General features: G+C 65.0%; 96 protein-coding genes and 1 tRNA gene (2 of these 97 cut by a window edge). 49 read left to right on the top strand and 48 right to left on the bottom strand.

Going from position 1 to position 115,343, the window contains the following annotated elements; all coding sequences use genetic code 11:
* Positions 1-1,496, bottom strand: the 5' portion of a protein-coding gene (gene pehA, locus BIWAKO_RS21410) for a phosphoric/sulfuric ester hydrolase PehA (protein ID WP_074471592.1). Its footprint begins 109 nt before the window's first position; 1,496 of the gene's 1,605 nt are visible here — the first part of the coding sequence; its start codon is at positions 1,494-1,496; the stop codon falls past the left edge of the window.
* Positions 1,497-2,220: 724 nt separating this feature from the next.
* Here pehA and BIWAKO_RS21405 point away from each other — a divergent pair.
* The 9 genes from BIWAKO_RS21405 to BIWAKO_RS21360 all read left to right on the top strand — a co-directional run bounded on the left by BIWAKO_RS21405 (position 2,221) and on the right by BIWAKO_RS21360 (position 12,010).
* The gene (locus BIWAKO_RS21405) at positions 2,221-2,790 is read left to right on the top strand and encodes a flavin reductase family protein (RefSeq protein ID WP_069880360.1); all 570 of its coding nucleotides are present in this window, start codon (positions 2,221-2,223) and stop codon (positions 2,788-2,790) included.
* A gap of 69 nt (positions 2,791-2,859) precedes the next feature.
* Positions 2,860-3,864, top strand: a complete 1,005-nt coding sequence (locus BIWAKO_RS21400) for an LLM class flavin-dependent oxidoreductase (RefSeq protein WP_069880359.1) — start codon at positions 2,860-2,862, stop codon at positions 3,862-3,864.
* 26 nt (positions 3,865-3,890) lie between these two features.
* Positions 3,891-5,243: an LLM class flavin-dependent oxidoreductase gene (locus BIWAKO_RS21395; RefSeq protein WP_069880358.1), complete on the top strand. Its 1,353-nt coding sequence runs from the start codon at positions 3,891-3,893 to the stop codon at positions 5,241-5,243.
* A gap of 12 nt (positions 5,244-5,255) precedes the next feature.
* Positions 5,256-6,449, top strand: coding sequence for a M20 aminoacylase family protein (locus tag BIWAKO_RS21390; RefSeq protein ID WP_069880357.1), 1,194 nt, complete (start codon positions 5,256-5,258; stop codon positions 6,447-6,449).
* Positions 6,450-6,472: 23 nt separating this feature from the next.
* The gene (locus BIWAKO_RS21385) at positions 6,473-7,015 is read left to right on the top strand and encodes a GNAT family N-acetyltransferase (RefSeq protein WP_069880356.1); all 543 of its coding nucleotides are present in this window, start codon (positions 6,473-6,475) and stop codon (positions 7,013-7,015) included.
* A 60-nt stretch (positions 7,016-7,075) separates the two neighbouring features.
* Positions 7,076-8,872 (top strand): amino acid ABC transporter permease/ATP-binding protein, encoded by a 1,797-nt coding sequence (locus tag BIWAKO_RS37145; protein ID WP_074471591.1) that lies wholly within the window; start codon positions 7,076-7,078, stop codon positions 8,870-8,872.
* A gap of 89 nt (positions 8,873-8,961) precedes the next feature.
* Positions 8,962-9,900 carry an ABC transporter substrate-binding protein gene (locus BIWAKO_RS21370; protein WP_069880355.1) on the top strand — a complete coding sequence of 313 codons (939 nt, stop codon included), beginning with the start codon at positions 8,962-8,964 and terminating at the stop codon, positions 9,898-9,900.
* Between the two features lie 83 nt (positions 9,901-9,983).
* Entirely contained in the window at positions 9,984-10,916 is a 933-nt protein-coding gene (locus BIWAKO_RS21365; protein WP_069880354.1) for an ABC transporter substrate-binding protein, read from the top strand.
* 35 nt (positions 10,917-10,951) lie between these two features.
* Complete coding sequence (locus BIWAKO_RS21360; RefSeq protein WP_069880353.1) at positions 10,952-12,010, top strand: LLM class flavin-dependent oxidoreductase; 1,059 nt, start codon at positions 10,952-10,954, stop codon at positions 12,008-12,010.
* 28 nt (positions 12,011-12,038) lie between these two features.
* Here BIWAKO_RS21360 and BIWAKO_RS21355 read toward each other — a convergent pair whose 3' ends face one another.
* On the bottom strand, positions 12,039-12,653 hold the full coding sequence (locus BIWAKO_RS21355; protein WP_069880352.1) for an NrsF family protein: 615 nt from the start codon (positions 12,651-12,653) through the stop codon (positions 12,039-12,041).
* Between the two features lie 129 nt (positions 12,654-12,782).
* Positions 12,783-13,349, bottom strand: coding sequence for a sigma-70 family RNA polymerase sigma factor (locus BIWAKO_RS21350; RefSeq protein WP_069880351.1), 567 nt, complete (start codon positions 13,347-13,349; stop codon positions 12,783-12,785).
* Positions 13,350-13,516: 167 nt separating this feature from the next.
* On the opposite strand from BIWAKO_RS21350, the gene BIWAKO_RS21345 reads away from it, so the two are divergent.
* The 5 genes from BIWAKO_RS21345 to BIWAKO_RS21325 all read left to right on the top strand — a co-directional run bounded on the left by BIWAKO_RS21345 (position 13,517) and on the right by BIWAKO_RS21325 (position 19,316).
* Complete coding sequence (locus tag BIWAKO_RS21345) at positions 13,517-14,425, top strand: CE1 family esterase (RefSeq protein WP_069880350.1); 909 nt, start codon at positions 13,517-13,519, stop codon at positions 14,423-14,425.
* A 58-nt stretch (positions 14,426-14,483) separates the two neighbouring features.
* On the top strand, positions 14,484-16,133 hold the full coding sequence (locus BIWAKO_RS21340; protein ID WP_244523508.1) for a thiamine pyrophosphate-binding protein: 1,650 nt from the start codon (positions 14,484-14,486) through the stop codon (positions 16,131-16,133).
* Positions 16,133-17,338 (top strand): OpgC family protein, encoded by a 1,206-nt coding sequence (locus BIWAKO_RS21335; RefSeq protein WP_069880349.1) that lies wholly within the window; start codon positions 16,133-16,135, stop codon positions 17,336-17,338. Before BIWAKO_RS21340 ends, BIWAKO_RS21335 begins: the two co-directional genes overlap by 1 nt.
* Positions 17,339-17,406: 68 nt before the next feature.
* A complete protein-coding gene (locus tag BIWAKO_RS21330; RefSeq protein ID WP_069880348.1) occupies positions 17,407-18,792 on the top strand; it encodes a tetratricopeptide repeat protein in 1,386 nt (461 codons plus the stop codon).
* A gap of 23 nt (positions 18,793-18,815) precedes the next feature.
* Positions 18,816-19,316 carry a hypothetical protein gene (locus tag BIWAKO_RS21325; protein ID WP_069880347.1) on the top strand — a complete coding sequence of 167 codons (501 nt, stop codon included), beginning with the start codon at positions 18,816-18,818 and terminating at the stop codon, positions 19,314-19,316.
* 66 nt (positions 19,317-19,382) lie between these two features.
* Here BIWAKO_RS21325 and BIWAKO_RS21320 read toward each other — a convergent pair whose 3' ends face one another.
* From BIWAKO_RS21320 to BIWAKO_RS21270, 11 genes are all read right to left on the bottom strand, one after another.
* Positions 19,383-20,315 (bottom strand): BadF/BadG/BcrA/BcrD ATPase family protein, encoded by a 933-nt coding sequence (locus tag BIWAKO_RS21320; RefSeq protein WP_069880346.1) that lies wholly within the window; start codon positions 20,313-20,315, stop codon positions 19,383-19,385.
* Positions 20,302-20,994, bottom strand: a complete 693-nt coding sequence (locus BIWAKO_RS21315) for an N-acetylmannosamine-6-phosphate 2-epimerase (RefSeq protein WP_176733371.1) — start codon at positions 20,992-20,994, stop codon at positions 20,302-20,304. The genes BIWAKO_RS21320 and BIWAKO_RS21315 overlap by 14 nt, the downstream gene beginning before the upstream one ends.
* The gene (locus BIWAKO_RS21310) at positions 20,991-21,848 is read right to left on the bottom strand and encodes a carbohydrate ABC transporter permease (protein ID WP_074471590.1); all 858 of its coding nucleotides are present in this window, start codon (positions 21,846-21,848) and stop codon (positions 20,991-20,993) included. Before BIWAKO_RS21310 ends, BIWAKO_RS21315 begins: the two co-directional genes overlap by 4 nt.
* Positions 21,845-22,777 carry a carbohydrate ABC transporter permease gene (locus BIWAKO_RS21305; protein ID WP_069880344.1) on the bottom strand — a complete coding sequence of 311 codons (933 nt, stop codon included), beginning with the start codon at positions 22,775-22,777 and terminating at the stop codon, positions 21,845-21,847. Before BIWAKO_RS21305 ends, BIWAKO_RS21310 begins: the two co-directional genes overlap by 4 nt.
* Before the next feature lie 113 nt (positions 22,778-22,890).
* Positions 22,891-24,162 (bottom strand): extracellular solute-binding protein, encoded by a 1,272-nt coding sequence (locus tag BIWAKO_RS21300; protein WP_069880343.1) that lies wholly within the window; start codon positions 24,160-24,162, stop codon positions 22,891-22,893.
* 31 nt (positions 24,163-24,193) lie between these two features.
* The gene (locus BIWAKO_RS21295; protein ID WP_069880342.1) at positions 24,194-25,012 is read right to left on the bottom strand and encodes a hypothetical protein; all 819 of its coding nucleotides are present in this window, start codon (positions 25,010-25,012) and stop codon (positions 24,194-24,196) included.
* 275 nt (positions 25,013-25,287) lie between these two features.
* Positions 25,288-26,916 (bottom strand): ABC transporter ATP-binding protein, encoded by a 1,629-nt coding sequence (locus BIWAKO_RS21290; protein WP_069880341.1) that lies wholly within the window; start codon positions 26,914-26,916, stop codon positions 25,288-25,290.
* Positions 26,913-27,743, bottom strand: a complete 831-nt coding sequence (locus BIWAKO_RS21285) for an ABC transporter permease (protein ID WP_069880340.1) — start codon at positions 27,741-27,743, stop codon at positions 26,913-26,915. The genes BIWAKO_RS21290 and BIWAKO_RS21285 overlap by 4 nt, the downstream gene beginning before the upstream one ends.
* A gap of 3 nt (positions 27,744-27,746) precedes the next feature.
* Positions 27,747-28,724, bottom strand: coding sequence for an ABC transporter permease (locus BIWAKO_RS21280; RefSeq protein WP_069880339.1), 978 nt, complete (start codon positions 28,722-28,724; stop codon positions 27,747-27,749).
* Positions 28,725-28,764: 40 nt separating this feature from the next.
* Positions 28,765-30,369, bottom strand: coding sequence for an ABC transporter substrate-binding protein (locus tag BIWAKO_RS21275; protein WP_069880338.1), 1,605 nt, complete (start codon positions 30,367-30,369; stop codon positions 28,765-28,767).
* Between the two features lie 95 nt (positions 30,370-30,464).
* Positions 30,465-31,313: a VOC family protein gene (locus BIWAKO_RS21270; protein ID WP_069880337.1), complete on the bottom strand. Its 849-nt coding sequence runs from the start codon at positions 31,311-31,313 to the stop codon at positions 30,465-30,467.
* A 324-nt stretch (positions 31,314-31,637) separates the two neighbouring features.
* Between BIWAKO_RS21270 and BIWAKO_RS21265 the strand changes: the two genes are divergently transcribed.
* Complete coding sequence (locus tag BIWAKO_RS21265) at positions 31,638-32,966, top strand: NAD(P)/FAD-dependent oxidoreductase (RefSeq protein ID WP_069880336.1); 1,329 nt, start codon at positions 31,638-31,640, stop codon at positions 32,964-32,966.
* A 218-nt stretch (positions 32,967-33,184) separates the two neighbouring features.
* Here the strand turns inward: BIWAKO_RS21265 and BIWAKO_RS21260 are convergent, their stop codons facing one another.
* From BIWAKO_RS21260 to BIWAKO_RS21245, 4 genes are all read right to left on the bottom strand, one after another.
* Positions 33,185-34,615 carry a M20 family metallopeptidase gene (locus BIWAKO_RS21260; RefSeq protein ID WP_069882675.1) on the bottom strand — a complete coding sequence of 477 codons (1,431 nt, stop codon included), beginning with the start codon at positions 34,613-34,615 and terminating at the stop codon, positions 33,185-33,187.
* 300 nt (positions 34,616-34,915) lie between these two features.
* The gene (locus BIWAKO_RS21255; RefSeq protein ID WP_069880335.1) at positions 34,916-35,695 is read right to left on the bottom strand and encodes an ABC transporter ATP-binding protein; all 780 of its coding nucleotides are present in this window, start codon (positions 35,693-35,695) and stop codon (positions 34,916-34,918) included.
* A complete protein-coding gene (locus tag BIWAKO_RS21250) occupies positions 35,689-36,759 on the bottom strand; it encodes a FecCD family ABC transporter permease (RefSeq protein ID WP_069882674.1) in 1,071 nt (356 codons plus the stop codon). The genes BIWAKO_RS21255 and BIWAKO_RS21250 overlap by 7 nt, the downstream gene beginning before the upstream one ends.
* Positions 36,760-36,770: 11 nt before the next feature.
* Positions 36,771-37,913, bottom strand: a complete 1,143-nt coding sequence (locus BIWAKO_RS21245) for an ABC transporter substrate-binding protein (protein WP_069882673.1) — start codon at positions 37,911-37,913, stop codon at positions 36,771-36,773.
* A 233-nt stretch (positions 37,914-38,146) separates the two neighbouring features.
* Between BIWAKO_RS21245 and BIWAKO_RS21240 the strand changes: the two genes are divergently transcribed.
* From BIWAKO_RS21240 to BIWAKO_RS21220, 5 genes are all read left to right on the top strand, one after another.
* Entirely contained in the window at positions 38,147-38,932 is a 786-nt protein-coding gene (locus BIWAKO_RS21240; protein WP_069880334.1) for a class I SAM-dependent methyltransferase, read from the top strand.
* Between the two features lie 530 nt (positions 38,933-39,462).
* Positions 39,463-40,248 (top strand): IclR family transcriptional regulator, encoded by a 786-nt coding sequence (locus BIWAKO_RS21235; RefSeq protein WP_069880333.1) that lies wholly within the window; start codon positions 39,463-39,465, stop codon positions 40,246-40,248.
* A complete protein-coding gene (locus tag BIWAKO_RS21230) occupies positions 40,245-44,093 on the top strand; it encodes a hydantoinase B/oxoprolinase family protein (protein WP_069880332.1) in 3,849 nt (1,282 codons plus the stop codon). Before BIWAKO_RS21235 ends, BIWAKO_RS21230 begins: the two co-directional genes overlap by 4 nt.
* Positions 44,094-44,150: 57 nt before the next feature.
* Complete coding sequence (locus tag BIWAKO_RS21225) at positions 44,151-45,821, top strand: OPT/YSL family transporter (RefSeq protein WP_069880331.1); 1,671 nt, start codon at positions 44,151-44,153, stop codon at positions 45,819-45,821.
* A gap of 61 nt (positions 45,822-45,882) precedes the next feature.
* Positions 45,883-46,557 carry an AroM family protein gene (locus BIWAKO_RS21220; RefSeq protein ID WP_069880330.1) on the top strand — a complete coding sequence of 225 codons (675 nt, stop codon included), beginning with the start codon at positions 45,883-45,885 and terminating at the stop codon, positions 46,555-46,557.
* A gap of 194 nt (positions 46,558-46,751) precedes the next feature.
* Here BIWAKO_RS21220 and BIWAKO_RS21215 read toward each other — a convergent pair whose 3' ends face one another.
* The 5 genes from BIWAKO_RS21215 to BIWAKO_RS21195 all read right to left on the bottom strand — a co-directional run bounded on the left by BIWAKO_RS21215 (position 46,752) and on the right by BIWAKO_RS21195 (position 51,082).
* Positions 46,752-46,946 carry a hypothetical protein gene (locus BIWAKO_RS21215; protein ID WP_141740176.1) on the bottom strand — a complete coding sequence of 65 codons (195 nt, stop codon included), beginning with the start codon at positions 46,944-46,946 and terminating at the stop codon, positions 46,752-46,754.
* Between the two features lie 16 nt (positions 46,947-46,962).
* Positions 46,963-47,271 (bottom strand): hypothetical protein, encoded by a 309-nt coding sequence (locus BIWAKO_RS21210; RefSeq protein ID WP_069880328.1) that lies wholly within the window; start codon positions 47,269-47,271, stop codon positions 46,963-46,965.
* A 239-nt stretch (positions 47,272-47,510) separates the two neighbouring features.
* The gene (locus BIWAKO_RS21205; protein WP_069880327.1) at positions 47,511-48,407 is read right to left on the bottom strand and encodes an ABC transporter permease; all 897 of its coding nucleotides are present in this window, start codon (positions 48,405-48,407) and stop codon (positions 47,511-47,513) included.
* The gene (locus BIWAKO_RS21200; protein WP_069880326.1) at positions 48,407-49,360 is read right to left on the bottom strand and encodes an ABC transporter permease; all 954 of its coding nucleotides are present in this window, start codon (positions 49,358-49,360) and stop codon (positions 48,407-48,409) included. The genes BIWAKO_RS21205 and BIWAKO_RS21200 overlap by 1 nt, the downstream gene beginning before the upstream one ends.
* A gap of 33 nt (positions 49,361-49,393) precedes the next feature.
* A complete protein-coding gene (locus BIWAKO_RS21195; protein ID WP_084651653.1) occupies positions 49,394-51,082 on the bottom strand; it encodes a peptide ABC transporter substrate-binding protein in 1,689 nt (562 codons plus the stop codon).
* Between the two features lie 338 nt (positions 51,083-51,420).
* Between BIWAKO_RS21195 and BIWAKO_RS21190 the strand changes: the two genes are divergently transcribed.
* The 4 genes from BIWAKO_RS21190 (at position 51,421) to BIWAKO_RS21175 (ending at position 56,591) form a co-directional block, all read left to right on the top strand.
* Entirely contained in the window at positions 51,421-52,749 is a 1,329-nt protein-coding gene (locus BIWAKO_RS21190; protein WP_069880324.1) for an NAD(P)/FAD-dependent oxidoreductase, read from the top strand.
* 173 nt (positions 52,750-52,922) lie between these two features.
* Complete coding sequence (locus BIWAKO_RS21185; protein ID WP_069880323.1) at positions 52,923-54,245, top strand: NAD(P)/FAD-dependent oxidoreductase; 1,323 nt, start codon at positions 52,923-52,925, stop codon at positions 54,243-54,245.
* Between the two features lie 199 nt (positions 54,246-54,444).
* A complete protein-coding gene (locus BIWAKO_RS21180; protein WP_069880322.1) occupies positions 54,445-55,113 on the top strand; it encodes a haloacid dehalogenase type II in 669 nt (222 codons plus the stop codon).
* A 5-nt stretch (positions 55,114-55,118) separates the two neighbouring features.
* Entirely contained in the window at positions 55,119-56,591 is a 1,473-nt protein-coding gene (locus BIWAKO_RS21175) for an aldehyde dehydrogenase family protein (protein WP_069880321.1), read from the top strand.
* A gap of 208 nt (positions 56,592-56,799) precedes the next feature.
* On the opposite strand, the gene BIWAKO_RS21170 is transcribed toward BIWAKO_RS21175, so the two are convergent.
* On the bottom strand, positions 56,800-58,077 hold the full coding sequence (locus BIWAKO_RS21170) for an NAD(P)/FAD-dependent oxidoreductase (RefSeq protein WP_069880320.1): 1,278 nt from the start codon (positions 58,075-58,077) through the stop codon (positions 56,800-56,802).
* Positions 58,078-58,282: 205 nt separating this feature from the next.
* On the opposite strand from BIWAKO_RS21170, the gene BIWAKO_RS21165 reads away from it, so the two are divergent.
* The gene (locus BIWAKO_RS21165; RefSeq protein ID WP_176733369.1) at positions 58,283-59,158 is read left to right on the top strand and encodes a GNAT family N-acetyltransferase; all 876 of its coding nucleotides are present in this window, start codon (positions 58,283-58,285) and stop codon (positions 59,156-59,158) included.
* A gap of 104 nt (positions 59,159-59,262) precedes the next feature.
* Here BIWAKO_RS21165 and BIWAKO_RS21160 read toward each other — a convergent pair whose 3' ends face one another.
* From BIWAKO_RS21160 to BIWAKO_RS21130, 7 genes are all read right to left on the bottom strand, one after another.
* A complete protein-coding gene (locus BIWAKO_RS21160) occupies positions 59,263-59,739 on the bottom strand; it encodes an Lrp/AsnC family transcriptional regulator (RefSeq protein WP_200878107.1) in 477 nt (158 codons plus the stop codon).
* 115 nt (positions 59,740-59,854) lie between these two features.
* Positions 59,855-61,249 carry an aminotransferase class III-fold pyridoxal phosphate-dependent enzyme gene (locus tag BIWAKO_RS21155; RefSeq protein ID WP_069880318.1) on the bottom strand — a complete coding sequence of 465 codons (1,395 nt, stop codon included), beginning with the start codon at positions 61,247-61,249 and terminating at the stop codon, positions 59,855-59,857.
* 42 nt (positions 61,250-61,291) lie between these two features.
* The gene (locus tag BIWAKO_RS21150; RefSeq protein ID WP_069880317.1) at positions 61,292-61,708 is read right to left on the bottom strand and encodes a helix-turn-helix domain-containing protein; all 417 of its coding nucleotides are present in this window, start codon (positions 61,706-61,708) and stop codon (positions 61,292-61,294) included.
* A 162-nt stretch (positions 61,709-61,870) separates the two neighbouring features.
* A complete protein-coding gene (locus tag BIWAKO_RS21145) occupies positions 61,871-63,334 on the bottom strand; it encodes an NAD-dependent succinate-semialdehyde dehydrogenase (protein ID WP_201788709.1) in 1,464 nt (487 codons plus the stop codon).
* Between the two features lie 20 nt (positions 63,335-63,354).
* A complete protein-coding gene (locus BIWAKO_RS21140; RefSeq protein WP_069880315.1) occupies positions 63,355-64,281 on the bottom strand; it encodes a 2-hydroxyacid dehydrogenase in 927 nt (308 codons plus the stop codon).
* Between the two features lie 21 nt (positions 64,282-64,302).
* Complete coding sequence (locus tag BIWAKO_RS21135; protein WP_069880314.1) at positions 64,303-65,163, bottom strand: GNAT family N-acetyltransferase; 861 nt, start codon at positions 65,161-65,163, stop codon at positions 64,303-64,305.
* A 42-nt stretch (positions 65,164-65,205) separates the two neighbouring features.
* Positions 65,206-65,931, bottom strand: a complete 726-nt coding sequence (locus BIWAKO_RS21130) for a cupin domain-containing protein (protein ID WP_069880313.1) — start codon at positions 65,929-65,931, stop codon at positions 65,206-65,208.
* Between the two features lie 690 nt (positions 65,932-66,621).
* On the opposite strand from BIWAKO_RS21130, the gene BIWAKO_RS21125 reads away from it, so the two are divergent.
* From BIWAKO_RS21125 to BIWAKO_RS21100, 6 genes are all read left to right on the top strand, one after another.
* The gene (locus BIWAKO_RS21125; RefSeq protein ID WP_069880312.1) at positions 66,622-67,566 is read left to right on the top strand and encodes an ABC transporter permease; all 945 of its coding nucleotides are present in this window, start codon (positions 66,622-66,624) and stop codon (positions 67,564-67,566) included.
* Positions 67,556-68,446: an ABC transporter permease gene (locus tag BIWAKO_RS21120; protein ID WP_069880311.1), complete on the top strand. Its 891-nt coding sequence runs from the start codon at positions 67,556-67,558 to the stop codon at positions 68,444-68,446. Before BIWAKO_RS21125 ends, BIWAKO_RS21120 begins: the two co-directional genes overlap by 11 nt.
* 200 nt (positions 68,447-68,646) lie before the next feature.
* Entirely contained in the window at positions 68,647-69,714 is a 1,068-nt protein-coding gene (locus tag BIWAKO_RS21115) for an ABC transporter ATP-binding protein (RefSeq protein ID WP_069880310.1), read from the top strand.
* Positions 69,711-70,772 (top strand): ABC transporter ATP-binding protein, encoded by a 1,062-nt coding sequence (locus BIWAKO_RS21110; protein ID WP_069880309.1) that lies wholly within the window; start codon positions 69,711-69,713, stop codon positions 70,770-70,772. Before BIWAKO_RS21115 ends, BIWAKO_RS21110 begins: the two co-directional genes overlap by 4 nt.
* A 136-nt stretch (positions 70,773-70,908) precedes the next feature.
* The gene (locus tag BIWAKO_RS21105; protein ID WP_069880308.1) at positions 70,909-72,399 is read left to right on the top strand and encodes an ABC transporter substrate-binding protein; all 1,491 of its coding nucleotides are present in this window, start codon (positions 70,909-70,911) and stop codon (positions 72,397-72,399) included.
* Between the two features lie 334 nt (positions 72,400-72,733).
* Positions 72,734-73,795, top strand: a complete 1,062-nt coding sequence (locus BIWAKO_RS21100) for an IS110 family RNA-guided transposase (RefSeq protein ID WP_069878466.1) — start codon at positions 72,734-72,736, stop codon at positions 73,793-73,795.
* 378 nt (positions 73,796-74,173) lie between these two features.
* On the opposite strand, the gene BIWAKO_RS21095 is transcribed toward BIWAKO_RS21100, so the two are convergent.
* On the bottom strand, positions 74,174-74,428 hold the full coding sequence (locus BIWAKO_RS21095; RefSeq protein ID WP_069880307.1) for a heavy-metal-associated domain-containing protein: 255 nt from the start codon (positions 74,426-74,428) through the stop codon (positions 74,174-74,176).
* Between the two features lie 227 nt (positions 74,429-74,655).
* Here BIWAKO_RS21095 and BIWAKO_RS21090 point away from each other — a divergent pair, with 227 nt between their 5' ends.
* Positions 74,656-75,672, top strand: coding sequence for a 2Fe-2S iron-sulfur cluster-binding protein (locus BIWAKO_RS21090; protein WP_069880306.1), 1,017 nt, complete (start codon positions 74,656-74,658; stop codon positions 75,670-75,672).
* Between the two features lie 51 nt (positions 75,673-75,723).
* Here the strand turns inward: BIWAKO_RS21090 and BIWAKO_RS21085 are convergent, their stop codons facing one another.
* From BIWAKO_RS21085 to BIWAKO_RS21055, 7 genes are all read right to left on the bottom strand, one after another.
* Positions 75,724-76,794: an ABC transporter ATP-binding protein gene (locus BIWAKO_RS21085; RefSeq protein WP_069880305.1), complete on the bottom strand. Its 1,071-nt coding sequence runs from the start codon at positions 76,792-76,794 to the stop codon at positions 75,724-75,726.
* Complete coding sequence (locus BIWAKO_RS21080; RefSeq protein WP_069880304.1) at positions 76,791-77,783, bottom strand: ABC transporter ATP-binding protein; 993 nt, start codon at positions 77,781-77,783, stop codon at positions 76,791-76,793. The genes BIWAKO_RS21085 and BIWAKO_RS21080 overlap by 4 nt, the downstream gene beginning before the upstream one ends.
* A complete protein-coding gene (locus BIWAKO_RS21075) occupies positions 77,780-79,240 on the bottom strand; it encodes an amidohydrolase family protein (protein WP_069880303.1) in 1,461 nt (486 codons plus the stop codon). The genes BIWAKO_RS21080 and BIWAKO_RS21075 overlap by 4 nt, the downstream gene beginning before the upstream one ends.
* A gap of 117 nt (positions 79,241-79,357) precedes the next feature.
* On the bottom strand, positions 79,358-80,947 hold the full coding sequence (locus BIWAKO_RS21070; RefSeq protein ID WP_069880302.1) for an ABC transporter substrate-binding protein: 1,590 nt from the start codon (positions 80,945-80,947) through the stop codon (positions 79,358-79,360).
* A gap of 27 nt (positions 80,948-80,974) precedes the next feature.
* Complete coding sequence (locus BIWAKO_RS21065) at positions 80,975-81,883, bottom strand: ABC transporter permease (protein WP_069880301.1); 909 nt, start codon at positions 81,881-81,883, stop codon at positions 80,975-80,977.
* Positions 81,883-82,824 carry an ABC transporter permease gene (locus BIWAKO_RS21060; RefSeq protein ID WP_069880300.1) on the bottom strand — a complete coding sequence of 314 codons (942 nt, stop codon included), beginning with the start codon at positions 82,822-82,824 and terminating at the stop codon, positions 81,883-81,885. Before BIWAKO_RS21060 ends, BIWAKO_RS21065 begins: the two co-directional genes overlap by 1 nt.
* A gap of 12 nt (positions 82,825-82,836) precedes the next feature.
* A complete protein-coding gene (locus BIWAKO_RS21055) occupies positions 82,837-84,459 on the bottom strand; it encodes an amidohydrolase (protein WP_244523507.1) in 1,623 nt (540 codons plus the stop codon).
* Positions 84,460-84,817: 358 nt separating this feature from the next.
* Between BIWAKO_RS21055 and BIWAKO_RS21050 the strand changes: the two genes are divergently transcribed.
* Positions 84,818-85,396, top strand: coding sequence for a cupin domain-containing protein (locus BIWAKO_RS21050; RefSeq protein ID WP_069880298.1), 579 nt, complete (start codon positions 84,818-84,820; stop codon positions 85,394-85,396).
* Between the two features lie 156 nt (positions 85,397-85,552).
* Here BIWAKO_RS21050 and BIWAKO_RS21045 read toward each other — a convergent pair whose 3' ends face one another.
* From BIWAKO_RS21045 to glpK, 3 genes are all read right to left on the bottom strand, one after another.
* On the bottom strand, positions 85,553-86,452 hold the full coding sequence (locus tag BIWAKO_RS21045) for an HNH endonuclease (protein ID WP_069880297.1): 900 nt from the start codon (positions 86,450-86,452) through the stop codon (positions 85,553-85,555).
* Positions 86,453-86,633: 181 nt separating this feature from the next.
* Positions 86,634-86,707 (bottom strand) — tRNA-Gln (locus BIWAKO_RS21040).
* 104 nt (positions 86,708-86,811) lie between these two features.
* Positions 86,812-88,314, bottom strand: coding sequence for a glycerol kinase GlpK (glpK, locus tag BIWAKO_RS21035; protein ID WP_069880296.1), 1,503 nt, complete (start codon positions 88,312-88,314; stop codon positions 86,812-86,814).
* Between the two features lie 206 nt (positions 88,315-88,520).
* Here glpK and BIWAKO_RS21030 point away from each other — a divergent pair, with 206 nt between their 5' ends.
* Both BIWAKO_RS21030 and BIWAKO_RS21025 read left to right on the top strand, forming a co-directional pair.
* Complete coding sequence (locus tag BIWAKO_RS21030) at positions 88,521-89,645, top strand: Ppx/GppA phosphatase family protein (RefSeq protein WP_244523506.1); 1,125 nt, start codon at positions 88,521-88,523, stop codon at positions 89,643-89,645.
* 63 nt (positions 89,646-89,708) lie between these two features.
* Positions 89,709-90,425, top strand: coding sequence for an RlmE family RNA methyltransferase (locus tag BIWAKO_RS21025; RefSeq protein WP_069880295.1), 717 nt, complete (start codon positions 89,709-89,711; stop codon positions 90,423-90,425).
* An 86-nt stretch (positions 90,426-90,511) separates the two neighbouring features.
* On the opposite strand, the gene BIWAKO_RS21020 is transcribed toward BIWAKO_RS21025, so the two are convergent.
* On the bottom strand, positions 90,512-92,071 hold the full coding sequence (locus BIWAKO_RS21020; RefSeq protein ID WP_074471589.1) for a DHA2 family efflux MFS transporter permease subunit: 1,560 nt from the start codon (positions 92,069-92,071) through the stop codon (positions 90,512-90,514).
* Between the two features lie 154 nt (positions 92,072-92,225).
* Here BIWAKO_RS21020 and guaB point away from each other — a divergent pair, with 154 nt between their 5' ends.
* From guaB to BIWAKO_RS20970, 10 genes are all read left to right on the top strand, one after another.
* Entirely contained in the window at positions 92,226-93,719 is a 1,494-nt protein-coding gene (guaB, locus tag BIWAKO_RS21015) for an IMP dehydrogenase (RefSeq protein ID WP_069882672.1), read from the top strand.
* A gap of 122 nt (positions 93,720-93,841) precedes the next feature.
* Positions 93,842-94,252, top strand: a complete 411-nt coding sequence (locus BIWAKO_RS21010; protein WP_069880293.1) for an MAPEG family protein — start codon at positions 93,842-93,844, stop codon at positions 94,250-94,252.
* A 204-nt stretch (positions 94,253-94,456) separates the two neighbouring features.
* The gene (locus tag BIWAKO_RS21005; RefSeq protein ID WP_176733368.1) at positions 94,457-95,710 is read left to right on the top strand and encodes an efflux RND transporter periplasmic adaptor subunit; all 1,254 of its coding nucleotides are present in this window, start codon (positions 94,457-94,459) and stop codon (positions 95,708-95,710) included.
* The gene (locus BIWAKO_RS21000; protein WP_069880292.1) at positions 95,710-98,850 is read left to right on the top strand and encodes an efflux RND transporter permease subunit; all 3,141 of its coding nucleotides are present in this window, start codon (positions 95,710-95,712) and stop codon (positions 98,848-98,850) included. Before BIWAKO_RS21005 ends, BIWAKO_RS21000 begins: the two co-directional genes overlap by 1 nt.
* Before the next feature lie 173 nt (positions 98,851-99,023).
* The gene (locus tag BIWAKO_RS20995; protein ID WP_141740175.1) at positions 99,024-100,049 is read left to right on the top strand and encodes a DUF2865 domain-containing protein; all 1,026 of its coding nucleotides are present in this window, start codon (positions 99,024-99,026) and stop codon (positions 100,047-100,049) included.
* 153 nt (positions 100,050-100,202) lie between these two features.
* A complete protein-coding gene (locus tag BIWAKO_RS20990; RefSeq protein WP_141740174.1) occupies positions 100,203-101,291 on the top strand; it encodes a DUF2865 domain-containing protein in 1,089 nt (362 codons plus the stop codon).
* Between the two features lie 217 nt (positions 101,292-101,508).
* Entirely contained in the window at positions 101,509-102,522 is a 1,014-nt protein-coding gene (locus BIWAKO_RS20985) for an extracellular solute-binding protein (protein ID WP_069880289.1), read from the top strand.
* A 23-nt stretch (positions 102,523-102,545) separates the two neighbouring features.
* A complete protein-coding gene (locus BIWAKO_RS20980) occupies positions 102,546-104,198 on the top strand; it encodes an ABC transporter permease (RefSeq protein WP_069880288.1) in 1,653 nt (550 codons plus the stop codon).
* Between the two features lie 147 nt (positions 104,199-104,345).
* Positions 104,346-106,103 carry an AsmA family protein gene (locus tag BIWAKO_RS20975; protein ID WP_069880287.1) on the top strand — a complete coding sequence of 586 codons (1,758 nt, stop codon included), beginning with the start codon at positions 104,346-104,348 and terminating at the stop codon, positions 106,101-106,103.
* 125 nt (positions 106,104-106,228) lie between these two features.
* The gene (locus BIWAKO_RS20970; RefSeq protein ID WP_069880286.1) at positions 106,229-106,525 is read left to right on the top strand and encodes a hypothetical protein; all 297 of its coding nucleotides are present in this window, start codon (positions 106,229-106,231) and stop codon (positions 106,523-106,525) included.
* A gap of 95 nt (positions 106,526-106,620) precedes the next feature.
* Here the strand turns inward: BIWAKO_RS20970 and gyrA are convergent, their stop codons facing one another.
* Complete coding sequence (gene gyrA / locus BIWAKO_RS20965) at positions 106,621-109,425, bottom strand: DNA gyrase subunit A (RefSeq protein WP_069880285.1); 2,805 nt, start codon at positions 109,423-109,425, stop codon at positions 106,621-106,623.
* Between the two features lie 223 nt (positions 109,426-109,648).
* The gene (locus BIWAKO_RS20960; protein WP_069880284.1) at positions 109,649-110,158 is read right to left on the bottom strand and encodes a hypothetical protein; all 510 of its coding nucleotides are present in this window, start codon (positions 110,156-110,158) and stop codon (positions 109,649-109,651) included.
* A gap of 55 nt (positions 110,159-110,213) precedes the next feature.
* On the opposite strand from BIWAKO_RS20960, the gene BIWAKO_RS20955 reads away from it, so the two are divergent.
* Entirely contained in the window at positions 110,214-110,846 is a 633-nt protein-coding gene (locus BIWAKO_RS20955) for a MarC family protein (protein ID WP_069880283.1), read from the top strand.
* 132 nt (positions 110,847-110,978) lie between these two features.
* On the opposite strand, the gene BIWAKO_RS20950 is transcribed toward BIWAKO_RS20955, so the two are convergent.
* On the bottom strand, positions 110,979-112,157 hold the full coding sequence (locus tag BIWAKO_RS20950; RefSeq protein ID WP_069880282.1) for an E22 family MetX-like putative esterase: 1,179 nt from the start codon (positions 112,155-112,157) through the stop codon (positions 110,979-110,981).
* 90 nt (positions 112,158-112,247) lie between these two features.
* Positions 112,248-113,363 (bottom strand): M20 family metallopeptidase, encoded by a 1,116-nt coding sequence (locus BIWAKO_RS20945; RefSeq protein ID WP_069880281.1) that lies wholly within the window; start codon positions 113,361-113,363, stop codon positions 112,248-112,250.
* A 176-nt stretch (positions 113,364-113,539) separates the two neighbouring features.
* Between BIWAKO_RS20945 and BIWAKO_RS20940 the strand changes: the two genes are divergently transcribed.
* The 3 genes from BIWAKO_RS20940 (at position 113,540) to BIWAKO_RS20930 (ending at position 114,938) form a co-directional block, all read left to right on the top strand.
* Positions 113,540-113,917, top strand: coding sequence for an ArsR/SmtB family transcription factor (locus BIWAKO_RS20940; protein ID WP_069880280.1), 378 nt, complete (start codon positions 113,540-113,542; stop codon positions 113,915-113,917).
* A 2-nt stretch (positions 113,918-113,919) separates the two neighbouring features.
* On the top strand, positions 113,920-114,414 hold the full coding sequence (locus BIWAKO_RS20935; protein ID WP_201788636.1) for an SRPBCC family protein: 495 nt from the start codon (positions 113,920-113,922) through the stop codon (positions 114,412-114,414).
* Between the two features lie 89 nt (positions 114,415-114,503).
* Complete coding sequence (locus BIWAKO_RS20930; protein ID WP_069880279.1) at positions 114,504-114,938, top strand: VOC family protein; 435 nt, start codon at positions 114,504-114,506, stop codon at positions 114,936-114,938.
* A gap of 194 nt (positions 114,939-115,132) precedes the next feature.
* On the opposite strand, the gene ssb is transcribed toward BIWAKO_RS20930, so the two are convergent.
* Positions 115,133-115,343: the 3' end of a single-stranded DNA-binding protein gene (gene ssb, locus BIWAKO_RS20925; protein WP_069882669.1), read on the bottom strand. The gene runs 326 nt beyond the window's last position; only the last 211 of its 537 coding nucleotides appear in the window; its start codon lies beyond the right edge, outside the window; the stop codon is at positions 115,133-115,135.

Raw genomic sequence — 115,343 nt, 5'->3', positions numbered from 1 at the left:
GTCCGATCGGCATGGATCAGCCGCCAGGACAGCGCCTTCTGGGCATAGTCGCGCACCAGGGCGGCATAGGCCGGCTCCCCGGCCAGATTGACGAACTGGTGCGGATCCTTGGCGAGGTCGAAGAAGAGCGGCGGCAGCGCGGCGAAATGGACGTATTTGTAGTGCTCGTCCTGGATCACGCAGAGGCTGGACTGATCCATGTGGAGGCCCAGCACCTGCTCCGGCTGGGAGTAGTGCACGTCGCGGAAATCGTATTCGTAGTGCAGCTCGCTGCGCCAATCGCCCGGCCGCCCCTCGCTGAGGAACGGCATCACCGAGCGCCCGTCGCAGGCACGCGGCGCCTCGCCACCGAGCCAGTCGAGAATGGTCGGCATCACGTCGACACTCTCGGTGAAGGAAGTCTCGATCGCACCGCGGCGCTCGTCCGCTCCGCGCGGGTCCTTCACCACCAGCGGAATGCGGAAGCTCTCGTCGTTGAAGCCGATCTTGCCGAGCAGGTGATGGTCGCCGAGCTGCTCGCCATGATCGCTGGTGAAGACGATCAGCGTGTCGTCCCACTGTCCGGTCTCGTCGAGATAGGCAAAGACCCTGCCGAGGCAGTCGTCGATCTCGGTGATCAGGCCGCAATAAGTCGCCCGCATCTGGCGGATTTCGGCCTCGTCCAAGGTCGCGCCCGAGCCTTCCGCCCCGTGAAAGAAGGAGCCGCGCTTGATCGAGTCGATGTAGAACCTGGTCAGCGGATGCTGAGCCGCCTCGGCCTCCGGCGATTCCGCCCGCACCAGCCCGGGCATATCCTCCGGACGGTACATCGCGTGATAGGGCGCCGGCGCAACGAAGGGCGGATGCGGGCGATAATAGCCGAGATGCAGGAAGAACGGCCGGCCGGCGCGCCCCTTGAGGTAGGTCAGCGCACGCTCGGTGAAGAAGGTCGAGTCGGAGAACTCCTTGGGGATGCGCGACGGCTTGTCGGTCGCACCCGGCACCGAGTCCTCGCCCTCCGGCAGCCAGATATCCTCACGCTTTTCCGGCAATTCGAAGCCGTTCTGCGCCACCCAGCCGAAATAGCCGTCCATATTGGGCTCGAAGGCGCCGACCGAACGGAAACCGTCCATCAGGTCGCCGAGCACCAGAAAGCGCGGGTCGTTCTTCGAGGTCGCACGCGGGTCGGGCGTCGTCGTGGTGTAGCCGATCAGCGCAGGATCATAGCCGATGGCGCGCAGCGCCTTGCCGAGATTGAAATGGCGCTGGTCGAGCGGCACCGTGTTCTGCACGGCACGATGGTTCATCAGGTAGAGGCCGGTGAGCAGGCTGGCGCGGGCCGGACCGCAGGGCACGCAGGCCGTGACATGGTTTCGGAAGGTGACGCCCTCTGCGCAAAGGCGGTCGAGATTGGGCGTCTTCAGGAAGGGATCGCGCCCCTCCGCCCGCATCAGATGCGGTATGAAATCGGCGCGCCATTGGTCGACGACGATCAGGAGAACATTCTGGCGTTTCATTCTCGGCAATCCAGCTGTGAGGCCGCCTGCCTAGGTCGCCTGGATGACGTCGGGATGACTGTTGGATGAAGGCGCGGCGCGGGCATCCCGCGTCGAAGTTCCCCGCCGACAAGGGCCGAACACCCCCGGGCGATCTGCTCCGGGGAGATGAGGCAAAGCTTATCGAACGCCCCACCCGACAGAGGCGTTTATCCCGGTTCGGCTGTGATCTTTGAAATGACGTTTCATTGACCGAAGCGGCACGATGCAGAATGATCATAGTATCGACGGCGTCATTCGCGGCGTCGATCGCGGGATTTGCTGGAGCAGCTTGCACCGCGTCACCAAAGCTAAAAGCACCACGAATGCATTCGTGGGCTCCCGGTTGCTGGAGACACGTTCATGACTGAATCAACATCGAAGAGAACACCACTTCATCTTCATGCAAGCGCGTCTGATTGCACGCATCGATGTTGAACGCTCCCACACGCCGGGCCTGAACAGACCCGCGCTGCTCTTCCTCTGATCCGCATGGGTAACGCCGCTCAGCCCGGCTGAGGCGGAGCCATGTCGAAAACCGTCGACGCCACGTTTGGGTCAGGCAGTGTCTTGGCCCGCTCGGAACGTCTCGCCCCTCATCCCGGTCCGGCCCCTGGCCGGTTCGGTCGGCGAACGCACGGCTTGATCAACAGCCTCAGCGAGATCGCTGCGTCCAAACCCGCCCGCATGGCCTGAAGGATTCCCCATGAGCATCGTCACGCGCTTGCCGACAGCTTCGCCCCCGGTTCGCGACGAAGCAGCCGCATTCCGTGCCGCTTTCCGCCACCTCGCTGGCGGGGTCAGTGTCATCACCACCGGCACAGGCGAGGACCGAACCGGCCTCACGGCCACCTCGGTCGCCTCGCTCTCAGCCGAGCCTCCGACCGTCATGTTCGGACTCAACCGCACATCGTCGAGCTATCCGACCCTGCAGCGGCACCGAAATTTCGGCATCAACTTCCTGAATGCGGCGCAGAAGCAGATCGCGGATCGCTTCGCAGGACGAAACGGCGAGAAGGGCACCGAGCGGTTCCGGCAGGCCGAATGGACCAGCGCCGTCACGGGCGCCCCGCTCCTGGTCGGCGCGCTCGCCTCCCTCGACTGCGAGGTCGAGGAACTGATCGAGCGCCATTCCCACAGCATCATCATCGGCCGCGTGCGGGCCGTCAGATTCGGAGCCGATGAAGCGGCCCTCGTCTACTGGCGCGGTGACTACGAGCGCCTTGGCTGGATGACGGAAGAGGCAGTTGCAGCGCTCGGGCTGCGCGCACTCTGACACCCGCCTCTCACCGAACCGCGCACAGAGCGGCATGCGAGTCCACCTGCATTCAAGAAAGCCGCGCCGATGACCTATCGCCTCAGCCTGCTCGAGAAGAGCCCCGTCTTCGACGGCGAGACCGGCAGCATCGCCCTCGCCCGCTCCGTCGCGCTTGCACAGAACGCGGAGCGCTGGGGTTATCACCGCTTCTGGGTGGCCGAGCATCATGGCATGGCGGGCGTCGCCAGTTCCTCCCCGGAAGTGCTGGCAGCTTACATCCTGGCCAGCACCTCGCGCATTCGGGTCGGTTCAGGCGGCGTCCTTCTCCAGCATTACAGCCCCTACAAGGTGGCGGAGAATTTCCACGTCCTCGCCTCGCTCGCACCGGGCAGAGTCGATCTCGGCATCGGCAAGGCACCGGGCGGATTGCCGCTGGCGACACGCGCGCTGCAATGGGGACATGATCCCGCCGTCCGACGCGACTTCAGCGCGCAGCTGCGCCAACTCGGCGCTTATCTCGATCACGGAACGGACTCCGGCCAGGCCGCCGACAGGCCGCTTGCGACGCCGCTGCCACCCGAAGCGCCACAGTGCTTCCTGCTCGGCGGCGGCCCGGAGAGCGCGCGACTTGCCGCGGAACAGGGCTGGCAGTTCGTCTTTGCCGGTCAGCTCAATGGCGACCACGCGGCGATTGAGGCGAGCATCACCGCCTTCGTAAAGGCCGGCGGCCCCGGCACGCCGCTCCTCGCCGTGACCGCGTTGGCCGCCGAGAGCAGCGAAGAGGCGGAACGGATCGCGGATGGGCTGCAGATCGTGCGCCTCCATCTCGACGATGGTCAGGCTCTCAATGTCGGGAGTGAAGAGCAGGCCGCCGAATATGCCCGGCAAGCGGGCGTGACTTCCTACCGCACAGAGTTGCGCCGGCCGAGCATCGTCGCCGGTACGCCGGCTCGGGTCCGGCGCGAACTCGATGCCCTGCACCGGCGCTTCGGCATCGCTGAATTCATCCTCGATACGCCGGCGGCCGCCCGGCAGCAGCGGCTCACGTCGATCGCGCTGCTCGCCGACGAGGTTCTGGCTGCCGCGGCCTGACCACTTTCTCCACCGGAGCACGTTCCATGAGCAAGAAACCCATCACGTTCGGCATCATGCTGCAGGGCCCGGGCAGCCATATGAATTCCTGGCGCCATCCCAGCAGTCCCGCCGATGCCAGCGTCAATTTCGACTTCTTCGTCCACACCGCGCGCAAGGCGGAGGCTGCCGGCATCGCCTTCGCCTTCGTCGCCGACGGGCTCTACATCAACGACAAGTCGATCCCGCATTTCCTGAACCGCTTCGAGCCACTGACGATCCTGTCAGCGCTGGCCGCCTCGACCAGCAAACTCGGCCTCGTCGGCACCGTCTCGACCTCCTATAGCGACCCGTTCACCATCGCGCGCCAGTTCGGTTCGCTTGATCTGATCTCGGGCGGGCGCGCCGGCTGGAATGCGGTGACCTCCCCGCTCGAAGGCTCGGGCCGCAACTATAGCCGCCCGCATCCTGAACATGCCCTGCGCTACGAGATCGCCACCGAATATCTCGATGTCATCAAGGGCCTCTGGGATTCCTGGGACGACGATGCCTTCCCCCGAAACCGCGAGAGCGGCGCCTTCTTCGACAAGGCCAAGCTGCACACGCTCGGGCACAAGGGTCGCTTCTTCCAGGTCGAGGGTCCGCTGAACATTTCCCGCTCGGCGCAAGGGCAGCCGGTCGTCTTCCAGGCAGGCGCATCCGATGCGGGGATCGGGCTTGCCGGAAAGCACGCCGACGCCGTCTTCAGCAACAATGTCGCGCTCGAAGAGGCGCAGGGCTTCTATCGCAGCATCAAGAACAGCGCCGTCGCTCACGGCCGAAGTGCAGGCGACATCAAGGTCTTCCCGGGTATCGGTCCGATCGTGGGGGCGACCGAACAGGAAGCCGAAGAGAAATACCGCGCCATCCGCGATCTCGTCTCGATCGACGAGGCCCTGCTCTATCTCGGCCGCTTCTTCGACCATCACGATTTCAGCGCCTACCCGCTCGACCAGCCGTTCCCAGAACTTGGGGAGATCGGCAAGAACAGCTTCCGGTCGACCACGGACCGCATCAAGCGCAATGCGGCCGTGAAGGGTCTGAGCCTGCGCGAGGTCGCGCTCGAAGCGACCACGCCGCGAACCGATTTCATCGGCACGGCCGAGGCGGTCGCCGAGCGGATCATTCACCGTGTCGAGCAACAGGCGGCGGATGGCTTCATCCTGGGATTCCCGGTGATCGCCGAGGGCTTCGACGATTTCGCCCGGCTCGTCATCCCGGTGCTCGAAGAGCGCGGCGTCTATGACCGTAGCTTGCCCGGCACGACCCTGCGCGACCATCTCGGTTTGCCGCGCCGGGAAAGCCGGCATGCCGGCGAAGACACGCCGCGGCAGGCCGCGTTGACGCGGTCGGCCGGCTGAGGTGGCTGGGAGATGACCTTTCACACGCGCGATCTCGGCCAGCCAGAGTGCGAAGCAGCGGCACGCGGCATCGCAGCCTTCGCCGACACCTTCATCGCATTGCGCCGCGACCTTCACCGCCACCCCGAACTCGCCTTCGCGGAAAAGCGGACCAGCACGCTCGTCGCCGAACATCTCGCCGGATGGGGCTACGAGGTCACGACGGGGCTCGCCGGCACCGGCGTCGTGGCGACGCTCCGGCGCGGCAGCGGCGAGCGTCGGCTCGGCATCCGTGCCGACATGGACGCGCTGCCGATCCAGGAAGCAACGGGCCTGGCCCATGCCAGCACCCATGCCGGCGCAATGCATGCCTGCGGCCATGACGGGCATACCGCGATCCTGCTCGCGGCAGCGCGCTATCTCGCCGAAAGCGGGCGCTTCTCAGGCACCCTGAACCTAATCTTCCAGCCCGCCGAGGAAACCGGCGCCGGCGCCCGCAAGCTCATCGAGGAGGGACTGTTCGAGCGCTTCGCCTGCGACGCCGTCTTCGGCCTGCACAACTGGCCGGGCGTGCCCACTGGACAATTCGGCTTCATTGCTGGTCCGGCGATGGCCGCGGTCGATCAGGCGCATATCACCGTGCTCGGCAAGGGGGGCCACGGCGCGGCGCCCCATGAGACGGTCGACCCGGTCGTTGCCGCCGCCTCCGTGATCACGGCGCTGCAAAGCGTGGTCTCCCGCAATATCGACCCGCTGGAGGCCGCCGTCGTCACTGTCGGCTCGATCCATGGCGGCACCGCCTCGAATGTCATCCCCGACAGCGTCGAGCTCAAACTGACGATCCGCTCCTTCAGTGGCACGGTCCGCGAGCAGTTGCAGCAGCGCATTCCGGCGCTGGTTCGTGCCCAGGCCGAGAGTTTTGGCGCAAGGGCCGACGTCCGCTACCGGCGCGGCTTCCCTGCGCTGGTCAACCATCAGACGGAAACCGCCTTCGCGCGCGAGGTGGCGGTGGCGACCTTCGGCGAAGAACGGATCGAGCGGGATTTCAGGCCACGCACCGCCAGCGAGGATTTCGCCTTCATCTCGGAGGCTCGCCCCGGCAGCTACCTCTTCGTCGGCAACGGCGAAAGCGCCGCGCTGCATAGCCCTCACTACGACTTCAACGACGCCATCCTGGCCCCCGCGGCGGCCTACTGGGTCGCGCTGGCGCAGGCCTACCTCTCCTGACCCCGCCGGAAAGGCAGCCCATCATGGCCGACAGCTTCATCTACACCACCCCGCTCGACGCGCGCTCGCAGCCCCTGATCGAGGCGCTGACCTGGGAATATGCGACCCGCTATGGCAGCATTTTCGGAGAGCCACCCGGCGCCGAGATGAGCCGCTACCCGGCTGAGCTATTCGCGCCGTCGGATGGCAATTTCGTCCTGCTCGTTCGCAATGGCCGCACGATCGGTGGCGGTGCCTTCATGCGCTACGACCGGCGCACCGCCGAGCTGAAGCGGATCTGGACCCATGCCGATTTCCGTCGCCAGGGCTTGGCCCGCAAGGTGGTCGAGGAACTCGAAGCGCAGGCTCGGCGCCAGGGCTACAGCAGGATCTACCTGACGACCGGCTTCCGGCAGCCCGAGGCCAAGGAACTCTACCTGCAGACCGGCTATCGACCGCTCTTCGACGTCACGGTCGATCCCGAGATCCATCTCAAGCTCCCCTTTGAAAAGGAACTCGGCCCGCTCACCGGGCATCTGCCGCATGCGTCAGCCAGGGAGCGGCCGGGGGCCGCCAGCGCGACCTGATCGCCTCCGAGCCGACAGACGGCGGGTCAGACCGCCCCCAGCCTCCCGACGAGACCCGCCATGACCCTGACGACCGATTTTCGGGCGCTTGATGCGCCACCACCGCAACCCGCGCGAAAGAGCGATTACGCGCATTACCGTATCGTTCCGGCGAAATACCCGGCGCGGACGGTCGGAACCGTGTTCTCGGTGATCGTGATCTTTGCGATCCTGAACTCGGTCCTCTCGAATCCACGCTGGGGCTGGGACGTCTTCGCCGAATGGTTCTTTGCCGAGCCCGTCCTGGCCGGCCTCGGGCGCACTCTGCTCCTGACCTTGCTCGGCGCCACCTTCGGCTTCCTGCTCGGCACGGCGCTGGCGTTGGCGCGGGTCTCCGGCTCGCCTCTGCTCGGCTCGCTCTCCTGGGGCTATGTCTGGCTGTTCCGGTCGATCCCGCTGATCGTGCTGCTGCTGGTGCTGAACAATCTGGGCTATCTCTACGAGACCATCACGCTCGGCGTGCCCTTCACCGAGATTTCCTTCTTCAGCTACCAGACCACGCAGTTGCTCACGCCATTCGCGGCAGCCGTGCTCGGGCTGGCGCTCAATCAGGCGGCCTTCTGCTCCGAGATCATTCGCGGCGGCATCCTTTCCGTCGATCAGGGCCAACTGGAAGCGGCAGCCGCACTCGGCTTGCCACGCTCGCGCCAGGCCTCGCGGATCATCCTGCCACAGGCGATGCGCACCATCCTGCCGACCGGCTTCAACGAGATCATCGGTTTGGCCAAGGGCACCTCGATGGTCTACATCCTGGCGCTGCCGGAGCTGTTCTACACGATCCAGATCATCTATCGCCGCAATCTGGAGGTGATCCCGCTGCTGATGGTCGCGACCGTCTGGTATCTGGTCATCCTCAGCGTCCTGTCCTTCATCCAGCATCATATCGAGCGCTATTATTCGAAGGGCGCGCTGCGCAATCCGCCCCCGTCCCTGATCGGCAATGCCCTTGCAAAACTGCGCCGCTCGACGGCCTCGGTGCAGGCCGCGGGCACGACATCGGCTCCGCTGGTTGTGCGGGAAGCGGGCACGCCAGTGAGCTGGGCCTCATTGGCCCGCAGCGGTGGCGAGGTTCGGATCCAGGCCGTCAGCAAGAGTTTTGGCCCACTCAAGGTGCTGGACGATGTCAGCCTTACCATCCCGCGCGGCAGCGTCACCGTCATCCTCGGCCAGTCGGGCTCAGGCAAATCGACCCTGCTGCGCGCCATCAATCATCTCGAACGCGTCGATGACGGTTTCGTCTCGATCGACGGCGAGCTGATCGGCTACCGCCAGGACGGCGACACGCTCTATGAGCTCAAGGAGAAGGATATCCTGAAGCGCCGCGTCGATGTCGGCATGGTGTTCCAGAACTTCAACCTGTTCCCGCATCTGACCGCGCTCGAGAACGTCATCGAGGCGCCGATCACAGTGCGGAACATCGGCCGCGACGAGGCTGTCGCCCAGGCACGCGAACTGCTTGCCCGCGTCGGCCTCTCCGAGAAGGCCGAAGCCTATCCGCGCCAGCTGTCCGGTGGTCAGCAGCAGCGCGTTGCGATTGCCCGCGCCCTCGCGCTTCGGCCAAAAGTCCTGCTCTTCGACGAGCCGACCTCGGCGCTCGATCCCGAGCTGGTCGGCGAGGTGCTCGACGTCATCAGGGAACTCGCCAGCTCCGGCACGACGCTGATCGTGGTGACCCATGAGATCGGTTTCGCCCGAGAGGTCGCTGACCGGGTCGTGTTCATGGAGCAGGGCCGCATTCTCGAAACCGGATCGCCCGAGAAGGTCTTTGGCGCTCCCGACCACCCTCGCACCCGCGAGTTCCTCGCCAAGGTTCTCTAGCGCCTGGCCCAAATTCGGGAGGCGCAGCGGGACCTGCGCTTCCCCGGATGATCCGAACCGGTCCCGATCCCCCGCATGGAGTTTTCAGCATGGCCGCAAGGACCAGATCGCTTTCGCTTGGCTTCGGCGCACTCGCCGTCACTGCCGCCTTCCTCAGTTTCCCGGCACTTGCCCAACAGGTCTTCGATCTCAGCCCGGAACAGCCAGGCCGCCCGCGTGCCGAGAAGAATGAGGAGGCACTCAAGCTGGTCGGCAAGGACGCCAAATTCGCCAGGGATGGCGTCTTCACCGTCGCCATCGCCTCGCAGCGCCTGCCCTTCGGCGCCTATGGCACCGACACCCGGACGCTGGTCGGATCCGAGCCCGACATCGCCCAGCTCGTCGCCGACAGCCTCGGCCGGAAGCTCGAAATCGTCAGCGTCGCCTGGGCCGACTGGCCGCTTGGCGTCGCCTCCGGCAAATTCGACGCTGCGATCAGCAATGTCACCGTCACCGAGCAGCGCAAGGAGAAGTTCGACTTCTCGACCTATCGCAAGGATCTGCTCGGCTTCTACGTCAAGGCCAGCAACCCGATCACCATCAAGGAGCCCAAGGACATAGCCGGGCTCAAGGTCATCGTCGGCTCCGGCACCAACCAGGAGCAGATCCTGCTGCGCTGGAACGAGCAGAACGTCAAACAGGGCCTGAAACCGGTCGAGGCGCAGTATTACGACGACGACGTCGTGCTCTATCTCGCGCTCGAGACCGGCCGCGCCGACGCCTATCTCGGGCCGAACGCCCTTCTCAGCTTCAAGGCCGCTCGCGAAGGCAAGACCAGGCTCGCCGGCAATTTCAGCGGCGGCTGGCCGCTGCTGGCCGAGATCGCGGTGACGACCCGCAAGGGCAATGGGCTCGCCGAGGCGATCACCCATGCCCTCAATACCCAGATCACGAACGGCAATTACGGCAAGGCGCTAACCCGCTGGAATCTCGGCCCCGAGGCGGTCGAGAAATCCGCCACCAACCCACCCGGCCTGCCCAAGAGCTGACGCCCTTTGCGCCGCCGCACTCCAAAGCGGCGGCGCAACTGTCCTCAATCGAAGCCGCCAATTCTGAAACTGGAAAGACGATCATGATCGGGCGACGAGCCATTCTCTCGCTGCTGCTTGGGGCAGCGACCACCTACTGGAGTTCTGCCCCAGCTCTCGCGCAGCCGTTCGATCTCGGCCCGGAACAGCCTGGCAGGGTTCGCGCCGAACGGAACGCCGACGCAATCAAGGCAATTCCCAAGGGCTTTGTCTTCGTCGAGCCGGGCTCGCTCACCGTCGCGATCAGCCCGAGCGGTCCGCCGCTCGCCACCTATGCGACGGACGCGAAGACCGTGGTTGGCGCCGATCCCGACTTTGCCCAGCTCATCGCCGACAGCCTCGGCCTGAAGCTCACTCTTCTGCCGATTGCCTGGGCCGACTGGCCGCTCGGACTGGCCTCGGGAAAATACGACGCGGTGATCTCGAATGTCGGCGTCACCGAGCAGCGGAAGGAGAAATTCGACTTCTCGACCTACCGGCAAGGCCTGCACGGCTTCTATGTGAAGGCCGACAGCCCGGTTACGTCCATTAAAGAGCCCAAGGATGCGGCGGGCCTGCGCATCATCGTCGGCGCCGGCACCAACCAGGAGCGCATCCTGCTGGCATGGAGCAAGTTGAATTTCGCAGCCGGGCTGAAGCCACTCGACCTGCACTATTACGACGATGAGCCAACCAAGCTTATCGCGCTGCTCGCCGGCCGCGCCGACGTCATCGTCCAGCCGCATGCCCAACTGGTCTTCATCGCCGCACGCGACCGCAATATCCGGCGAGCCGGCACTCTCAGCGCCGGCTGGCCTCTCAAATCGGATGTCGCGATTACGACGCGCAAAGGCAGTGATCTCGTCGACGCGCTGACGGCCGCAACCAACGGGCTGATCGCCACCGACAAATACCGCCAGGCGCTCGCGCGCTGGGGGCTCGAAGAGGAGGCTCTGGAGCGCTCCGAAACCAATCCGCCAGGCTTGCCCAAGTCCTGAAGCCCCCTACCCTCGGTATTGTCTGCGAGACTATCATGCCCACCACTCCGCTCACGATCAGCCGGATCGGCTTCCTGACTCCCGGCAATTACCGCGACGATGCTCCATTCGTTGGATTGGAGGACACGCTCCAGCTCTTCGAATTCGGCGAACGGCTCGGCTTCGACAGCGCCTGGGTGCGCCAACGCCATCTCGAACCCGGCGTCTCCTCAGCGAGCGTCTTTCTGGCCGCAGCAAGCCAGCGGACGCGACGCATCGAGATCGGCTCCGCGGTGATCCAGATCGGCTACGAAAACCCTTTCCGCCTGGCCGAGGACCTGTCGCTCGTCGACGTGCTCTCGCGCGGACGCCTCAATGTCGGCCTCAGTGCGGGGCCACCGTCGCACGCCGAGTTGCTGGGTCAGCGCTTCCTCGACGGAGACCGGGCCGATTCCGACTATTCGCATCAGCGCGTCGCCCGCCTCGCAGCCAATCTCGACGGCACCTATCTCGGCGACGACGAGACTTTCATCACATCGGCGGCGGGGCGGTTGCGGCCACGCATCCAGCCGCACGCACCGGGACTGCGCGAGCGGCTCTGGTATGGCGGAGGTTCGCTGCGTTCAGCGCGTTGGGCCGGGGAGAACGGCTTCAATCTTCTCGTCGGCAACATCAATACCGGCGAGGAGACCGATGATTTCGTCGAGGCGCAACTGCGTCAACTTGCTCTCTATCGCAGCAGCTGGCAGGCGCGCCACCTGCCACGCATCGCAGTTGGCCGTGTCATCGTCCCGCTCGACGGTGCCGACACGAGAACCCGCAGCCGCTATCGCGACTACGCCGCCAGCCGGCATGAACGCACGCTGAAGCCGCAGGGTGAACGGCGGACGCAGTTCGCCCCGGATCTCATCGGCACATCGGAGCAGATTCTGATCGCGCTGTTGCAGGACCCTGTGCTGCGCGAGGTCGACGAGTTGCGTCTCGAGTTGCCCTATAATTTCGAAGCGGAGAATTACGAGCAGATCATCGACGACTTCATCCACCTGATCGCGCCGAACCTTGGCTGGCTCAGGGGGCGGGCAGCCAAGCCGGAACTCGCCAGGCTGCCGGCCTGACGACAACTGCTGACTGTCTCGGGCTCCGCTACCAGCGCACGAACCGCGGAAGAGCGAGGGCTCCGACGGCGGCCATGATGGCCATCGCCAGCGGATACCAGCTTGCGATGAAGGGGATCGTATCCTCCGGGCAATGCACGCTGTAGGCGATGGTCGCCAGGGCGGCGGATGCAACTCCTGCGGCTGCGCCAGTAAGGCGCAGGTCAACCGGTGCACCCCGCCGGGCGACGGCGATCATCGCGGCCAGCGGGATCAGTCCGTAGAGCACAACGGCGATCAGGCAGGCCAGCCAGCTTCTGCCAAAAGTCAGGCTGCCCCATTCTCCTGCAGGCACACCGGCCAGAACGACGAGAGCCCAAAGCATCACCGCGGCGATTGGCAGCAGGGTCAGGGACAGGTGTCCTCGCGGACTGAGGCCGGGCCGCAGGCTACGCTGGAAGACCGCCACGGCGATCCCGGCCACACTCGCTCCGAGCAGGATTTTGCCGAGCACCGGTGCGCTCGCCCAGGCCCCCGCCAGATCACGACGTGCGCCAAGCGTCAGGAGCACTGCAATCGTCGCGGCGGCCATGGAGACGAGTGCAGCAAGCCAGGTGACGCGGCGCAGCCATCCGGTATCGACCGGCTGGCTGCTCGTGGCCATGAGGGAAATCAACTCGTCTGTCTGCATGTCGGACCGGTCATTGCGCTCTGATGGACAGGGATTTCGCAGCAAACAGGCGAAAGGTTACAGCGATGGCGCGCTCAAGGTACCGCATGGGCGGCAGACCGGTCACGGTGCGCCACGCCTGGTCAGGAGCCGGGCCATGGCCCGCAAGCCGCGATGGATCGCGACCTTGGCCGCCGTCTCGGTCATGCCGGCAGCATTGGCGGCCTCGGAGATCGAACAGCCCTGAACCTTGACCTGGTCGATCAGCCTTCGTGTCCGTTCCGGCAAGGATTGCAGGGCCCGCGTCAGGTCCAGTCCGGCATCGGAGGCAACGGTATCGGGCGCCGCCAGGTGATAGGCTTCGTCATCGATCGGCAGGTTGGACGCGTGCCGCCCGGAGCGACGCAAATGATCGACGAGCTTGTAGCGCGCGATCGCATGAGCCCAGGCGGTCACGGGGCTTGACGGATCATAGCTGTGGCGGGAGAGGTGCAAGGCGAGCAAGGTCTCCTGCAGCACATCCTCCGTCTCGCTCGGCTCGGTGCGTCCCGCCCGCGCCAGCTGATGGCGCAGATAGCCGCGCAGGCGCAGGCTGATCGCCTCGAGGAACACGCGATAGGCCGACGCATCGCCGGAAAGCGCGGAGAGAAAGACGGGACGCAGCTGCGTTTCGAGATCGGCGAGAGACACGGGAAGCGGCGCTTATCCGGACTGTACGGGCGGGGAGCCCAATCCGTCGCATGATGGTGCAGGGCTCACAAGCCCGTGACCGACGGATGCCGAGTTCGCCCCATCCCGATACGTTCGCATAGGCGCAAAGCGCGGCCTTGCCGGGCCTACGCGGGAAAACGACGATCATGGCGACGGCAGCGCGCATCGGCCTTGGGATCACGGCGCTCGCAATGGCGCTGGCCACGACGCTGCCACCCGCCGCCCTCGCCCAGGATCAAGCCAGGACGGAAGAGCGACTGACGCCTTGTCCGGTCGAGGGAGGCTGCCCGGTCGAGGGCGGATTCTATCGCATCTTGCTGCCGGCACGGGCTGCGATCGGGCCTCCGCGTGGCGCGATCATGTACTTTCATGGCTGGCAAGGCTCGGCCGAGGAGGTCATGGCCGATCAGGGTCTCGTCGCGGTTGCGCGACGCCTCGGCGTTGCCCTGATCGTCCCGGACGGGATGGGGCGGACCTGGTCCTATCCCGGCTCTCCCGGACACCATCGCGACGAGTTCGCCTTCATCGGCCATGTTCTCGACGACGTCGCGCAGCGCTTCCCCATCGATCCTGGCAGGATTCTGGCCAGTGGCTTCTCGCAGGGCGCGTCCATGGTCTGGAATCTCGCCTGCCGGATGCCCGCGCGCTTTGCGGCCTTTGCACCAATCGCCGGTGCGTTCTGGGAGCCCCTTCCGCAGGACTGCATCGGCCCCATACCCAATCTCATCCATGTCCACGGCACGAGCGACACAACCGTACCGATTGCGGGGCGCCCACTCCGGTCCGGATACAAACAGGGCGATCTCTTCAGGAGCCTTGCCGTCCTGGCACCGGGCTGCACCTCAGCCTGGGCGGACGAGGTCCGGAAGGCGCCGCGGCCAGAGGGCCTGACCTGTCGGCTGGCAACAGACTGTCCCGGGCCCGCGCGGCTGGAGCTGTGCCTGCATGGCGGCGGACATATGGCCGACCCGGCCTGGGTCGAGCGGGCCTGGAAGCTTGCCATGCCCCCTGAAAAGCCGACAGCCGCGGCAGGAGCCAGGCTCACTTTCCCGTGAAGCCGTAACCAGGAGCCTGCCTCGCACGATCTCTCCTGCCGATGCCTAAGGAGACACCATGCGCCAGGATACAAGCCTATCCCAGACGATGCCGAAGACAGCGGAAGCGGCTTGCGTGCGAGGCGCCGATCTCATGGCGCAACAACTTGCCGCCGCAGGCGCAACACACGCCTTTGGCATTCCCGGCGGCGAGGTTCTGGCTCTGGTCGATGCACTGGAACGTGCCGGCATCCGCTTTCTGCTCGCCAAGCACGAGAATGCCGCGGGTTTCATGGCCGAAGGGCTGTGGCATGCAACAGGGGCCTTGCCGGTTCTGGTGGCGACACTCGGGCCCGGCGTCGCCAATGCGGTCAATGTCGTCGCCAATGCCCGGCAGGACCGCGTCCCTTTGATCTTCATCACCGGCTGTGTCGATCAGGCCCTGGCTGAAAGCTACACGCATCAGATCTTCGACCATCAGGCCGTGCTGCGACCACTGGTGAAGGCGAGCTTTCGCGTCGCGCAGGGCACCGAGGATCTGGTGGTCCAGAAGGCTCTCGCCATTGCCAGGAGCGGCCGCCCCGGCCCGGTCCATATCGATCTGCCAATCGCGATCGCCGAGGCAAAGACGGCCCAGCGCGCAGTCGAGATCGTAAATCCTCCCGGCAACAACGTCCCCGCCAATCTCAGCCTCGCACGCGAGATGGTCGCGACCGCGAAGAGGCCGCTGGTCATTGCCGGGCTTGACCTGGTCAACGAAGGCTCCGCCGCCGCGCTCGACCTGTTTCTCACACGGACCGGCGCCCCGCTGCTCACCACCTACAAGGCCAAGGGTCTGGTGCCGGAGAGCAATCCGCGCGTGATCGGCGGAGTCGGATTGTCGCCGAGGGCCGATGCGCTGGCACGGCCGCTGCTGGACGAGGCTGACCTCATCGTGCTCGCCGGCTACGACCCGATCGAGATGCGCCAGGGCTGGCGCACTCCCTGGCCACCCGGCAAACGCGTGATCGACATCGTCGCCGAGGACGTCCACCACGGCATGCATAGCGCGACGCTGCTTCTCGAAGGTCATGTCGGCACCATCCTGTCGCAGCTCGGCGAGGACGCGATGCCGGAGGGTACCTGGCCGGACGGGCGCCCCGCCGTCATTCGCGCCGCACTCAGGGAGGCCTTCGCTCCGCCATCGGACTGGGGCCCCCATGCCGTCTTCGACATCCTGCGCGAGGTCGCGCCGGTGGGAACCATCGTCACGGCCGATTCCGGAGCGCATCGGATTCTGCTCAGCCAGATGTGGTGCAGCGACGGGCCACGCCGCCTGCTGCAATCGACCGGGCTCTGCACGATGGGTTGCGCGCTTCCACTGGCGACTGGCGCGGCGCTCGGCACGGGAAAGCCCACGCTCTGCTTCGTCGGCGATGCCGGCCTTGAAATGGTTCTGGGCGAACTCGCGACCCTGCGCGATCTGGCGCTTCCGGTTATCCTCGTCGTCCTTGTCGATGAGAGCCTTGGCCTCATCGCGCTCAAGCAGCGCCAGCTTGGCCTGGCCCGCGCAGCAGTCAATTTTGGCAGCACCGATTTCGCGGCGATTGCTGGCGCGATGGGCGGTAACGGCAGCACGATCTCGAACCCTGACAGCCTCCGGCGCGAGGCGAGTGCCGCGTTCCAGCGCGATGGTTTCACGCTGCTCGCCTGCAGGATCGATGCAGGCAGCTACGAAGGAGCCTTCTGATGAGCACGCATCAACAGAAGGCGGGCAAACGCCCGCGCGATGAACGGCTCGATTTCTTCCGCGGCCTGACGATGCTGATCATCTTCGTCGCGCATTGGCCACAGAACAGCTGGAACGCCTTCATCCCTGCCCGCTTCGGTTTTTCGTCAGGCGCCGAACTCTTCGTCTTTTGTTCCGGCGTTGCCAGCGCACTGGCCTTCGGCAGCGTTTTTGTTCGCCGCGGCCTGTGGCTTGGAACCGCGCGCATCATGCTGCGCATCTGGCAGGTCTATTGGGCGCAGCTCGGCCTCGTTCTGGCGCTGATCGCACTCGCCGCGCTGCTCGACCACAGTTTTGGCCTTGGCGTGGTCGCGTCCCAGTTCGCGCCGCTCCTGAGTTCCCCGGACACCGCACTGCTCGGTCTTACGACGCTGACCTGGCAGCCGGATTATCTCGACATCCTGCCGATGTATCTGGTGATCCTGGCACTGGTTCCAGTCGTCATGGCGCTGCACCGGATCCATGCTGCCCTGCCCTTCCTGATGGTGGCGCTTCTCTATGGGCTCGCCTGGACTTTCGACCTCAATCTTCCCGGCAATCCCTGGAACGGCGCCGGCTGGTTCCTGAATCCCTTCGCCTGGCAGCTCATCTTCTTCATCGGGTTCTTCATCGGCATGAAATGGCTGCCGGTGCCACGACTTGGCGAGCGCAGTCTGATGCTCGCCGCCGGCGCATTCCTGCTCCTCTCCATGCCGTTCTCCTTCTGGGGTTTCCTGGAGCACTGGCCGACGGCGCAAGCGCTACGCGACCTGATCCTGCCCGCGAGCGAGAAGAGCAATCTGCACATCCTGCGCGTGCTGCATTTCCTGGCACTGGCCTATCTCGTGCTCAGCCTCGTCGAGCCCTGGCGCCGGAATCTCGATCAGGGCGTTGGCCACTTGCTCATCTTGATCGGACGGCAATCGCTCGCCGCCTTCCTTGCCAGCGTCGTGCTCGCACGGCTCGCCGGTACAGTGGCCGATTTATTGGGCCGGACCGAGTTGAGCGTGGCGCTGCTCAATCTCGTCGGCTTTGCAGTGATCCTCGGCGTCGCGGTCGTGGTCGGCTGGTTCAAGAGCGCACCCTGGGCCGGTCCCGCTACGCCAGCGAAGGCTGAACCGCAGCGCATCGATGAGGCTGAAGCTCCCAAGCACGGCCTGCCAACACGGGTCCGTGAAGCGAGTTGATCGCCGCTTGATCGGCCGCCAGCGAACTCCCTGGAGATGCCTTTCAACGGCGCGAATGGAGTGGCCTCATGTATCACGATCTCTCAGGCGAGTGCGTCACTGTCGCGAACGACGCTGCACGCCTCGCCTGGAACGACACGCTCGAAGCCGTGCTGGCCCATGCTGCCGCGACACCGGAGCATCTCGCCCGCGCGCTGGCAGCGGATCCGGATTTCGCACTGGCTCATGCGGCCAAAGGCCTGATGCTGCTTTCGCTTGCCAGGTCCGAATTGCTCGGAGCGGCCCGCGACTGCCACATCAAGGCCCAGGCGGCCATAGCGCTGCGTCCCGTCACCCAGCGCGAGCGGATGATGGTCGAGGCGCTGGCCTTCTGGCTGGCCGATGCACCGCGCCTGGCCGCCGAACACCTGGAAGCGATCCTGGAGGCGCATCCCCTCGATGTTTTGGCCCTGAAACTCTCGCACGGCCTTCGCTTCATGCTGGGGGATCAGGCCGAGATGCTGGCCTGCCTGCGCCGCACCGCGCCAGCTTTCGGCGAAAGCCACCCACTCTCCGGCTATGTCCATGGCTGCCACGCCTTCGCGCTCGAGGAACAGGGTTTCTATGCCGAGGCCGAGGGGGCGGGCCGCCTCGCCGTCGCCCTGGCGCCGCGCGATGCCTGGGGCCGCCACGCCGTCGCACATGTGCTGGAAATGACGGGTCGGGCCAATGAGGGCATCACCTGGCTCGGCAATGCCCGGAACTGGTCCCACGCCAATAACCTGCGCTTCCACATCGTCTGGCACCTCGCTCTGTTCAGGCTCGAGCGCGGCGAAACCGCCGAGGTGCTGCGCCTCTATGACAACGATATCCGGGGCGAGCCCACCGACGATTATCGCGACATCGCCAATGGCGCCTCGCTGCTCGCCCGGCTCGAATATGCCGGCGTCGATGTCGGGACGCGCTGGGAGGAACTCGCCGCACTCGCCGAGGGGCGGATCGATGACGGCCGCCTGGTCTTTGCCGACCTACACTATGCTCTCTCATTGCTCGGCGCCGGGCATGTAAGCGGCGCAGAGGCGATTGCCCGCATGCTCGTCGAGGATGGTCAGGCTCACCGAAGCAGCGAGCGCAGGCAGGCGGCCCATCATGGCGCGCTTGCGGCTTTCGGCCTGCTTGCCTTCCACGAAGGCGACTACACGGAAGCGGCGAGGTTGCTGGGCGCCGCGCGCGACGGACTGATCGCAATCGGCGGCAGCCACGCTCAGCGCGACCTCTTCGAGCAAGCCCATATCGAAAGCCTGATCCGCGCGGGCAACCATGAGCGCGCGGCCCCGCTTCTCGCGGAACGCATCACGAAGCGCGGCGGCTCCAACCTGTTCGCCGCGCGCCGGATGACGCTGCTGCGCAACCGGCCAGCCGCCCGCACCGCGGCGCTGGCCGTCGCGGCGACTCCGCTCGCATTCGCCCATTGAACGCCAGCACAGGAAGAGCAGCCATGATCACCACCACCCTGCCCCGGGCCACCGCCCTTCCATCAGCCCGCACCATCGCGAACCTCGCCCTTGGCGGCTTTGCCGGGCTTGGCTTCTGGGAACTGTTCTCTGCCGTTCCGACCGCGTGGTTCGCGGAATTCCCACTGGAGCCGCCAGAGTTGGTGAAGTCGCTGTTTTCCCACCAGCTCGGCCTGACGATTTCGACACCGGCCGCAAAGCTGCTGCATTTTCTCACGGGCTTCCTGTTCTACCCGCTCGGCTATTACGCGGTGACGCGCTTTGTGAAGAGTTTTGGCATGCCCGCCGATGGTTGGATCTGGGGGATGATCACCTACTTCATCGCGCTCGGCTTCTTCGCGCCCCTGGCCGGTCAGGCCTTCCTTCTCACCGACGTGCCGCGCCTCTCCCTCATGAGCCTGATCGGACACGCGATCTACGGCTACCTTGCCGCCTTCGTCTTCGAACAGCTCGAAGCGTCTTCTGCGCCGGTTCGTTCCCGCTGAGGACCTGACCCGGCCCTTGTCGATGGCCAGGCACACGGCGCGGTTTCAGCGCCCTGTGCCCGGCTTTCATCGACCATGCTTCGCAGCAAGCTCAACGGCCAGCCGCGCCGCGACCGCCGGCACATCGGGGCTGGCATCGGCCAGAAGCAGGGGCGGCGCGACGGAGGCAGCGAAGCTCTGGGCAATGGCTGGCGACAGCGTGATCGCACGGCCGGCCAGAGCCACCGGCTTGAGGCCGACACGCCCGCGCAGCGCCAAAGCGAGACGGGCGAGCTCCCGGCCAGCCCCCGCAAAGATCCGTCTCGCCTCGGTATCCCCGGCCTCATCGGCAACGCCCACGGCACGGGCGAGGAGGCCCAGGCTGCCGCGGTCGCCGCCATAGATGTAGACACGGGCCGCATCCCAGGAGCGGCCGCCAACGGCTTCGGAAAGCGTCCGGCCAATCGCGGTGCTCCAGCCGGAACCCGGCGCCTCATCTTCCCGCCGCAGGACGAACCGCAACGCCTCGGTCGCGATCCAGGTCGCCGCCCCACCATCGTCGACCAGCACGCCATAGCCGCCGGCCCGCATGATCTCGCCGCCCACCGTAAGGTGGTAGCCAATGGAGCCTGTCCCCGCATAAACGACGATGCCCTCGCCGGGCGCAAAGCGGGCGCGGTAGCCCAGCCACATGTCATCGACGACGAGCACGGATGTCTCGAGGCATTGGAAGGCGTCGGCGAGAATCCGCGCAAAGAGAGCCGTTGTCGACGAAGCCGATCCAATGCCCGTGACCCCGGCAACGATGGCGCTGGGTTGGCCAAGGCCCGAGAGTTGGCCAGCGAGCTCGGCAAAGATGCTGCGGACACGCTCCTGGTCCGCCTCGCTGAAGACATGGCCCGTCATCGGCGCCACATCTCCTCGAGCCATGACCTCGCCAGTTGCGGAGACGAGGCACCAGCGCGACGCCGTCCCGCCCGTCTCGATGCCCAGTCCCAGCGAGTGCTCAAGCCCGGGCATGCGTGACAAAGCGGCGCGTGATTTCACGAGGGTTGGTGATCGCCGTGCCAACGACCACGGCATGGGCACCAGCAGCGAAGGCCGTCTCGAGCTGCTCCGGCCGCTCGAAACGCCCCTCCGCCACGATCGGCGTCGATATGGTGCCAGCGAGGGCGGCGATCAGGGCGATATCCGGACCCGTCGCCTTCAACCCGGCGGTTTCATCGGTGTAGCCGGACAAGGTCGTGGCAATGTAGTCGGCGCCAAGCCTGGCCGCACGCACGCCGTCCTCGAACGTCGCGCAATCCGCGAAGACGGGCTTGCCCAGTTCACTGCGGATGCGCGCGATCAAAACCCCGAGCGGTTCGCCATCGCGGGGCCTGTCGGTGGCATCGAGCGCGATGATGTCGGCGCCCGCGGCAGCGATCAGCGCGGCAGCGGCAAAATCGGGCGTGATGTAGACGGGAAAGCGATCGTCCCAGCGCTTGAGAATACCAATGATCGGCAGCGCGCTGACCGCGCGGATCGCAGCGATATCGGCAGGTCCATTGGCACGCAGGGCGAGCGCACCGCCCTGCTCCGCCGCCTGCGCCATCGCCGCCATGAACACCGGCCCATGCAACGGGTTATCCGCCCGCGCCTGGCAGGACACGGCAAGGCTGCCCGGCGGTATCAGGTTCTGATTGGCTAGAAGTGTCACTTTACCGCCCCTGCGGTCATGCCCCGGATGAACTGGCGCGACATCACGATGTAGATGATGGTCAGTGGCAGGGCTGCGATGGTGAGGCCGGCAAACAACATGCCCCAGTCGGTGGTGTATTCGCCCATGAACACCGAAAGCCCCTGAGGCAGGGTCTTGCGCGCATCGGTCTGGATGAAGACGAGCGGGAAGAAGAAATCGTTCCAGGTCGGCACGGCATTCTGAATCGCGGAGATGACCATCGGCGGCACGGATAGCGGCAGCATGATGGACAGCATGATCCGCGGCTCGGACGCCCCGTCGATGCGCGCGGCCTCCTCGAGTTCCGTCGGCAACGTCCGCAGGAAACCGGTCATGATGAAGATCGTCGAAGGCAGTCCCATCGCCGTATAGATCAGGATGAGGCCGAAACGGGTGTCGAGCAGACCGAAATCGCGCATCTGCAGGAAAAGCGGGATCACCGCGAGCTTCAGGGGCAGCATCAGGCCGGCCAGGAAGAACATGAAGATGGCCGAATTGCCCGGGAACTCGTAACGGGCAAGCGCATATGCCCCCATCGTGCCGAGCAGCAGGATAAGCGCGATGGACGAGCCGGTGATGATCACCGAGTTGATGAAGTAGCCCGGCAGGCTCGTCTCGCCCCAGATGCGGGTGAAGTTCGCGACATAGGTGAAATCAGGAACGGAAAACGGTGCGTCGAAGATCTCCCCCGTCGTCTTGAAGGCCGAGAAGACCATGATGGCGATCGGGTAGAGCATCAGGACGGAATTGCCCACGAGCAGTGCGGCGGCAATCAGACTCCCGGGACTGCTGCGCGGGAACAATGGGTCCGGGTTTTGGGCCTTTGCCGTCACAGCGCGATCTCCCGGCGGCGCAGATACTGCGTGATGAGCGTGGCGACGACCGCGATGAACATGAACATCAGGACGGCGAGCGCATTGCCGTGCCCGAAATCCTGAAGGCCTCCACTCTGGTTGCCGAAGGCTGTGCGGTAGAAATAGAGCCCCAGCACATCCGTGGAACCGTAGGGCGAGCCGTCCAGCCCTGCCATGATGTAGGGCAGCTCGAACCAGTTGAAGGCGCCGATGAAGAGCAGCGTCAGCGTGATGGTGGTGGAGGGCGCCACCAGTGGCCAGACGACGCGTGTCAGCATCTGCCAGCTGCTGCAGCCGTCGAGCTTGGCCGCTTCCAGGATTTCGCGGGGAATGCGCTGCATTCCGGCTAGATAGACCAGGGCGGGAAAGCCGACCCAGTGCCAGGCATTGGCCATGACCAGCGCGGGCAGCGCCGTCGTTTCCTGTCCGAGCCAGGGCTGGCGCAGCGCACCGAGCCCGATCATCTCGAGAAGCTGATTGATAAGGCCGAAATTGGGGTCGAGGAACAGCTTCCACAGGAACCCGACCAGGACGGTGGACAGGATCACCGGCATGAAGATCGCGATCCGGTGAAAGCGAAAGCCGAACGGCTCCCGATAGATGAACCAGGCAAGCAGAAATCCGGCGGTGTTCTGCACCACGAAAAGCGCGAAGAAGACGAAGAGATTGTGCCGGAACGCACGCCAGGTCAGCGCCGCGAAATGATCCCCAAGCAGAACATCGCGGAAATTCTGCAGGCCGACGAATTCACCCTGCGCCATCCCCTCCCAGCGATAGAAGGCCGAGCTCAGCGCCACGAGCAGCGGCCAGACGACGAAGGTCAGCATCATCGCCATCGGCGGCACGATGAGAAATGCGATCCAGGCCGCGCGCTTGCGCCTTTCGCGGCTTCGATAATCCGTCGTCATGAGACCTGGCCTGTTGAAGCAGCGCGTTCAGTGGAAAGCCCGGCGCGCGCCTGTCCAAGCGCATGGTCGGGCTTTGTCGGCCATGCGCATCATGAGCGCTGCAGCTCCGGAGCTTACTTCTTGAAGGGCGCGTAGTAGGTCCCAATGCCCTTCGTGACCTCCGCACCGACCTCGGCCGGGGTCGCCTTGCCCGCCAGCATCTTCTGCACACCGGACTGCAGCAGCACCGAGCCCGTCGGCTCCTGATAGCGGAAATTGACCAGCATGATGTAGGACATGGCCTGCTCGTTGAGCGCCGCGACCTCCTTCAACAACGGGTTCTCGAACTTCACGCCCTTGATCGGCGAGATGTTCTGCAGATCGTTCGAGAAGGCGGTACCGAACTCAGGCGTACCGAGGAAGCGCAGGAACTTGAGCGCCGCGTCCTTCTTCTTCGACGCTGCGTTGATCGCGTAGCCACCGTCGTAATAGAGCGCGACCAGCCGTTCATCGCCGGCCTTGGCGACCGGCGAGGCGAAGATCCCCAGTTTCAGCTTGGGATTCTGGCGCAGGAAGTTGGCGAGCTCGAACGAGCCGCCGGCAAACATGGCTGCACGCCCGGCCGCGAAGAACTGCTGCGAAGCGGCATAATCCACGCCCGAGAAATTCGGAGCGAAGTAATCCTTCAGCTCGTTCAGCTTGGTGAGAGCGCCGACGAAGCGTGGATCGGTGAAATCGGCCTTGCCGGCGAGCACGTCCTGCTCGAACTGCTTGCCGATCTGGGAGGAGAGCAAGGCGCCGACGATGGTTTCGTTCTGCCAGGAGGTGGCGGTGCCGTTGCCGAAGGGGGTGATGCCCTTCTCCTTCAACGTCTTCGAAACGGCGACGAGTTCGTCCCATGTCGCAGGCGGCGTGACGCCGGCCTTCTCGAACAGTTCCTTGTTGTAGATGATCAGCATGGTCTGCGAGGCGAAGGGCACCGCATAGAGCTTGCCATCGGACCGCATGGTCTCTGCCGCCACCGCCGAAGCGGGGAAATTGTCGAACTCCGGCACCATCGTCTTGTCGAGCGGCACGAGATAGTCCGGCTTGCCGACGCCAAGCGTGCCGTAGGCGCGCACCTGCACGATGTCCGGTCCCGTGCCGCCGGCAAGAGCTGTCGAGAGGACGGTTGGATAGTTCGCGGCCTCGAAAGCCTCGAACTTCACATTGATGTCGGGATGTTTCTTGCGGAACGCCTCGATGAACTTGGCATAGGCAGCCTTGTCCTCCTGGCGCCAGCTCCACAGGGTCAGATCCTCTGCCCGCACCGGAGCGGCAAAGACGGTCGCAGCGGCGAAAGCCGTCAGCGCGAGCTTGCCAAGCGCCCGCTTCAAGATGGATCTGGTCAGAATCCCGGCCAACATGTTTGCTCTCCCTCGTTGAACGTAACGTTTGTTATTGTTGGATGAATCCGGCCGCCGGCAGGTCCGGCGTGACGACGAGCGCGGTCGCGTCATCGTGGATTTTGACGCGGTTGAACCGTTCCGTCCGTGGATCTCCGCTCTCGAGCCGGCGCAGTTCGGCAACGAGCGCAGCCGCGCCGTCGCTCACCACCGCCTGCATGAGACCAGCCTCATCATAGCGTTTCAGGACATCGACAAGGCGCATGAACCCGTCGGAGGCCAGCAGCACCGTCGCCGTCGAAGACACGGTCGCGACGAAGGAACGCAAGCCCCCCCGCCACGACAGCCCGGGGTGAACAGCCCAATAGCCGTCCGGTTGGTTCAGGAAACGGCGATTCTCGTGAATCTGTGCCAAAGCGGGCGCCGACATCGGCTCACCGTCACGCCGCAGACCGGTTCCAGCCGCCGCGATTGTCCGGGCCTCGAACGGGCCCGCCGAAGGGTCCGTCCAGCGCTCCATGCGTTGGCCATCGCGGATGATGATCGACACATCACCGATCACCACGCCCTCGATACGACAGGATTGCCCCGCCGCTGAAAGGCGCAGGAGGCCGAGGACGGCTGAAGGCCCCTCTCCTCCGACACGCTCAGGCTGACCGTCACCCAGCGCGGCGTAATCCCGGGCGACGGCCACCTCGAGGGTCGCCGCCACCTCGGAAAGCGGAGTTTCGTCGCGCGCCGTGGCGCGCAGGACCTCATCGACCCGCTGCGCCAGCCAGGCCCCTTCCGATTGCTGCTCGGTTCTGGAAGCGCCTGAGAAAAAGGCGGCCCCATCGATGATCCAGGCATGCGAGCCGGCAGAGCCCGCCATGTCCTCGTTGAAGGGCGCGCTGCCCTTGACGCTGACCTGCGACAGGATGCGCCAGCCAACCGATGCCTTCGGAACAGCGCAAACAGCGGGACGTTCTGCGGACCCTGAAAGAGACCCTTCGCCTTCCACTGTTCCGCGTGCTCCCGCTTCGCGCGCTCGGCGCGGCCAACACTCTCTGGTACGATACCAATATAGAACCAGTTTATGCTGTTCAAGCCGGAAAATGGCCGCCCCCCGCGCCGCGGGGATGAAGGGTGACCACAGGCGTTTGAGGGTCAGCCCTCCTGCCGCTCGGCCACCCGCTCCAGCCCGAACTCGCGCCCGGGAATCGAGGCGAGCAGCGCTTGGGTATAGGGGTGTTGCGGATTGCCGAAGACAGTGCCGATCAGCCCGGCCTCCACCACTTCTCCGCTCTTCATGACAGCAACAAGATCACAGACCTGCGCTGCCACGCGCAGGTCATGGGTGATGAAGACGATCGACAGGCCAAGACGCTGGCGCAGTTCCGCCAGCAGCTTCAGCACCTGCGCCTGGACCGATACGTCGAGCGCGGAGACGGGCTCGTCCGCCACCAGCACATCCGGCTCCAGAGCCAATGCGCGGGCAAGCCCGATCCGCTGGCGCTGGCCGCCCGAGAACTCATGCGGGTAGCGCTCGGTTGCGGCGGGATCGAGACCCACCAGCCCAAAGAGTTCCTTGGCGCGCGCCAAGGCCTGCGCACGCGGCATGCCGTGAACGACGAGGCCTTGCGCGACCGCCTCGCCCGCCTTGCGGCGGGGATTGAGCGAGGCAAACGGATCCTGGAACACCATCTGGATATGGCGCGTCTCGGCCCGCATCTGCTCGCGGGTCAGACAGGCGAGGTCGCGGCCGTTCAGGCGGATTTCGCCGCTCTCGGGATCGATCAGGCGCACGAGGCAGCGCGCCAGTGTCGACTTGCCGGAACCGGACTCTCCGACGATGCCGAGCGTGCCGCCCTTGGGCAGCACCAACGAAACATCCTTGACCGCGTGGGTGATGCGCTGGCCGCGACCGAAGAAGCCACCGGTGCGATAGGTCTTCGAGACGTGCTCTATGGTCAGGATCGGATCGCTGGACAGGGGGCGCGGAGGCGGAGCCTTCAGTGGCGGCACTGCGGCGATCAGTTGCTTCGTGTAGGCGTGCCGGGGGTTGTCCAGCACGGCACTGGCCGTGCCCTCTTCGACGACGCGGCCCTGGCTCATCACCGCGACACGGTCGGCGATTTCGGCAACGACACCGAAATCATGGGTGATGAACAGAACGGCCGTGCCCTTGCGCCGCTGCAGGTCGCGAATGAGTTCGAGGATCTGCGCCTGGGTGGTGACGTCGAGCGCCGTCGTCGGCTCGTCGGCGATCAGCACCCTGGGATCGAGTGCGAGTGCCATGGCGATCATGGCGCGCTGGCGCTGGCCGCCCGAGAGTTCATGCGGATAAGCCTTGATCGCCGAGGCCGGATCGGGAATCAGCACCTCGTCGAGCAGGGCAAGGACCCGCGTCCTGATCTCGCCGGCCGGCAGATCGGTATGGATCTCGAACATCTCGCCGATCTGGTCGCCAATGCTGCGCAAGGGATTCAGCGCGGTCATCGGCTCCTGGAAGATCATCGCGATACCGGCGCCGCGCACCTTGCGCATCTCGGCCTCGCTTACATCGGCAAGGTTGCGCCCCTCGAAGAGGATGCGGCCGCCGTCGATCGCAACCCCGCCCGGCAGCAGCCGCATGATGGCGTTGGCCGTCATCGACTTGCCGGAGCCGGATTCGCCGACGACGCAGAGAATCTCGTTGGCTTCCAGTGAGAGCGACACATTCGCCATGGCGTGCGACCGGTCGGCGCCGGCCGGCAGCCTCACGCTGACATCGTCGAGGACAAGGATCGGGGTCATCTGCTCTTCAGTCTCGGATTGAGCGCGTCATTGAGCCCCTGCCCGACCAGCGAGACGGCGAGCACGGTGACGAGGATGGCGACGCCGGGAATGGCCGAGACATACCACTGCACGCGCAGCACATCGCGCCCGGCCCCGATCAGGTTGCCCCAGGAAGCAACGTTCGGGTCGGAGAGCTTCAGGAAGGCGAGCGCGCTCTCGAGCAGGATCGCGACCGCCATCACGACGCTGGCATAGACGATCACCGGAGGCAGAGCGTTCGGCAGGATCTCGCCAAAGATCAGCTTGATGTCCTTCAGCCCGAGTGTGCGTCCCGCCTGCACGAACTCGCGGTTGCGCAGCGAGAGGAACTCGGCGCGCGTCAGTCGCGCCGAAGCCGGCCATGAGACGATGCCGATGGCGACCGTCACCGTGGTGATGGTCGAGCCGAACACCGCGACGAGCACGAGCAGCAACAGGAAGTTCGGCAATGTCTGGAAGGCCTCGGTCACGCGCATCAGTACGGTGTCGATCCAGCTGCCGTAATAGCCGGCGAAGGCGCCGATCGTGATGCCGATCATGACCGAGATGAAGGTCGCGACGAGACCGATCAGCAGCGAAATACGGGCGCCATGGAAGATCTGCGCGGCGATGTCGCGGCCGGAATTGTCGGTCCCGAGCAGGAAGCGCGGATTGCTGAAGGGCCAGATCAGCGGTCGCCCGGCGAGCGCCAGCGGATCGCGCGGATAGAGCCAGTCGGCCGTCGCCGCCATGGCCAGCACGAGGATGAGCAGCAGCAGGCCGATGACGGCCGAAGGACTGCGGAAGTAGAGCTTTGCGAACTCCATGGCTCAGGCTCCCGCCGTGATGCGCGGGTCGAGCCGGGCATAGAGCAGGTCGACGATGAAATTGACCGCGATGACCAGCAGCGCCGAGACGAAGATGATCCCGAGCAAGGTGTTGAGATCGCGCTGGACGACAGATTCATAAGCCAGCCGCCCCAGCCCCGGCAGCGAGAACACGCTCTCGACCACCACCGAACCGCCCAGCATCGTGCCAGCCTGCAGGCCGATCAGCGTCACCATCGGCAGCAGCGCGTTGCGCAGGACATGCCGCACCACCACGCGTGTCTCGTCCATGCCCTTGGCCCGTGCCGTGCGGACGAAATCGAGATTGAGCACCTCGAGCATCGAGCCGCGCATGATGCGCAGATAGATCGCCATGTAGAACAGGCCGAGCGTCAGGGTCGGCAGGACGAGGTGCCGGGCAATGTCGAGCGTGCGGGCCAGCCCGGTGAGGCTGACCGTGATGTCCTCGAAACCACCGGCGGGCAGCCATTGCAGGTAGATCGAGAACACGACGATCGCCATCAAGCCGAACCAGAAGGTCGGCATCGCGTAGAAAATCAGGCCCAGCGTCGAGATCAGCGTATCCGGCCATCTGTTGACGCCGCGCGCCGCGACCACGCCGAAAATCAGTCCGAAGAAAAAGGCGAAGGACAGCGAAGCGCTCATCAGCAGGATCGTCGCCGGCAGCCGCTCCGCAATCACGGTCACGACCGGCTTGCCGTAGATCGCGGAGAAGCCGAGATCGAGCCTGACCAGCCGCCAGAGATAATTGCCGAGTTGGGCCCAGACCGAGAGATCGAGCCCGTAGAACTCGCGCAGATGGCGGGCGGTGGCGGCATCGCCCCCGCCCATCTGCGCCATCATCGCATCGACCGTATCGCCCGGCGCGAATTGCAGCAGCAGGAACACCCCGATCAGGATCAGGATCAGGGTCGGGATCGAGGCGGCAAGGCGCCGCCCCGCAAGAGCTAATACGCGCATGGGAACTGGCCGGTTTCGACTGCGGAGGCTGGTGGACGCGTCACTCCGCCAACCAAAGATCGTGCCAGGAACTCGAGCCCCAGCGCGGCGTGTTGGAGTGGTTGCGGGCCTTGGCGTTGATCACCGTCAGGAAGATCTGCTCGATCGGCGTCCAGATCGGCAGCTCCGTATTGGCGCGCCGCACGAAGTCGCCATAGAGCGCCTTGCGCTTCGCCGGATCCACCTCGGTCGCCGCGTCGTCGATGATCTTGTCGATCGTCGGATCGGTCCAGTCCCATTGATTGGTCCACGGCGCACCCTTGGGCTGCCCAGAGCGATACCACACCGTCGTCGAGACTGCAGGATCATTGCGATACTGGTGCCAGCCGGTGGCGAGGTCGAAGGCGTGATCGTCATAGACCTGCTTCAGGAAGCCGCCACCATCATTGCGCACGATCTCGACCTTGATGCCGACATTCGCGAGCGACTGCTGGATGAAGGTGGCAAAGAGCGTGATGTCCTCGCCCCACGGAGCCGGCAGCAGGCGCACTGAGAAGCGCGTCCCGCCGGCGCCGGCCTTGAAGCCGGCTTCGTCGAGCAGCTTCGCGGCGAGTGCCTTGTCGAAGGGATATTGCGGGCCGTTATCGGCCGGATAGAAATCGGTCGAGACGGAAGGCACGGGGCCCGTGCCGAGCTTGGCGAAATCGCCGAGGAAGTTCTCGATGAAGAACGGAATGTCGAGCGCATGCGCGATGGCGCGCCTGACCCGGATATCCGCGAGTTCCTTGCGGCGGAAATTGAACTCGATCGTGTTCGTGCGGGCGTTGCCCTCGTTGCCCTTGGTCGAAACGATGAAGCGCGGATCCTTGCCGAGACGGGCGGAATCCGAAATCGTCAGGCCCGAGAACGGGCTGTAGTGGATCTGCCCCGCTTCCATCTGGGCGGCGGCGGCAGCGCGATCGGTAACCACGCGCCAGACGATCCGGTCGAGATAGGGGGCATTGGCGCGCCAGTAGTTCGGGTTGCGATCGGCAATGATGTGCTGGCCGCGCTCGTACTGCGCGAACTTGAACGGGCCCGTGCCGACTGGCGCGAGATTGACAGGGTTCTGGCGGATGTCGCCCTTGCCTTCGTAGAGATGGCGGGGCGAGATGTAGCCGAGGTCGGGCAGCGCGCGCAGCAGCAGGTTGAGCGGCATCGGGCGCTCGTAGCGAAACACCGCCGTCAGCGGGTCGGGCGTATCGACGGCGGTCAGGAAGAGCTGCAGCGTGGTGCCGTAGTTGAGAATCTTCTTCCACATCTCCATCGCCGTGAACTGCACGTCGGCGGAGGTGAAGGGCTTGCCATCATGCCAGGTCACGCCCGGCCGCAGCTTGAACGTGATCGTCTTGCCGTCGGGCGCAGCCTCCCAGCTCTCGGCGAGCACGCCGACCGGCTGGCCGCTGGCATCGAGATCGACCAATTGTTCCTGGATCTTGCCGCCGATGATGTAGACGCCGGTCGAGGCCTGCAGGCTCGGGTTCAACTGGCGCTGCTCGGCGCCGTAATGGACGGTGAAGACCCCGCCCTTGCGCGGCGTCTCCTGCGCGAAGGAGCGCATCGGAAACAGCACATTGGAAGCGATGGCGGCGCTGGTCAGCAGCGCGGCGCGGCGGGTCATATCCATGGAGACCTCCTGGGTCCGGTGTTCGATAAGGGCAGAGCCGGAATTCACGATGATCCGGCCATCAGGCTGTTCTCAAAGGGGAGCGACGTCCCCCGTCACGCTACGAAGCTGACGATCACGCCATTGGCGGAGTCGGCCGGCACGCTGACGGCGCTGCCATGGCGCACCGCGAGCGGGCCAAGCGCTTTGGCAGCGCCTTCGAGATCGGCACTTGCCAGGACGATCGCGGTTGCTCCGGCAGGAGCCGCGCCGATCCGCACCGCATCAGGATAGCGCCGCGCAAAACCGGCCGCATCATAGAACAGGAAATCGGCCCGCGTGCCGCCCGACGGCACCAACCAGCCGTCATCCTGCGGGCGCGCAGGCTCGTCGATCAAACGGCTGAGATGCCCGGCGGCCGCCTTCGGATCCGCGGCGAGGACCTCGATACGGACGATACGGCTCGCGCCGTTGGCATGTGACTGGAGCTCAGGGATCCAGACCGTCTCGCGCGTCAAATGCTGGCAGGCAAAAATGCGCAGGCCGCCGGGGCTCTCGTTCAGCGGCCAACGGAAGACATTGAACTTCGCCTCGCCCGTCCCGCCATTCGGCAGGTCAACCGGCCGGCCGAAATGCACGGGCCCCAGGGGCTCGAGGCCACGGCTCTTGAGTTCGGCTGCGCCGGCAGCGGCATCATCCGTGGTGAAGGCGGCGCGCTCCAAGCCTTCCCGGTTCTTCAGATAGTCGCGGGTCGGCTTGTTCTGATCCGTCTCGGTCAGCACGCCGAGCAGTTCGAGATAGTCGTCTCCGAACATGATCGTGTAGTTGCCGGTGCCGAGGATCGGCGAATGGGTGCCACGCGGCGAAACCGTGAAACCGAGGCGCTCCCATTGCCGGGCAGAAGCATCGAGATCGCGGACGGTCACAACGACATGATCGAGACCGAGAATGTGCTTGAGCGACATGACGCCCCCTTTGACCAAGAACCCAACGGAAGCCGAGTTCATCCGAACAAACAGAGGGGCGCAACCACTTCGAGGTGACGATTCCAGCGGCCCCCGCTGCGCGGCACACATAGCGTCCGGAGAATAGTATTTTCAACAACCCGAGAGAGAAAGCCTAAATTTGGTAGATTTTGTTCGCCGTAAGCAAGAAAAATAGAAAACTGTTCTCCGTCGGGCAAATGGCTGGAACCAACCTACTTGCGAGCGGCCGGTCATGGCGGCAAGTATGCGCGAACTCCTGCCAAACGAGCTTTGGCCAGCCAGCCCTGCGAAAGACCGCCACCGATGACCGCTCCGCTCTCCGTCACCTGGCCTCCCTCTCTCTGGGCCGCCACCGCCCAGCCCGGCCCGGTGCTCGGCGCGCTCGACGGTGATGTTCAAACCGATGTCGTGGTGATTGGAGCCGGCTTCACCGGCCTCTCGACTGCGATCCATCTCCGCGAGAGCGGCGTCGGCGTCACGATCGTGGAAGCAGCCGAGCCCGGCTGGGGCGCCTCAGGGCGCAACAATGGCCAGGTCATTCCGACGCTCGCCGGCCACGATCCCTCCGCGATGGTGAAACGCCATGGCGAAGCCGGCGAACGCCTCAACGCGGTGCTGCGCGACAGCGCTCAGTATCTGTTCGACCTCGTACGGAAACACGACATTCCGGCAGAGGCCGAACAGGCCGGGTGGATCCAGCCCGTCCATTCGCCCGGCCGCTTCAAGCTCGCCGAGAAGCGCGTTCGCGAATGGTCGGCGATCGGGGCGCCGGTCGAGCTGCTCGATCGCGCCGCTACGGCAGAGATGCTCGGCTCGGATGCCTGGTTCGGCGGCTTCTGGAACCCCAGCGGCGGCCATATCAATCCGCTCGCGCTGACCCGTGGACTGGCCGAGGTCGCGCTGAAGCTCGGCACGACCATCTATGCGCGGTCGCCCGCCATTTCGATGAGCCATGCCAATGGCCGCTGGACCGTCAAGACGGCGCGCGGCTCGGTCACCGCTCGCGCGCTCGTGTTGGCGACCAATGCCTATACCGGCGAATTCGAACGCGAGCTCGCCCCGGAGATCGCCGGCGAGGTCATCCCTGTCCTGTCCTGGCAGATGGCGACAAAGCCGGTCAGCGACAACATCGCCAAGACCGTCATCCCGGGCCGCCAAGCCATGTCGGACACCCATCGCGAACTCTATTTCGCTCGCTGGGATGCCCGTAACCGCCTTGTCACCGGCGGTGCGGCCGTGCTGCCGGGCGACGGTGGTGTCAATCTGCGACCGCAGATCGCGGCGCGGCTGAAACAACTCTGGCCGCAGCTCGGCGATGTCGCGTTCGACTATGTCTGGTCGGGCTATGTCGGCATGACCCCCGACAATCTGCTTCAGCCGCAGGTGCCGGGCTATCCGCGCATCCACCGTCTCGGGCCGGACGGTTTTGCCTGGGTCGGCTGCAATGGCCGGGCCGTTGCACTGTCCATCTCGCTCGGTCGCGAGCTTGCCAGGGCGACGCAGGGCACGGCGATCGAGACGCTCGGCCTGCCCTTGTCCGAGCCTAAACCCCAGCCGTTCCGCGCGATCGTGCGCCGGATCGCGCCGCTCGCGCTGCCGCTCTATCGGCGGTTGGATGCAACCGAGATCTGAGCACGCCTCGCCGGATATGGCCCACGGGCGCGGCGGTCGCCTTCGTGGCCGCCCCGGCGCCTCGGCGGCAGCGCGGCAGAGACCGTCCCTCCGGATGGTTCCTTTGGTGCGCCCGGACCGAAGGAGCCGGAGTTCTGGTGCCATTTCGACATCATCGCCCGGACGATCGCCCGGGCGATTTTTGCTGAGCGGTAACTGGTCGTGGCCAGGTGCACCGCTCAGTGAGCGGCCATGTCGAGCGGCGGTTCGATATCGTCGGTGATCGGGTTCTGGAACGGGTTCTCGGCACGGAACGCGGCGAAATCAGCCTTGGCCGCCTTCAGCAGCGCCGGCTGGGACAGGACATCGACCGCAACCCCGGCCATGGCCTTGGCCGCGAGCGAAAGCCCCTTATGTGCGGCTGGCGCCAGCCCCTGGGCGACGAGTTGCCAGGAATGTCCGGGCGTGCCCACTGCATAGCATGCGACGCGGCATTGCACGGTCGGAACGACCCAGCTCACCGTTCCAACATCGGTAGACCCCACGGAGAGCGCAGCAACATAGTCCAGCGGATAGATGTCGTCGCTGAGCGATTCACCCTCCTGCACCGACAGACCGAAGCGGCCATAGGAGGAACGGATATCCTCCTTCGAGAAGGTCTTCTGGAACTCTGCGGCGAAGGCCCGGTCAGCGGCGTCGAAACCAGGCCCACCGAGGCGGATGAGGTTGGCGTGCATGGCTTCCTCGAGCGGGCGGTTGCCGACGAGGTTGGCATCCCCAGACAATTGCTGCGCAACGACTGAGGTCTCCGTCATCAATGCGGCGCCATCGGCGATCGCCTTGACCCGCCGCACCAGGTCCCACATCTCGCTGAGCGTCCGGGCGCGGATCAAATGACGCACGGTCGCCTGCGCCTGCACGACATTTGGCGCAATGCCTCCGGCATCGATGATCGCGTAATGCACGCGCGCATCGCTCGGCATGTGCTCGCGCATGTAGTTGACGCCGATATTCATCAATTCGACCGCATCGAGCGCACTGCGACCGAGATGCGGCGAGGCAGCGGCATGGGATGCACGGCCCCGGAAGGTAAACTCGACCTCGACACAGGCAAGCGAGATCGCCTTGCTGACACCGGTGAATGAGGAGGGATGCCAGCAGATCGCGACATCGACATCGTCAAACAGCCCGGCGCGTACCATGAAGCCCTTGGACGAGCCGCCCTCCTCGGCTGGGCAGCCGTAATAGCGCACGCGTCCCTTGATGCCGTTCGCGGCGAGCCAGTCCTTGACGGCGGTCGCGGCAAGCAGCGAAGCCGAGCCGAGCATGTTGTGGCCGCAGCCATGACCATTGCCACCCGACACGAGCGGGCGCTGCTCGGCGACGCCGGCCTCCTGGCTCAAGCCGGGCAGCGCGTCATATTCACCGAGGATCGCAATAACGGGACCGTCCTCGCCCGACTCGCCGATCAGCGCCGTCGGAAGGCCGGCGACGCCCTTCTCGACGCGGAAGCCCTCCTTCTCGAGCATCGCGGCGTGTTCGGCGGCTGAACGCTCTTCCTGATAATTCAGTTCGGGCATGGCCCAGACGCGGTCGCTAAGCTCGAAAAATGCCGGGCTCTTGGCATCCGCCAACCGCCAGATCTCGGCGCTGTTCTGCTGATCGGTCATATCCTGCTCCTGGCTCATTCCTGCCCATGCCGTCGCACGGCCGATCGCTCGGATCGGTCTCTGCGCAAACGCGCATCACGACATCAGACCAAACGGTTCGGGCGGCAACCCGGTGGGGAGCATGGGGCACGATCGCGCCATGCAGCCAGCGCAGGATTCCACGCAGGCAGGACCTCATCCCGGTCGCAGCCACCAAGGGGGCGCTGAGCTACGCAGCTTGATCGATGATCATTCAGCCGTTTCAGGCGGCACCGAGGGACGCGTCCGCAGCCCCGGCGCGCGCGACCGGACGACCGATCCCTATGCAGCGTGGCGCGTGGAGCCCTCGACGACCACGTAGGGCTCGCCGCTCGACAGGCCTTCGACCCGCGCCCTGACGCCATAGACCTCATCCAGCAGCGAGGGCGTCACGATCTCGCGCGGCGCACCGATCGCGACGAGGCGGGTCTTGGCCAGGACGAGGACCCTGTCGGCAACGCGCAACGCCTGATTGAGGTCGTGGATCGAGATCAGGACGCACATGCCCCGGTCGCGCGCCAGACGACGCACGAGCGACAGCACCTCGAACTGGCGATGGAGATCGAGCGCGCTCGTCGGCTCGTCGAGCAATAGGATGTCCGGTTCACGCGCGAGGGTCTGGGCAATCGAGACCAGCTGCCGCTGACCGCCGCTGAGCTCCCCAAGCCCCCTGAAGGCGAGGTCTTCGATCTCGAGATCGCGCAGCACGCGATCGATCCGCTTGAGCTCGTCATCGCTGACCGACCATGTCCCGCCCTGCTTGAAGGCGAGCAGTATCGACTCATAGACGGTGAGCACTGCGTTCACCGCGGTATCCTGCGGCAGGTAGCAGGACAGCGGCGCGCGCCGCCCGGGCACGGAACTCTCGCCGGAAATGCTGACCTCGCCCGGACCCGGCACAAGGCCGGCAATCCGCCGGAAGAGGCTCGACTTGCCGGCAGCGTTCGGGCCGATCACGGCAATGACCTCTCCACCGCTGAGCAGCGGCGTGGTCACCTCGCTCAGCACGACCTTGCGGCCGTAGCGGACACCGACATCGCGAAGCTGCAAGCCAACTACCATGACCGCTTCCGATTGGTCAGGATCAAGCTGAAGAAGAACGGCACGCCGATGAGCGCCGTTACGATGCTGATCGGGAAGATGAGGCCCGGGATCAGCGACTTGCTGACGACCGAAGAGGCCGAGAGGATTGCGGCACCGGCAAGCGCCGACGCCGGCAGGAAGAAGCGCTGATCCTCGCCGATCACCATGCGGGCGATATGCGGGCCGACGAGGCCGATGAAGCCGATCGTGCCGACGAAGGACACGGGCACAGCCGCCAGCAGGCTGACCAGCAGCATGATCTCGAGCCGCAACCGCCTGACATCGATGCCAAAGCTTGCCGCCTTCTCGTCGCCGAGGCGAAGCGTGGTGAGGGCCCAGGCGCGGCGCATAAAGAAGGGCAAGCACAAGACAACCACGGCACTGGTGATCGCAAGCTTGTTCCAGCTTGCCTTCGTCAGGCTCCCCATCATCCAGAAGACGACAGCGCCGAGCGCCTGCTCGGAGGCGAAGAACTGCAGCAATGCGAGCAAGGCGTTGAAGGTGAAGACCAGGGCGATGCCGAGCAGGATCACAGTCTCGGTCGTCACGCCGCGGGACTGGCTGAGCACATGGATCAGCATGGCCGCCCCCATCGCCGCGATGAACGCGTTCAGCGGCACGATATAATCGACGGCGAACGGCAGGATCGCGACGCCGAACACGAGTGCGAGCGCCGCACCAAAACTGGCGGCGGCCGATATCCCGAGCGTAAACGGGCTTGCGAGCGGATTGTTCAGGATCGTCTGCATCTGGGCGCCCGCCATGGCCAGCGATGCTCCGGTCACGACCGCCATCAACGCCACCGGCAAGCGGATGTCCCAGATCACGACGCGCACGGCCACCGGGACGCTGTCCGGCATTACCAGCGCGCGCACGACATCGGACGCCGCATAGCGGGCCGGGCCGATCATCAGGTCGGCGATGAAGCTCAGCAGCAGCAGCAGGAAAAGTCCGGCGAGGATCATGCGCCGGCGCGCGTTCAGGGCGCGATAGCTCGATCGCCCTCCATCCTCTCGCGCCACCTCGGCAGCAGCGCCGCTCATGCCGATCTCGCTCACCCCTTGCCCCCGACGGTCACCCAGTAGCCGGGCTGATAAGGCAGGGGCAGAAAGCGCTCATGCAGCGTCTTCAGCGTGGCATCGGCATCGATATCCCCAAACAGGTCGGGATGCAGCCACTTCGCAATCTCCTGGATCGCGACGAACTGGTAGGGACTGTTGTAGAACTGGTGCCAGATGCCATGGACGCGGCCGTTCTTGACGGCAGCGGTCTGGGCGAAGGCGGGGCGGCGCGACAGCGCCGTGAGCTTGCGGCGCGCCTCGATCAGGTCGACGCCGGGGCCAAGGCCGACCCAGGCCCCACCCGGGACATAGGCCTCCCAATTGCCGCCGGTGACGATGACGACATCGGGATTGGCGGCCACGACTGCCTCGGCATTGACCGTACCGAAGGTCCCGGGGATCAGGTCGCCCGCAAAATTCTTGCCCCCGGCGATCTCGACCATCTTGCCGAAATTCTCGTTCCCGAATGACATGCAGCAATCGTCGGAATAGCCCCCGGCGCGCTCGATCATCACGACCGGCCGCTTCAACGCCGTAGCCTTGGCAAGACGGTCCGTCACCAGCGAGATCTGCTCGGCCCGGAACCTGATGAAATCCTCCGCAAGCGCCTCCTTGCCGAAGAGCTTGCCGATCACTCGCATGGAGGGTTCGGTGTTCTGGAAGGGCTTCTCGCGGAAATCGACATAGACAACGGGAATGCCGACGGAGGCGAGCTTTTCGACCAGCTTGGCCTCGTCGCTGGCGATCTTCGCCTCGACATTCAGGAAGAGAACGTCCGGCTTCAGCGCGATCGCCTGCTCGACGTCGAATGCGCCCTCCTTCATGCCGCCGAAATTCGGCAGTTTGGCAATGGCGGGATAGCGGGCGAGATAGGCCTTGTAACTGTCGGGGTCGGCCTTCGGCAGATCGTCACGCCAGCCGACGACACGCTTGAACGGATCCTCCCTGTCGAGCGCGGCGACGAAGTACATCTGCCGCCCTTCGCCAAGGATCACGCGTTCGACTGGCGCGTTGACCTCGACCGCGCGGCCGAGAACATCCGTGACGCTGACCTTCTCCGCCAAGGCAGGCAACGTCGATGCGATGAGGCCAATGGTCAGAGTGGCTGCTTTAATAACCTTGTGAAGCAATGCCATCATGCCACCACCTAAACCTCGTCTGAGCTGGGCGGCTCGTATGAAATGACACAAGGTCGGTCAAGGCATATCTTTTAGAATACGTCCAATCTACTTGATTAAACCAATTCTAAAGTGAAGAACAGGCCGATCATTCACAAGACTTGTCAGCACAAACCGACGGAAAGACTTGTGAGATGCGGCGCAGCGTGGTGAAAGGTGTCGGAAACGGACCAAGACAAGGCGAATGATCGATGTCGACCACGATCGCAAATCGCAACCTGAAGGATGAAATCCGGGACTATTGGTCCATCAGGTCAGAGACATTCGATACGACGCCGGGCCACGAGATCTTTTCCCTGGAAGAACGGCGCGCATGGCTCGCGCTTCTGTCGCGGCACCTTGGCACCGATCAGGGGCGCCGGGCACTCGACCTGGCCTGCGGCACCGGGGTGATCTCGCTGCTGCTGTCGGAACTCGGCTTTTCAGTGACAGGCCTCGACCTCTCCGAGGCCATGCTGGCGCGCGCCCGCGCCAAGGTCTCGGGCAAGGGACCAATCAAGCTCTTCCTCGGCGATGCCGAGAATACACTGGAGCCCTCGGACAGTTATGACGCAGTGGTCACGCGGCATCTCGTCTGGACGCTGCCCGACCCGCCGGCCGCTTTCGCCGAATGGCACAGGGTTCTCAAGCCCGGCGGGCGCGTCGCGATCATCGATGCGGACACCATCAACACCCCTCCGGACAGGCGGCTGATCAAATGGCTCGCACGACTTGCCAAACGCCTGAGCAGGAATGTGCCGCCTCCCCCGCCCTATGCGGATACCCATGCGAGCATCCTGTCGCGCGTCTATTTTTCTGACGGGTGCCGCCCCGATGCCGTAGCCGAATTGCTGAGGCAGGCGGGCTTCGAGGACATCATCGTCGACCGCGACCTTGGCCCGATCCACCGCGCCCAGGGCCGCTTCATGCCGCTCTACCAGCGCCTCGAGCGTGCGGCTCAAAACCGCTTCCTGATTTCCGCACGCAAGCCTGCTTAGGCTGATTTCTCCCCCCGTGCGGACGGGCTGACTGGCAGGGGCGGCGGCGTGTCTTGCGCCCGGCCCCGAGGCGCACGGCATTCGCCCCTGCCGGATCCGGGCAGCATCATCTCATACCGAGCACGCAGCATCGGCAGGAATGGCGGTGCGCCGCCCCGTTCAGCCTTCCGGCGAACAGCTGGATCAGTACCGCGTTGCGCAGTCCCTTGCCTCCCGGATCGGCCGACGCCGGGCCGCGCGCAGCCTCGTCGCTGAATTCGCAGCACCGGCCTTCCTGACGCCGACAGCATGACCAGGGTCGGCGAGAAAGCGTGACCTTCCCCGGATTGAGCGCCGGGCCGCTTCAAGCGACGCGCACCGGCCCAAGCGGGCTGCAGCACCATTGATCCGACACTCCGGGGCCACCGCGAGTCCCCATGGGCATCCCGCCCACAATCCTTAACGCCCGTTGACTCTTCGGTCAGTCGCGATATTGTTCCTTTTATTGCAACTCCAGTTCCATTTTATGGAACTTTTTTGGACTCAACCGGATGTCCATTCTGTCGGCCGCCGTCGATGTGCTCCGTTGCTTCTCCAGCACGCGTCACGATGTGACCGTGACGGATCTGGTTTCGTTGCTTGGAATGCCGAAGAGCAATGCGTCGCGGCTGCTGCGGGCGATGCGCGACGAGGGGCTGCTTGAAACGGTCGGCGACAGCAAGCGTTACCGCCCCTCCCTGCTGCTCAATCAGGTCGGCCATATCTACCGCTTCGCCGCTTCGCTGATCGACCGTGCCGACACCGTGGTCGGGCGCGTCTCGGACGAGGTCGGGCATACCGGCTATATCAGCGTGAGACGCGGCACCGACATCGTCGGCGTCACGGCCCATCCCGGACGCCACGCCCTGCGTGTCGTCACGTCGATTGGCGACCGTATCGCCGCCTTCGCTTCCAGCACCGGCCGCGCGCTGCTCGCCCGCCTGCCCGACGACGAAGTCCGCCGCCTCTATGCCAGCGGCTTCGTTCCCCCGTCCGACACGGCCCCCCAGGACCTCGACGAACTCCTGGCGCGCCTCGCCGTCACACGGCGCGAGGGCTACGCCGAATCGCATGACGAGGCGGTCAGGGGCGTGCGCGCCATCTCGGTTTCGGTCGGCGACCCGACCACCGGCGACGAAGTCGCACTCTGCATCTCCTTCCCGGCTGCGACCGTCACGCAGGAGGAGCGCCTCGCCATCATCCGTTCTCTGGGAGACGGCGCCGCCGAGATCGCAGCGCTGACCCGGGACCCGCTCTTCATTCCCCTACATCCCTCAATCGCGGAGACAGCTCCATGAGCAATCGTTGGCGCATCGGCTTCGATATCGGCGGCACCTTCACCGATTTCATCCTCTATGACGGCCAGGAGCGCTCGGTTCGGCTGCACAAGCGCCTGACCACGCCGCATGACCCGTCCGAGGCGGCCCTGATCGGCCTTGGCGAGCTGACCGAGATGGCCGGCATCACGCTGGCCGATATCGGCGACATCGTGCATGGCACGACGCTGGTGACCAACGCGGTGATCGAGCGCAAGGGTTCCAAGCTCGGCCTGATCACCACGCGCGGCTTCCGTGACATCCTCGAAATGGGAACCGAGCAGCGCTACGACATCTACGATCTGTTCCTGACCTTCCCCGAGCCGCTCGTCTCGCGCGAGCTTCGCCTCGAAGTCGCCGAGCGCATTGACCGCGACGGCAAGGTCGTGACGGCGCTCGATACCGCAGCGGTGCGTGCAGCCGCCCGCGAGCTTGCCGCCGCCGGCTGCGAAGCCATCGCGATCTGCTTCCTGAACAGCTACCGCAACTCCGCCCATGAGCAGGAAGCCGGCCGGATCGTTCGTGAAGCCTGCCCTGAACTCACGGTCTCCCTGTCGAGCGAGGTCGTCGCCGAGATCTGGGAGTATCAGCGCTTCGTCACCACCGCAGCGAACGCCTATGTCCAGCCGCTGATGCGGCGCTATCTGGAACGGCTGGAGCGCGAGCTCGCAGCCCGCTCCTTCACCGGCTCGCTGCGGCTGATGCATTCGGCGGGCGGCCTGGTCTCGCCAGAGACCGCCCGCACCTTCCCGATCCGCCTGCTCGAAAGCGGCCCGGCCGGCGGCGGCCTCGCGACCGCCCTGTTCGGCGAGCTCGCCGGCCACAAGGACGTCATTTCCTTCGACATGGGCGGCACCACCGCCAAAGCCTGCATGATCGAGGACGGCCGCGCCGAGATCGCGCCGATGCTCGAAGCCGGGCGCGTCAACCGCTTCGCCAAGGGTTCCGGCCTGCCGATCAAGGCTCCCGTCATCGACATGATCGAGATCGGCGCCGGCGGCGGCTCGATCGCCGCCATCGACGAGGTCGGCCTGCTCAAGGTCGGCCCGCACTCCGCTGGCTCCGACCCCGGCCCGGCCTGCTACGGCATGGGCGGTACCAAGCCGACCGTCACCGACGCCAATCTGGTGCTCGGCTACTATGACCCTGGCTTCTTCCTGGGCGGACGCATGGCGCTCGATCTCGCGGCCGCGCGCAAGGCCGTTGCGTCGGTCGCCGAGCCGCTCGGCCTCTCCGTGGAAGAAGCGGCCTGGGGCATCCACAAGGTCGTCGTCGAAAGCATGGGCGCTGCGGCGCGTGTCCATCTCGTCGAGAAAGGCAAGGATCCGCGGCACTACGCCATGGTCGGCTTCGGTGGCGCGGGCCCGGCCCACGCCGTCGATGTCGCCCGTGTGCTCGGCGTCCGGCAGGTCATCATTCCGCCGGCCTCGGGTGCCGCCTCGGCGCTCGGCTTCCTCGCGGCGCCGCTCTCCTTCGACATGGTGCAGTCGCTGCCGGTCGAGTTCTCGGAGGGCTTTGACGCCCAGGCCGTCAACACCGTGCTCAGCGTGCTCGAGGCCCAGGGCCGCAAGCACCTGCTCGAGGCCGGCGTGAAGCCAGCCGACATCACGGTCGAGCGCTCGGCCGATATGCGCCTCGTCGGCCAGATGCATGATATTGCGGTGACCCTGCCGGCCGGCACGATCGACACATCGAGCCTGGACGCCATCCGCGCGGCTTTCGCCACCACCTATTCGGCGCGCTACACCTCGGTCTACGAGGGCGCCCGTCTCGAGGCGATCAACTTCCGCGTCCGCTGCGCCGGCCCGGTGCCGAGCCTCTCGCTCTCCGGCGCGGCCGGTGGGGGCGATGCCGGCACTAAGGTGAAGGGTACTCGCCAGGCCTGGTTCGAAAGCGGCTGGAGCGAGGCGACCGTCTATGATCGCTACGCCCTGCGGCCTGGCGACAGCATCAGCGGGCCCGCCATCATCGAGGAGCGCGAGGCGACCACCATCGTTCCTCCCGGGGATACGGTCGCGATCGACGAGGTGCTCAACCTGCTCGTCAGCGTCGGGCGGGCCAGCGCTGCCGAAACCACGATCAGCGCCGACATGCCGCTGGCCGAGGCCGCGCGCCGGATCGAGGCCGACCCGATCTCTCTGGAAATCATGTGGAGCCGCCTCGTCAACGTCGTCGAGGAGATGTGGCTGACCGTCTGCCGCACGGCCTTCTCGCTGGTGATCTCTGAAGCGCAGGATTTTGCCTGCGAGCTGCTCGACCCCGAAGGCGAGACGCTCGCGCATTCGCCGCGCGCCATGCCGGTGTTCAACCTGACCCTGCCGCGCGCGGTCAAGGCGCTGCTGGAGCGCTATCCGGCCGACACCCTGAAGCCCGGCGACGTTCTGATCACCAATGATCCCTGGCTCTGCGCCGGCCATCTCTTCGACATCGCCGTGGTCACGCCGGTGTTCCTGGGCGACCGCGTCGTCGGCCTGATGGGCACTGTCGGCCATGTCTCCGATATCGGCGGCACCAAGGACAGCCTCAGGGCCCGCGAGATCTACGAGGAAGGCTTCCAGATCCCGCCGATGAAGCTCTACGAGGCTGGCCGGATCAACGAGACGCTGGTCCGCCTGCTGGGCGAGAACGTCCGCAATTCCGAGCAGGTTCTCGGCGATCTGCACTCGTTCGTCGCGGCCAATGCGATCGGCGCCGAGCGCCTGCAGTCCTTCCTGAGCGATTACGGCATGCAGGATCTGCGCGCCCTCGCCTCGGTGGTGCAGGACCGTTCCGAGAGGGCCATGCGCGAGGCTATCGCCGCGTTGCCGGACGGGACCTATCACGGCACCGTCTCGAACAACCCGCTCGGCACGCCGATGACCTATCCGCTGGCGCTGACCGTCAAGGGCGACACGATCCATCTCGACTTTGAGGGCGCCCCGCCGCAGCTGCCGCAGGGCGGGCTCAACTGCACCCTGAACTACACGATGGCGCATGCGACCTACCCGCTGAAATGCATGCTGACGCCGAATGTCCGCGGCAATGCCGGCTGCTACCGCGCCTTCTCGATCGACGCGCCGAAGGGCTCGATCCTGAACTGCGACAAGCCGCTCGCGGTCAACTTGCGGACGCGCACCGGCTGGTACATCGCGCCGAACATCTTCCGCGCCCTGTCGCAGGCTGCGCCGAAACAGGTCCAGGCCTTCACCGGCCTGCCGGTGGCGGCGAGCGTCTATGGCCGGGACCAGGCGGGCGATACCTATTCCGACATGCTCTTCGTCGGCGGCGGTCAGGGCGGCTCGGCCCATGGCGACGGCAAGTCCGGCCTGCTCTATCCGACCTCGGCCGCCAACACCTCGATCGAGACCTTCGAGGCGCGGGTGCCGGTGCTGGTCGTCGAGAAGACCTACCTCACCGACTCCGGTGGCGCCGGCCAGCATCGCGGTGGCCTCGGCCAGCGCGTCCGTCTGCGCAAGCTCTCCGATGACGGCCTCCCGACCCTAGTCTCGCTCTATCCGGAAGGCGTCAACAACCCGATCCCGGGCCTGTTCGGCGGCAAGGCCGGCGGCGGAGCATCAGGGCGGGTCATCGATGAGCAGGGCCATGTCCTCAAGGATGTCGGAACGGGCGACCTCGTCCAGGTCAAGCATCCCCATGAGATCGTCGAACTCGTGCTCGCCGGCGGCGCCGGCTACGGCGCGGCGTCCGAGCGCTCACGTGACGCCATCGCCCGCGACATCGCACTCGGCCTCGTCTCGCCAGAGGCAGCCAAGCGCGATTACGGGGTCCAGACCAGCCATGCGACGCACGACGTCGGCGAGGCCAAGGCCGGCATCCTTGTTGCCTGACGACTGACGTCAACACGCACATCTGCCCCTTCAGGGGCCAATAACGGGGACTGAGGCATGAAGGACCAACCGAAAGGAGTGCCTCAGCGGCACCCGAGCCTGTTCGAGCCCGGGACGCTGGTGCTGATCGCCATCCTTTGCGTCTTTGGCGCGATCATTGGCATGCAGCTTCTGGTGTCTCTGGGCATCACGGCGAACACATCGCTGATCGGCGCACTCGCCGCCATGGCGCTTGCACGCGTGCCGATAGCGATGTTCACGCGCTACCGTTCGATCCATGTCCAGAACCTGGCCCAGAGCGCCATCTCGTCAGCGACATTCGGTGCTGCCAACAGCCTGCTCCTGCCGATCGGCATTCCCTTCCTGCTCGGTCGCTCGGATCTGGTGCTACCGATGCTGGCAGGCGCCTTCGCCGCAATGCTTCTCGATGCCTACCTGCTTTATCGGATGTTCGATTCCCGGGTGTTTCCCGCGACCGGTGCCTGGCCCCCGGGCGTTGCCGCTGCCGAAGCGATCAAGGCCGGCGACGAGGGCGGACGCAAGGCGGTGCTGATGGGGGTCGGCTTCGTCACCGGCATCCTCGCCTCCTTCGTCAAGGTGCCGCTCGCGGCCATCGGCTTTGTCGGCTCGACTGCAGTCTCCGGCATTCCGATGTCCGCCTTCGGCGTCGCCTTCATCGGCAATATCTGGGCGCTCTCGATGTTCGGCATCGGCCTGCTGCTGCGCGGCTATTCCAGCCAGCTCTTCGGCGGCCCGCTCTTCGACGGCATCATCCCGAAGGGCGATCTGATGGCGGCCTATATCCCGCACGGCTTCATGATCGGCGCAGGGCTCGTTGCCCTGTTTCAGGTCGCGCAGCTCCTGTTCAGGCGCAGCGAAGCCCAGAAGCTGGCCGAGGCCGCCTCCGGCGTCTCCGATGCCGAAGTCAGGCGCGCGCTCGGTCTCGGCACCATCGCCTATCTCGTGATCGCGATCTTCATCGCGCTGGTCGGCGGCCTGATGAGCGACATGTCGATCGGGATGTTGATCCTGTTCGTGCTCTATGCGGCCTTTGCAGCCTATGTGCATGAACTCATCGTCGGCCTCGCCGCGATGCACTCTGGCTGGTTCCCGGCCTTTGCCGTCGCGCTGATCACGCTGATCATCGGCATGCTGATCGGCTTCCCGATGCCGGCGCTTGCCTTGCTCGTCGGCTTCTCCGCCGCGACGGGCCCCGCCTTCGCCGACATGGGCTACGATCTGAAGGCCGGTTACATCCTGCGCGGCAACGGCGCTGATCCTGCCTTCGAGCGCGACGGCCGCCGGCAGCAGCTCTTTGCTGCGATGTTCGCCTTCGTCATCGCCGGTGCGGTGGTTCTGGTTTCCTACCAGTCCTTTTTCGACCAAAACCTCGTCGCCCCCGTGAACAAGGTCTATGCCGCGACGATCAAGGCGGGTGTGGCGCCAGGCGTCGCCTGGCAGCTCTTCCTCTGGGCGATCCCCGGCGCGATCCTGCAGTTCATCGGCGGCCCGAAGCGCCAGATCGGTGTGCTCTTCGCCACAGGCCTGCTGATCAGCTTCCCGATGGCGGGCTGGGCCGTCCTGGCCGGCATCGTCTGTCGGCTTATCTGGGAGAAGCTGCGCGGCAGCACGGGCGACGGGGACATGGAGGTCTTCGCCGCCGGCATTATCGCCGGAGACGCGATCTTCAGCTTCTTCGACTCGGTGATCAAGAACTTCAGGCGTTGAGCGCCTGCGCGCCCGTGCCGGGAACGGCACGGGCTTCCATTCGACAGTGGAGGGTCGCGCCATGCGCAAACTCGGAACCCTGACCATCGGCCAGGCCCCGCGCTCCGACATCACGCCCATTCTCGATGCATCGATCGGCTCCGACCTGCCGCGCCGCCATGCTGGCGTGCTCGACGGGTTGAGCAGAGCCGAGATCGACCGCGACTTCGCCCCTCAGCCCGGAGCGGCCGTGCTGATCACGAAACTGCTCGACGGCAATTCGGTCATTATCGACAGGAGCCACACCGAAGCTGCGGCGCAGGCCAAGATCGCCATGCTGGAGGCCGAGGGCTGCAGCACGATCCTGATGCTCTGCACCGGCCATTTCGAGAGCCTGACGGCAAGCATGGCGCAACTGATCGAGCCTGACCGCATCCTGCCGCCAACGGTCGCCGCCCTCACCCAGGGCGCGCAACTCGGCATCATCGTGCCGCTCGCCGAGCAGATCGCAAGCGAGGCCGGGAAATGGGCCGGACTTGCTCGCAGGCCGCTCTATGCTGCGGCCTCGCCCTATGGCGGGCCCGGCCCCAGCCTGGCCGACGCGGCCCGCGACCTCGCCAGACGCGGTGCCACGGTTCTGCTGATGGACTGCATGGGTTTCGTCGAGGCTCATCGCCGCACGGCGGCGGAAGCCGCTAAACTGCCCGTGATCCTCTCCAACAGCCTGATCGGCAAGCTCGTTTCCGAGATCGCCTGAGCGAGGCGGTCGCACTCACGGCCCTGTTTCGGGCAACTCGCCACGCAACGGCCTGGCGGGGGTACACAAGTACTGGTCCGATACCGGTCACGTCAGCTCTTTCGCCAGGGCTCGATGCTTCTGAACAGCAAGCTGAAGACGGTGCTTGGAGCCTCGCCTTCAGCCACTCTTCCGGCTGGCCGTGGTTCGTTCGATCATTTCAGATTGCCGAAGTGGTTCTTCTCCGCGACGCCCGCCCGGATCTGATGCTCCTCGATCGCCCGCTCGTGGCCGTCGGAGCCCCGGACCCGATATTGCCGTTGTCCGTTTTCGGCCGCCGGCAGCACCCGGACAATCCGATAATTTCCGGCGCTGGATCTGTCGCGGAAGCCGAAACTCAGGCTGATCACATCGCCTTCCCTATAGTCACTGGTCATGGAGCAAGTCCTCGCTCTCGCAGCGCTCGTCGAGCAGGCTTCCAACGAAGGTAGCCCCATCGCTGCAATGATCGGTGACCGCGAGGTTCACGACATGCCCGTCCTCACAGATCAGCCTGATTTCATAGGAGAGCAGCGAAGGAGGAATCCGGCGCAGGTCGAGCTCGAAATACCCGCGGCAGCCGCCGTTTGCGTTCCGGGATGTTTCGAAGCTGTAAGATACAGGCTGGCGCGTGCCGTCGCGCCAGATGATCTGGCCCTTGCCCTGAAGCCAGGTGACCTGGCGTTCGCTTTGCACGGCGATAATTCCAGCCTTGACCGGTACCTAACTGGCACCGCGGCCCGCCCTCGGTTCAGGCTGAACGGTAGCGGCAACGCAGTGGGCGCTCATCCAAGGCGCCAGGCAAGCAAAATCCCCGCGTCATCTCAGCACAGAGGCACGTCCTGGAGCGTTCGGGGACAGGTGCAGCCTGACCGGGAGGCGCGAGCAGTCCGCCGCGATGCCCCTCCCCCTTTCAAGACCCGCAGCATGCGACGTCACGGCAGGTCCATTCTCGGATCGAGTGCGTCGCGCAGACCATCACCAACGAAGTTGAAGCTCGTGACGGCGAGCGTGATCGCGGCGCCGGGCAGGATCGCAAGCCAGGGTGCGCTGGTGAGATAGCTCTGGGCGTTCTCCAGCATGTTACCCCAGCTCGGGGTCGGCGGCTGGATGCCGTAGCCGAGGAAGCTGATGTAGCTCTCGGCCAGGATCGCATGGGCGACGTTCAGCGTCGCGGCGACGACGATCGGCGCAATCGCGTTCGGCAGCAACTGGCGAAACATGATGCGGCGGTTGCTGGCGCCCATCGCGACCGCCGCGACCACGTAATCGCGCGTACGGAGCGATTTTATCTGAGCCTCGACGACCCGCGCCACCTCCATCCACGAGGTCATCGCGATCAGCATGACGATCGAGGGGACCGACGGCGAGATCAGCGCCGAAATCGCAAGCAGCAGGAAAATCGAGGGGAAGCAGAGCATCGCGTCGACGAAGCGCATCAGGGCGGCCCCGACCGCGCCTTCATAGAACCCGGCGATCATGCCGATGCAGATGCCGATCGCCATGCTGATCAACATGGCGGAAAACCCGACCGCGAGAGAAATCCGCCCGGCCATCAGCAGCCGCGCCAGGATATCGCGCCCGAGCGGATCGGTGCCGAGCACATGCGGGCCAAAGAAGGGCGGCGCGAAACGCTGCCGAATGTCGATGAACGTATCGCTATAGGGCAGCAGCATCGGCCCGAAGATGCAGGCGAGCGTCATCGCCACGATGGCCACAGCGCCGAAAACCGCCAGCCGGTGCCGGCGGAAACGGCGAAAGCCCGGGCTGTTCCAGAAAAAGGGCGAAGCTGCCAACCGGATTTCGGTGACGCCGGTGAGATCAGCGCTCATCAGCCGTTCCTCGCAATGCGCGGATCGGCGAGACCGTAGAGCAGGTCGGCGATCAGACTGCCGAGCAACACCAGTACGGCGGTGAACATCAGGATACCCATCACCACGGGATAGTCGCGATAGCTGATCGAATCGAGGAAGAGCCTCCCCATTCCCGGCCAGGTGAACACCGTCTCGGTGACGAGCGCGCCCGACAGCAGCGTCGGCACATGCAGGCCGGTGATCGTGATCATCGGCAGCAGGGCATTGCGAAAGGCGTGTCGCAGCAGGACCTGCCGTTCCGGCACGCCCTTGGCTCGGGCGGTGCGGATATAGTCTTGATTGACGACCTCAAGCATCGAGGAACGCATGTAGCGGCTCCAGACGGCGGTTGAGACGAGCGCCAGCACGATGCAGGGACCGATCAGGTGATGGATCCGGTTGAGCACCGAGCCATCGCCGATGGTGTAGCGGTTGCCGGCGGGCAGCCAGCCGAGCCCGACCGAGAAGACATAGATGATGACGAGACCGAACCAGAAGGTCGGGATCGAAAGTGCGATCATCGCGCCGATCGTCGCGAGTGAATCAAACAGCGAGTAGCGCTTGATCGCGCCGAGGATACCGACCCAGGCGCCGAGCAGCATGGCGAGCAGCGTCGAGGTCAGCATCAGCTCCATCGTCGCGCCGATATGCGAGGCGATGATGTGCAGCACCGGCTGATGGTCGCGATAGGACAGCCCCCAGTCACCGCGCAGCATGCGCCAGAGCCATTCCGCATATTGCACCGGCAGCGGGCGGTTCAGGCCGAGTTGCTCGGCGATGCGGTCGAGATCGGCCTGGGTCATGTCGCCACCGGCGGCGAATTGCGAGAGCGGCCCGCCCGGAGCCAGGTGGAGGATGGCGAAGCCGATCATCGAGACGATCAGCAGCAGGACGAGCGCCTGCAGCAGCCGTCGCGCGAGAAAGGTGCTCATGACGCCGTGTTCCGGGCGGATCTGTTCATGGTCTCAGCGCGCCCAGTACCAGCTGCCCATATTCCAGGTATTCTGGCGGGCATTGATATTGGGCTCGTAGCCGATGAGCCCTTCCTTGTAGCCCTCGACCGGAACATATTGGTAGATCGGCAGGATCGGCAGTTCCTCGCGGACGATCTCCTGCAATTTCCAGTAGATCGCCTTGCGCTTGGCCTGATCGAAGGTTTCCTGACCTTCCTTCATCAGCGCATCGGCCTCGGCATTCTGCCACTGCATCTGGTTGGCGCCGCTGCCGTTCTTGGCGGGAATCGCATCAGAGGCGAAGCGCGAGGCCGGATCGGGATCGATCACGGTGCGGAAGGCGGTGCCGACCAGCAGCGACTGGAACTTCGAGCGCGTATAGAACTCGCCCCAGATCACGGCCGCCGGCATGTTGTTGATCGTCATCTTCACGCCGACCTGCTGCCAGTCCTGCATCATCAATTGCTGGCACTGCTCGCGCAGCGAAGCACCGGTGGTCGTCGAGACCGCGAATTCGAGCGGCACGCCGTTCTTCATGCGAACGCCGCTGCCGCTGCGTTTCCAGCCGGCGTCGTCTAGCAGCTTGTTGGCTTTGGCCAGGTCGTAGCTCTGCTGCGGCAGATTGGGATTGTAGGCCCAGGATTCCTGCGGTGCGAAGGACTCCGTCGGCTTGTGCAGGCCATAGAAGATGACGTCGATGATGGCTTGCTTGTTGATCGAGGCGTAAAGCGCCTGGCGCACCGCCTTCTCCGACAAGGCCGGATGCTCCAGATTGGGCATCAGGATTTCGAGCGAGGCGTTCGGGATCTTCACGATCTTGCGGCCCGGCAGCTTCACGGCCTCGGCATAGAAATTCGCCGGGATGCCGGTGCCGATGATGAGATCGACCTGCCCCGTGCGGAACTGCGCATAGAGCGCGGTCTGGTCGGGCACATATTTGAGGACGGCCTTCTCCAGATAGGGTCCCTTGCCGTGATAGCGCTCATTGGCGACGAGCGTGATGTTGTCGCCCGGCGTGCGCTGCCCCCATTTGAACGGCCCGGTGCCGACCGGCGCACCGTTGAAGGGCGCGGTATTGGGGTCACTGGCCTTCTCGAGCAGATGCTTGGGCACGATGAAGGTATTCGAGAGCAGCGCGAGATAGGGCGCGTAGGCCTTCTCCATGCGCCACGAGATTTCGTGCGGTCCCTTGACGACGATATCCTTGACCAGCGCATGGCCGACGCGGGTGCGGGCCTTGAATCCGGGCGCATTGATCAGTTCGAGCGTGTATTTCACGTCCTCGGCCGTGAATGGCGTCCCGTCATGCCAGGTGACGCCCTCGCGCAGCTTGACCTTCCAGGCCAGGCCGCCTTCCGAGATGCCGCCATTGGCCTCGCTCGGCACCTCGGTTGCGAGATCGGGCATCAGGTTGCCCTGAGGGTCGGCGAGCCACATCGTATTGAAGACCTGCATCCAGACGGTCTCGTCGACCTCGATGCCGGGCATGAGCGGGTTGAATGCGGTCGGCTCCTGCGACAACCCGACAACGACCTGGCCGGTCGGCTTGGCAGGTGGCGGCGGTGCGGGCTTCGTCTGGGCGCTGGCGCCAAATCCCGAGGCGGCGAGAAAGCCGCCCGCTCCGAGCGCGAGAAACTGGCGGCGATGCAATGCCGGCATCGGGAAAGCCGAACGGGTCGTTCCGTCGGAGTGCTTTATCATCCGGTAACCCCTCTTTTGCTTGTTTTGCGGAAGTCCCGGGCGCCCCGGGCAATTCAGGCGGAATCGATCGCGCATCCGCGCCGCCCGCTTCATCCGTCGGGTCGATCGCGGGCGCGGCCGATCCTTCAACCGCGTGCCTAGGTTAGGCCTGCACCGACCCGCCTCGTATGCCGATCACGGCGCCCGGCCGGGCATAATCTGCCGATTCAACCACCGCCTTTGGCATAGGGTTCTGCACCGGATCGGGTCTTATCGAGCCGATCAAATCGGATCGGCCGTGCGGATGGATTGGTCGTTGGCCGCGCGGAGCGATCCCGCAGCGCAAGGAAAGCCAGCCTATGTCTCCTCCGGTCACGCGCGTGCGCAGCGACGAGACGCTGCCGAAATCCGCCGATGTGGTGGTGATTGGCGGTGGCATCGCCGGCACCAGTGCCGCCTATGAGCTGGCAAAGAAGGGACACTCGGTCGCGTTGCTCGAGAAGGGCCACCTCGCCGGCGAACAATCGAGCCGGAACTGGGGCTGGTGCCGCCAACAGAATCGCGACCTGCGCGAATTGCCGCTGGCCCAGCGCGCCGTCGAGATCTGGAACGGACTGAACGAAGAACTCGGCGCCGAGACGGGCTTTCGCCGCACCGGGCTCCTCTATGTCACGACCAAACAATCCGATCTCGATCTGTGGTCGAACTGGGCGGACCGCGCCCGCGAGTATCAGATGCATAGCCGGATGCTGACGGCTGCCGAGGCCAGGACCATGTCGCCGGGCAGCACGGAGAACTGGATCGGCGGAGTGCATTCGCCGACCGATGGACGGGCCGAGCCCGCGCTGGCGACACCCGCTATTGCCGAAGGGGCGCGCAAGCGGGGGGCGACCATTCATCAGAATTGCGCCGCGCGCGGACTGGAGACCGAGGGCGGCAGGGTGTCGGCGGTCGTCACCGAAAAGGGCACGATCCGGACCAGCGCGGTGCTCTGTGCGGGCGGGGCCTGGAGCTCGATGTTCTGCCGCCATCACGGCATCAAGCTGCCACAGGCAGGCGTGCGCTCGACCTCCTTTTTCACCGAAGCAGCACCGCAGGTGATCGAGGGTGGGCTGTCGATGCCCGACCTCACGTTCCGCCGCCGGCTCGATGGCGGGTATACGGTCGGGATCAGCGGGCGCGGCCTGCTCGAACTCACCCCGCAGGGCATGCTCTACGCCCAGCACTTCTGGCGGACCTTCAAGAAGCGGCGCGGTGGCCTGACCATCCGGGCCGGCCGATCCTTCTTCGCCGGGCCGGAGGCGATCTCTCGCTGGAGCAATGATGGCATCTCGCCCTTTGAGCGGATCCGCACCTTCGATCCGCCGGCACAGGAGGAGCTTATCAGCTTTGCCCTGGCACGACTTGGGCAACTCTATCCGCAGCTCGCCAATGTGAAGATCGCGCATAAATATGGCGGGCTGGTCGATTTCACCCCGGATTGGATTCCGGTCATCTCCGGCGTCGCCGCCCTGCCCGGTTTCTATATCTCGACGGGCTATAGCGGGCATGGCTTCGGCATCGGCCCGGCCGCGGGGCGACTTGCGGCCGACATCGTCGCCAATGACACCCCGATCGTCGATCCACGCCCCTATCGCTACAGCCGCATGATCGACGGGACCGATCTCGGCGAGCCCGGCATGATGTGACGCGTCCGCGCCCTTCGATATCCCCGGGGTTGGGCCCCGCCACAGCTGCACTCGGCGATCGGCATCTAGAGCGCACTGCGGCATTGCGTCCGGTGCCGATGCAAAGATGATCCAATGCCGCCGGCAGTGCGCTCGCTAACGTCGCGACGAAACCCCGCCGGAGCTCACCGTCTATGTCACCGACGCTTGAACGCATCGCCAGCAATGCGCGCCTGCCCACCGAGGCCGATGTCGTGGTGATCGGCGCCGGAATCGTGGGCAGTGCGGCAGCCTATTTCCTGGCCAAGCGCGGGCATAGCGTCGCGCTCGTCGAGAAGGGTGTCGTCGGCGGCGAACAGTCGAGCCGGAACTGGGGCTGGTGTCGCCAGCAGAACCGCGACGCACGCGAACTGCCCCTAGCCATGCGCGCCATGGACCTCTGGGACAGCTTCAGCCGCGAAATCGGCAGCGATATCGGCTTCAGGCGCAGCGGGCTCATCTATGCCAGCAACGATGCCGGCCAGATCGCGCAATGGGAAAAATGGCGCGGAACGGCACAGCAGTTCGGCATCGATACGCGCATGCTCTCCGGCAGCGAGGCGGCGGCCATGACGGCCGGCACCGGCCACTCCTGGCTCGGTGGGGTCCATTCGGTCAGCGACGGCAAGGCAGAGCCTGCCCTCGCGGCACCTGTCCTCGCAGAAGGCTCCCGTTCGCACGGCGCAAGCATCCACCAGGATTGTGCAGCGCGCGGCCTCGACATCACGAATGGCGCGGTCTCCGGCGTGATCACCGAGAAGGGGTTGATCCGAACGCGCTCGGTAATCCTTTCTGGCGGCGCCTGGGCCTCAGCCTTCTGCCGGCGCCATGGCATCCGGTTTCCGCAGGCAAGCATCCGCTCGACCATTTTGCGGACGGAGGCTGCGCCCCAGTTGCTCGATGCGCTCTATACCCCCGATTGCGCTCTGACGCGGCGGCTCGACGGCAGCTACACGATCGCCATCAGCGGCAAGGGCACGCTTGAAGTCACACCGCAGGGACTGCGCTATGCGCGAGAGTTCCTGCCGATGTTCATCAAGCGGCTGAAGGCGGTCGAGTTCGGCCTCGGCACCTCCTTCTTCAAGGGGCCGGAGGCGCTCGGAGGCTGGGCTTTCGACAGGGAGACACCCTTCGAACGCATCCGGGTCCTCGACCCCGTGCCGAGCCGCACGTCCGTCGCGCTGACGCTGGCACGGGCGCGGGCGCTCTACCCCGCACTTCAAAACGTCGCCGTCCGTGAGAGTTGGGGCAGCTATATCGATTCAACGCCGGACGCCGTGCCGGTGATCTCGCCCGTCGCGGGTCTGCAGGGCTTCGTGCTGGCGGCCGGGTTCAGTGGGCACGGTTTCGGACTCGGGCCCGCGGCCGGCCATCTCGCTGCCGATCTCGCCGTGGGGGACAGGCCGATCGTCGATCCGCGTCCCTTCCGGCATTCGCGCCTGATCGATGGTTCGAGGGGCGAGATCGGCGAATTCTGAACGCCACCCGTCCGTGTAGGACACTCCGTCCTTCGGCCCTTCGCAGCCGGCGGCAATTCATGCTGAACCGGGGCAGATGATCGGCAGAATCTTTGCTCGACCGGACGCAATTCCAAGTCCGCGCCTGCGCCCCGACACTAGTCTTGGATGCAACGCGGCAGATCGTGCTGGCGCGGCAACTTCTGAGGCGAGAGACGCGATGAGCACCCTGCGGCCGAAATTCGTGACCTTCGATTGCTATGGCACGCTGATCAATTTCGAAATGGGCCCGGCGGCACGGCGCGTCTATGGCGCACGCCTGTCCCCCGAGGTCATGGACGGTTTCTGCGAGAGCTTCAGGGGGTTTCGTCTGGACGAGGTCCTCGGCGCCTGGAAGCCCTTCATCGAGGTGGTCCACAACTCGGTGGAGCGCAGTTGCAAGGCCTGGAAGATCACGTTCGACCCGGCCGACGCCCAGGCGATCTACGACGAGATTCCAAGCTGGAACCCGCACACGGATGTACCGGCGGGCCTCGCCAAGGTTGCCAGGGAAATCCCCCTCGTCATCCTCTCGAATTCGATGAAGGAGCTGATTCCGCACTCCGTCGTCAAACTCGGCGCCCCCTTCCATGCGGCCTATACGGCGGAGGAGGCACAGGCCTACAAGCCGCGCCTGCAGGCCTTCGAATACATGTTCGACATGCTGGGCTGCGGGCCGGAAGACGTCGTGCACTGCTCGTCCAGCCTGCGCTACGACCTGATGAGCGCCTACGACCTGAAGATCGGCCAGCGGGTCTTCGTCAATCGCGGTCATGAGCCCGGCATTCCCGCTTACGGCTACCGCGAAATCAAGGACATCGGTGGCCTGCCAGGCCTGCTCGGGCTCTGACGCCGATGCGCGATTTCGACCCTGACGCCATCACCTTCGCCACGGGCCATTTCATCGCCGGCAGCAACATCGATGGCCCCGGTGAAAGGATCAGCGTCGCCCGTCCGTCCGACGCCGTAACCTATGCCGATTTGCCGGTCGCATCGGCGGAGGTCGTTGATCGCGCGGTCGAGGATGCAGCGCTTGCGGTCAAGCGCAGTGGCTGGGCAACGCAGCCGCCGCGCGACCGGGCGCGTGCCATGCGGCGCTGGGCCGAGTTGATCGAGGCGAAAAGCGAGGAACTCGGCCGGCTGGAGGCTCTGGGCTCGACGCGCCCGATCGCCCAGGCCGTGACCGGCGATGTCGCCAGCACAGCCGAAGGCATCCGCTTCTTCGCCGAATGGGCCGACAAGCTCGGCGGCGACGTCGCCGCGACGCGGGCCGACCATTTCGGCATGATCGTCTCCGAGCCCTATGGGGTGGTGGGGGCGATCACGCCCTGGAACTTCCCCCTCAGCATGGCAAGCTGGAAAGTCGGCCCGGCGCTCGCCGCCGGCAATGCGATCGTCCTGAAGCCATCCGAACTGACGCCGTTCTCGACCGTGAGGCTGGCTGAGCTCGCCGTCGAGGCCGGAATTCCGCCTGGTATCTTCAATGTCGTGCAGGGCACGGGCACGGTGACGGGCGACGCACTCAGCCGCCACCCCGGCATTGCCAAACTCTCCTTTACCGGCTCCACCCGTACGGGCATAGCCGTGATGAAGGCCGCGGCCGAGACCGGCATCAAGCCGGTGACACTGGAACTCGGCGGCAAGAGCCCGCAGCTCGTCTTCGCAGACGCCGATCTCGACAAGGCAGCGGATTGCATAGCGAGCTCCCTCCTCGCCAATGCCGGCCAAGCCTGCGTGGCGGGTTCGCGACTGATCGTTCAGCGGGAGGCCGCCGACGCCCTGGTCTCAGCTCTGCTGGCGCGGCTCTCGCGCATCACGCCAGGACCGACCTGGAAGTCATCGACGGGCTTTGCGCCGATCATCTCTGAAATCCAGGCCCGACGCATCGATGCGATCCTGGCCCGCAGCCGCGCCCAGGGCGCCGAGGTGCTGTTGGGCGGCGGCAGGATCGAGGGCCATGGCGGCGCCTTCTATCAGCCGACCTTGCTCGCGGGCGTCGATGCGGACACCGCAGCCGTGCGTGAGGAGATCTTCGGCCCGGTGCTGACGATCCAGAGCTTCGAAACCGAGGAGGAGGGCTTTGCCCTCGCCGACCACCCCGAATACGGGCTCGCAGCCGGCGTCTACACCTCCGATCTCGGTCGCGGCCTGCGGGCCGTACGCCAGATCAAGGCGGGTACGGTCTGGATCAACCGCTATAACCGCACGCTCGACTTCATCCTGCCGACCGGCGGGTACAAGAGCTCTGGGATCGGCAAGGATCTCGGCCGGCAAGCCGTCGAGGCCAATCAGCGACACAAGACGGTGCTGATCGACATCGGTGTGTAGCGCTCGTGGCCCACTCGCGTGGACCACGCCGCGATCGGGATCGAGCCGATCGATCACCTAGATTCCGGCCCGTGCTGACGACGATCTCCCGCCTGCTTCAGCGATGCTGAAGCAGGCGGGCTGAATCGACCAGGCTCGTCGTCATTCCAGACAGGCCATAAGGAGAAGCCCCGGTGTGATGCTGGGGGTTCGTCCGGTTGACGGCTCCTCAGTGGCGCCAGTCCTGGTAGCGGTAATAGGCGCCGACGAAGGGCAGGAACCAGGGCGGACCGAAATGGCCTGGCACCGCCGGCCAGGCGAGCCCCGCGAGCGGATTCGCATTCACGTCCCCGCCCATGACGCGGGCCATGATCTGCCCCATATGCACCGACATCTGAGTGCCGTGGCCGCTATACCCCAGCGCATAGAACACGCCGTCGCGCTCGCCGGCGCGCGGCAACCGGTCAGAGGTCATGTCGACCAGACCACCCCAGCAATAGTCGATGCGAACGCCGGAGAGCTGCGGAAAGAGTTCAAGCATGCGCGCCTGCAGAATCGCGCCGCTCTTGGCATCGGATTTGGGGCTCGACAGAGCAAAACGGGCTCGGCCGCCGAAGATCAGGCGATTATCCGGTGTGAGGCGGAAATAGTTGCCGATATTCTTCGTCGTCGTCGCGGTGCGCCGCATCGGAAGGATCGATGCAGCAAGCTCGGCTGAAAGCGGCGCCGTGGCGATGATGAAGCTCCCCACCGGCACGATGCGCCGCCTGAGCCAGGCGAACGGCCCCTGCCGGGAGGCACCGGTCGCAAGCAGCACCTGCCCGGCCTCGATCTCTCCGCGGCTCGTCACGACCCTGTGCGCACGCGCATTGAGCCGGTGAAGCTCCGTCACCGCAGCGTTCTCATAGATGCTCGCGCCACGCCGTGCAGCGGCATCGGCCAGCCCGACACCGAAACGGCCCATATGCATATGGGCACTGCGCGGGAAGACCAGTCCGCCATGGAATCCGTCAGAACCGATTTCCCGGCGGATTTCCTCCGGCCGGACCACGGTGAGATCAGGCTCGACGGTGCGCGACAGCAACTCGGCGCTCTTCTGCAACTTGGCGAAGTGCTCTGGCTTGGCCGCGAGCTTGATCTTGCCGGTGCGGATAAAATCGCAATCGATCGCCTCGCTTGCGACCAGTCTCTCCACCTGAGCAACCGCATCATCGAAGGCCCGGTAGAGCGCCACGGCACGGTCCTGGCCCAGGCTGGCTGCGAGACCGCCGAGATCATGGGCGAGCCCGTTATTGCAGTGTCCCCCATTGCGCCCGGACGCCTCGCCGATCACACGGCCCGCTTCCAGCACCGCAACGCTTGCGCCGGATTTTGCCAAGGCCAGTGCCGCGGAGAGCCCGGTGAAACCACCACCGACGATGGCGACATCGACAATGCCTGCGAGCGGACCTGTGGCGCCTGCGCCGAAACGAGGCGCCGTCGCAAGCCAATAGGGTTCGAGTTTCATCAGCGATCGATCCGCGGGTCAGCGCCAGCTGTCAGGGCCGGGAAGGCGTTGGGAACCGGTCTGCGCAAGCTGTTGCCCAGACGCGGCCCGATTTGGAAGCCCGAGCATGCGACATTCTAAGCCTATGTATTGTATGAATTTTACTATTCTCGAAAGCCTGCGGCGCACCTATACTTGGGCTTCATTCCAGATGAGGCTCGCAGGGGTGGATTACAAAACGGCCAAGCGCCCACTTGACTATGCGATCGATATCCGCGCGATGACCGAGGCCGATCTCGGCCAGGCACACCAGCTCTCGATCGCCGTCGCCTGGCCGCATCGCCCTGAAGACTGGCGGCTGGTGTTCGAAGTCGGATATGGCCTCATCGCCTGCGACCGGATCGGTCGTGCGCTCGGGACAGCGATGTGGTGGCCCTTTGGCGAACATTTCGCCACGATCGGCATGGTGATCACCTCGCCCCGCCTCCAGGCACGAGGCGCCGGCCGCCGGCTGATGGACACGATCTTCGAACAATCGGGGCAGCGCGATCTGCGCCTGAATTCGACGCGCGAAGGCTACCGGCTCTACCGCTCGCTCGGCTTCGAGCCGATCGGCCGCGTCTTTCAGCATCAAGGCCGCGTCGAGGATGCGAGCCCCGCCATCGATTCCACGATCACGGTACGGCCAGTGGTCGTGGACGATCTCGACGCCATCGCCCGTCTCGATGCCATGGCCTATGGCGCGGATCGGACGCGGGTGATCAAGACCCTGATGCTGCAGTCGATCGGGACGATCCACGAGCGCAACGGAGAGGCCGTCGGTTTCGCGTTGTGCCGCCCCTTCGGGCGCGGCCATGTCGTCGGGCCGATCGTAGCCGAGGACGATAGCACGGCGATCGCTCTGACCCGGCCACATGTGCAGGCTCATGAGGGCGGGTTCCTCCGGGTCGACACTGCGATGGAGCAGGGTCAGTTCGGCGGGTTCCTCGAATCCTGCGGTATGATGATCCACGACACCGTGACGACGATGATCCGCGGCAACAATCATGCTGCGCGCGGCACGATGCGCACCTTCGGGCTGATCAACCAGGCCCTGGGTTGAGGGCTAGATCATCGGACCGGATAACGTATCCGGTCCGATGATCTAGCCTTCTGTGTTTGCTTCGGCTTTTCCGAAAACCGCAGTCCACTTTTCGGGCCGATGCTTTAAACGTCGAACAGCACAGGCAGCGGATAGCCCGACTTCTGGATCGGCGTCTTGATGACGATGTAGCTGAAATACTTCGAGATGCCGAGATTGCGGTCGAGCAGCGTCTCGATCAGCGACTGATAATGCGTCAGCCCGCGTGTGACGAACTTGACGAGATAATCATAGCCGCCGCTGACCATATGGCATTCCACCACTTCGTCGACGCGGCGCAGGCCCGTTTCGAAGCGGATGAAATATTCCTTCGTATGGTCCGCCAGCGTGATCTCGGTGAAGACCGTGATCGTCTCGCCGAGCTTCTGCAGGTTGATGGTCGCACCATAACCGGAAATGAAGCCGGCCTGCTCGAGCCGCTTCACACGCAGCAGGCAGGGACTCGGCGATAAGCCGACCGCATCGGCCAGCGTGACATTCGTCACGCGGCCGTTGTTCTGAAGTTCGATCAGAATCTTCATGTCGATGCGGTCGAGCCGCACGCCCGGTGTCACCACGAAAGCCTCACGCCAGCCCTCCCCGCGCAAATCCGAACGGCGAGCCACCACTCCGGTGGTGTGAAACTAAACACGTCGCTCTATCCGAGCAAAGCGAGGATCATGCCAGCTCAACCGGTTTCAACTCGGCTTGGACCTCAGGGAGCGCCAGCATGTCGTCCAGCGTCTGGCGCAGGCGCGCGACAATCAGATCGATCTCCGCCTCGCTGCAGCACAAGGGCGGAGCGAGACCGATGATGTCATCGGCGAAAGCCCGGAAGATCACGCCGTTGGCATAGCCGCGCGCAAAAAGATGGTCGGACAGTTTCGCCGCGCGCGAGAACTTCTCCTTGGTGACCTTGTCGGCAACGATCTCGACACCGGCGAGCAGGCCGCGCGCCCGGACTTCTCCGACCAGGGGATGGTCGGCAAGCGTGGCGAGGCGCTCCTCGAAATAGGCGCCGACCCGCTGGCCATTGGCGAGGATGCCACCCTCGTCATAGAGGCGCAGCACCTCGAGCCCGACAGCGGCGCTGACGGGATGGCCCGAATAGGTATAGCCATGCCCGATCGGGCCGCCGGCGGGTGCATTGTCCGCGATGGCGCGATAGACCTTCTCGCCGATCGCGAGCGCTCCGAGCGGGGCGTAACCGGAGGTCAGGCCCTTGGCCATGCTCATCATGTCCGGCACGACGCCTTCCGCCTCGCAGGCGAACATCGGGCCGGTTCGTCCGAAGCCGGTGATGACCTCATCGGCGACGAAGAGAATGTCGAGTTCGGCCGCAGCATCGCGCATCGCTTTCAGCCAGCCCTTCGGCGGAACGACGACGCCGCCCGATCCCTGCACCGGCTCGCAGAAGAAGGCGGCAACGGTGTCAGCCCCGAGTTCCTCGACCTTGGCCCGCAGCGCCGCGACGCTGGCTGCAATGACGGCGCCATCGTCGGAGCCTGCCGGATTACGATAGGGATAGGGCGAGGCAATGTAGTGCTGCCCCTCGGCCGGCAGGTCGAAATTGGCGTGGAACGCCGGCAGCGCCGTCACGCCGGCCCCTGTCGAGCTCGAGCCGTGATAGCCTCGCTCCAATGAGATGATCTGCTTCTTCGCCGGTCGTCCGGTGACGTTGTAGTAGTAGCGGATCAGGCGCAGCGCGCTGTCGACGGCATCGGAACCGCCGAGCGAGAAATAGATGTGGTTGAGATCGCCGGGCGTGATCTCGGCAAGCTTGGCGGCCAGCCGGATCGCAGGCTCGCTGCCGAAGCCGAAATAGCCGGTAGCATAGGGCAGCTCGCGCATCTGTGCGGCAGCCGCCTCGACGATGCTGTCATGGCCGTAGCCGACATTCACGCACCATAGCCCCGCAAAGCCATCGATCAGCTCGTGACCATCGGCATCGGTGATGAAGGCTCCGCGTGCCGATTTCAGGATGGTGACGCCGCGCTTCTCGTGCCCCGCCCAGTTGGCGACAGGGTGGACCCAATGCATGCGGTCGAGGGCTTCGAGCGAGTTGACGGTCATGGAGACAGGCCTTGCTGGGGGATCTCTAGAGCGAATGACGGATCAGGCAGCGCCGGCCTGCATATAACCGGCAGGTTCCGACCTCAGTCGCGTAGCATGCGCCTGCTCGCGCAGGTAGCGGCCCGGAGTGACCCCACATATGCTCTTGAAATGGCGCGACAGGTGGCTCTGATCGAAGAAGCCGGCCTCGGACGCCGCCAGTGCCAAGGGCACGCCCTCGCGCAACAACGACTTCGCGTAACGGATACGCCGGTGGCAGATGAAGCGATGCGGCGTGAGCCCGACCTGTCGGCGAAACACCGTCACGAAGCGACAGACGCTCAGGCCGGCGAGAACCGCAATATCCTCAAGATAGACTGCGTCGGTGAAGTGCCGCTCGATATGGCTGAGAGCACGCTGGATACCGGGGCTGATATGCCCCGAAAGCGCTGCACCGACATTGGAAACTGGCTCTTGCATGGACTGGCTCTTCCCTGCTGACGGCCTTGCCGCCTTGCCAGAAGCCTAGGACCGGGCCGCCATGATGTCGGCCTCAGCAAAGGGGCCGACATGGTATCCCCTGCGCATTTGCTGCGCGGTCACAGCACATCATGCTTTCGGCGTTCATTCAGGCGCCGCCGCTTAGGCTTGCTTCAGCCCGCCCATGTGGAAACTCTTGGTCTCCAGATATTCCTCGATACCGGTTGCGCCGCCTTCGCGTCCAATTCCGGACTGCTTGATGCCACCGAAGGGCGCGACCTCCATCGAGACGGAGCCGGTGTTGAGCCCGACCATGCCGAATTCGAGCCGCTCGCCAACGCGCCAGGCGCGATGCAGATTCTCGGTATAGAAATAGGCCGCCAGGCCATAGGGCGTGCCATTGGCGATCTCGATCGCCTCATCCTCATGCCTGAACCGGAACAGCGGCGCGACCGGTCCGAATGTCTCCTCATTGGCCAGGCGCATCCGCGTATTCGCCCCGGAGAGCACGGTCGGCGCGATGAAACGGACAGGATCGAAGCCGGCCTCGCCTCCGACGAGCCGCTTTGCGCCGAGCGCCAAGGCATCCTCGACATGCGCCCGGACCTTTTCGACGGCCGCAGCATTGATCAGCGGACCGATACTGACGCCATCCCTGCGACCATTGCCGACCTGCATGGCCGATACCGCTCTGGCAAGACGCTCGGCAAAGGCATCATGAACACCGTTCTGCACCAGGATGCGGTTGGCGCAGACGCAGGTCTGGCCGGCATTGCGGAACTTGCTGGCGATGGCCCCTGCAACGGCCATGTCGAGATCGGCATCATCGAAGACGATGAACGGGGCATTGCCGCCAAGCTCGAGGCTGAGCCGCTTCAGAGTGTCCGAGGACTGACGCATCAGCAGCGCACCGACCCGCGTTGAGCCCGTGAAGGAGAGCTTCCGCACGGCGGCGCTGCCGGTCAGCGTCTCCCCGATCGCATTGGGCAGGCCCGTGACGATATTGATCACGCCCTTGGGGATACCGGCCCGCGCCGCCAGCACGCCGAGCGCCAAGGCCGAATAGGGCGTCAGCTCCGATGGCTTGACCACGACGGTACAGCCCGCCGCCAGCGCCGGCGCGCATTTGCGGGTGATCATCGCATTGGGAAAATTCCACGGCGTGATCGCGGCGGAAACCCCAACCGGCTCCTTGAGCACAAGGATACGCCGGTCCGCGGTCGGGGCCGGCACGATGCCGCCATAGATGCGCCGCGCCTCCTCGGCGAACCACTTGATAAAGCCCGCGCCATAGCGCACTTCGCCTTCGGCTTCCGCCAACGGCTTGCCCTGTTCTGCGGTCATGATCAGGGCGAGATCACCGGCATGCGACAGCAGGAGATCGTGCCAGCGCTCCAGCAACGCGGCACGCTCGGCTGCCGGGCGCGCGCGCCACGCCGGAAAGGCAGTTTCCGCGGCAGCGATGGCAGCCTGCGTCTCCGCTTCGCCACAGGCCGGGATCGTACCGAGCTCGGAACCGTCGGCGGGATCGCTCACCGCCAGCACCGCGCCCGACGCCGCCCCGACCCACTCGCCACCGATCAGCGCGCGCTGGACGAACAGGCCTGGATCCTTCAGCTGATCCACGAGCATGGACTGACCTCTCCTCAATAGCCGCGCTTGCGGTCCACCAGCCCGAGCAGCGGCTCGCCGGCGCGATGACGTCTCAGATTGTCGAGCACGACATCGACCGCCGTCTCCGGCTGGGTCATGCTGGCGATATGCGGGGTGATCAGCACGCGCGGGTCGCGCCACAGCTCATGGCCGGCGGGCAGCGGTTCGGGCGAGGTGACATCCAGGACCGCCGCCGAAATCTGGCCGCTATCAAGCGCGGCGAGCAGGGCATCCTGGTCAAGATGGCCGCCACGTCCCGAACTCACCAGCCGCGCCCCGCGCGGCAGTTTTGCGAAGAGCTCGGCATTCAGCACGCCGCGCGTCTCATCGGTCAGGGGCAACAGGCAGACCAGGATATCGGTGCGGTCGAGGAAATCGGCCATTTCGTCAGGGCCGGCATAACAGGTGACGCCCTCGATCTCGCGGCGCGATCGGCTCCATCCCGCGACCTGAAAGCCGAAACCTGCGAGCTTGCGACACGCGGCCTCCCCCAGCATGCCGAGCCCCAGAATGCCGACACGACGGGTCGAAGCCGGCCAGACCCTGATCTGACGCCAGATCTGGTCGCGCTGCTGGGCGATGCACGGCACAAGGTCGCGATGCAGCGCCAGCACCGACATCGTGACGTATTCGACCATGCCGTCGACGATGCCGGGCTCGACCATCCGCACGACCGGAAGCTCCGGCGGCAGCTTCGAGAAATCGAACTGGTCGACACCGGCCCCGACCGAGATCAGCAATTCCAGATTAGGGAACTGCGCCATGATGTCGTCTGGCGGCATCCAGGCAGCGAGATAGCGAATGTCTGTGGGATCGCCGATATCCGGCCAGATGCGAAACCCCAGATCCGGCGCCCTTGCCGCCAGAAGTCTGGCCCATTCGGCGCCGCGTGCGGGATCGGATTTGTAAAGCAGCGTCATGGTACCCGCCTGCTCCGGATATCAGCCAAGGGCCTGGTTCGCCAACGCATAGAGGCGCATCGGCCCCGATAGGATTGGCATCTCGCCGAGCACCATCGACGTGACCAGCCCCACAGGCTTCAGCCCGCATTCGGTCAGCCAGCCTTCCAGCCCGCGGTCCGCCTGGATATCGACACGCAGGAACTGGCCGCGCTGTTCATTCAGCCAATGCGCGATCAGGATTTGCGCATCGTCGCGCGTCGTGGCGACGACAGGTCCGACCACCAGACCGCGACCGAAGCGGCGCAGGATGCTGAAGCCCACGGGCCGGCCGTCCCGCTCCAGCACGATGCACTCGCCGCAGGCGAGCAGCATCTCCAGCATCGGTTTACGCACCAGTCCGGTGGCCTGGCGGTCAAGCCGTTCCAACAGCGTCAGATCCGCTTGGCGGCCGAGGCGCAGCGACAGGCCCGCTTGCAGGACGGGCGCCGCGATCGCGGGCGCCTCACCCTGATATTGTTGCACCCCACCGCAGGGAACGAAGCCGAGCTTCGCATAGAGCGGCTCCCCGGCGGCGGTGGCGTTGAGCATCAGCGAGCGCCCCTGCGCCTGCTCGAACAGCGCCTGCATCAGCCGTTTGCCGATGCCTCCACCCTGATGGGCGGGCGAAACAATGATCATGCCGAGCGTGGCATGGGTCTCGCCATAGGGCCACCAGAGCGCGGTCGCGACGATCTCCTCGCCGAGCGTCGCGACGACGCCACGGCCGAGGCCGATCACCATCTCCCAATCCTCGGCCCGATGCGGCCAGTTCACGGCGCGCGACAACGCATGGCAGGCCAGTGCGTCGGCCGTCGAGATCTCACGCAGCAGCAGCGTCTCTTGAGGGGCGGTAGCGGACATTATCGGTTCCATGGTCAGAGGCATCGGCACGATGTCGCGGGCTCAGCCCTGGACCTCCTGCACGACGTAGAATTTGGCGACATGAGCGCTGCTTTCCCAGGCGCACGGTGCGTCCTGGACAACGAAGACGCTGTCGCCTTGCTCGACGCGCGTGACGCTGCCATCGGCTCCCGTGAGGGCGACGCTGCCAGCCACCAGATGCATGAGCTCATTGACGCGATGCGGTCGCGAGATGCGGTGATAGGGCGTCGAATCCCAGGTGCCTGCCCGGAAGCGCGAAGCCTCGTCGGTAAAGGCGTTGAAGCTGCGGCATTGTGGCGTCGGGCCGATGAGCACCTCGACCGGCGGGGCTGCCGAGGGCGAGAGGGCGGCATCGGCCCGAATCTCCTGCAAGCCAGGCGCGGCCGAGGTCGCACCGGTCGTGGCGCAGAAGACGAAGCGCGTACCGGGCGCTGCTTCGATCCGCAACGCGGTGCCGCGCGCGATCACGGCCCCACGCCCAGGCGTCAACTCCAGAGCAGCCTTGCCGGTCTCGGCAAGGCGCAGCAGCCCGGCGACGACGACCATGAATTCGGTGTGAGGAAACGAGGCGCTCTCGCAAGTCCCCTCGAACGCAGCGCGGCCCGCCGCCATGGAATCAGGGCCGGTCCAGGCGATCTCGCGGCTCGCGGCAAATGGGTCGGCGGCGCTCAGCCTTGTCGTGCCGGGGCTGATGGCAGGCTGGGCGCCCTTGGCGCGGTGAAGCACTATGATTGCGGGCGATGTCATCTGTGGAGCCGTCCAGACGTTTCTTGCGACAGGTCCAGAGCTAAAGCCAAAGCCGTCACCGGGATTGGACCATCTTTCCGGGGGCAGCCTCCGCCTGATCCTTGCTCGGCCACACATCTCGGCCCCCGGGAAATGAGAGGGGCGGCTTCGCGCGAGGTGAGCGGCAGCCGCCCCCGCTTCTGCCCGAAGCGGACAGGGACGGCATGATCTGCTGAAAGCCTCTCATCGCGCGAAACGGCGATCAGCACCCGCGCGCGCTGACATGTGCCTCTCGATGACGAACCTCAGGGCTGTTTCATCCCTGAAAGGCATATCGACATCATCGTCCGAGCGGAGCCAGCCGCCTTGACGCCAGCAAAGGCCGCCGATCGGAATACCCACGCGATCCCGCGCTTAGGAGATGACGGCATGGCCTGCCATGCCGGGGGGCGAAAACGGCACGGTATTGTCGGCCTGCCATCCAGAACGACATCGGCAGCCTTCGCTGCGACTTACACTCCGGGAACTGCGCCTGACACGCGTCGAGCGATCACTCCTGTGCCGGAATGTGCGCCGCACCAGAATGCCGCGGCCCGTTCCTTGCTGATGCTGTGATCTGCGCTTGGGCGGAGACGGTTCGGATCGACATTGGGGTCAGGGGCAGGATCAGCGGTCTTGCTACCTGGCGCATCGACGAAAAGGGGCGCGTGAATGTGGACGATCGCGTTGAAACGCTTCACGCTGCTTTGTGCGACATGCGTCTTCATTTCGCTGCTCGCCTTCATCGTGCCCTATATGAATGGCGGCGATCCTGTACGGACGATCCTGCGGTCCCGCATGGGAGACGTCGCGCTCGATACCGAAGCCGTCGAGGCCCTGCGCATCAGCCTCGGTCTCGAACAGCCGCTCTATAGCCAGTACCTGTCCTGGCTGAAGGCAGCACTGAGCGGCGACTTTGGCTATTCCTTCGTCAGCCGTGCGCCGGTCGGACAGGAAGTGCTGCGGTCGCTGGGCGTCTCATTCACCCTTGCCATGGCAGCGCTGGGCCTCGCCTTGCTCGTCGCCCTTCCAACGGGAACGCTTGTGGCGTTGAAGCCGGGCGGACGCCTGGACAATATCGTCACCTTCCTCACGCAGTCCCTCGTCGCCATCCCGGAATACTGGTTCGCGCCGATCTCGGTGCTGATCTTCTCGCTGTATCTCGGTCTCTTGCCGTCCGCCGGCTGGCAGGGTCCGTCCTATATCGTGCTCCCAGCCCTGGTGCTGTCGCTGCGCCCGATGGCCTATTTCACGCGCGTCACCCGCGCAGCGATGATCGATGTGCTGCAGGCGCCCTATATCACCGCCGCGCTCAGCCGCGGGCTGAGCATGCGGCAGACGGTTGTCCACCACGGGCTGCGCAACGGATCGATGCCAGTCGTCACCCTGTTTGCCCTGTGGCTTGCCGGCCTGCTCGGCGGCTCCGTCGTGGTCGAGGTCATCTTCTCCATCCCCGGTATGGGACGGCTGATCTATGAAGGCGTGGTGAATAACGACGTGCCCGTGCTGCAAGCGAGCTTCATGTGCATCGTCGTCCTGTCGATCGTGATCAACACCGTCGCCGACGTCCTCTACATCCTGCTGAATCCAGTCGTGCGGATGGGCCATGTCCACTGATACCGCCCTCCCCCTGCCCCCGCTCGCCGGCCACGCCGTGGCTGGCCGCCCCTCAGCGCTTCGACGCTTCCTTAGTTTCGCACGCAGCCGCCACTGGACCTTCGGGGTCGGAATTGTGCTGTTTGCACTGATCGCCGCCCTGCTGATCGCCGGTCCCTGGGTGGCTCCCTATAACCCCGCAAGCCAGAGTCTGCTGCGCCGCCTGGCGTCGCCGAGCGCAGCGCATTGGCTCGGGACGGACCATCTTGGCCGCGATCTGCTGAGCCGGATTCTGGTCGGCGGCCAGTTCTCCGTGCTGATTGCCATGGTCACGCTATTCCTCTGCGTCACCATCGGAACCGTCATCGGCATCATCTCGGCCCGCTCGGGCGGCTGGGTCGATGAAATCATCATGCGCCTGGTCGATCTTCTGATCTCGTTTCCCGACGTGGTGATCGCCATCTTCGCCATTGCGATCCTCGGACCGGGCTATGGCACGCTCATCGTATCGCTGACCATCATCGGCTGGACACCATTCGCCCGCTTGTCGCGCGGACTGGCCCTCGTGATCAGCGCCAAGGAATATATCAGCGCCGCCGAGGTACTGGGCTGCTCGCGCACCTTCATCATCGTCCGGCATATCATTCCCAATACCCTGCGGCCGATCGCGGCGATCACCTTCCTGCGCTTCGGGCACAAGCTGATCACGGTGGGCGGCCTCTCCTTCATCGGTCTCGGCGTGCAGCCACCCCAGGCTGACTGGGCGCTGATGCTGGCCGAGGCTCAGCCCTATGTGGAACGGATGCCCCTGCTCGTCATCGTGCCAGGCCTGGCGATCTTCCTGACGGCGCTGTCAGTGACCTGGATCGGTCAGGGCCTCGAACTCAAGGAAGCCCGATAGGATCGCCAGATGGGGACGGATGCAGCCAACCGAATGTGCAAGCCCGCCCTCCACATCGCTCCGGTAGGCCCTCACACCTGCCCCTCGAGCCCGAACGGGCGCGTGTCGCGCGCAAATAGGAAAGCACGATAGCCAGAACCGCGAAGAGCGGGTGCACGAACGACGAATACGGCCAAGAAAACAGAAAAGAGGGGTCACAGATGGATCAGCGCCTTCCCGAAGCTGCCGATGACGCGCTGGCCGCCCCGGCCAGGGACGTGCTTCTCGACATTCGCAACCTGCACGTGTCGATCCCCGGGAAGGGGTCGTCGAAGACCATCATCGATGGCCTGAACCTGCAGCTCAGGAGCGGCGAGATCGTCGCGCTCGTCGGCGAGTCGGGGTCGGGCAAGAGCATGACGGCGCTGTCGTTGATGCGTCTGCTGCCATCGGCCGCGAGCATCACTGGTGGGCAGGTCCTGTTTCGGGGGCGCGATGTGCTTGGCATGGGCCAGGCCGAGCTGAACCATCTGCGCGGCGGGCACATCGCCATGATCTTCCAGCAGCCGCAGGCCATGCTCGATCCGACCTCGCGCGTCGGCGTGCAGGTGGCGGAGGCGCTCTGGAAGCACCGCCGCCCCGACCGCTCCTCGGTCAAGGAGCGCGTCATCAAACTGCTCGCCGATGTCGGCATCCCCGCTCCGGCGAGCCGCATCGACTGCTATGCGCATGAGTTGTCCGGCGGCATGGCGCAGCGCGTGATGATGGCAGCCGCGATGAGCGGCGAGCCCCAGATCCTGATCGCTGACGAGCCGACGACGGCGCTCGACGTCACCGTGCAGGTTCAGATCCTGAAGCTGCTGGACGAGCAGCGCCGAAAGCGGAACCTCGCGATCCTGCTGATCACCCACGACCTGTCGATCGTCTCCGCGATCGCCGATCGCGTCGCGGTGATGTATGCCGGGCGCATCGTCGAGGAAGGCCCGGCTCGCGATATCCTCAAACAGCCGCGTCACCCCTACACCAGGGCTCTGGTGCAGTGCTCGCTGCTCAAGGCGGACGAGAACGGTCGGCTCTATTCGATTCCGGCGGCGCCGACCGCGCTCGCAACCGGGCAAGGCTGCCGCTTCCTGCCGCGCTGCCCGACCGCCGCAGCCAACGGCATTTCCGCGCACTGCCTCGAGCAGGAGCCGCAGCTGAGTACCTATGACAGCACCTGCATGGCACGCTGCTGGGCCGTGGCCTGCAACGACCATCCCGCGATGGCCGCCAGTGGAGTCCACGCATGATCGACAGTCGCATCGACATGGCGCCGCGGTCTCAATCCCCGGCCGGCCGGCCCTTCGTCGAGGTCACCGACCTCAAGAAGCACTACTTGATGCGCGCAGGGCTCTCCCTGAGGGCGCTGGACGGCGTCTCCTTCTCCATCCGCGAGGGCGAGGTCCTGGGCCTTGTCGGCGAGTCCGGCTGCGGCAAGAGCACCATCGCCCGCGTCCTGATGCGGCTGACATCCGCGACGGGCGGCGAAGCGAGGATCGACCAGCGCAACGTCCTGGCGCTGAACGGCCCGGACCTGCGCCGCATGCGACGGACCATGCAGCTCGTCTTTCAGGATCCCTATGCGGCGCTCGATCCGCGCATGACGCTGGGCAACAGCATGCTGTTGCCGATGATCCAGAACAAGCTCGGCACGCGTGACACGCTTCACGCTACGGTGCTGCAGATGCTCGACGAGGTTGGGCTCGATGCCTCCTTCGCCGAGCGCTATCCCCGCGAATGCTCCGGAGGGCAGTTGCAGCGCGTGGTCATCGGACGAGCCCTGCTGCTGAAACCGCAGTTCCTGGTCTGCGACGAGCCGACTTCGGCGCTGGACGCTTCGATGCGAACACAGATCCTGAACCTTCTGTTCGACCTGAAGGAGCGCTTCGGCCTGACGCTGCTGATGATTTCCCATGATCTGCGCGTCGTGAACTACATGTGCGACCGCATTGCCGTGATGTATCTCGGCCAGATCGTCGAGATCGCCGGCCGCGACGAACTCTTCGCCCGCCCGCGCCATCCCTATACCCGCGCACTGATCTCATCCGCCTTGATCGACGAGACCGGTCTTGACGGCGCAGCCAGCTATCTCAAGGGCGATCTGCCAAGCCCGCTCGCTCCGCCTCCGGGGTGCCGGCTCCAGACGCGATGCCGCTTTGCGACGCAGCCTTGCACCAGCGAGATGCCCCTGCTTCGCGACGCAGGCCGCGGCCATCTCGTCCGCTGCCACCACTGGGAAAAGCTCGACCTGACAGCGGTGACCTATCGCGCTGCGGGGACGTCTGATGCGGCACTGACAGGCTCATGACATCTTATCGGTGCGCGTTCGAAGGGGACGATCGGTTCTGCGGCCAATTCCCGCCAGAACGGTATTAAATTCTTCGCCGGACGCGGGACGATCAGCCTTGCTGCAACCATAAGCAGCATAAACAGGGGATCGACGAATGAGCAATCGCAAGACCATTGGGGCAGCCTGCGCATTTGCCTTGTCTGCGGCAACCGCGGCCCAGGCCGCCGGAACCCTCAGCATCAACGAGGTCGTGAGCGTCGTCGCGGGCTGGGACATGGCGTCTGACGACGCCTATCTGGGCAGTCGCTCGGGGTGCTACGAGGGCCTGACCAAGGTTGATTTCGACGGCGAGCTGAAGCCCTCGCTCGCAACCGCATGGAGCCAATCGTCGCCCACCGCCTGGGACTTCAAGATTCGCCAGGGCGTCAAATTCCATGACGGAAGCCCGCTGACGGCCGAAGCCGCGGCGAACGCACTCAACCAGCTCCTGGCAGCGCAGGTGCCGGCAAGGGCCTTCTCGAAGAAGAACATCAAATCCGTCGAGGCGCCCGACACTGAAACCCTGCGCGTCACCACGATCGAACCCTCGGTCTTCCTCCCCGGCCAGCTGGCCAGCCCGGCAACGACGATCCTCGCACCGGCGGCCTACAAGGATGGCAAGGTCAACCCGATCAACACCTGCACCGGCCCCTTCGCCATTACACGCGTCGACGCCAAGCAGGGCATGACCGTCAAGCGCAATGACACCTATTGGGGCGGCAAGGCAAAACTCGACGGTGCGGAGATCAAGTTCATCTCGGATGCGAACAGCCGTGCCACCCAGATCCGCACCGGAGAAGCCGATATCGCCCGGCTGATCTCGGCCACCGCACTGGCCCAGTTCAAGAACCTGAAGAACGTCAAGCTGGAGCAGACCAAGGCACCGCGCATCCTCATGCTTCTCCTCAACAACAAGAAGAAGCCGTTCGACGATATCCGCGTCCGCCAGGCGATCCAGGCCGCGATCGACACTTCGGCGATTGCGGCCGCGGTCTATGAGGGCGCCGCGACGCCGGCCATGGGGCCCTTCCGTACCAGCGATCCGTGGGCGCCAGCCAATCAGAAGCCGTCCTATGACCCTGCGAAAGCCAAAAAACTGCTGGCGGAAGCCGGCATCAAGCCCGGCAGCCTGACCCTCAATCTCTGGGGCTACGTATCCAAGGTCGAGCTCAAGGATGTTGCCGCCGTGGTGCAGGAGATGCTCGGACAGGTCGGGATCAAGGTCGATATCCGGATGGCGGAGTACAAGGCCATTGAGCCGGATATGCTCGCCGGCAACTTCGACATGGCCTTCATGTCGCGCGGCTACCTGACCGACGTTCCCGAGCCGATCGGCTTCATCAACGCCGATTACTCATGTACGGGAAGCTTCAATATCGCGCATTACTGCGCACCTGAAATGGATGCTGAAATCAACAAGATCTACGGAGCGAAAAATCAGGCGGAGCGCTTCAAGATGTACGCAAACATTGGCGAAAAGATCCAGAGAGACGCAATCAACGTCTTCCTCATCCATGAATCGAGCTACGATGCCCACGCGGCAAAGGTCAAGAATTACAAGGCACATTTCATCAATTACTACACGATGACGCCGGGCCTGGAGTGAGCTGACTCCCCGCCGATATCGTTATCGCGTAAAGTGAGGCCCGGCGCTTCTGAGCCGGGCCTCACTATTCGTCGAGCCTGATCCGCAATGGCATCGGGCATGACCGACCTCCCCCGTCCGGCGCCGATGATCGAGGCTCCCCGGTCCGGATTGCGGGTTCGAACTCCTCCATCGGAATGGAGGCGACACTGACGCCCATTTCAATCGTTCGCCCGACAGTCGATGAGCCCCCGAGCCCCGAGACGCCGCGCTTCCGCTCCTCCGGTAATGGGATGGACCGGCTGCTCCCGCGGCCGCGTAAGCTGCGGCCTTACCGTCAAGCCGGAGCAGCCCCATGACCAGGACGACTTCGAACACTGAAGCAGAACTCACCGTTATCGGCATCGATATCGGCAAGGACGTCTTTCACCTCGTCGGCTTCGACGCGAACGGCAAGATCGCCTTCCGGCGCAAGATCCGACGCTTGGCGCTCGAAGAGACCTTCAAGATCCTTCCTGCCTGCATCGTCGGAATGGAGGCGTGCCTAAGTGCGCATTTCGTTGCCCGTACGCTGCGCAGGCTCGGCCATGAGCCCCGCATCATTCCGGCGAAGTACGCCAAGCCTTTCGCGAAGGGGCAGAAGAACGACTACAACGATGCCGAGGCCATCGCGGAGGCCGCGCTGCGACCGAACCTGCGGGTGGTGCGGGAGAAGACGCAGGACGAACTCGACTTGCAGGCCTACCACCGCATCCGGTCGCGGCTGGTCTCGCGCCGAACCGCAACGGTCAACCAGATCCGGGCGTTCCTGATCGAGCAGGGTATCGCCATTCGGCCGGGGTTGCGGGCCCTGCGCACCTCGCTCTTCGACATCCTGAAGAACCGTGCCGATGAGATCTCGCCTCGTATGAGCGATCTGATCGTCGGCCTCTACGAGGACTGGCTGTGGCTCGACGAGCGGATCGAGACGATCACCGCCGAGATCGAGAAGATCGCGGCCGAGCAGGCTGCTTGCACACGGCTCATGAGCGTTCCAGGTGTCGGGCCAATCATCTCGACGGCGCTGGTCGCCGCGATCGGCGACGGTGAAGCCTTCGACCGAGGCCGCGATTTTGGCGCCTGGCTCGGTCTCGTCCCGCGGCAATACAGCACCGGCGGGAGAACCGTGCTCGGGCGCATCTCGAAACAGGGCAACACCTATCTGAGAATGCTGTTCATCCAAGCCGCGAAGGTCATCATCATGAGACCGCAGAACTGGGAGAAGTTCAGCTTCGGAACCTGGTTGAAGGAGGCGGCTCCGCGGCTTCACCGCAACAAGCTTGCGACAGCCCTTGCCAACAAGCTCGCTCGCATCAGCTGGAGCGTTTTGCGCAACGGACGGTCGTTCGACACACACGAGGAGGCGCTCGCCATCTAGCAGCCTCCCAAGGAGTTCGCGACGGAGCAGGCATGGAACGGATTCAATATGCGCACCCAGAGCCTGGTGGCCCTTTTGGCCGCTGAACGGCCGATCTGGTAATGAGGCCAAAGGTGCGCGCGTATTCCCAACGAGGCCACGGCCCGCGAGCCGATCAGTAGGCCGGATACATATGAGCGACTTCCGTTATCGCGCCCAACCGTTGTGAAACGCAGCCGGTCCATACAAAAGAGCCAGGCATTCTGATCGGGCTCGGAGGACGAGCGCGATGGATCGGCAGCACCATCAAGCAAAAAGCCGCGGCATTCGCCGCGGCTGTCACGATTCACAGGAGCCATTCTGGCCTTGAGCGAAAGCCGGATCGCCGGCCTCAAACGCTCAGGCGTGAGCGGCGTCCGGTGTATAGCCGGCCTGCGCGATGATCTCGCGAACCCGGGCAAGATCGGCGCCTTCGACCGAGACGAGGCGAGCCTCAGGGTTTGCGTTGACCTTGGCGCCGGGGATCGAGCTCTCGATGGCGCTCTTGATGGTGCCGGCACAATGGCCGCAGGTCATATCCTCGACGCGGACGGAAACGCCGGAAACGGCAGCGGAAGCAACCTCATGATCGTGGGTCTGGTGAGCTTGGCACATAGGAAACCTCTCCTGAAGGAATGAGCGCAAATCAGTGTCGTTCCTTGCCATATGGCAAGGTCAAGCCCGGATTTTCTCCACTCTAGAGGTATCCAGCCGCTTGACATTCCCACGATGGGAAGCCGCATCGCAGTGACCGTTCGTCCAATCGAGGTGGCGCAGATGACGGGAAACACTCAGTCCGAAAGGCGGTCGGCGGCGCTTGAGCCTGAGCTGAGGCCCGCTCGATGACCGCAAACCATACAGTCCGCATCGCCAACCTCGCAGCCGACATCACGGTTGCGGCGGATATGACGATCCTGAAGGCGGCCCAGCTTGCCGGGTACGCCTATCCCTATGGCTGCCAGGTCGGGCGCTGCGGCGCCTGCAAGTCGAGGCTTCTCTCGGGCGAAGTCGAGCTGCTTCCCCATACGCCGTTCGCACTGACCGCAGCGGACCGCGAGCGCGGCTTCGTTCTCGCTTGCCGCGCGCAGCCGCGCAGCGATTGCCGCGTCGCCTGGCTTGGCAGCGACACGGCCGGACATCCCCTGCGCGAGGCTTCGGGACGGGTCGTCTCGCTGCAACGCCCGACGCCGGATATCTCGGTCCTGCGTGTGGAACTGGAGGGAGCGCCGCTCGCCTTCACGGCCGGCCAGTATGCCGAACTGCGTTTCGCGGGCTGTGCGCCGCGCAATTATTCGATGGCGAACGAACCTGGCGATCCTACTCTCGAGTTCCACGTCAGGCATGTCGCCAATGGTGCAACCAGCGGCTACGTCGCGAGCGGGCTGCGGTCGGGCGATCCCGTCTGGCTGCGTGGCCCGATGGGCACGGCGCATCTGCGCGCAAGGCGGACTGGGCCGATCCTCGCCGTGGCCGGCGGAACCGGGCTCGCCCCGATCCTGTCGATCCTCCACAGTGCCGCGCGCCTGCATCTGAAGCAGCCGATCCGGCTCTACAATGCTGCCCGGGCTGAGCATGATCTCTACCAGGAAGCGACGATCGCTGACCTGGCCAACCGGCTTGCCGATTTTACCTATGTCCCTGTCCTCAGCGACGGACCGCCGCTCGGCGCTCGCCTTGAAGCGCTCGCCGAGATCGAGGGCATGACAGCCTATGTCGCCGGCTCGCCGCGCCTGGTTGACGACGCCGTCGCAGCGATGACGCGCCGCGGACTCGACCCAGCTCACGCCTATGCCGACGCCTTCTTCACGACATCGGACCAGGCATGCGCGGACGCCACGGAGACCGCGGCCCAGGCGTGACGGCGAGACGAGGACAATCGGCGTGCGGGCCGCCTCAACCTCAAGCCTCGCTTAGTTCACCTGGCGGCGGCTCGCCTCATAGAGCGCGAGGCGCCGGCGCCGGCCAGGCGATTCCTCCCTGGCCGCAGCCGCGTGGCTGAAGGTTGGAACCGTCTCTGCAAAATGGCATGCGGTGCTGTGTCCTGCGCCGACCGAGCGCAGGCTCGGCACGTCGCTGCGGCAACGCTCCTGCGCAAGGGGGCAGCGCGTATGGAACCGGCAGCCTGCTGGCGGATTGAGCGGGCTCGGGACATCGCCGCCGAGCACATTCCACCCCTCGCGCCTGGTCGGGTCGGGCTCCGGAGCCGCTGACAGCAGGGCCTGCGTGTAGGGATGGCGCGGATTGCCGTAGAGGTCCTGCTTGCTCGCCAGTTCGACGACCTGCCCGAGATACATCACCGCCACGCGGTCAGCCATGTGCTTCACGACGGCGAGGCCATGGGAGATGAACAGATAGGCCAGACCGAGTTCCTTCTGAAGGTCCTTCAACAGGTTGACGACCTGTGCCTGGATCGACACGTCGAGGGCCGAGACGGGCTCGTCGCAGACGATGAGCTTGGGCGACAGCGCCAGGGCCCGGGCGATGCCGATGCGCTGGCGCTGGCCACCCGAGAACTCGTGCGGATAGCGCGCCGCATGATATGGGGCGAGATCGACCCTTCGGAGCAGTTCCAGCACGCGGGCCCGCCGCGAGGCTGCCGTGCCCTCGCCATGGACCAGCAGGGGCTCGGCGATCAGCTCCTCCACAGTCATGCGCGGATTCAGGCTGGCATAGGGATCCTGGAAGACGATCTGCATGTTGCGACGCATGCTGCGCAGCGCCGCCCGGTCAAGATGCGTGATGTCGCGACCTTCGAAGCGCACGCTCCCCGCCGTGGGCTCGATGAGCCGCATGGCAAGGCGCGCGGTGGTCGACTTGCCGCAACCGCTCTCCCCCACAATGGCGAGGGTTTCGCCCGGATTGATCTGCAGGCTCACCCCGTCCACGGCACGCACCGCACCAACCTGCTTCTTCCGGATCAGGCCCTTGAAGACGGGGTAGTGCTTGGTCACGTCCTCGAGTTCGAGCAACGGCGCTGTCATACGAACTCCTCCAGCGGGGCCTTCCGACAGGCGACGAGATGGGCCGGGCCGATTTCACCGAGCACAGGCATTTCCGCGCGGCAGCCATCATCCGCGAACGGACAGCGCGGGTTGAAACGGCACCCTGGCGGCAGCCGGAAAGGCGGAGGCACGACGCCGTCAATCGCGATAAGGCGCTCCACGCCCTGGTCCATGCGCGGCATCGAGCCCATCAGGCCGATCGTGTAAGGGTGCTGCGGGTCGTGAAACACGTCGTTGACCGAGGCCCGCTCGACCACCTTGCCGGCATACATGACGGCGACTTCGTCGGCGACCTGGGCGACGACACCGAGGTCGTGAGTGATCAGGATCATCGACATGCCCGTCTCCTCCTGCAACTCGCGCAGGAGCCGGAGAATCTGGGCCTGGATGGTAACGTCCAGCGCCGTGGTCGGCTCGTCCGCGATCAGCAGCGTCGGCTTGCAGGTCAGGGCCATGGCGATCATGACCCGCTGGCGCATGCCCCCGGACAGCTGATGCGGATACTCATCGAAGCGTCGCTCGGGCGACGGAATGCGCACTCTGCGCAGCGCCTCGATGGCCTCGTCGCGCAGGTCCCGGGCCGACGCCTTGCGATGCGCGCGCAGGGACTCGACGACCTGATACCCCACCGTGTGCACGGGATTGAGGCTGGTCATCGGCTCCTGGAAGATCATGGCGATGCGGTTGCCACGAATGTCGCGCATCTCGCTCGGCGACAGCTTCAGGAGATCGCGCCCTCCGAACAGGATCTCGCCGCCGGCATTGCGCCCCGGTGGCGGCACGAGCCCCATGATCGACAGAGACAGCATGCTCTTGCCGCAGCCGCTCTCCCCCACGATTCCGAGCGTCTTGCCGCGCTCGAGCGAGAGCGAAATGCCGTCGACCGCCCGCACGGTCCCGTTGAGCGTCTGAAACGCCGTCGTGAGGTTGCGCAATTCGATGATCGGCGTGGCCTTGGTCACGCTCATGAGCGGGCCCCGGACGCCCGCTGCCCGGCTTCGGGAAACGTCAGGGGCGAGTAATCCGTCACCGGGCGGCCGGCCCAGTCATTCCTCGGAGCTGCCGCTTCGGTCCGCTTCTGAGCTTCATGCAGGCGCCGTGCAGCGGCGGGATAATCGAGGGTGAGGACCTCGCCACCGCTGACGACAAGCCGGCCATCGACATAGACGCGATCGACCGCGCGCTCGGCCGCCGCATAGATCAGGCTGCGAACGGGATCACGTCGCGGCTGCATCATGGGATGGTCGAGATCGACGAGCACGAGATCCGCCTTGCAGTCCACCGCGAGCCGGCCGATATCGCTGCGCCCCAGCGCACGAGCACCAGCGACCGTCGCAGCCTCGAACAGGTCGGTCGTGCTGAGCGTGCGAGGGCTCTCCGCCATCAGGCGCGCGACATAGGCCGCGTTGCGCATCTCCTCGAGCATGTTGTGCGGATAGGTGTCCGTACCCAGGCCGATATTCACGCCGGCGCGTCGATAGCGCCCGAAATCGCGCAAGGCGATGCCCCGCCGCATGAAGACGGTCGGACAATGGGCGACGGTCGTGCCGGTCTGCGCCAGGAGATCGAGATCGCGGCGGCTGTGCCAGGCGTTGCGCGGGTAGTCATCGAGGAAGATGGCGTGACCGACGATGCTTGTCGAGCCGAGCACGTCGAGCTTCTCGAGCCACTGGATCGGCGAAACGCCATGCCGGCGCGTGATCTCATGGAACTCGACTGTCGACTGCGCCGCATGGATCTGCCAGCGCAGCCCGCGTCGGCCGGCCTCGGCGTAGCTCTCCTTGATCAGCTCCTCACTGCAGGTGTCGATCTGGGCGGGGCATACCATGCCGAACAGGCGGCCGGAGGGATGGGCCTCGGCCCTGGCGATAACCTCGAAGGCCTGCGCCATGGCGTCGGCGCCGGCCTTCTCGTCCCATTCGTATTCGACGACATGGCCATTGCGCGTATGCCAGCGAGCCGAGCGGAACATCGGTGCGAGGCAGACGCGCATGCCGCTCTGCGCCGCAAGATCGAGCCAGTCCGGGTGCGGCACCGACAGATCCGCGACCGTCGTCACGCCGGAGAGCAGCAGCTCGGAATAGGCGACGCGCACGCAATCCGGCACCGCCTCGGCATCCGGGCGCAGGATCGGCATGAACTCGTAGAGCGATGAATTGTAGAGCGCCGGCGAACCGAGCTCATCGAGGAAGCCCTTGTTGAGCGGTTCGCTCGACGGATGCGAGTGAATATTGACGAGGCCGGGCATGACCATCCGCCCCTGCCCGTCTACAACCTCGTCCGCGGTGCCAGCGTAGCGCTCGCCGACGAAGAGGATCTTGCCATCCTCGAAGGCGACATCCGCACCGTAGAGATAGACGTGACCGGCAGCCTGGGCATCCCAGGCCACGACGACATCCGCATTCCTGATGACCGTGATCGTCATGGCATCATCCGTACAAAGAACAGGGAAAGGCCCCGGACCGAAGGCCGCGTGCGGGAGGCAGGCGGCCGACGGAGCGGCAGATGCGGCGCAGGGTGTTCCCGCGCCGCAGCGAAGCGCTCAGCGCTTCAGCTTGATGTCGAGGCCCTTGTAGAGACCTGCGCCATAGACGCCGTGGGCACGCACGCCCTCGACGCGGTCGCCCGAGACGACCCAGAGCGGCTGTGAGACAAGCGGCACCCAGACATTGGCTTCGGTGAGCTGGGTCTGGACGGCGCCGATCGCCTGCTTGCGCTTGTCGGCATCGACGGCCGTTGCCGCAGCCTTCAGCATCTCGTCGGTCTTCGGGTCCTTCCAGTTCATCCGGTTCGGCGTCGGCGCCTGGCGGCTGTTGAAGTAGAGATTCAGGGCCTCGGTCGCCGTCACATAGGGATAGGCCATCACGAAGGCGTCGAATTCCTGCGTGGCGAGCTTGCCCCAGGCAACCGTGGCATCCCAGAGCTGGATCTTCATGTCGACGCCGACCTTGCGCAGGTCGGCCTGCATGGCCTCGGTAATCCGCGGATTGACGTCGTTGCGGATGCCATAGACCGTGAAGGTCGCCTTCTTGCCGTCCTTCTCGCGGATGCCGTCGGCACCGGCCTTCCAGCCAGCCGCATCGAGGAGCTTGGCCGCCGCGGCCGGATCGTATTTCGGCATCTTGGCGGCTGCGTCCTTGTCGAAGTCGAGGACGCTGGCATTCAGCAGGGCCGGCAGGGTCTGGCCCTTGCCGAAGAAGATCGCCTTTGCGATGGCGTCCTTGTTGACGGCCATGTTGACCGCCTCGCGGATCACGCCCTCGCTGGCGATGGGCTTGTCAACCTTGAAGCCCATGAAGATGTCGTAGATGTAGTTGTCCTGCCGCTGCACCTGCATGCCGGGCATACGCTGCATCGTGTCGAGCGCGATATAGGGCATATAGTAAGTGACGTCGGCCTGCTTGGCCTGGATCGCCGCCATCAGCGTATTCGACTCAGGAATGATCTTCCAGACGATCTCGTCGATCTGCGGCTTCGGATCTTTGTAGATCGGCGGCCCCCAGGTGTAGTGGGGGTTCTTCTTCATGACGAGTTCCTGCCGCGGGGTCCATTTCACCCAGCAATAGGGGCCCGTCGCGTTGAAGCCCTGAACGCCGAAATTGGCGCCGAGCTTCTCGACCGCGTTCTTGTCGACCACCGAAGCGAAGGACAGGCCGATCTGGAAGAGCAGGTCGCTATAGGGCTCCTTCAGTTCGTAGACGACAGTCGCGTCGCCCTCGGCGCGGATGTCCTTGACCTGACCGCCGCGGAACGACACCGGCGACTTGTTGGCCGGATCGGTCCAGCGCTTCAGCGAATAGACGACGTCCTCGGCCGTCATCGGACGACCGTCGCAGAACTTCACGTCCGTGCGCAGCTTGAAGGTGTAGGTCGTGCCGTCCGGAGAGACCGTCCAGGATTCCGCCAGACCGGGCTTGATGGTCTTCATGTCGAAATCGACGCTGACCAGCGTGTCGGCCAGCATGTAGAGCGCCTCGGCCGCGGCCGTCGATGTCGAGCGGATCGGATCGTAATTGTCAGCGTCGATGACGCGCAGGATCGACAACGGCGCCTTCTGCTGAGCAGAGACCGGCCCGGCGGTGGCCGCAATAGCAGCGGCGCTGCCGAGAAGCAGTGCGGTAAGCCTATTCATGTGAGGGAACCTCCGGAAATTCTGCGTCTATTTGCGCAGCTTGGGATCGAGAGCATCGCGCAGCGCGTCGCCGAGAACGTTGAAGGCCAGCACGACCACGAAGATGACCAGGCTGGGCAGGACGGAGACATGCGGCGCGAAGAACAGGAAGTTGCGGCCGTCCGCCGCCATCGCGCCGAGTTCTGCCGTTGGCGGCTGCGCGCCAAGGCCGAGGAACGACAGGGCTGCACCGAGCAGGATGACCTGGCCGAACCGCAGGGTGACGAAGACGAAGATCGCCGAGAGGCAGTTCGGCAGCAGATATTTGAAGATGATGCGTGCGTCGCTCATGCCGAGCGAGCGCGCGCTCTCGATATAGTCCTGCTGCAGCACGACGATGGCCGAACCGCGCACGACACGCGCCATCAGAGGCACGGTCGCGATCGAAAGGGCGATGATCACCGCCGTGAGCCCGGGCCCGAAAATGGCGGCGATGGCCAGTCCGAACAGGATGGCCGGAAAGGACAGAAGCACGTCCATCAAGCGCATGAGCAGGCCCGACACCCGCGTGTAATAGGCCGCAACGAAGCCGACGAGACCACCGAGCGCACAGCCGAAGAGGACGGAAGCGAACCCCATCAGCAATGTGGTGCGCAGGCCGAAGAGCAGTCGCGTGATCATGTCACGCCCCTGCCCGTCCGTGCCGAGCAGGCCCATCTCGCCAGGCGCCTTAAGGGTATTGGCGAGATCGCCGCCATAGGGATCCGACGGCGCAATCCAGGGCGCGAGGATCGCCCCGGCGATCACCAGCACCACGAGTACCAGCGAGATGCAGGCTCCGACATCGCTGACGAGCATTCTCAACACCGATGGCCGGCGGACGATGAAGTCTTCGATCGCCGGGGTCGGCAGCGGTTCCGCCTGTCCCTTTGCGAGCGTCTGCGTGATGGAACTCATCAGGCGCCCCTCACTCTCGGGTCGAGCACGGCATAGAGCACGTCCACGGCAAGGTTGATCAGGATGAAGCCGAGCGACAGCACGATGATGGTGCCCTGAGCCATCGGCAGATCGCTCGACAGGATCGCGCCCACAGCGAGCCGGCCGATACCTGGCCAGCTGAAGACGGTCTCGGTCACGACGGCACCGCCGAGCAGAAACCCGATCTGCAGTCCGATCAGCGTCACCACCGGAACCAGCGCATTGCGCAGGGCGTGCCGCATGACCACGGCCCGTTCGGTCAGCCCCTTGGCGCGGGCCGTCCTGACGTGATCCGCCCCCAGCACGTCGAGCACCGAGCTGCGGGTCATGCGGGCGACGGGGCCGACGAAGACGCCGCCGAGCGTGATGGCAGGCAGGATGATCGCGAGAAAGCCGTCCCAGGTCCAGAACGGCCCCATCCGGCCGGTGAAAGGCAGCAGCGGATACTTGAAGCCGAGCAGCCAGATCAGCGCCAGGCCGAGGAAGAACACCGGCAGGGACACGCCTGCGACCGAGACCGCCATGATCGCGCGGTCGAGGATCGAGCCGCGGAAATAGGCGCCGACCGTGCCCATGGCGATGCCCAGCGGGATGGCCCAGATCAGGGATGCGACCATCAGTTCGAGCGTGGGCCCGATCGTGTTGCCGAGTTCCTGGACGACCGGCACATTGTTGATGATCGACACGCCGAGATCACCCTGCAGCAACCGCCCGACATAGATCAGGAACTGCTTCCAGAGAGGCTGGTCGAGCCCGAGATCGCGGCGGATGGCCTCGACGATGTCCTGTGTGGCGGTTGGCCCCGCTCGCACCTGCGCCGGATCGGTCGGGACCACCTGCATGAGCAGGAAGCCCAGCAAGAGAACCCCCAACAGGACCGGCAGCGCGAGCAGCAGCCGTTGCAGCGTGTGCCGCAGCATTCCGGCTTCTCCCTACTGCGCCGCGGCCGCGAACTGGCCGAGCCGGTCATAGACCACCTCGCCGCCCAGCAGCGTCAGATCGCAGCGCGCCTCCACCTCCACCGTCTCGACCGCAGCCGCGAAGATGTCGTGCGACAAAACCGCGATGTCGGCGAGCTGACCGGGCACCAAACGTCCCATGCGGTCTTCGGCGAACTGGGTATAGGCACCGATCGCCGTATAGGCGTGGACGGCCTCCTCCATCGTCAGGCGCTCCGACGCACCGATCACCGTATGGCGCTTGGTCTGGCGCGTGACCATCGTGAAGAGGTTCTTGAACGGATCGGTGGCGCAGACCGGCGCATCCGAGCTCGCAGCCGGATGCACGCCGGCATCGAACCATTTGCGCATCGGATAGGAGGCGTCCGCCCGCTCCTGCCCGAGATTATGCACGTAGAGATCGCCGAATTCGTAGATGAACACCGGCTGCGGCACGGGATCGATTCCGGCAGCTGCCATGCGGGCGAGCTGGCCGTCGGTCAGGAAGCCGCAATGCTCGATGCGGTGACGGCGCCCGCGGATGGGGTGCTCGGCACTGTCCGCCTGCTCGATTCCCGACAGCACCTGCTCGATCGCCGCATCGCCGATGGCATGAATCGCAAGCTGGTAGCCGAGCTGGTGATAATGCGCGAGGTAACCGTGCATGTCCGTGTCGGAATAGATGAAGATGCCGCGATTGTCGGGGTCGCCGACGCGATAGGGCTGGCTCATCGCCGCCGTCAGACCGCCGGCGCTTCCGTCCCCGAACACCTTCATGGCGCCATAGCGCAGGAGGCCGACCTCGCGTCCGAATCGGTATCCGGCGGCATGCGCGGCATCGCCGATCCCGTCGGCATTGCCGTAGATGCAGACCCAGGTCCGCACCGGCAGGCGGTTGCTGCGCGCCATCTCCTCGTAGGCCTCGATCTCGGCCATGCCGGCGAGCATGCCGACGCCGGCATCCATTACGCTGGTGAAACCCTGCGACAGCATGTAGTGGCCCGCCTGCTCGATCGCCGTCGTCAGCTCCGCGTGGCTGGGTTTCGGCATCGCATCGACGATCAGGCGCATGGCGCTTTCCGCGAGCAGGCCGGTGAGCTTGTTGTCGCGCCGCTCGATCAGGCCGCCGTCGGGGCTCGGCGTATTGTGGCCGATGCCGGCCTTGCGCATCGCCTGACTGTTGACGACGCCGACATGGCCGCAGGTCCGCTTGATATAGACCGGGTTGTCGGGCGCCACCTGGTCGAGTTCGTCGGCGGTGGGATGACGGCCCTCAGCCAGCTCATTGTGATCGTAGCCGCGCCCGAGCACCCATTCGCCGGGCTTCTTCGTCCTGGCCACGGCCGCGACGCGGCGCAGGACCTCGTCGATGCTGCGCACGCCCTCTTCCGGCCGCAGATTGATTTCGTTCATGCTGATGCCGAGCGGCAGCAGATGCATATGCGCATCGTTGAGGCCGGGAATCGCAACGCGCCCGGCGAGATCGATGACGTGCGTGCCTGCAGCCCGCAGACTCGCGATCTCCTCAGTCGAACCGGCCGCGAGGACCTTGCCGTCCTTGACCGCCAAGGCCTCCACAAAACCTTCGGCGAGACCGCAGAAGATGCGGCCGTTCAACAAGACGGTGTCCGCTTGAATCATAACCTTACGCTCACTGCTGCATTGTAATGATGGAGGCCATCCCGCGCATAACTTGCCAAACGCAAGCAAACGCGCAGCGCACCGCAGATTTAGCGCACTAAGTCCGCGACGTTCGGGCCGGTCGAATAATGGAATATGCTCTAATCAGCGGTCTGGAGCCGCAAAAACTCTTCCATCCTTGATATTTCCTCAGAGTCATTTTCTTATTGGATTGGGGCTAGCATTGCTCAGAATATTTGACAGCGCAAGGGGCGCTGAGCAGGCAAGCGCTGCATGCTGTGCGCATCAGGCCGCAGGCATCGCGTGATGGAACAAAGACGGGCGGAGACCGGTCATGAGTTTTGATGTGGGTGGAAGATTGAAGGAAATCAGGGCGTCTGCCGGGCTTTCACAACGTGAACTGGCAGCCCGGTCGGGCGTGACGCACAGCTTGATCTCGCTGATCGAGCAGAATCGGAACAGCCCATCGGTTGCATCCTTGCGCAAGATTCTTGACGGCATTCCGATGTCGATGGTCAATTTCTTTGACGAGGAGCGCGTACCGCGCGGCAAGGTCTTCTTCGAGGCGGGCGACCTTCTCGACCTGACATCGCGCCTGCACCAGGTCAGTGGCGGCAGTGGCGAGGGCCGCATGTCATTCCGGCAGGTCGGCGACGCCAAGGCGCATAACCTGCAGATCCTGCATGAATCCTACGAGCCCGGCGCCGATACCGGCGTGACCATGCTCAAGCATGATTCGCATGAAGGCGGTGTCGTCCTGTCGGGAGAGCTCGAGATCACGGTCGGCGACCAGATCAAGATCCTTGGCCCCGGCGACGCCTATCTCTTCGACAGCCGCACCCCCCATCGCTTTCGCAATATCGGCGCCGCGCGCTGCGAGGTGGTGAGCGCCTGCACGCCGCCCTATCTTTGACGTCCGGGCGCGAGCGAGCGCGCCTCGCCGGAGCAGGATCCAGGATCGTCGATGGCCGTTTTCAAACGCCTCTGCGCGCGAGATCAGAAGACCTCGGCCGCTGTACTGCTGCCGCGTTGCTCGATCGAGCGCGCGAAGGGCGGCTTGGCAATCTCGTTACTGCTTGAAGCAGGTTTCTCGGTGCCAATTGAGGAAATGAGGATGGGGCCGCTCAACGGGCCGCGCGGGAGCAAACGCGCGGCCGCTTCGGTTCACGAAAGCCCGGATGCCATCAACGTCGTTCGCATGGCGCGAGACCAGAATGTCCAGGTCATCGGACAGACTGATCAGCCCGCGATCGAACATCCAATGCGCCGTTCCCGACAGCGCGAGCCCATTGCTGACGATGTCCGGCCCGTTCGCCTCCACGGGGCGAATATGGGCGGCAGCGACCTCAGCACGACCGCCGCCATTGATCAGCCTGAGGCCAGTGATCGCACAGCGCTCGCCATAGGCCCGCAGCACCGTTCGGCGAAATGCTCGATCGCGCACGATCCGTGAGAGCGCGATCGCCAACCGCTCTCGGGCTTGATCGAAGACAAAGGGAGCCTGCTCTTCCGCAAGCCCGCCGGCGACGTTCGGGATATCGCTTCGCGGCAGGAGTGGCTCCGCATCGTCGAGTCCGAGGGCGAGCACACGGTTGAAGTCGGCCGATGAGATCGGCCGCACCGCGGCTTGTGCTCGGCCAGAGATCCGGCCCTCGCCGTTTAGCACGCCGCGCTCGATGACACCGCTCTCGTCAGCGAAGGGGACGGGATTAGCGAAGTCGAGATAGCTGCCAGGCTCGACCACCGCAATGAACATGTCGTTCGCGGCTGGGTCGGGAATGACCTGCTGAACTTTGGCAATGGCAAAGTATCCGCGCGTATTCAGCACCTTGCGCGGCTCGTAGTAGACGATCCAGTCACCGACGCAGGCTTGAACGCGACCAAGATATTGCCGCGGGAACTGATATCTCTCAGCCGGGCTGTCATCGTAGATCGAATCGTACCGGTGGATGAAGACGCCGAACCCCATGGCCGTTGATAGCGCTGTGTGGCGCCCCGACGCTAGTCTCCTGTCGGGGGCGGCGCGCAAAGAGCAGTATTGCCGTGCCTTCAAAGACGGCATCGTACACCAGCGGGCCGACCTCCCCTTTGGATGGCGCCCCCACCTTAACCGCTAAGCTCTTGGATCTTCAAACAAAGCCACTGGAAAGTGGCTGGGGGACTAGGATTCGAACCTAGACAACCAGAGTCAGAGTCTGGGGTCCTACCGTTAGACGATCCCCCAACGGCGCGAACGCCTTCGTTGGTGAGGCGCGGTCTAAACAACCCGCGCCCGCATGGCAAGCCCATTGTGAGCAATCTTGTGCATGAAGGCGGCGGGGCCGCCTGTCAGCCTGTACTCAGCGTCCTCCGCACGCTGTCGCGCCAGCCCAGGACCAGCTTTTCGCGCTGGCTTTTCGCCATTCCGGGGACAAAGCGCCGTTCCAATCGCCAGAGATCTGCGAAACGATCCGGCTCCGGCAACAGCCCTGCATCGAGCCCGGCGAGATAGGCTGCTCCCAGCGCCGTCGTCTCCAGCACCTCCGGCCTGTCGACGGGCAAGGCGAGGATGTCGGCGAGCCGCTGCATCGTCCAGTCGGACGCGACCATGCCACCATCGACGCGTAGCACCGCAGCTCCCTGCCCGGCGTCCGGCCAGTCGGCGCGCATCGCGTCGAGCAGATCGAGCGTCTGGTAACAGACGCTTTCCAGCGTCGCCCTTGCCAGCTCGCGCGGGCCGCTGTTGCGGGTGAGCCCGAAAATGGCGCCACGTGCCTCGGCGTCCCAATGCGGTGCGCCGAGCCCGACGAAAGCCGGCACCAGGTAGACCGCCTGGGTCGGATCCGCCGCTTCGGCAAGCGGCCCGGTCTCGCTCGCCGTCTCGATGATTCCAATCCCGTCGCGGAGCCATTGTACAGCCGCGCCCGCGACGAAGATCGAACCCTCCAGCGCATAGGTGCGCTCGCCGCCGAGCTGATAGGCGATGGTGCTGAGCAGACGATTCCTGGACGTCACCGGCGTCGAACCGGTGTTCAGCAGGGCAAAGCAGCCGGTGCCATAGGTCGACTTCACCATGCCGGGCGTGAAACAGGCCTGGCCGATCGTCGCCGCCTGCTGGTCGCCGGCCATGCCCCGCACCGGGATCGCCGCGCCGAAATGGTCGGGCAGCGTCTCGCCGAACAGGCAGGCGCAATCGCGAACCTCCGGCAGCAACGAGCGGGGAATGCTAAACAGCGCGAGCAGGTCGTCGTCCCAGACGCCGCGGCCGATATCGAACAGCATGGTGCGGGCCGCATTGGTCGCGTCGGTTGCGTGGACGGCTCCGCCCGTGAGCCGCCACAACAAGAAGCAATCGACCGTACCGAAGGCGAGTTCGCCAGCTTCCGCCCGCCGGCGCGCGCCCGGCACATTGTCGAGCAGCCACGCGATCTTGGTCGCCGAGAAATAGGGATCGATTCGCAGGCCCGTCCGGCCGGAGACCAGCGAATCATGGCCGCCCTCGCTGAGCTCGGCGCAGCGCGGCGCCGTCCGCCGGTCCTGCCAGACGATGGCGCGGTGGATCGCTTGACCGGTCCTGCGGTCCCAGATCAGTGTCGTCTCGCGCTGGTTGGTAATGCCGATCGCGGCAATGTCCGCGGCCGAGAGCCCGGCCTTACCGACGGCCTCACGGCAGGTCGTCAGCACGCTGTCCCACAGATCCTCGGGCTCGTGCTCGACCCAACCCGAGGCCGGAAAATGCTGTGGGAACTCGCGCTGCGCCGATGCCACCGACCTGAGCGCACCATCGAACAAAATCGCGCGCGACGAGGTCGTCCCCTGATCGATCGCGAGAATATAGCGTGCTCCGGCCATGGCAGCAGTGGTCCTTCCCGGTGGCGGCCCGTCCGATCCGGGCCTTCCCCGAACTTGGCCGAAGCGTGTCGCCGCAGGCAAGCGCTCCACCGACAAATGAACTGCGCACAGGTTCCGCTTGGCATCTTCGTCAGGCTCTTGTTACGCTTCACCCGAAGCAAGCGGCCGGAGCGTGCAAACGGCGGCCGACGAGGGGTCAAAACACGGTGACGGTCGAGGACCGCCAGGATCGGGATGTCGCGCTCGCGGTATCCCCAGAGGCTAATGGCGCCGATCTGCGCCCGATCGGCTCGTCCCCCCTTGGCCCTGCCCCCGTCACGCAAACCTATTTCACGCCCTCGCGCCATCCGGTCGCGACCTATGCCGCGCTCGATCTCGGCACCAATAACTGCCGGCTGCTGATCGCCCGCCCGGCCCAGCATGGCTTTCGCGTCGTCGATGCCTTTTCCCGCATCGTGCGCCTGGGCGAAGGGCTGACTGCGAGCGGGCGACTTGCCGATGCGGCGATGGACCGGGCGGTCGAAGCCCTGAAGATCTGCAAGAGCAAGATGACCCATCGCGGCGTCAGCCGCGCACGCCTGGTCACGACCGAGGCCTGCCGGGCCGCCACGAACGGGCTCGACTTCGTGCGCCGGGTCGCGGCTGAGGCCGATCTCGAGCTCGAGATCGTCGACCAACGCACCGAGGCCTCGCTGGCCGTCACGGGTTGCGCGGCACTGGCCCATCCGACGGCAGAAGGCGTCATCGTCTTCGATATCGGCGGTGGCTCCACCGAGATCGTCTGGATGGGAGGGCGCTCGCAGGCGCGCGATCCGGCCGGGCGCATCCGCGAATGGGCCTCGCTGCCGATGGGGGTCGTCTCTGTCGCCGAGCGCTATGGCGGCGTCGATGTCGGGCGCGAGAAATTCGAACGCATGGTCGATGATTGCAGCGCTGCCCTGAAGCCGTTCGCGACGCGCGCTGCTGCGGCAAAGGACGCCGCCGGCTTCCATCTGCTCGGCACGTCGGGCACCGTCACCACCGTCGCCGGCATCCATCTTGGCCTGCCGCGCTACGACCGGCGCCTGGTCGACGGGCTGTGGATGGACGAGACCGATATCCTGGCGGTCATCGACCGGCTGGTCGATATGGACTATGCCGCGCGCTCGGCCAATGCCTGCATCGGCCGCGAACGGGCCGATCTCGTGCTAGCCGGCTGTGCGATCTTCGAGGCGATCAGGCGTGCCTTCCCGAGCCGAAAGGTGCGCATTGCGGATCGCGGCCTGCGCGAGGGCATCCTGCTCCGGATGATGCATGAGGATCGTGCCTGGTGGCGCCGCAGGCAGGCATGACGTAAGTCCACGGGAGGAACCCCGTAGCCATGACCATCACCAAGAGATGAGCACCACCAAGCAATGAGCACCACCAAAGGCGGCGCCGGCGCCCGCGATATGCGGGTCAAGGTGAAGAAGGCCGGCAAGCTCAAGCATTCCTCGCAGCTCTGGCTCGAACGCCAGCTCAACGACCCCTATGTCAAGCGGGCGAAGGAGCGCGGCTTTCGTTCGCGCGCGGCGTTCAAGCTCGAGGAGATGGACGACCGCTACAAATTCCTGAAGACCGGTCAGAAGCTGATCGACCTCGGCTGCGCGCCGGGCGGCTGGTGCCAGGTCGCGGCGCAGCGCATCGGGCTCGAGCGGGGCAAGGGCGCGATCGTCGGCATCGACCTGCTGCACGTCGATCCCATTCCCGGCGTCGATCTCATCGAGATGGATTTCATGGCCGACGAGGCCCCTGCCCTGCTGACCGAGCGGCTCGGCGGCCGGGCCGATGGCGTGATGTCGGACATGGCAGCCAACACCACCGGCCATAAGAAGACGGACCATCTCAAGATCATCGCGCTGGCCGAGGCCGCGCTGGAATTCGCCAATTCGATTCTGGCCCCTGGCGGCTTCTTCCTGGCAAAATTGTTCCAGGGCGGTGAGAGCGCCGAGCTGCTCGCGATGCTCAAGCGCGACTTCACCACCGTGCGCAACGTCAAGCCGGCAGCGAGCCGGGCGGATTCCTCGGAACTCTACGTGCTGGCGACCGGCTATCGTCGCAAGGAACAGCCGGCAGCGGACACCGAGGGCTGATCCGTCCCCGAATGCGGCCGGGGGAGGTCGAAAGGGCGCCCCCGACTTGCCTCCTCGCCTGAGCGCTGGAGTTGCCGGCCGCCCCTTCAGTCCAGCGGCTTCTGATCCTCGATCGCCTGGGCCGTTGCCTTGCGCGCGCTGAGCGGCGCGTGGCCGGAAACCTCGGCGCCGGCATCGGGGGCAAGCTTTGTCATCCAGAGCGCCGACGAGGCCGAAATCAGCCCGACCAGCACGAAGGCCGGCCAGAAATCATGCGCGCCGAGCGCCTTGCCGCCGTTCAGCATGTTCGCCGCCTCCAGCGCGAAGGCGCCGATCGTAATCCCGAGGCTGAGTGACAATTGCTGCGCCACGCTGGAGAGGCTGGTCGCACTCGACATGTCCCGGTTCGAGACATCGGCATAGCTCAGCGCATTGATGCCGGTGAACTGCAGCGAGCGGAAGCACCCGCCGATCAGCAGCACGCAGAGCATCAGCCATTGCGGTGTCGTCGGCGTGAACAGTCCGGATGCCGCCAGGAAGGCCGATCCGATCAGCGCATTGAAGATCAGGACATGGCGGAAACCGAACCGCGCCAGGATCGTCTTGGCCAGCGTCTTCATGATCATGGCACCTGCGGCCGAAGCGAAGGTGATCAGGCCCGAATGCAGCGCGTCATAGCCAAAGCCAAGCTGAAGCATCAGCGGCAGCAGAAAGGGGATCGCCCCGATGCCGACGCGGAAGATCGAGCCGCCGAGCACGCCGATCCGGTATGTCGGGATCTTGAAGAGCGAGAGGTTCAGGACCGGATAGGCTGTGCGGCGCGCATGCCAGAGATAGGTCATCAGTGAGGCCAGGCCCGCGATCACGAAGCCGATCGAGGCTTCGACCGGCACCAGATGCCGCCCGCCGGTCGCAAGCCCGAGCATCAGCGCCGCGAAGCCGAAGGCCGACAGCAGGAAGCCCCGGACATCGAGCGGCGCGACATCTTCCTCGCGCACGTCCTCGAAGAACCGGCTCGCCAGGACGATGCCGATCAGCCCGATCGGGATATTGATGAAGAAGATCCAGCGCCAGTCGAAATAGGTGGTGATGAAGCCCCCGAGCGGCGGCCCGACCACCGGCCCGACCAGCGCCGGCACGGTCAGATAGGCCAGAGCGCTGACGAGTTGCGATTTCTCGACGCTGCGCAGGATGACCAGCCGACCGACGGGCACCATCATGGCCCCGCCCATGCCCTGCACGAAGCGCGCGCCGACGAAGGCTCCGAGGGAATTCGAGATCGCGCACAAGATCGAACCCAGCATGAAGACGCCGAGCGCAGTGCGGAAAATCGTGCGAGCGCCGTACCGATCGGCCATCCAGCCCGAGATCGGGATGAAGACCGCAAGGCTGACGAGATATGAGGTCAGCGCCAGCTTCAGCGCAATCGGGTCCTCGCCCAGCGATTGCGCGATCACCGGCAGCGAGGTCGCGATCACCGTGGAGTCGGTGTTCTCCATGAACAGCGCGCAGGCGACGATCAGGGGCAGGAGCTTGGCGCGTTGCACGGGAAAGAACCTTGCGGCCCGGAGCCGGGATCGGAGAGTGTCGTTCTTTGCCACGCCCGATGTGGCGTGAACACGGCCATTTGGTTCAGATCGCGAAGAGACGCCCTGCGCCTGTCGCATGTGTCGCGTTATCGCAGCGCAACATAAACCGCCTCAATTTCGGCTGAGGCCACTAGCGGCGATGCCGCACGCATGATATCGGGCCTCGTCAACTCGGTAGCGGGCGCATGTTGTCGCCCACCCTGAAATGCCCCGCATGGGCTTGGAGTTGGCGATGGCAAGCATCAGTGACACCCTCATCCGCGACGGCCTGACCTTCGACGACGTCCTGCTCGAGCCGGGGCCGTCCGACGTGATGCCGGCCGACGTCAATATCTCGACCAAGCTCACCAAGACGATCTCGCTCAACCTGCCGATCATCGCCTCGGCGATGGACACGGTGACCGAGGCCAGGATGGCGATTGCCATGGCACAGGCCGGCGGCCTCGGCGTCGTCCACCGCAATCTGGAGGCCGACCAGCAGGCCGCGCAGGTGCGGCTCGTCAAAAAATTCGAATCGGGCATGGTCGCCAACCCGATCACGATCTTCCCGGACGAGACGCTGGGCGACGCGCTCGCCCTGATGCGGCACCATTCGATCTCGGGCATTCCCGTGGTCGAGCGCGGCCCGCAGGGACACAAGGGCAAGCTTGTCGGCATTCTGACCAACCGTGATGTCCGCTTCGCCGACCGCCCCGAGCAGCCCGTCGCCGAGATCATGACCAAGGATCGCCTGATCACGGTACGCGAAGGCGTGACCCAGGAGGAGGCACGCCGCCTGCTCCACCAGTTCCGCATCGAGAAGCTGCTGGTCGTCGATGATCATTTCCGCTGCATCGGCCTGATCACCGTCAAGGACATGGAGAAGCAGGTCGCCCACCCGCATGCCGCCAAGGACGCGCAGGGTCGCCTCCTGGTTGCAGCGGCGACCACGACCGGCGATCTCGGCTTCGAGCGCTCCGAGCTGCTGATCGACGCCGGCGTCGACATCATCGTCGTCGACACCGCCCATGGCCATTCCGCCAAGGTGCTGGAAGCGGTCACCCGGGTGAAGAAACTCTCCAATACCGTTCAGATCATTGCCGGCAATGTTGCCACTGCTTCCGGTGCGCAGGCTCTCATCGATGCCGGCGCCGACGCGATCAAGGTCGGCATCGGACCGGGCTCGATCTGCACCACCCGCATCGTCGCGGGCGTCGGCGTGCCGCAGCTGACCGCGGTGATGGACGCAGCCTCGGCGGCGAGCAAGGCGGGCATTCCGGTCATCGCCGATGGCGGCATCAAATATTCCGGCGACCTCGCCAAGGCGCTTGCCGCCGGTGCCTCCTGCGCCATGGTCGGCTCGCTGCTTGCCGGCACAGACGAAACGCCGGGCGAAACCTTCCTCTACCAGGGGCGCTCCTACAAATCCTATCGCGGCATGGGCTCGGTAGGCGCAATGGCGCGCGGCTCGGCCGACCGTTATTTCCAGCAGGACATCAAGGATGCCCTGAAGCTGGTGCCGGAAGGGATCGAGGGCCAGGTCGCCTATAAGGGGCCGGTTTCCGGTGTGCTGCACCAGCTCGCGGGCGGCTTGCGGGCCGCGATGGGCTATGTCGGCGGGCGCGATCTCGCGGACTACCAGTCCAAGGCCCGGTTCATCCGCATCACCAGTGCCGGCCTGCGCGAGAGCCATGTCCACGATGTCACCATCGTGCGCGAAAGCCCGAACTACCCGACGAGGTCCTGAGGCCCAAGCCTCGTCGATACCATCGTGACGCCGATTGGCCCTCATCCCGCGAAATTGCCCCAACCGGCAACCTCCCGGGGTGAGGGCTTTCCTTTGCATAAACAGCGAGAGGCGCGCCGCCCATGACGATCAAATTGGTCTACCCCGCCCTCGCTCAGATCCTGTGGACCTTCGTCGTGCTCGGCATCCTGTTCCAGCGCCGTCGTGTCGCGTTCCGGAACAAGGAGGTCGGGATGGCCGATGTCGCGGTCTCGACCGAGCGCTATCCGGAGCGTGCCCGCCTCGCCGCTGCGAATTATGCCAATCAGTTCGAGACGCCGGTCCTTTTCTTCGCCCTGATCATGCTCGCCATGGAGGTCGGCGCGACCGGCACGGTGATTGTTGCGCTTGCCTGGGCCTTCGTGCTGACGCGCATCGTGCACGCCTTGATCCATACCGGATCCAACCGGGTTCCGGCGCGCGCGGCCGTCTTTGCTCTGGGCGTCGTCTGCCTGTTCTGCATGGCGGTCGGCATTGTCGTTACGGTACTTTGACATGCTCGTGCGGCGTGCAATGTTCGCAGACGCACGCCCGTAAGATATACTCTGTCACATCCTCGCTACATCGTGAGACAAACGCAGTTTCGCGCTTGCGCCCAAAACCACCTGCCGGCATGCTAAATGCTTGCGGCTAGGACGGTTTAGGGACGACCGTTCCAAATGGTACAGAGTCTGTCCCGCTCTGGCGCAAGGTTTCGCATGGCAGTCTTGTCTTTCGGGCGCGTTGTTGTCGTGGCCGCCGTCGGCGCGGTCGCAGCTGGCGCGGGTCTTCACTATTCCGGCCGATCAGTCCCTCCTCCGCTCGATCGCATTCCCTACGGGAAGATCATCCCGCCCTATGCCCAGCCGGCCCAGCAGGCCGCAACCCCGTCATCTCGCGCTTCGGGACAACAGCGCCCGCCTGTGACGATCGTCACGGCCAAGGCTGAACGCCGGCCGATGCCGGTCAGGCTCGACGCGATCGGCACCGTGCAGGCACTCTCAAGCGTTGCGGTGCGCTCGCGCGTCGATACGCAGATCATCGAGGTCGGCTTCCCCGATGGAGGCTATGTGAAGAAGGGCGACATGCTCTTCCGCCTCGACTCCCGCCTGGCGGAAGCGCTGCTGAAGCAGGCCGAAGCGGGTGTCGCCCGCGACAAGGCCTCGCTCGCCTCCGCCGAAGCCGATCTGCGCCGTGCGGAAGAACTCGCCAAGCGCGATTTCGCCACCGACCAGCGTCTCGACACCGCCCGCACCCAGGTCGCGACGCTCAAGGCCAGTGTCCGTGGTGGTGAGGCCGCGGTCGATGCCCTCAAGGTCCAGCTGACCTATTACACCATCACCGCCCCGGTTTCGGGCCGGATTGGCGTAGCCGGCCTCAAGGAAGGCAATATCGCCAAGACCGGCGACAACTCGACCACGCTGGTCACGATCAACCAGGTCGACCCGATCTATGTCAGCTTCGCACTGCCCCAGCGCCAGCTGTCCAGCATCCGCGACGCGATGAATGCCGGCACGGCCGTGGCTGTTGCCACGCAGCAGGGGGCGAGCCGCGGCGTCGAGGGCAAGATCGCGGTCATCGACAATCTCGTCGACGCCACGACCGGCACGATCCAGATGCGCGCGATCTTCGACAATCCCGACGAGACCCTCTGGCCGGGCGCCCTCTGCCAGGTCCGCCTGACCCTGCGTGTCGAGCCCGATGCACTGACCGTGCCCCGCGAAGCCGTCCAGAACGGCCAGAACGGCACCTTCGTCTTCGTGATCGAGGACGGGGTCGCCCGCGCCCGCCCGGTCACCGTTGACCGCACCATCGATGACCGCGTCGTCCTTGCCTCCGGCCTGAAGGGCGACGAGACGGTGGTCATCGACGGCCAGCTCCTGCTGACCGACGGCGCCCGCGCGGTCGAGCGCAACCGGGGCGGCCAGAGGCCGCCGCCCAACCAGACCTCGCAGCGCGGGAGTGCTGGCTGATGAACCTCCCAGAGGCCTGCATCCGTCGTCCGGTGATGACGACACTCCTGATGGCAACCTTTCTGATCTTCGGGTTGTTCGCCTTCAAACAGCTTCCGGTCGCGGCATTGCCGCGGGTCGATTTTCCGACGATCAATGTCAGCGCTCGCCTGCCGGGCGCGAGCCCCGAATCGATGGCCTCCTCGGTCGCCGCACCGCTGGAGCGCGAATTCGCCTCGATCTCGGGCATCACCTCGATGTCCTCGGTCTCGCAGCTCGGGGCGACCTCGATCACGCTGCAATTCGACCTCAACCGCAATATCGACGGCGCAGCGCTCGATGTGCAGGCCGCGCTGAGTGCCACCGCGCGTCGGCTGCCGCCGGAGCTACCCTCGCCGCCGAGCTTCAGGAAGGTCAATCCGGCCGATCAGCCTGTGCTGTTCATGGTGCTGACCTCGGCGACGAAACCGCTCTACGAAGTCCATGAATTCGGCGAGAACATCCTGCAGCAGCAGATCTCGCAATTGCCTGGCGTCGCGCAGGTCAACATCTTCGGCGCGCAGAAATACGCCGTGCGCGTGCAGGTCAATCCCGACGCCGTGTCGGCTCGCGGCCTGGCGCTGAGCGATGTCCGCAATGCGATCGCCGCCGCCAACTCCAATTCCCCGGTCGGCACGCTCAATGGCGAGAACCAGCGCCTGACGCTTGGCGCCACCGGCCAGATGGAGCGTGCCGCCGAGTACGGCAACCTCATCATCTCGCAGAAAAACGGCGTGCCGATCCGCCTCGAGGACGTGGCGCAGGTCTACGACTCCGTCGAGAACAACCAGACCGGCAGCTGGTTCAACGGGCAGCGCTCGATCATGCTGGCGGTCTATCGTCAGTCCGACGCCAACACCGTCGAGGTCGTCGACAGCATCAAGTCCAGGCTCGAGGCCTATCGCGAGCAACTTCCAGCCGCCATGGAACTCAATGTCCTGAACGACCGCTCGATCCCGATCCGGGAGGCGGTGGAGGATGTCGAGGTCTCGCTGATGATCGCGATCGCGCTCGTGATCATGGTCATCTTCCTGTTCCTGAAGAGCCTGGCCGCGACGCTGATTCCGACGCTCGCCCTGCCGATTTCGCTGGTCGGCACCTTCGCGATCATGCACGCGCTCGGCTATTCGCTCGACAACATCTCGCTGCTTGCACTGACGCTCGCAGTCGGCTTCGTCGTCGATGACGCCATCGTCATGCTGGAAAACATCATCCGGCATATCGAGATGGGCAAGAAACCGTTCCAGGCGGCCCTCGACGGCTCGCGCGAGATCGGCTTCACCATTCTCTCGATCACCATTTCGCTCGTTGCCGTCTTCATCCCCGTCTTCTTCATGGGCGGCGTCGTCGGCAAGGTTTTCACGGAGTTTGCCGGCACGATCGCCGCCGCGATCATCGTCTCGGGCTTCGTCTCCCTGACCCTCACCCCGATGCTCTGCGCCCGTTTTCTCAAGGCGCATGATCACCACAAGAAGCCGAACCTGATCGAGCGCGTCTTCGAGGCCGGCTTCCAGGGGATGCTGGGCGCCTATCGCTGGACGCTGGACTGCGTGCTGAAGGCGCGCATCCTGATGCTGATCTTCACGCTGGCGACGGTCTATATCTCGGCGCAGATGTATATCGACATCCCGAAGGGCTTCTTCCCGACCGAGGATACCGGCCTCCTTCGCGCATCGACCGAAGGCCCACCCGACACGTCGTTCGAGGCCATGGCGGCGCGCCAGATCCGCATCGCCGAAATCGTCAAGGCCGATCCGGCGGTCGATTATCTGACCTCGAATATCGGCGGCTTCAACGCCACCAATAATGGCTTCATGTTCATCGCGCTGAAGCCCAAGGATCAACGCGAGAAGGCCGAGGTGGTCATCTCGCGGCTGAGGCGCGCGACCGGCGACGTGCCCGGTATCACTGCGGTGTTCCAGCAGGTGCAGAACATCAACCTCAACGCCGGCCGCTCGTCACGCGCGCAGTACCTCTATTCGCTGCAGGGGCCGGACCTGAATGCGCTCTTCGCCTATGCTCCGCTGATGCAGCAGCGGCTCGCGCGGCTTCCACAGCTGCGCGATGCCAATATCGATCTGCAATTGCGCAACCCGCAGCTCTCGATCGACATCGACCGCGAACGCGCCGCGAGCCTGGGCATTTCCAGCGACCAGATCCGGCAGGCGCTGGGCAACGCTTTCGGCTCGCGCCAGATCGCGACGATCTTCACCCCCTCGACCGATTATCAGGTCATCATGGAGGCCAATCGCGCCTATCAGCAGGATCCCGCCGTGCTCTCGCGGCTGCTGCTCAAGGCTGCGAATGGCCTGAACGTGCCGCTGGAAACGGTGGCGACGATCAAGCCCAGCGTCGGCCCGCTTGCAGTGAACCGCATCTCGCAGCAGCCGGCGGTGACAATCTCGTTCAACACGGCGCCGGGCATCTCGCTTGGCGACGCCGTCAACGCCATCCGTGCGGCCGAGCGCGACGTCAATCTGCCGGCCTCGATCGTGACGAGCTTCGCCGGTTCCGCCCAGCTGTTCCAGGATGCGCTGAAGGGGCAAGGCCTGCTGATCTTCGCCGCGATCCTGGTGATCTACATCATTCTCGGCATTCTCTACGAAAGCTTCATCCACCCGATCACCATCCTCTCCGGCCTCCCCTCGGCCGGGCTCGGAGCGCTGCTCGCCCTGCAGTATTTCAACATGGACCTGTCGGTGATCGCGATCATCGGCATCCTGATGCTGGTCGGCATCGTCAAGAAGAACGCGATCATGATGGTCGATTTTGCGATCGAGCGTCGCAAGCAGGGGGACGATGCGCTGACCGCCATCCGCGAGGCGGCGCTTGTCCGTTTCCGCCCGATCATGATGACGAGCTTTGCCGCGATCTTCGGCGTGCTCCCCATCGCACTCGGCGCGGGCGCCGGCGCCGAGCTGCGCCAGCCGCTCGGCATCGCCGTGGTCGGCGGCTTGATCGTCTCGCAGCTGCTGACGCTCTACATCACGCCGGTGATCTACTTCTACCTCGACAAGGTCGACACCTGGCTCTCCGGTCGCAGTCGCGGCGAACGCGAGAGCGTGCCCACCTCCGCTGTGCCCGTCGCCATCCCGCAGGTGGTGCGCGGCCCGGACCTCTGAGGGCGGTCAAAGCCTCCCTCCCAATCGTACCTGCGCCACGAACCTCGCATCTCCCGCGGTTCGTGGCGTATTTCTGCAGAATGCATCAAAGGCAACCTTGTGCCTTAAAGCGGAGAGAACGGCGGCTTTGCATAACGCTGGGTGAGTGATCCCTGCCATAAGCAAAGTCGTCGATGTTCCGCATAAGAAATGCCGTGCCGCTGTCGGGCCATACTCTGCCCGGAATCCACCCAGCTCCCTCCCGACGGGCCGCTCTGACGCGCTACGGAGCCATGGCGCTGCTCGGATTGGTTCTCGGGGCGAGCGCCACAGCGGTGACCGCTTCCCTCGTTCGGGCTGGCGATGACGCCGGCGTTCGTGCCTTCCATCTTCAGGAAGCGACGAGGCGTGCGCCTAGTGCCACGCCCTTGACCTATGCTCCGGTCGGTTCAGGCTGGAGGCTGCCGCTCTTCGGCTCATACCCGGATGGCCGGATCGAACATCCGCCCGTCCTGCGCGAACGCGGCAAGCCGCGCGATGGAGCGACTGCAGGCGCTCTCCGTGCAACGGCGCGTTACGATTCCGGGTCAAGCGCCTCCCGCACCATCTGCGTGCGGATGTGCGACGGCTATCACATGCCGCTTGGCCATTTGCGCTCGCAGGCCGACTGGCCGGCGCATGAGGCGCTTTGCACGGCGATGAATCCCGGCATTCCGGTCAAGGTCTTCCGCGTTCCTGCCGGCGCCGCGGATATCGACGGCGCCGTGGCCTCCGATGGCAGGACCTATGGCGCCCTGCCCGTTGCCTACGGTCACGAAAAATCGTCCGATCCGGGCTGCAGGCCCACCGTCCCGTCTGCTGGGGATCGCCGTGTCTCTCTTCTGCGGGATTTCACCCTGCGCCCGGGCGACTCGGTGGTGCTTGATGGCAAGGTGACAACCTTCGAGGGCTCGTCCACCTGGCCTTACAACCCGAGGAACTTCCGCGATTTCCGCTCGTCGAACGAACTCAACGCCAATCAACGCCGGATGATCGACGACACGGTCGGCATTTCCAACCGTGAAGGCCAGATGCTGGCCCTGCGTCGCGACATGACGGTGCAGGTGGCGAAGATCGGAGATGCTACAACGATCGAGCTGCGCGGCCGTTTCGAGAGCGGCACGGGTGAAACCGCAACCGCCTCGAGCATGCGGCGCATCGTCATCTCGCCCGAAAGCTGAGCCCTCTCTCCAGGCATTTTGGCCGGGCGCGCTGCGTTAAGCATCGCGCCCGTTTTGCATGGGCGAACGCCGACGGGCCGTTGATGATTAACGAAAAGTAAACTACACCCCAAGAGCGGCGGACGAAGAACAAGCGCGAGTGGAGTTGACGCGATGTTTCGTGTCCGTGAGATCCCCGATCGGGAAGACCCGCCGTTAGGCAGCCCTGTCCCCGTCGTTGCGCTGGAGCGCAATGCTCACGGCAAGAAACGCACAGGCCGCTTGGCAGCGATGACTGCGCTCGGCCTTGTGCTCGGAGCGGGCGGCGCGATCGGCACGATCTCGCTCGTCCAGGCTGGCGACGATGCCGGCGTCCGCGACTTTCAGCTCCAGGAAGCGGCGAACCGCCGTGCTATGCGCGCCCCGCAAGCCAGCGCCCCCATCGCCTATGCGCCCGCGCGTGGCATCTGGAACCTGCCCCTGACGCGCAGCGTACCAAACGGGCGCATCGCGCACCCGCCCGTGGTCTTGAACCCTTTCAGGTCGGTCGAACCTCCGCGTCAGGCGGCCCGACGCCCCACGACGCAGCACAGTGTTGCACGCCTCGATACCGTCTCCGGCAGCGGGCATGGCGCGCGCACCATCTGTGTGCGGCTCTGCGACGGCTTCCATGCGCCGATCGGCAACTTGAATACCCAATCTGACCTCACGGCACACGACGCCCTCTGCCGGGCCATGAACCCCGGCATCCCGGTCAAGGTTTTCCGCGTTCCCGCAGGCGCGAGCACGATCGACGGCGCCGTCTCGGCGGATGGCAAGACCTATGGCTCGCTGCCCGTTGCTTATGGCCACGAAAAATCCTCTGATCCGGCCTGCCGGCCGCCGATTGTCGCCAGCGGCGAGCGCCGCGTCTCGCTGTTGCGCGATATCACGCTGCGTCCCGGCGACAGCGTCGTGCTGGACGGCAAGGTCACGACCTTCACCGGCTCGTCGCAGTGGCCCTATAGCCGGCGCGATTTCGTCGATTTCAGATCGGCGCGGGAGCTCAGCGCCGGCGATCGGCGCGGCATCGACGAGCGGGTCGGCATTTCGCGCGTCGAAGCGCAGATGCAGGCGCTGCGCCGCAAGCTGCGCACGCGCGAAGCCTCGCTCCGAGACGAGAGCGTGATGAGCGATGCGATCGAATTGCGCGGCTCGATCGATCCGCCGATGCGTGGGCCGGTCCGCGTGATCGCCGGGCCAGCGTTCCTGCTTTTGCCTTAGCTCCAAGGGGCTGCCGACCGGTTTTCACCGGACAGATGACACTCTTGGGCGCTGGTTCGGAGGATCTCCTTATTTGAATTAATCTAAAGAGAGCACAATTTAGAAAACTTATAAGCAATTGATCTATAACGCTTTTCAATTGACCGCCCTAGCGTCAGGCACTACCGCTCCAGCACCACGAACGTGCAGAGGGCATCTACGCCCGAAGGAGCGAACCATGATCGACAAAACTCGCCTGTCCCTCATCGCCCTGGCGTCCTGCTTGCTCGCTACCCCGGTCCTGGCTCAGAGCGTCAATCTCTACACGACGCGCGAGCCGGCCCTGCTCAATCCCGTCGTCGAAGCCTTCACCAAGGACACCGGCATCAAGGTCAACACGGTGTTCCTGAAGGACGGTCTCGAGGAGCGCATCAAGGCCGAGGGCGCAAACAGCCCGGCCGACGTGATGATCATGGTCGACGCCGCGCAGATGATCTCGGCCGCCAATGCCGGCGTCACCCAGCCGATCAAGTCGGCGGCTGTCGACAAGATCGTCCCGGCGCAACTGCGCGATCCCCAGGACAATTGGGTCACCCTGACCAAGCGCGCCCGCATCGTCGTCGTCTCAAAGGATCGTGTGCAGCAGGATGCGATCACCTATGAGGACCTTGCCGATCCGAAGTGGAAGGGCAAGTTCTGCATCCGCGGCGGTCAGCACCCCTACAATAACGCTCTGTTTGCCGCCTATCTCGCGCGCAACGGCGCCGAGAAGACTGAGACGTGGCTCAAGGCACTCAAGGCCAACACCGCGCGCAAGCCCGGCGGCGGCGACCGTGAAGTCGCGCGCGACATCCAGTCCGGGCTCTGCGACATCGCAGTGATCAATACCTACTATATCGGCCTGATGAGCACGGCGGCGAACGAGCAGAAGGGCTGGTTCGAGGCGATCAAGCCGCTGAAGACCACCTTCGCCAATGGCGGCACACATGTGAACATCTCGGGCGCGGCCATCGCCAAACACGCCCCCAACCGTGAGAACGCGGTAAAGCTGATCGAGTACATGCTTGGCGACAAGGCGCAGACCATCTATGCCGACGGCAACTTCGAATTCCCGGTCAACCCGGACGTCAAGGAAAGCGCCGCTGTGAAGCTGCTCGGCAAGGTCAATGTCGACACCACCCCGCTGACCGAGATCGGCAAGAACCGCAAGGCGGCCGCTGACCTCGTCGACAAGGTCGGCTTCGACAATTGAGCCTGTCTCCCACGGCTGGAGAAATGCGACGGCCGCCACGCCTGTGGCGGCCGTCGAGCCGTTTTGTCTGGGCCTCGATGGCGGGAGCCGGGCTCGTCGCGCTGCCAGTTCTCGCGCTGGCCCTGACCGCGCTTTCGCCGGCAGCCTCATCGATCTGGCCGCATCTTGTCGCCAATGTCATTCCCGATGCGCTGGCGAACACCGCCATGCTTCTTTTCGGCGTCGGCCTGCTCTGCAGCCTCATCGGCGTCGGCACGGCCTGGCTCGTCACCCAGTATGAGTTTCCCGGCCGTCGCGCCTTCGAATGGCTGCTTGTGCTGCCATTGGCGATCCCGACCTATCTGACCGCCTATATCTACGTCGAGTTCCTGGGCTTCCAGGGGCCGCTGCAAACGGCCCTCCGTGCGGTGACCGGATATCGCAGCCTGCGTGAGTACTGGTTTCCCGACCCGCGCAATCTGGCGGGCGCGATCTTCGTCATGGGAATCGTGCTCTATCCTTACGTCTATCTCAGCGTCCGGGCGCTGTTCGGCCTGCAGAGCGCGACGATCGTCGAATCGGCGCGGACACTCGGGGCCGCGCGCGGCACCCTGTTCTGGCGGATTGGCTTGCCCATGGCGCGCCCGGCGCTCGTCGCCGGATTGACACTGGCGCTGCTCGAAACGCTAAACGACATCGGCGCGACCGAATATCTCGGGGTCCGCTCCCTGACGCTGTCGATCTATACGACCTGGCTCAATCGCGGCTCTCTCGCAGGCGCAGCCCAGATCTCCTGCGTGATGCTTCTCTTGGTGGTGGTCCTGATCGCAACCGAGGCGAGACTGCGCGGCGCACGCCGCTTCACACTCTCGGTGCGCCAGCCGCGTGCCGTCGGGCGCCGGCTCCTGTCCGGGCGTATTGCCCTGGCCGCCAGCGCCATCTGCGCCCTGCCCTTGCTGCTCGGCGCCCTCCTGCCGATGGGTTTTCTCCTCCAGGAGGTCGTGACGCGCGGCCTGCTGCATCAGTTCGACATGGCCCTGCTGCGCAATCTCCTGAATGCCCTGCTGCTTTCGGCCGGCGCCGCGCTGATCGTGGTGGCGCTTGGCCTTTGCATAGTGGCCGCCGGTCGTCTCGGCCGCGAAACCTGGTTGCCGGCGCTCGCGCGCACCGCCTCGCTTGGCTATGCGCTGCCCGGCACGGTGCTCGCGCTTGGACTACTCGTTCCACTCGCCGCCTTCGACAATCTCGTCGCCGACACCGTCTCCGCATTGTTCGGCGTCAGTCCAGGTCTCATCCTGATCGGCTCGGGTGCGGCTCTCGTGATCGCCTATGTCGTACGCTTCCTGTCGATCGCGATTTCCGGCATCCAGAGCGGCCTCGCCCGGATCTCGCCGAGGATAGACGATGCCGCACGCGCCCTCGGCTCGAGTTCGGGCGAGGTGTTGCGGCAGGTGCACTGGCCGCTAGCTCGTCCTGCGATCGCCGCGGCCGCCTTGCTCGTATTCGTCGACTGCCTGAAGGAGCTGCCCGCGACGCTGCTGCTGCGACCGCTGAACGTCGACACGCTCGCAACCATCGTCTACGGACACGCCTCACGCGGCATGTTCGAAGACGGAGCGCTGGCCGCGTTGCTGATCGTGATCGCCGGCCTTTATCCCGCCATCATTCTGGCACGAGCCGGTGGCACGAAGGGGTGACACCGTAGGGCGTTGCGGCTCCGTTTGCCGATCCACAGCTTGTATGCCGGAAATGGGTGCCTCACCTCGACAAGCCGCCCGGCATCGTCATAAACAATTTTAGCTTGACCTCCGGTTCGATTCCGGTTGCAGCCCGGCCGAAGGCCCATGACACGACGCGTTTCCATTCTCGCCTATTCGCTCGCCATCGGCCTGGTGCTGCTTGGCCTGCAATCTTGGGGCGTTGCCGTCGGACTGGTCGAGCGTCATGTCGTGTCCCGCATCGAGGATCGCACCGGCCTCAAGGTGACCAGCCTCGAGCATGCGAGCATCGTCCTGCTGCCCTTGCCGCGGGTCGAACTCTCGCGAGTCAGCTTCAGGCAACATGATGGCCTGCTCTCGGGCAAGGCGTTGCAGCTCAAGGCGCGCGCGCGCCTGCTGCCGCTGCTGGCAGGGCGCCTCTCCTTCGACCGGATCGATCTGGTTTCTCCTGAAATCGATGCCACCGTTTCAGGCCGGGACGACGAACTCTCGGAGTGGCTCGCGCCGCCCCTCGCCTATCTCACCAGCCTCACGAACCAGAGCCGGATCGTGATCATTTCGGGCTCGGTCTTTGCGCGGGCCGAAGGTGCGATTCGCACCATCCTGCGCGATGTCAACCTGATCATCGAGGACCGCGACCCCGAAGAGCCGATCATCGCCTCGGGCTCGGTGACCTGGCGCGGTGTCGCGACCGATCTCAGCGTTGTCTGGCCGGTCGCCGGTGAACGCGCCAGGCTCTCCTTGTCTGCGACCTCCGAACGGATGAACCTGCGCCTGGACGGCATACGATCCGGCCTGCGCGAGCCGGTCTTCAATGGGCAGTTAAGCCTCTCAACGCGGTCGCTCCCGGATCTGTTCGCCTGGTTCGGTGAAACGCCCCGCCTCGCGCCTGCCATCGGACAGCTCAGCATCACCGCCGAAGCCCAGATCAAGTCCAACGAGATCTCGCTCAGCAACGCGAGCGCCGTCCTCGACGGGGACCGCCTCGACGGCGCGATCATGCTCGGCGAGGCCGGCCAACGCTGGTCCCTCTCGGGAACGCTCGCCGGCGCAACGCTTGATCTTGGCCGCATGACCAATCGGCTCGGCCTGCCCAAGCCTGGCACCGGGCTCGCCAACCCGACGCCGCTCGAATTCGAGGCCTGGACGGCCCACGACATCGACCTGCGCGTCTCGGTGGATGCCGCCCGCCTCGGCGGCGCCCGTCTCAGTGATGTCGCGACCCAGTTGCTCGTCAAGAAGGGCCGCTTCGAGGCTGGACTGCTTCGCGCGACGGCCTATGGCGGCAGCGTCAAGGGCCGCCTGCTTGCGAGTGCGGCCCCGAACGCCATCGACGTGAAGCTGCAAGGCAATCTCGACCGGATCAATCTCGGGCAGAGTGCAACCGACCTACCCGAACTGCCGAAACTGAGCGGGCAAGGCAATCTGCAGTTCGCGCTGGATGGCACCGGCACCACGGCCGAGGCCGTTCTCGCCTCCTTGAACGGAAAGGCGAGCCTCAGTCTGCGTCAAGGCGAGCTTGGCGGCTTTGCCTTCATCGACCTGTTGCGCCGCGCCGAGCGCAATCCTGTGGCGGCCCTGCGGGAATGGCGGCAGGGCAAGACACCATTCGACAGCGCGAGCGCAACGGCGAATGTGGCGGATGGCATCGCGACAATCACTGACGCCCAGATGACGGGCCCGACCTATCGTCTCACGCTCGCAGGCCAAGCATTCCTGCAGCAAGGCTGGATCGAGATGGCCGGCCAGTTGGCCCAGCAGAGCGGCTCCCTCACGGTGCCCCTCGTCCTGCAAGGCCCGCTTGAAGGTCCATCGCTGGCGCTCAACTCGGACGCCACCTTGCGTCCAGCCGGCAGCACCCTGCCAAATCTCCTGACGCGCTGACGGTCGCCCGGCTTGGTCACCCACCACCCGGGCAGATTTGAGCCTCAGCCTGCCCGCGCAGCCTCGCGATTGACCTGCCCTCGGACCGGGTGTTTCCTCATCGCAGTCAGCGCGGAAACTACGCCATGCGTGCACCAACGGGATCGATCGTAGGGCTCTGTTCCGCCTCAGCCACCATGTTTGCAATGGGGATGGCGTTCCTCGGTTACTGGGGTGTCCATGAGCCGGTGCCATGGCGGCGGCTCGACATCGTCATCGTCACCCTGGCCTTTGCCGGCTTTGCCTCATTGGGCTCCGTCACCTGGATCGCAACCACACCCGTTGCAGCAGACGGCGACGAGAAGGTGATACCCGCCCGGCGGGCATTCGCGCTGGGCGTATTTACAATCTGGCTGTCGGTTCTGGTGGCGGTCGTGGCCTGAGGCATGATGCCGAAATGCTCGGCATCATGCCTCAGTGGTTCCTCTGCGCGGACAGTCCAGGCTCCAGGTCATTTCAAACCTGAAACAAGCCGGCCTCAGCCTTCCTGAGCAGGCTCGTCCGCAGGCGCAGGGCCTTCGTCCTCGGCCTCGTCGTCCCCTGCATCACCGATGCATTCGACCGAAACGACCTTCTCGCCGGCCGCAGTGTTGAACACCGTGACACCTTGGGTCGAACGGCCGGCAATGCGGATACGGTTGTCAGGCCCCTTGTCGACCGGCACGCGGATCACCTGCCCGCCATCGGTCACGAGCATGATCTGGTCCGTATCGACCGCCGGGAAGGAGGCGATCAGCTTGCCGTTGCGCTCGTTCACCACCATGGCGACGATGCCCTTGCCGCCGCGTCCGGTGACCCGGTACTCGAAGGACGAGGTGCGCTTGCCGTAGCCCTTCTCGGACACTGTCAGGATGAACTGCTCCGCAGCGCCCATCTCGGCATATTTCTCCTGGCCGAGTTCGATATCGCTGGCGGCCTCCTCGCCCTCGCTCGCCTGTACCGGCTCGGCGGTGTCGTCGCCTTCGCCGTTCAGGGCCTTCCGGGCAGCCGCGGCGCGCTTGAGATAGGCGGCGCGCTCATCCGGCGTCGCGTCGAGATGGTGCAGAATGGCGAGCGAAATCACCTCGTCGCCGTCGGCGAGGTTGATGCCACGCACGCCGGTCGAGTCGCGCCCCTTGAAGACGCGCACTTCCGGCACGGCGAAGCGGATGCACTGGCCGGCCGCCGTGGTCAGCAGCACGTCGTCATGCTCCGAGCAGATCTGCACGTCGACGATGGAGTCACCCTCATCGAGCTTCATCGCGATCTTGCCGTTACGATTGACCTGCACGAAGTCGGAGAGCTTGTTGCGCCGGACATTGCCCGTCCGGGTCGCGAACATCACGTCGAGCCGCTCCCAGCTCTCCTCATCCTCCGGCAGCGGCATCACCGTGGTGATGCGCTCATCCTTCTCCAGCGGCAGCATGTTGTTGAGGAACTTGCCGCGCGCGTTCGGCGCCGCCAGCGGCAACCGCCAGACCTTCTCCTTGTAGGCCTGGCCACGCGAGGAGAAGAAGATGATCGGCGTGTGGGTGTCGGCAACGAAGAGCCGGGTGACGAAATCCTCATCCCGGGTCGACATGCCCGAACGGCCCTTGCCGCCACGCTTTTGCGCCCGATAGGTCGAGAGCGGCACGCGCTTGATGTAGCCGGCATGGGACACGGTCACCACCATGTCCTCGCGCGCGATCAGGTCCTCGTCGTCGAGATCGGAACCCCAGTCCTGGATCACCGTGCGGCGCGGCGTGGCGAAGGCAGCCTTCACCTCGGCGAGTTCGGTCTTGATGATCGACTGGATGCGGGCGCGCGAGCGCAGGATGTCGAGATAATCCGCGATCTCGGTCGCGAGCTTGGCGAGTTCATCGCCGATCTCGTCGCGGCCGAGGGCGGTCAGGCGGGCGAGGCGCAATTCGAGGATCGCCTTGGCCTGGGCATCGGACAGGCGATAGGTGCCGTCCGCGTTCATCGGATGACGCGGATCGTCGACCAGCGCGATCAGCGGCGCGATGTCCTCGGCCGGCCAGTTGCGATCCATCAGCGAGGCATGTGCAGCGGCCGGGGTCGGCGCGGTGCGGATCAGGCGGATGACCTCGTCGATATTGGCAACCGCGGTGGCAAGGCCGCAGAGAACATGGGCGCGCTCACGCGCCTTGTTGAGGAGATAGCGCGTGCGCCGGGAGACGACTTCCTCACGGAACTCGACAAAGGCCGAGAGGAAGTCCTTGAGGTTCAACACCTCCGGCCGGCCACCGGTCAGCGCGACCATGTTGGCGCCGAAAGAGGTCTGCAGCGGCGTGTAGCGGTAGAGTTGGTTCAGCACGACATCGGCCATGGCGTCGCGCTTGACCTCGATGACGACACGTACGCCCTCACGGCTGGATTCGTCACGCAGGTCGGAAATGCCTTCGATCCGCTTCTCGCGAACCAGATCGGCGATCTTCTCGACCATCGAAGCCTTGTTCACCTGATAGGGAACTTCGGTGACGATGATCGCCTCGCGCTCCTTGCGCAGCTCCTCGATATGCGTCTTGGACCGCATCACGATCGAGCCACGCCCGGTGTGATAGGCGGAGTGGATGCCGCTCCTGCCCATGATCGAGGCGCCGGTCGGGAAGTCCGGCCCCGGCACGATCTCGATCAGGTCGTCGATCGAGAGCTCGGGATCGTCGATCAGTGCGATACAGGCATCGATCACCTCGCCGAGATTATGCGGCGGAATATTGGTCGCCATGCCGACGGCGATGCCGCCGGCCCCGTTGACGAGCAGGTTCGGATAACGCGCCGGCAGAACCCGCGGCTCATGCTCCTTGCCGTCGTAGTTCGGCTGGAAATCGACCGTGTCGAGGTCGAGATCCTCGAGCAGCGGCATTGCCGCCTTGTCGAGCCGGGCCTCGGTATAACGATCGGCCGCCGCGGAATCGCCATCCATCGAGCCGAAATTGCCCTGGCCGTCGATCAAGGGCAGGCGCAGCGAGAAATCCTGCGCCATGCGGACAAGCGCGTCGTAGACCGCCATGTTGCCGTGCGGATGGTACTTACCCATCGTATCGCCGACGATGCGGGCGCATTTGGTATAAGGCCGGTCCGGCAGGTTCTTGTTCTCGTGCATCGAGAACAAGATGCGCCGGTGCACCGGCTTCAGCCCGTCGCGGACGTCGGGAAGAGCGCGGCTGACGATCACGCTCATGGCGTAATCGAGATAGCTCTTCTTCATCTCGTCAGTGATGGCGATCGGCTTGATGTCGCCGCCGAAATGCGGATCTTCCGGCTGGCCGCCGCGCGTGCCGTTGTCGTCTTCGCTCAAGGGATGAGGTCCCGTTTTCTACGATTTTTCAAGCTTCTGGCTATCCGATTCCGCCCCGCGAAGCCAGCAAAAGACGAATCTCTCCAGAGAAATTAAAACCCTTTGCTATCAAAGCGTTGAGAGCCGTTTTTGACTCACTTTCCGAGCCCTCCCACATTGCCGCCATGTTTCAGGGGAATTCGCGCGCCGAGATCGGCAGGACCGTCGCCTGACAAGCCTCCGGCTAGATCCTGCGAACCTGGGGAGCAAAGCGTTGAAAGGCGACTTCGATGTCTTTTTCGTCACAAGCAAGTCGACTGATAGACATGCGAATCCCGGTCAGCGCGGAGCTGCTCGTCAGCCAGGTTTCCCACAGGCCAGTTGGCTTCGGTCCGTAAAGCTCAGGCTCGGTGACATAGACGCGAAGAGTACTTCCATTCTCTGAACCGGTCTCGAGCGCATAGCTGTGCACCGCAGTCCAAGGCAGCCTCCGCCCAAACACGCGAGGCACCAGAAGCCCCTCTTCATCAAATGCCAGATGGACCGAGCGATCAGGTTCGCCCACCGCTTTCCCGAAGGCGAGAAGCAGGAAAAGGGAGCCAAAGAGAGCGACGCCAACCACGGCCGTCCAACCACCTTTGGAGGCCATATCGTAGACGATCCATCCGCCGAAGCCGACATAGACGAGCGCCTCCCAGCGGCTCTCGTTCGCTCGGAACTCGATGCTGGCTGGCGCCTCATCGATTGTCTGCATGTTGCGGCAGCCATGCCCTGTAGTTTGCTCCAGCAATCTAGCATAGCGTGCCGGGATGACGCTCGACTACCTCACATCCGCCCTCGTCACGCTGCTGGTCACCCTCGATCCGCCGGGTCTCGCACCGATCTTCCTGTCCCTGACGCGCGGCATGTCGGCCGACGAGCGCAGGCAGGTTGCGGTGCGCGCCTGCATCATCGCCTTCGGCATCATGGCCTTCTTCGGGCTTGCCGGCGATGTCGTGCTGAAGGCGCTCGGCGTCTCGCTGCCGGCCTTCCGCATCGCGGGCGGACTGCTGCTGTTCTGGATCTCGTTCGAGATGGTGTTCGAGCGCCGCAACGAGCGCAAGCAGGCGACGGCCGAGACCGCAATCACTCTCGACCACATCCGCAACGTTGCCGCCTTCCCGCTCGCCATCCCGCTGATGGCAGGCCCCGGCTCGCTGACAGCGATGATGCTGCTCGCCGGCCGCGCCAATGGCGATCTCGCCATGCTCGGCTCGCTGGCGGTCATCTGCGGGCTGGTGATCGCCTCATGCCTCGTGACCTTCCTCATGGCGACGCCAATTGCGCGCCTCCTTGGAGTCACCGGCAATGTCGTGCTGACGCGCCTGCTCGGCGTGATCCTCGCCGCGCTCGCCGTGCAATTCGTCATCGATGGCGTGCGCGCCGTGATCGGAGGCGGCTAGGACGTGGCCGCCGCCCCTGAAAGGGGCGTCGCCGACCTGGCCAGGTTTGCCCGGCCATCGGCGCATGTGCCGTTCATCACCGTTCAAAGGCTCAGGCCCGGTGCAGGGCCGAGTATGAGACGCTGACGCGCCTCACTTCTCAAGGAAGGCCCGGATCGCTCCCTCGGCCTGCTTCATCGAGATGACGCCGTCGAGATGCCCGCGCGAGCCCTGGATGGTGATGTGGGAGATGTCGACGCCGCCCTGCTTCATGCCTTCAACCGTCCTGCCGATCGTATCCGCGGTGAAGACCAGATCCTTCGGTTGCGTGATCAGCAGGACCGGCGCCTTGATCTTCGAGGCGCCATTGGCGAGCGAGGTTCCGCCAGCGGCAAAAAGCTGGTTCGCTTTCACGAGATAGAGGAAATGGTTCGCGTCGGAGACCTTGGCGCGCGCCTCGCCGGCATTGTCGAGGATGCTCTGGACCTGGAACCTGTTCCCCAGCGCCTTGGTGGGCTCCTCGCCCTCCTTGGCGGGTCGGCGTCCGAAGGTGCCATTGGTCCAGTCGCCGTGGTTCGCCTGCAGCGTCACCACCGCCAGCGCCTTGGCGAGGCCGGCATTGGGTGGGGTTCCGCCGTAATAGGCGCCCTTGTTCCAGTTTGGATCGACCAGGATCGGCGCCGCCCAGACATCGAGCCAGGCGATGAGCTGCGCATCGGCTTCGGCCGCACCGATCACCGGCATCGCCTTGGCGACCATTTCGGGATGGCTTGCCGCCCATTCCCAGGTCTGGAGCGCACCCATGGACGGCCCGGCGACCAGCGCCAGCTTCCTGATGCCCAGGCTCTCGACCAGTGCCTTCTGGACATTGACGAAATCGCCGACCGTGACGACCGGGAAATCGAGCGCATAGGGCTTCCCGGTATCGGGATCGAGCGAAGCCGGGCCGGTTGTCGTTGTCTTCGGGTCGCCGGTGTTGAGGTTCACCAGCGTATCGGAGGACAAGACAAAGTACTTATTGGTGTCGATCGCCTTGCCGGGACCGACAATCGCATCCCAGTAGCCCGGCGCAGCATCCTTGGCGTCATACTTGCCGGCGGCATGCGAATTGCCGGAGAAGAAATGGCAGATCAGGATCGCATTCGACTTGTCGGCATTGAGCGTGCCGTAGCTCTCCCAGCCGACCTTGACGTTCTTGAGTGTGCGCCCTCCTTGCGTCGTGAAGCTCGGTAGCTCGAACACCTTCTTCTCGACCATCAGGTCCTGTGCCGCCGCCATTCCCGCCACCACCATGCAAGCAGCGCCAAAGGCGCCTGCGATCCAGTTCTTCATGCCGCTTCCCTTCCCAAGGACAGCCGTCACGCGGCCTTGGGAAGCATCAGAGCGGATTTCGGGCAGAAGCGGAAGCGGGAAGCCGAGCGCTCAGACTGTCTCGAGCAGCCCCTTGATCAGGGCGCGGCGCGGTGCAATCGAGGAAATCAGGGCGTATTCCTCGAGCGTATGGGCGCCATTGCCGTCGATGCCGAGACCATCCAGCGTCGGCACGCCGAGCGCCGCCGTGAAATTGCCGTCGGAACCACCACCGGTCATCGGACAGTCCTGAAGATCGAAGCCGACCTTCGCCGCCACGCCGCGCGCTGTCTCGAACAACTCTGCAACCGTGCTCGACTTCTCATAGGGCGGCCTGTTCATGCCGCCCGTCACCGTGATCTTCACATCGGGATCGCGGGGCGCGAGCCCAAGGATGCGGTTCTCCATCATCTGACCGTCGGCAAGCGTGGTGACGCGCACATCGACGCTGAACCACGCATGCTGCGGAATCACATTCGCCGCCGTGCCGCCGCCGATCAAGGCAACCGACGTAGTGATGCCGCGCGCATAGTCCGTCATACCCTCGATGGCGAGGATCTGATGCGCCGCCTCGCGGATGGCGCTGCGTCCGTCAGCATGGCGTGAGCCCGAATGCGCCGGGCGGCCTTCCAGCCTGACGTCGAAGCGGCCGACCCCCTTGCGGGCTGTGACGATGCGGCCGCCTTCGCGCGCGGGTTCGGTGACCAGCACCGCCGCCGACTGACGCCCGATTTCCTCGATCACCGAACGGGTGGTCGGCGAGCCGATCTCCTCGTCGGGCGTGAACAGGAAGATCATCGGCCGCTTTGCCGAGCCCGCCTTGGCCACATCCTTGAAGGCTTGCAGGGCGAGCCAGGCACCGCCCTTCATATCATAGACGCCAGGACCATAGAGCCTGTCGCCCTCGATCCGGACAGGCAAATCCTTGGCACTCGTCCCGACCGGATGGACCGTGTCGAGATGCGACATGACCGAAACGGCCTTCTCGCCATTGTCGAGCCCGGCCCTCAGGATGACGCTGTCTCCGAGGCCGTCGCGGCCCGGCAGGCGCTCGACCGCGATCGGCAGGCCTTCGACCTCCTTGGCGACGAGGTCCATCATGCCGTTCACGCCAGGAGCGTGATGAGTGGGGCTTTCCAGCGCGATCCAGACGGACAGGGCTGAGGCGGCGGGATCTGTGTTGCTCATGAGCGCTGCACATACGCCCGTTCCCCCATTGCGCACAAGGATTTCACGCGCCGGGGCGGAGATGCCTGCTCCGCATGACAGATCGATCGGAAGGGCCGGGCTGCCCGCCCCTCAGCCTTGACACCGGCCGCGTCACGTTAAATAACAACTACGTTATATAACCATTAGGTAATTCAATGACACCATCCGGCCGGCTCGACACCACCTTCGCCGCCCTGGCCGATCCGACCCGGCGGGCGATCCTGGCACGCCTCGCGCTGGGCGAGGCTTCGGTGACCGAGCTGGCCCAGCCCTTCGCGATGAGCCAGCCGGCCATCTCCAAGCATCTCAAGATGCTGGAGCGCGCTGGACTGATTTCGCGCGGGCGGGACGCGCAACGTCGCCCCTGCCGGCTCGAGCCCCAGGCCCTCGCCGACGCAAATGGCTGGCTCGAAGGCTACCGCCAGTTCTGGGAGACGACCTTCCAGCGCCTCGACCTCCTTCTCGACGAGATGAAGGCCGAGACTGGGCAATCCGCCATGAACCCTAAAGGACTGAACCCCAAAGGAGAGTGACGATGATGACGACCGCCGATCTGTCCGTCTCCACGCCCAGCGACCGCGAGGTCCTGATGACCCGCCTCTTCGACGCACCGCGCGAGCTGGTCTTCGAAGCCATGAACCGGCCTGAGCTGCTGAAGAGGTGGCTGAGCGGCCCTCCAGGCTGGTCACTGCAGCATTGCGAGGTCGATTTTCGGGTCGGCGGCAGCTTCCGCCATGTCTGGCACGGACCGGACGGCGCCGTGATGGGAATGGGCGGCATCTACCGCGAGATCGCGCGCCCTGAGCGTATCGTCCGGACCGAACTGTTCGACCAGGACTGGACCGGCGGAGAGGCGATAGCGACGCTGGTTCTGACGGAGCAGGCGGGCAAGACCGAACTGGCCCTGACTGTGCTCTATTCCTCGCGCGAGGCTCGCGACGGCGCGCTCAGGAGCGGCATGAAGGATGGCGTCGCCGCGAGCTACGGAAAGCTCGACACCCTGTTCGCGGAGAGACAGCAGGCCGCCTGAGCCCTTCCACCGATCATCTCCGGAAGCCCGGCGCTCGCAGCATTCGGGCGACCACCCCCCTGTCCCACATCCAAGAGGAGGAGACGACCATGCAGAAGATTACCCCGTTCCTGTGGTTCGATGGCCAGGCTGAGGAGGCGGCAAAATTCTACACCTCCGTCTTCAGGAATTCGAAGCTCGGCGGCGTCTCGCCCATGGCGGCCTCCTTCGAGCTCGAAGGCCTGGAATTCACGGCGCTCAATGGCGGGCCGCGTTTCAAGTTCACCGAGGCGATCTCGCTCTATGTGAACTGCGAAACCCAGGACGAGGTCGACTACTACTGGGACAGGCTCGGCGACGGTGGACAGATCCAGCAATGCGGCTGGCTGAAGGACAGGTTCGGAATCTCCTGGCAGGTCATCCCGTCAGTACTGCCCACGCTGCTGAGCAGCCCTGAACAGGAGAAGGCCGGCCGTGCCATGCAGGCGATGATGCAGATGCAGAAGATCGACATTGCTGCGCTTCAAAAGGCCTATGACGGCTGACCAAAGCCGAATCAGCGCAATCTCGCACCGAGAATAGCGATCTTCGCCAACGAGCGCCGTTTACCGCACCTGCAATGATAGAGGGCCCCGCCCCGTCCTTCAGCGACCAACAAAGAAGCCGCTCCGAACGGTCGGGAGCGGCCCTCTAATCCTGGGGAGATTGCGATCCGCAACGCGGTTCGCCCTCGCCTGCCCTAGAACGGGATGTCGTCGTCGAGATGGCTGCTCGACGACCGCCCGCCGCCGCCGCTGGACATGGCCGGCTGACGCGAACCGCCACCGCCGCCCATCGGGCTCGAGCGCCCGAAGGAGCCGCCGCCGCCCGAACGGTCCTCGACCGAACCGCCGCCCTCGCCATACTCATCCGAACCGCCTTGCCCGCGACTGTCGAGAATGGTGAGTTCG

The organism is Bosea sp. BIWAKO-01 (assembly GCF_001748145.1).
Taxonomy (GTDB): Bacteria; Pseudomonadota; Alphaproteobacteria; order Rhizobiales; family Beijerinckiaceae; genus Allobosea.
Note: the sequence above shows the minus strand (reverse complement) of the source record. Positions and strands in the feature narration are given on the sequence as shown.

Coding starts and splice junctions, on each gene's coding strand:
- BIWAKO_RS21405 (WP_069880360.1), top strand. CDS start 2,221: ATGAGCATCGTCACGCGCTTGCCGACAGCTTCGCCCCCGGTTCGCGAC.
- BIWAKO_RS21400 (WP_069880359.1), top strand. CDS start 2,860: ATGACCTATCGCCTCAGCCTGCTCGAGAAGAGCCCCGTCTTCGACGGC.
- BIWAKO_RS21395 (WP_069880358.1), top strand. CDS start 3,891: ATGAGCAAGAAACCCATCACGTTCGGCATCATGCTGCAGGGCCCGGGC.
- BIWAKO_RS21390 (WP_069880357.1), top strand. CDS start 5,256: ATGACCTTTCACACGCGCGATCTCGGCCAGCCAGAGTGCGAAGCAGCG.
- BIWAKO_RS21385 (WP_069880356.1), top strand. CDS start 6,473: ATGGCCGACAGCTTCATCTACACCACCCCGCTCGACGCGCGCTCGCAG.
- BIWAKO_RS37145 (WP_074471591.1), top strand. CDS start 7,076: ATGACCCTGACGACCGATTTTCGGGCGCTTGATGCGCCACCACCGCAA.
- BIWAKO_RS21370 (WP_069880355.1), top strand. CDS start 8,962: ATGGCCGCAAGGACCAGATCGCTTTCGCTTGGCTTCGGCGCACTCGCC.
- BIWAKO_RS21365 (WP_069880354.1), top strand. CDS start 9,984: ATGATCGGGCGACGAGCCATTCTCTCGCTGCTGCTTGGGGCAGCGACC.
- BIWAKO_RS21360 (WP_069880353.1), top strand. CDS start 10,952: ATGCCCACCACTCCGCTCACGATCAGCCGGATCGGCTTCCTGACTCCC.
- BIWAKO_RS21355 (WP_069880352.1), bottom strand. CDS start 12,653: ATGGCCACGAGCAGCCAGCCGGTCGATACCGGATGGCTGCGCCGCGTC.
- BIWAKO_RS21345 (WP_069880350.1), top strand. CDS start 13,517: ATGGCGACGGCAGCGCGCATCGGCCTTGGGATCACGGCGCTCGCAATG.
- BIWAKO_RS21340 (WP_244523508.1), top strand. CDS start 14,484: ATGCGCCAGGATACAAGCCTATCCCAGACGATGCCGAAGACAGCGGAA.
- BIWAKO_RS21335 (WP_069880349.1), top strand. CDS start 16,133: ATGAGCACGCATCAACAGAAGGCGGGCAAACGCCCGCGCGATGAACGG.
- BIWAKO_RS21330 (WP_069880348.1), top strand. CDS start 17,407: ATGTATCACGATCTCTCAGGCGAGTGCGTCACTGTCGCGAACGACGCT.
- BIWAKO_RS21325 (WP_069880347.1), top strand. CDS start 18,816: ATGATCACCACCACCCTGCCCCGGGCCACCGCCCTTCCATCAGCCCGC.
- BIWAKO_RS21320 (WP_069880346.1), bottom strand. CDS start 20,315: ATGCCCGGGCTTGAGCACTCGCTGGGACTGGGCATCGAGACGGGCGGG.
- BIWAKO_RS21305 (WP_069880344.1), bottom strand. CDS start 22,777: ATGACGACGGATTATCGAAGCCGCGAAAGGCGCAAGCGCGCGGCCTGG.
- BIWAKO_RS21300 (WP_069880343.1), bottom strand. CDS start 24,162: ATGTTGGCCGGGATTCTGACCAGATCCATCTTGAAGCGGGCGCTTGGC.
- BIWAKO_RS21295 (WP_069880342.1), bottom strand. CDS start 25,012: ATGGCGGGCTCTGCCGGCTCGCATGCCTGGATCATCGATGGGGCCGCC.
- BIWAKO_RS21290 (WP_069880341.1), bottom strand. CDS start 26,916: ATGACCCCGATCCTTGTCCTCGACGATGTCAGCGTGAGGCTGCCGGCC.
- BIWAKO_RS21285 (WP_069880340.1), bottom strand. CDS start 27,743: ATGGAGTTCGCAAAGCTCTACTTCCGCAGTCCTTCGGCCGTCATCGGC.
- BIWAKO_RS21280 (WP_069880339.1), bottom strand. CDS start 28,724: ATGCGCGTATTAGCTCTTGCGGGGCGGCGCCTTGCCGCCTCGATCCCG.
- BIWAKO_RS21275 (WP_069880338.1), bottom strand. CDS start 30,369: ATGGATATGACCCGCCGCGCCGCGCTGCTGACCAGCGCCGCCATCGCT.
- BIWAKO_RS21270 (WP_069880337.1), bottom strand. CDS start 31,313: ATGTCGCTCAAGCACATTCTCGGTCTCGATCATGTCGTTGTGACCGTC.
- BIWAKO_RS21265 (WP_069880336.1), top strand. CDS start 31,638: ATGACCGCTCCGCTCTCCGTCACCTGGCCTCCCTCTCTCTGGGCCGCC.
- BIWAKO_RS21260 (WP_069882675.1), bottom strand. CDS start 34,615: ATGACCGATCAGCAGAACAGCGCCGAGATCTGGCGGTTGGCGGATGCC.
- BIWAKO_RS21255 (WP_069880335.1), bottom strand. CDS start 35,695: ATGGTAGTTGGCTTGCAGCTTCGCGATGTCGGTGTCCGCTACGGCCGC.
- BIWAKO_RS21250 (WP_069882674.1), bottom strand. CDS start 36,759: ATGAGCGGCGCTGCTGCCGAGGTGGCGCGAGAGGATGGAGGGCGATCG.
- BIWAKO_RS21245 (WP_069882673.1), bottom strand. CDS start 37,913: ATGGCATTGCTTCACAAGGTTATTAAAGCAGCCACTCTGACCATTGGC.
- BIWAKO_RS21240 (WP_069880334.1), top strand. CDS start 38,147: ATGTCGACCACGATCGCAAATCGCAACCTGAAGGATGAAATCCGGGAC.
- BIWAKO_RS21235 (WP_069880333.1), top strand. CDS start 39,463: ATGTCCATTCTGTCGGCCGCCGTCGATGTGCTCCGTTGCTTCTCCAGC.
- BIWAKO_RS21230 (WP_069880332.1), top strand. CDS start 40,245: ATGAGCAATCGTTGGCGCATCGGCTTCGATATCGGCGGCACCTTCACC.
- BIWAKO_RS21225 (WP_069880331.1), top strand. CDS start 44,151: ATGAAGGACCAACCGAAAGGAGTGCCTCAGCGGCACCCGAGCCTGTTC.
- BIWAKO_RS21220 (WP_069880330.1), top strand. CDS start 45,883: ATGCGCAAACTCGGAACCCTGACCATCGGCCAGGCCCCGCGCTCCGAC.
- BIWAKO_RS21205 (WP_069880327.1), bottom strand. CDS start 48,407: ATGAGCGCTGATCTCACCGGCGTCACCGAAATCCGGTTGGCAGCTTCG.
- BIWAKO_RS21200 (WP_069880326.1), bottom strand. CDS start 49,360: ATGAGCACCTTTCTCGCGCGACGGCTGCTGCAGGCGCTCGTCCTGCTG.
- BIWAKO_RS21195 (WP_084651653.1), bottom strand. CDS start 51,082: ATGATAAAGCACTCCGACGGAACGACCCGTTCGGCTTTCCCGATGCCG.
- BIWAKO_RS21190 (WP_069880324.1), top strand. CDS start 51,421: ATGTCTCCTCCGGTCACGCGCGTGCGCAGCGACGAGACGCTGCCGAAA.
- BIWAKO_RS21185 (WP_069880323.1), top strand. CDS start 52,923: ATGTCACCGACGCTTGAACGCATCGCCAGCAATGCGCGCCTGCCCACC.
- BIWAKO_RS21180 (WP_069880322.1), top strand. CDS start 54,445: ATGAGCACCCTGCGGCCGAAATTCGTGACCTTCGATTGCTATGGCACG.
- BIWAKO_RS21175 (WP_069880321.1), top strand. CDS start 55,119: ATGCGCGATTTCGACCCTGACGCCATCACCTTCGCCACGGGCCATTTC.
- BIWAKO_RS21170 (WP_069880320.1), bottom strand. CDS start 58,077: ATGAAACTCGAACCCTATTGGCTTGCGACGGCGCCTCGTTTCGGCGCA.
- BIWAKO_RS21155 (WP_069880318.1), bottom strand. CDS start 61,249: ATGACCGTCAACTCGCTCGAAGCCCTCGACCGCATGCATTGGGTCCAC.
- BIWAKO_RS21150 (WP_069880317.1), bottom strand. CDS start 61,708: ATGCAAGAGCCAGTTTCCAATGTCGGTGCAGCGCTTTCGGGGCATATC.
- BIWAKO_RS21140 (WP_069880315.1), bottom strand. CDS start 64,281: ATGACGCTGCTTTACAAATCCGATCCCGCACGCGGCGCCGAATGGGCC.
- BIWAKO_RS21135 (WP_069880314.1), bottom strand. CDS start 65,163: ATGTCCGCTACCGCCCCTCAAGAGACGCTGCTGCTGCGTGAGATCTCG.
- BIWAKO_RS21130 (WP_069880313.1), bottom strand. CDS start 65,931: ATGACATCGCCCGCAATCATAGTGCTTCACCGCGCCAAGGGCGCCCAG.
- BIWAKO_RS21125 (WP_069880312.1), top strand. CDS start 66,622: ATGTGGACGATCGCGTTGAAACGCTTCACGCTGCTTTGTGCGACATGC.
- BIWAKO_RS21120 (WP_069880311.1), top strand. CDS start 67,556: ATGTCCACTGATACCGCCCTCCCCCTGCCCCCGCTCGCCGGCCACGCC.
- BIWAKO_RS21115 (WP_069880310.1), top strand. CDS start 68,647: ATGGATCAGCGCCTTCCCGAAGCTGCCGATGACGCGCTGGCCGCCCCG.
- BIWAKO_RS21110 (WP_069880309.1), top strand. CDS start 69,711: ATGATCGACAGTCGCATCGACATGGCGCCGCGGTCTCAATCCCCGGCC.
- BIWAKO_RS21105 (WP_069880308.1), top strand. CDS start 70,909: ATGAGCAATCGCAAGACCATTGGGGCAGCCTGCGCATTTGCCTTGTCT.
- BIWAKO_RS21100 (WP_069878466.1), top strand. CDS start 72,734: ATGACCAGGACGACTTCGAACACTGAAGCAGAACTCACCGTTATCGGC.
- BIWAKO_RS21095 (WP_069880307.1), bottom strand. CDS start 74,428: ATGTGCCAAGCTCACCAGACCCACGATCATGAGGTTGCTTCCGCTGCC.
- BIWAKO_RS21090 (WP_069880306.1), top strand. CDS start 74,656: ATGACCGCAAACCATACAGTCCGCATCGCCAACCTCGCAGCCGACATC.
- BIWAKO_RS21085 (WP_069880305.1), bottom strand. CDS start 76,794: ATGACAGCGCCGTTGCTCGAACTCGAGGACGTGACCAAGCACTACCCC.
- BIWAKO_RS21080 (WP_069880304.1), bottom strand. CDS start 77,783: ATGAGCGTGACCAAGGCCACGCCGATCATCGAATTGCGCAACCTCACG.
- BIWAKO_RS21075 (WP_069880303.1), bottom strand. CDS start 79,240: ATGACGATCACGGTCATCAGGAATGCGGATGTCGTCGTGGCCTGGGAT.
- BIWAKO_RS21070 (WP_069880302.1), bottom strand. CDS start 80,947: ATGAATAGGCTTACCGCACTGCTTCTCGGCAGCGCCGCTGCTATTGCG.
- BIWAKO_RS21065 (WP_069880301.1), bottom strand. CDS start 81,883: ATGAGTTCCATCACGCAGACGCTCGCAAAGGGACAGGCGGAACCGCTG.
- BIWAKO_RS21060 (WP_069880300.1), bottom strand. CDS start 82,824: ATGCTGCGGCACACGCTGCAACGGCTGCTGCTCGCGCTGCCGGTCCTG.
- BIWAKO_RS21050 (WP_069880298.1), top strand. CDS start 84,818: ATGAGTTTTGATGTGGGTGGAAGATTGAAGGAAATCAGGGCGTCTGCC.
- BIWAKO_RS21045 (WP_069880297.1), bottom strand. CDS start 86,452: ATGGGGTTCGGCGTCTTCATCCACCGGTACGATTCGATCTACGATGAC.
- glpK (WP_069880296.1), bottom strand. CDS start 88,314: ATGGCCGGAGCACGCTATATTCTCGCGATCGATCAGGGGACGACCTCG.
- BIWAKO_RS21025 (WP_069880295.1), top strand. CDS start 89,709: ATGAGCACCACCAAAGGCGGCGCCGGCGCCCGCGATATGCGGGTCAAG.
- BIWAKO_RS21020 (WP_074471589.1), bottom strand. CDS start 92,071: ATGCGACAGGCGCAGGGCGTCTCTTCGCGATCTGAACCAAATGGCCGT.
- guaB (WP_069882672.1), top strand. CDS start 92,226: ATGGCAAGCATCAGTGACACCCTCATCCGCGACGGCCTGACCTTCGAC.
- BIWAKO_RS21010 (WP_069880293.1), top strand. CDS start 93,842: ATGACGATCAAATTGGTCTACCCCGCCCTCGCTCAGATCCTGTGGACC.
- BIWAKO_RS21005 (WP_176733368.1), top strand. CDS start 94,457: ATGGCAGTCTTGTCTTTCGGGCGCGTTGTTGTCGTGGCCGCCGTCGGC.
- BIWAKO_RS21000 (WP_069880292.1), top strand. CDS start 95,710: ATGAACCTCCCAGAGGCCTGCATCCGTCGTCCGGTGATGACGACACTC.
- BIWAKO_RS20995 (WP_141740175.1), top strand. CDS start 99,024: ATGTTCCGCATAAGAAATGCCGTGCCGCTGTCGGGCCATACTCTGCCC.
- BIWAKO_RS20990 (WP_141740174.1), top strand. CDS start 100,203: ATGTTTCGTGTCCGTGAGATCCCCGATCGGGAAGACCCGCCGTTAGGC.
- BIWAKO_RS20985 (WP_069880289.1), top strand. CDS start 101,509: ATGATCGACAAAACTCGCCTGTCCCTCATCGCCCTGGCGTCCTGCTTG.
- BIWAKO_RS20980 (WP_069880288.1), top strand. CDS start 102,546: ATGCGACGGCCGCCACGCCTGTGGCGGCCGTCGAGCCGTTTTGTCTGG.
- BIWAKO_RS20975 (WP_069880287.1), top strand. CDS start 104,346: ATGACACGACGCGTTTCCATTCTCGCCTATTCGCTCGCCATCGGCCTG.
- BIWAKO_RS20970 (WP_069880286.1), top strand. CDS start 106,229: ATGCGTGCACCAACGGGATCGATCGTAGGGCTCTGTTCCGCCTCAGCC.
- BIWAKO_RS20960 (WP_069880284.1), bottom strand. CDS start 110,158: ATGCAGACAATCGATGAGGCGCCAGCCAGCATCGAGTTCCGAGCGAAC.
- BIWAKO_RS20955 (WP_069880283.1), top strand. CDS start 110,214: ATGACGCTCGACTACCTCACATCCGCCCTCGTCACGCTGCTGGTCACC.
- BIWAKO_RS20950 (WP_069880282.1), bottom strand. CDS start 112,157: ATGAAGAACTGGATCGCAGGCGCCTTTGGCGCTGCTTGCATGGTGGTG.
- BIWAKO_RS20945 (WP_069880281.1), bottom strand. CDS start 113,363: ATGAGCAACACAGATCCCGCCGCCTCAGCCCTGTCCGTCTGGATCGCG.
- BIWAKO_RS20940 (WP_069880280.1), top strand. CDS start 113,540: ATGACACCATCCGGCCGGCTCGACACCACCTTCGCCGCCCTGGCCGAT.
- BIWAKO_RS20935 (WP_201788636.1), top strand. CDS start 113,920: ATGATGACGACCGCCGATCTGTCCGTCTCCACGCCCAGCGACCGCGAG.
- BIWAKO_RS20930 (WP_069880279.1), top strand. CDS start 114,504: ATGCAGAAGATTACCCCGTTCCTGTGGTTCGATGGCCAGGCTGAGGAG.